The organism is Eggerthella hominis (assembly GCF_014287365.1).
In the GTDB taxonomy this organism is placed as follows: Bacteria; Actinomycetota; Coriobacteriia; order Coriobacteriales; family Eggerthellaceae; genus Eggerthella; species Eggerthella guodeyinii.
Genome location: NZ_JACOOA010000002.1, coordinates 516,963 through 632,305, shown reverse-complemented (window position 1 = coordinate 632,305; position 115,343 = coordinate 516,963). Strand labels below are relative to the sequence as shown.

Below are 115,343 nucleotides of genomic sequence, written 5' to 3'. Positions count from 1 at the left end.
GCGCTACGCCGCCACCGTGGGAGCCACCACCTGGGACATCGAGGGCATCATGGGCGATCACGGCGCGTCCATGGGCATGACCATGGTGTTCGGCACGCACCGCGGCGCCCACGACTCGCGCGACTACCTGAATTCCAAGCTGCTCATCGTGTGGGGCCGCAACGTGGCCGACACGCACACGTCCGAGCTGCGCGATTACGTGGCCGCGCGCAAGAACGGCGCGAAGGTCATCGTCATCGACCCGCGCCAGTGCTCCACGGCGGCCATGGCCGACGAGTGGATTCCCCTCAACCCGCAAACCGATCCGGCGCTGGCCTTGGGCATGATGAACTGGATCATCGGCAACGACCTGCACGCCAAAGACAAGCTGGTGGAGGAATCGGTCGCCCCCTATCTCATCCGCGAGGACGATGGCGCGTACCTGCGTATGGTCGACGGCAAGGTGGTGGCCACGGCGGCGGGAACCGGGAAGGCCGACGAGGGTTCCATCGGCACCGCTCCGGCGGCGCAGGGCGAAGCGGGCGCCGGCGCCGGCACGTACGTGATCTGGGACGAACTGACGGGCACCGCGGTGCCCGCCCCCGATGCGGCCTCCATCAAGGGCGGAAGCGTCAAGCCCGCGCTGACGGGCTCGTTCACGGTCGACGGCGTGGCGTGCCGCACCGCGTTCGACCACCTCGTCGACGCGTGCGCCCCGTACACGCTCGAGCGCACCGGCGAGATCTGCGGCATCGACCCGGACGTGGTCGAACGTCTGTCCCGAGAGTACATCGAGGCGCAGCCCGCCGGCATCCGCATGGGCCAGGGCATGCAGCGCGTGTACCATTCCTACGCGCCGTTCCGCACCGTGGCCACGCTGGCCATGGTCGCCGGGTACATCGGCGTCCCCGGCGGCGGCGCGTCGCACGCGGGCGGCACGGCCACCAACAAGCCGGTTGCCGGCTACACGGGTCCGGTGTACGACTTCACCGATTGGTCGGACACGGGAAAGAAGGCGAACCTCGTGCCGTCCTCCAAGGTGTACGCGGCGGCGGTGAACCACGATCCGGTGCCCATCGACTTCCTGTGGATCGCCAACTCGAACTTCATCAACATGAGCCCCGATTCCAACCGCATCATCAACGAGGTCATCCCGGCCATCGACTTCATCGTCACCGTCGATCCGTGGTGGACGTGGACGGCGAAGTACTCCGACATCGTGCTGCCTGCCTGCACGTATTGGGAGCACTGGGACCTCGTCGACCGCAGCCCCTGGGCCATGTTCAACCAGCCCGCCATCGAGCCGATGGGCGAGAGCAAGTCCGACGTCGAGATCATGTCGCTGCTGGCGAAGAAGACCGGCGTCGAGGACTACTGGAGCAAAACCGACGAAGAATGGATTCGCCAGTTCGTGGGCACCGACCATCCGGCATGGGACGGCCTCGATTGGGATCGCGACGTGGTCGAGCAGGGCATCTTCGGCCGCTCCGACGCGCTGTACGACCCCGCCATCGTCTACGCCGACGGCACCGGGTACAAGACCGACACCGGCAAGTTCGAGTTCTATACCGAGTCCCTGGTGGCGTTCGACGAGGAGGTTCCCACGTGGCAACCGCCGTGCGAGGATCCGCGCGAAGGCGAGCTGGCCGCGAAGTACCCGCTCGTGTACATCCAGTACCACGACCGCCTGAACGTGCACACGCAGCACATTCTGAACCCGGCGCTCGAGGTGGTGCAGGACGAGCCCCTGCTGCAGATGAACCCCGTCGACGCCGAGGCGCGCGGCATCGCGCACGGCGACGTGGTGCGCGTGCTCAACGATCGCGGCGACATGAAGATCCGGGCGTTCCTCACCGAGGGCATCATCCCGGGCACGGTGGCCACGCAGAGCGGGTGGACGCCCGATTACTTCATCGAAGGCTGCTACCAAAACCTGACCCATCACACCATCTGCGACGCCGAAGAAGCCTACAGCATGACGAACAGCGCCTTCTATGACGTGCTCGTCGAAGTCGAGAAGGCGTAAAGGAGGAGATCATGACCGAGAAACGCTACGGCATGGTGATTGACACCCAGCACTGCGTGGGCTGCCAAACCTGCACGGTCAGCTGCAAGATATCGAACGAGGTTCCCGGCAGCGCGCACTGGAACCACCTGGAAAGCCTGGACGGCGACGTGCTGTACCAATCGACGGGCACGTTCCCGCGCACCACGCTGGCCTTCCGGCCCCTGTTGTGCAACCACTGCGAGAACCCGGCGTGCGTGAACAACTGTCCGTCGGGGGCCATGCACAAAGACCCCGCTACCGGCATCGTGTCGGTGAATCAGGACGTGTGCATCGCGTGCGGCTACTGCAGCTGGGTGTGCCCGTACGGCGCGCCGTCGATGAACGACGTCGACCACGTGATGAGCAAGTGCACCTTCTGTGCCGAGCGCGTGGCCGAGGGCGTCGAGCCGTACTGCGTGGCCGCGTGCCCGGCGAACGCGCGCGTGTTCGGCGACTTGAACGATCCGGAGAGCGCGCCGAGCAAGCTCATGCAAGAGCGGCATGCCGAACCGTACCTGCCGGAGGCCGGCACGCATCCGTCGGTCTACTATATATAGGAAAGAGGGGATGAAGATGTTTGCCGAAATGCTTCCCTTGCTGGTGTTCACGACGTTCGCCGGCTTGGCGGCCGGAGCGTACGCGGTCGATGCCCTGTGCGGGAACGGGCGCGCGGGCTCGGGGGCCGCCGCTCCTGCGCGCCCCTGGCTGTTCCCGCTCGTGTGCCTCGTGTTGCTGGGACTGGGCCTGTGCGGCACGCTGCTGCATCTGGGGCAGCCCTTGCGGTTCGTGAACGGCATGGCGAACCCCGGCTCCATGATCGCGCAGGAGGCGTACTGGTCCATCGCGTTCGGGGCGGTCATCGTCGTCGATCTTGCGGTGGCGAAGGCGAAGGGCGCCGCGGTGCGCCCGATCCGCTGGGCCGGAGGGCTGGTTGCCGTGGGGCTCATGGTGGTCACGGGGCTGGCGTACTACCAGAGTTTGGGCCTGCCGGCTTGGAGCGGCGCTGCGACCGTGCCCCTGTTCCTGGTGGGCGACCTCGCGCTGGGCGCGGGCCTGTGCGCGCTGCTCGACCGGTCGGCGCTGGCGGGCGGCGTCCTGGCTGCGGCGAACGTGGCCGCCGGCGTTGCGTTCGCCGCGGTGCTGGGCGCGTTCGGACTGTATCTGGCGCGCATCGGCCTGGACGCGACGGGGCTGCTGGTTGCCGCCGGCATCGTGGGGCCGCTGGCCGCAAGCGCCGTGGCTGCGGCGACCCGCGCGGGAAAGCTCCCCGCGCAGGCGGGCGGCGTGGCCGTGTGCGCCCTTGCGATCGTGGGCGTCGTGCTCGCCCGCTACGCCTTCTTTGCCGCGGGCATGATGTAGGTTCGCTGACGTACCGAGGAAGGGCCCCTCTCGCAGCTTGGCGAGAGGGGCCCTTCGTGTCGGAGGCGTCCGGAGGGGAGGAGGGGACGCCTCGCGGGGGGAGGCGCTTACACCGCAGCGGCGGCGTTCTTGCCGGCCAGGCGGCCGAAGCTGAGGGCGGTGGCCAGGCTGATGCCGGCCACGACCACGGGGTAGTCCACCTGGAGGCGGCGGCCCATCGTGTTGCCGGCCACGTACAGGCCGGGGATCGGGTCGTTCGTGCCGTCCTTCGTCACCTGCAGGTCGTGGTTGCACTCGAGGCCGCCGAACATGACCAGCATGCCCGCGTTGCCGAACTTGCACGCGTAGTACGGCGGGTTCTCGACGGGGAACATGCGCTTCGACATCTTGCCGAAATCCTCGTCCAGGCCGTTGTGGCACAGCTCGTTGTAGCGCTCGATCTCGGCCTTCATCGTGTCGTAGGGCAGGCCCGTCTTCTCGGCCAGCTCCTCAAGCGTGTCGCATTTGACGTCGGCCGCTTCGTCCACCATAGCCTGCGTCGTGTAGCCCAGACCGAAGCCGGACAGCACGGTCTCGTACTCGGCGATCTTGTCGTCGGGAACGAAGTAGGTGGTGTAGCCGTGGCCGTCGGGCATGTGGATGATCTGCTCGGGCCACTTGCTGTCGAAGATCTGCCAGGACTTCACGCCCGCCTTGGCAAGCTCGGGGTCCTTGGCGACCGGCTGGCGCGTGTGCTCGTCGGCGATGTTCTGGCCGGGCACGTCCTCGTTCATGAAGCGCTTGCCCTCCATGTTGAGCTGCAGGAAGCTGTCCACGCCCAGGGCGCCGCCCATGTGGTGCGTCATCGGCGCGTGGGGGCCCAGCTCCATCCAGCCGCCGGCCCAGATGCCCATGAGCTGGCCGCGGCCGTCGTCCACGCCGCCCATGAACTCTTCGGTCCACGGCGCGTAGTAGTGGCGCATCTCGGTGTTCGCGCCGTAGTCGCCGCAGCACAGCACGGTGGCTTTGGCGTTCACCTTGAGGTAGCCGTCCTTCGTCTTGGCGTAGGCGCCCACCACGGCGTCGCCTTCCTTGATGAGCTGCTCGCCCTCGGCCTCGTAGATGAGCTCGGCGCCGGCGGCTAGGGCGGCGTTGAAGGCCGCCTCGCACGCCCACTGCATGTTGGGGTTCGTGGTGATGGTGCCGTGGAAGTACGGGTACACTTCTTCCTTGTAGTCGTACGTTTCCAGCTTGGGGAAGCACTTCGGGCGGATGAAGTTCGGCTTGTCGGTCTCGCGGTTGGCGGCCGTGGACTTCAGCACCTCGTAGTCGGCGCCCTCGATGAACCAGTCGAAGTCCTCGCCGGAGTGGTCGTACCAGTAGCTCATCATCCACGTGTCGCAGCGACCGCCGGTCTCCTTGACGTACTCGTTCATGATGTCGGCCTTGGGCGCCCATTCGATGCCCAGGTCCTTCTGGATCTGCGAGCCCACCACGCCGAAGTCGCCGGCCATGGAGATGACGGAATAGCTGTCCTCGGGCTGTTTCTCCAGCACGATGACCTTCTTGCCGGCCTCGGCGGCTTCCTTGGCGGCGGCGGTGCCGGCCAGACCCATGCCGATGACGAGGACGTCGCAGTCCTTCTCCTCCTTGATGTCGGTGGGAACCTCCGGCGGCGTGAGGAAGTCGGGGGTGTAGTTGGTGGGGGAGACGCTCGACGCTGCGGCGCTGCCCGAACCGCCGTTGCCCTCGGCCGACGCGGTGCCGGCACCCTGCTGCGGTGCGCAGCCGGCAAGCCCGGCGGCTCCGGCGGCGACGGCCGCGGTGGCTCCGAGGCCCAGGAATGCGCGACGACTCAGTTTGGTTTCTTTCATGTCCCTCTCTCCTTTCGATGAGAAGCGCGACGGCCCCAGACCGCCCGCTTCATCGTGAGGATTTCCGTGACGGAATCCTCCCCTGCGCCACCAACCATACGTGCCTGCGTGCTCGCCTGCCATACCTCCGCGCGGGTAGTTTTTCGCATTTCCCCCGGTGAACGCCCTACCTGATACGGGTGGGTAGCCGAGGTGGGACGCGAAAAACCGTCGATCGGACGGCAAACCATGAGCAAAAGACGAATTGATGGGGATGGGATATACTGGCAGGGAAACAGACGGAGGGTAGGGGCCGATGAGCTGTTTGAAGGATTTGGTTGCGGGCATGCGGGCGCGCGATGTCGTGTTCATGAGCGGGTATGCGCTGTATCTGACGTTCGGCTACATGTCGTTCGAGTCGCCGACGGTGCTCACCTCGCTGGGCGAGTCGGGCGCCCTCGTGCAGTCGCTGTTCCTCGTGGCGGTGATCGCGGCGCGCATGGTGGTGTACGCGGCGATGATCGCGCTGGCGCGGCGCGCGGGCCGCGGGTTTCCGCCCGCGGTGATTCTCGTGTGCGCGGGCGTTGCGGCCACGGGCTTCATCGTCACGCGCATGGCGTTCCAGTTCGCGGGGTTCGTGCCGTTGGACGAGCTCGTGCCGTGGCTCGTGGCGGGCGGCCTGTGCTTCGGCGCGGGCGACGCGCTGATCAACCTGCTGTGGGCGCGCTTCTCGGGCACGTTCGACCTGCGGCGCGTGTACCTGTTCGTGCTGATGAGCAGCGGGCTCAGCCTGGTGGTGTACCTCGTGGTGACGCTGCTGCCCTCGGCGCTCATGCTGCCGGTGGGCGCGGTGCTGTTCTTCGCGTCCGTGGTGTTCTGCCGCCAGTGCCTCGCCGCGCGCGAGCCCATCGCCGAAGAGTACTCGGCGCCGGTGTTCAAGGGTGCGCTGTCCGCGCTGTGGCGCCCCGTGCTGGGCACCGCCATCCTCTCGTTTATGAGCGGCCTCATGCTGCAGCTGTCGCTGTCGGAGGCCATTCCGCTGGGGACGTTCCAGTCCACGTCGCTCATCACGCAGGCCATCGTCATCGTGGCGCTGCTGCTGCCGGCGCTGCTGGTGAAAAGCCAGCCCAGCTTGGGATCGGTGTACCGCATGGCGCTGCCGCTGTCGGCGGCGGGCTTTCTGCTGCTGCCGCTCATCTGGAACGGCGTGGGCGGTCTGGCGAACGCGTGCGCCCAGCTGGGAACGCTGGTGGCGGGCATCATCCTGTGGTGCATGGTGGCGCATACCGTGCACGACACGAAGCTGCCGGCGGCGCTGCTGTTCTCGTGCTCGCTCATCTGCACGAACGCGGCGCAGATGGCGGGAACGCTGGTGGGCATGCTGAACGCGCACACGCTGGGGCAGGGCGATATCACGCTGACGGCGGTGGCGCTCGTGGCCATCTACCTGCTGGCGATGGTGTCGATGTTCCTGTTCAAGGACAAGAACCTGCGCGGCGTCGACGTCGTGCCCGAGGGCGGCGCGCCCACGGCCGAGCAGCAGGGCGATGCGCTCGAGGCGCGGTGCGCGCACGTGGCCGAGACCTACGGCTTCACGCCGCGCGAGTCGGAGATCCTCGTGCACTTGGGGCAGGGGCGCACGGCGCGCGCGATCTCCGAGAAGCTGGTCGTGTCGGAGAACACGGTGAAGTACCACATCAAGTCCATTTACCAGAAGCTCGACGTGCATTCGCGCGACGAGGTGATCGACCTCATCGAGCGGTCGGAATGCGTCGTGCCGCACGACTCGGCCGAGTAGGCCCGCGCGCGCTGCGACCGCCGAAAGCCTCGGCCGCTCTATAAGCCCAGCGTATACGCGGGACCTTTATTCTGCTAAAGTACAGGCATCGTAATGGGGAAATGCGGGCGCGCGTTCGCGTCCGCTCGACTGAGAGTAGGGAAAGGAGTGGGTATGAGCAGTTCTATCGTTCAGAAGTTCAAGAACATCGGACCGGGCGCGCTGGTCGCTGCGGGCTTCATCGGCCCCGGCACCGTCACCACCTGTACGGTTTCGGGTGCGAGCTACGGCTATACCATGCTGTGGGCGCTGCTGTTCGCCACGGTGGCCACCATCATCTTCCAGGAGATGGCGTCGCGCGTGGGTATCGTTTCGGGCAAGGGTCTGGGTGAAAACATCCGCGATCGTATTCCTAACAAGACGCTTATGTGGATTGCAATCGTGATTGTTATCATCGCCATCTTCGTGGGCAACATCGCGTATGAGACGGGCAACATCACGGGCGGCATCCTGGGCATCCAGGCCGTCACGCCCGACATCCCGATGATTCCCATCGTCGTGGTGCTGGGGCTGCTGGCGTTTGCCGCCATGTGGATTGGCTCGTACAAGGTGGTCGAGGTCATCCTCACCGGCATCGTCGTGTTCATGGGCGTGGTGTTCCTCGTCACGGCGTTCGCGTCGAGCCCCGACTGGGGTGCCATTGCGCACGGCTTGTTCGTGCCGGCGCTGCCCGAAGAGGGATCGAAGGGCATCCTGACCGCGGTGGGCCTCATCGGCACCACCATCGTGCCGTACAACCTGTTCCTGCATGCCTCCGGTGCGTCCGAGCGCTTCAAGGACCCCGAGCAGGTGTCCGACGCCCGCTTCGACACCATCCTGAGCATCGGCCTGGGCGGCATCATCTCCATGGCCATCCTCGTGTGCGCCGCCGCGAACATCTACGGCACCGAGAACGTGGTGACGAACGGCAAGGACATGGCGCTGGCGCTGCAGCCGCTGCTGGGCTCGTGGGCAACGTGGCTGATCGGCCTGGGCCTGCTGGCTGCCGGCTTCTCGAGCGCCATCACGGCGTCGTTCTCGGCCGCGTACGCGGTGAACGGCGTGCTGGGCTGGAAGAAGACGGTCAAGGACCTGCGCTTCAAGATCATCTGGATCATCGTGCTGGTGGCCGGCTGCGTGATGGCCGTCGTGCTGGGCAAGAGCCCGACCGAGCTCATCCTGGTGGCGCAGGCGGCGAACGCCATCCTGCTGCCCATCATGGCGTTCTTCGTGCTGTACTGCGCGAACGGCAAGGACCTGGGCAAGTGGAAGAACCACGCGTTCGCGAACTGCGCGGGCGTGGTGATCATCGTGATCACGCTGTTCATGTGCTGGCGCAACATGTCCAGCTTCATCTCGTCGCTGCAGGCGCTGGTAGGCGCGTAGGCGCGGCGACGGTGCCGATGAGGTTATGAGCGTTCGTGCGCCCGCCGGTTTCGGCGGGCGCACGTGTTTCGAGGGAGGTTGAACGTGGACGAGGCGGCGATGCACGAGGCGGTGGGGCGGCTGGTGTCGTTCCTGGCCGAGGAGCGGGTGGAGCTTGCCGGGCTGGCGGTGCCGGACGACCCTGCCGAGCGCTGGGCGCTCGCGCGCTCGCTCATGAACATGCGGCTTCCGCGTCCGGTGCCCGCCGCAGTGTTGGAGGAGCAGGACGCCGTGCTGCGCGCGCTGATCGCGCGGGCGGGCGTGACGGATGCGAGCGCGCTGGCGCCGGTGGGCGACGGCGGCGTCGACGAGCGGCTGGCGCTGTGGCGCGGCGACATCACCACGCTCGCGGTGGACGCCATCGTGAACGCCGCGAACAGCAAGCTGCTGGGCTGTTTCATTCCCGGGCACCACTGCATCGACAACGCCATCCACACGTTCGCCGGGATGCAGCTGCGCCTGGCGTGCGACGAGCTCATGCGTGCGCAGGGGCGCGACGAGCCGGTGGGGTGCGCGCAGGTGACGTCCGCGTTCAACCTGCCGTCGCGCTTCGTGGTGCACACGGTGGGGCCGCAGGTTCCCACCGGAGAGCCGACCGCCGCGCAGGAGGAGCAGCTGGCGTCGTGCTACCGCGCGAGCCTCGATGCCGCGGCCGCTGCGGGCGGCGCGTCCCTTGCGTTCTGCTGCATCTCGACGGGCGAGTTTCGCTTCCCGCGCGAGCGCGCCGCCCGCATCGCGGTGGGGGAGGTGCGGGCGTGGCTCGCGCGCGACGAGCGCATCGAGCGCGTGGTGTTCAACGTGTTCGGGGACGAGGACGAGCGCGTGTACCGCGAGGTGCTGGGTTAGCGCGCGGCGGGCACGGGGAGGGGCCGCGTGCGTTATTCGGCGCGGTGCCTTCGGTAATATGTTTCTTTATTGGTAACAGTTGACTTGGAGCCAACTCGAAGAGGTACTATGACCTCAATACAACAAGCAGGTGAGAAGGAGCAAGCATGACTACGATCAACGAGCAAGCGCAGGCCTACCGCAAGCGTCTCTTTCCCGGGTTCGATTCGCCGCTCGCGAGCACCGATCCCGAGTTCGTCGAGCGCCTCGATCGCTTCGCCTTCGGCGAAGTGCCCGCCAGCGACGACCTGGACGACCGCACGCGCATGATGGCCATTCTGGCATCGCTCGTCGGCGCGCAGGCAATCGACCTGTTCAAGGCCATGGCGAAAGGCGCGTTCAACGTGGGCCTCACGCCGGTTGAGATCAAGGAGATCGTCTACCAGGCCACGCCGTACGTGGGGATGGGGCGCATGCTGCCGTTCCTATACGCGGTGAACGAGCTGCTGGAGCATCGCCTCGTGTCGCTGCCGCTTGAGGGGCAGGCCACCACGACCGAGGACACACGCCTCGAAGCCGGCGCGCAGAAGCAGGTGGACCTCTTCGGGCCGCATATGGCTGACTTCTACCAGTCGGGTCCCGAGGAAACGCGCCACATCAACCGCTGGCTGGCCGAGAACTGCTTCGGCGACTACTACACGCGCACGGGCCTCGACGACGCGCAGCGTGAGATGATCACGCTGTGCTTCCTGGCCGCTCAGGGCGGGTGCGAGCCGCAGCTGGTCAGCCACGCGCAGGCGAACATGCGCGTGGGCAACGACCGCGCGTTCCTCATCAAGGTGGTGTCCCAGTGCGTGCCCTACATCGGCTACCCGCGCAGCCTCAACGCGCTGCGCTGCATCGACGAGGCCGCCGAGGCGCTCGAGGCCGACGCCGAATAGCCGTGCGCTAGCCGGCCCGTCATAGCGCCCGTATTCGCCCGAATACGGGCGTTCGCATGCTTCCGGGCGCTAAGCCTGACGCTCCACCAGGTCGATCAGCTCCTGGTGCGAGTGCACGTCGAGCTTCGCGTAGATGTGGCTGACGTGGGTTTTCACCGTGTTGTACGACACGGTCAGCTCGTCCTGGATGAAGCGGACGTTGCGTCCGCGCGCCAGGTACTCGAAAATCTCCTGCTCGCGATCGGTGAGCCCGGCGGCCGTGCCGATGGCCGCGCACCGGTCGGCGACGGGGGACAGCGGGCCGTCGCCCGCGCTTGACGACACGAGCGGCGTGAGCGGCTTGATGCCCTGGATGGTGTGCGAGAAGCTGAACGATTTCTGCACGAGCACCACGTACGCCACGATGCCGAACACGATGCAGGCCGAGATGATGGACGTCGTGGTGGCGTCGGCCGCCATCTCGTTCGTGAACCGTCCGAAGTTGGCGCCCAGCAGCGTGCCCCATGACGCCATGGCATTGCCCCAGGCCAGCATCGGCAGCGCGCTCACCGTGTTCTTCGCCCCCAGCGCGATGAGCACGAAGTACATGAGAATCTCGAAGAACCCCGTGCCGCACGACAAGAGCGTGCTGATCAGCGTGCCGTTCACCGTGGCGATGGACAGCACGAGGAACCCGGCCACCGAGCACAGGATGGACAGCTGGAAGAACGCGTCGGGCGAGAAATCCTTGCGGCTGAGCATCACGTATCCCAGCACCAGCACGAGCGGCGCCAACGCGCCGAGCGCCAGCAGCGGCACGCGCTCCACCTCGCCGAACGTGAGCGTGTAGCCGTAGATGAAGCGGAACAGCAGCAGCGTGACGAACAGCTGGTGGCCGAACGGCAGGAACGACGACGGCGCCGTGACCGCGGCCTGCGCGGGCGAGCCTTCCGCATACACCTGGTTGAGCAGGGGGCGCGCGTACGGCGCGATGACGAGCACGGCGACGAGCGGGATGACGCAAAACAGCGCCAGGTTCACGCCCCAGGGCAGCAGCGCGAACACGCTGCGCAGCGCGTAGGCCAGCACGTACGCCAGCGTGACGCTGATGCCGAGCCGGCGCATGTCCAGCCCGATGCACCCGATGCCCACGATGATGTTCGACAGCCCCGTCCCCACGGTGACCAGCGCCGCGCCGCACACGAGCACGGCTGGCAGCGACCCGAAGATCCCCACCGCCATCACGAGCGATCCCGCAACCATGGTCGACACCGCCGCCACGAGGAACCTTCGGCTGGTGAACAGGCGCGGATGCCAGTACGACGCGAACGCGAGCACGGTGAGCGTGAGGCCGCCCACGACGGCGCTGGCTTCGCGCGTCCACAGGTACACGTGATCGAACAGGGGGAAGGCGCTGTAGTTCAGCAGCCAGTAGCCGATGAACGAGCCCATGAGCGCGGCGGTGCACGCGAGGAAGCGCAGCGGGTGCACCGGCTTGGGCGCGGTATGAGGGAACGCGGCAGCCATGCTTGAATCCCCTCCCGGATAGGCATCGTGCGGTGTTTCCGGGGGCTATTCTAGCAGGAGCCGGCACCGCACGAGGGGGCGGGAGGCAAAATCACCCGACCCGTATGAGACGCTTCACTCGGGTGACGTGACGCTTTTCCGGTGGATGACCCGTAGAGTTGAATGCGTTCCAACCGGGGCGTTTCGGCGCTTCGACCACATTCACAAGAAGGAAGGGGAGAGTCATGACGGAAGCGAACAAGGGATTGAGCCGTCGCGCATTTCTGGGTTTGGGAGCCGCGGCCGCCGCGCTGGCAGGGGCCGGCTTGGCGGGGTGCTCGCCTGCCGCCGCGCCCTCGAAGGAGGATGCGGCCGCCGCTGCAGTGAACGATTGGCTGGGCGCGGAGCCCGAGATTCCCGAGGACAAGATCGTCGAGACCGTCGACACCGAGATCCTCGTGTGCGGCGCCGGCACGTCCGGCCTGTTCGCCGCTTGCTCGGCCGCTGAGGAGGGCGCGAAGGTCGTCTGCCTCGAGAAGGCCGCCATCGGCGGCGGCGTCCGCGACAACCTGGGCTCGCTCAACAGCCGCCTGCAGAAGGAGGCCGGCTGCGAAATCGATGAGAACGAGATCTGCAACGACCTCATGCGCTACGCGAACGGCTACTGCAACCCGCGCCTCTACCACATCTGGGCGCAGAACTCCGGCGAGGCCATCGACTGGTACCAGGATCGCCTGGAGGAGGCCGGCTTCGAGCTGTTCTTCGAGGCGGCGAACGATGCCAAGCCGTCCACGTACAAGCACTGGGCCACGGGCCACATCCCCAGCTGGCCGGCCGATGCCGAGTTCGCGGGCCTCAAAGACGTCACGAACGGCAAGATCGTGCTGGGCGACTACGCCAAGAAGGTGGGCGTGGACTTCCGCTTCACCACGCCGCTGGTGAAGCTCGTGCACGAGAACGGCAAGGTGACCGGTGCCATCGCGAAGGGCTCCGACGGCTACATCAAGATCAACGCCAGCAAGGGCACCGTCGTGTGCACGGGCGGCTACGCGCGCAACGAGGACATGCTCAAGGCGCTGCAGCCGCAGACGCTGAACAAGTACTCGCTGTCCATCGCCATCGACGGCACCACGGGCGACGGCATCAAGTCGTGCCTGTGGGCGGGCGCGCGCATGGACGAGGTGCACACGGCCATGGTGTTCGACCGCGTTGCCGTGAAGCCCGACGAGTTCGGTGGCGCGCAGACCACGGGGTCGCTGTTCTGGATGGGCTCGAACCCGTGGCTCAAGGTGAACCTCAACGGCGAGCGCTTCGCCAACGAGTCCGGTCCGTACGACTACATCCTGAACGCGGCGCTCACGCAGCCGAACCACACCGTGGTGGACATCTGGGATTCGGATTACGAGACCTACCTCGAGCAGTTCGACATCCACGGCTGCGCGCGCGTGTACCCGTTCGAGAACGGCGCGCCCACGAACATGACGCTCGAGACGGTGAAGGGCATCAACGAGGGGCTGCTGGCCGACGGCTACATCGTGAAGGCCGACACCATCGAGGAGCTGGCCAAGGGCTTAGGGCTTCCGGTCGAGAACCTCAAGAAGACGGTCGATCGCCAGAACGAGAACTACGACAACCAGGTTGATCCTGACTTCGGCAAAGAGGCCTTCCGCCTGTCGCCCGTGCGCAAGGCGCCGTTCTACGGCGTGCGCACCTCGGGCTACATGCTGTGCACGCTCGACGGCATCACCATCAACGAGAACTTTCAGGCTGTGAACGAGTCGGGCGAGGCCATCGAGGGCCTGTACGTGACCGGCGTCGACTCGGGTTCCTACTACGCGCACACGTACCCGAACATGTCCACCGGCAACTGCTGCGGCCGCTCGGTGACGTTCGCCCGCATGATCGGCAAAGCGCTCGCCGCCAAGTAACATCTGGTGGCGGCATCGCCGCAATCGCTCATCCCGGGGCCGCCGCCGCACGGCGCGGCCCCTCATCAACCCGGCCCCGCGCAAACCCTCCCTCGCGCGGGGCCGTCTGCGCGTTATCGGGCGGGGATCGCCGTACTCGACGGCGCGGCGCGCAATCCTACTCCGCGCCTACTGCTTTGATGGCGATGTCGTCTTGTTCGAGTTCTTGGCGGATGCGGCTGACGAACGCGAGGGCGGTGGGGGAGTCGCCGTGCACGCACAGCGTGTCGGGATGGAGGTCCACCAGCTTGCCCGTGACGGAGAGCACGGCCCCTTCGCGGATGGCGTTCTTCACGCGCTCGATGGCCTCCTGCTCGTCGCGGATGAGCGCGGCGGGATCGTTTCGGCTGACCAGGCGCCCTTCGTCGGTGTAGTTGCGATCGGCGAAGAATTCCTCGGCCGTCACGAGGCCCAGCTTGCGTCCCTCGTCCACCAGCGCGCTGTTCGCCAGGCCCACCAGCACGAGCTGCGGGTCCACGTCGCGAACGGCCTGCGCCAACGCGGCCGCCAGCTCGGGGTCGATGGCGGCGTGGTTGTACAGCTGGCCGTGCGGCTTCACGTGCGCGAGCTGCACGCCCTGCGCCGAGCAGAACGCCTGCAGCGCGCCGATCTGGTACAGCATGTAGGAGTACGCCTCGTCCGGCGACAGGTTCATGTCGCGGCGGCCGAACCCTTGCAGGTCGGGGTAGCCCGGGTGCGCGCCGATGGCGATGCCCGCGTCCTTCGCCATGCCCACCGTCTTGCGCATCACCATGGGGTCGCCCGCGTGCTGTCCGCACGCGATGTTCGCGCTGGAAACAAGCGGGATGATCTGGTCGTCGAGGCCCAGCGTGTAGCGCCCGAAGCTCTCGCCCAGGTCGCTGTTCAAGTCGATGCGATACATAAGCACCCTTCTTCCGCGTCGTTTGCCCCCTATTGTAGAGCAATGGCCGGCACGCCGCGAATACTTCACGCGCTTTCGGATTGCCCCCAATGGCACGTTGGTCGTCATGCCGTCAAGACAATCTGACAGACAGCGTCTGTTGTATGGGACGCTTGCGAGTGTTTCACGTGAAACACTCGTTCGATTTTTTCGTGATCGTGATACTGGTTGGAACGCGAGTTCCAACCAGCGTACGCGTCCGGTGCGACCCTATTCCTTCAAATCCGCGTTCTTCGTGTCCGTGATGAGCATGCAGCCGGGGGCGTGGGTGATGGCGAAGGGGGGCTTGCTGTTCATGACGATGGACTGGGGCGTGACGCCGCAGGCCCAGAACACGGGCACCTCGCCCTCGCGGATGTCCACGGGGTCGCCGAACTCGGGATGCGCGATGTCGCGCACGCCGATGGCCGCGGGGTCGCCGATGTGGATGGGCGCGCCGTGCACCTTCGGGATGGCGCCGGAGATCCGCACCGCCTTCACCACCTGGTCGTAGGGGATGGGGCGCATCGACATGACCATGTTGCCGGACATGCTGCCGGCGGGCACACACGGCACGCCGGTCAGGTACATGGGCACGTTGCAGCCCATGGTGTTGTGGCGGATCTCGATGCCGGCCTCGATGAGCTCGGACTCGAACGAGAACGAGCAGCCGATGACGAACGACACGAGGTCGTCGCGCCAGTAGTCCTCGACGTTCTCCACCTCGGCCACCAGCTGGCCGTGCTCGTAGATGCGATAGCGCGGGAAGTCGGTGGCGATGTCGCAGTCGGTGGCGCAGATGACGGCCTCGCGTGCGCCTACCTCGGTCACTTCAAGCAGCGGGCAGGGCTTGGGGTTGCGCTGCGCGAACAGCAGGAAGTCGTAGGCTTGCTCGCGGGGCAGCACGATGAGGTTCGCCTGCGCGTACCCGGGACACAGGCCGCTCGTCGGCGCCGTGAACGCGCCCGAACGGATCAGCCGGCGCGCCTCCACCGGCGACGCGGCAAGCATCTGCGCCCAAACCTCGTCGGCAACGCCTGCGGGCTTGGCGGGAGTCGGAGTGTTCGTCATGTTACACCTCGCCTTTCAGGAACTTCTCGATGAAGCTGGTGTCGGCGGTTCCGGCGGCGAACGTCTCGTTCTCCATGATGGCGTACTGGAAATCGAGATTCGTCTTCACGCCCACCACGACCATCTCCTCCAGGGCGGTGCGCATCTTCGCGATGGCCTCGGTGCGGTCGCGGCCGTGCACGATCACCTTAGCGATCATGGAGTCGTAGTACGGCGTGATCTCGTAGCCGTCGTACGCCGCGGTGTCCACGCGCACGCCGTTGCCGCCGGGCAGGTGCATCTGCGAGATGGTGCCGGGCGACGGCAGGAACCCGCGCTCGGGCTGCTCGGCGTTCACGCGGCACTCGATGGCGTGGCCGCGATAGGTGATGTCGTCCTGCGTGAACGTGAGCGGGTCGCCCGCCGCCACGCGGATCATCTCCTCCACGAGGTCGGTGCCCGTGACCATCTCGGTGACGGGGTGCTCCACCTGGATGCGCGTGTTCATTTCCATGAAGTAGTAGTTAAGCTGGTCGTCCAGCAAAAACTCGATGGTGCCCGCCGACGTGTAGCCCACGGCCTGCGCCGCGCGCACGGCCGCCTCCAGCATCTCGTCGCGCACGCGCTCGGTGAGCACGGGCGAGGGGCTTTCCTCGATCATCTTCTGGTGGTTGCGCTGCACCGAGCAGTCGCGCTCGCCGAGGGCCACCACGGTGCCGTACGTGTCGGCGATGATCTGCACCTCCACGTGGCGCGGGTTCAGCACGCAGCGCTCCAGGTACATGGTGTTGTCGCCGAACGCGCCCACGCTCTCGCGCTGCGCGATGGAGAACTGCTCGGAGAAGTCGCGCTCGTCGTAGCTGACGCGCATGCCCTTGCCGCCGCCGCCCGACGACGCCTTGATCATGATGGGCCAGCCGATCTCGCGCGCCAGCACCAGCGCCTCCTCGGGATGGTGCACGGGCTCCTTCGTGCCCGGCACCACGGGTACGCCGGCCTCCATCATGGTCTTGCGGGCCTGGCTCTTGTTGCCCATGCGGTCGAGCACGTCGGGTGCGGGGCCGATGAACACGATGTCGTTCTCGCGGCACAGCTTCGCGAACGTGGAGTTCTCGGACAGGAAGCCGTAGCCGGGATGGATGGCCTGCGCGCCGGTGCCCTTCGCCGCGGCGAGGATGGCCGCGATGTTGAGGTACGAGTCGCGCGCGGCCGGCGGTCCGATGCACACGCTTTCGTCGGCCAGGTACACGTGGAGCGAATGCTTGTCGGCCGTGGAGTACACGGCCACCGTCTTGATGTCCATCGCGCGGCAGGCGCGGATGATGCGGACGGCGATCTCGCCGCGGTTGGCGATGAGTATCTTGTCGAACATGGCGCGCGCCGCCTAGTGCGTTTCGCCGGTGGCGGTGGCCACGCGGAACAGCGGCTGGTCGTACTCCACCTGGGCGCCGTTGGCCGCGAGCACCTCCACCACGATGCCGGGGGCGGGCGTGGTGATCTCGTTCATCATCTTCATGGCCTCGACGATAGCCAGCGTCTGGCCGGACAGCACTTCCTGGCCCACCTTGACGAACGGGTCCTCGTCCGGGCTCGGCGAGATGTAGAACATGCCCACCATGGGGCTGCGCACGAGGATGGAGCTTTCGTCGGTGTCTTCGACGGCTGCCGCCTCGTGGCTCTCGGTCTTGCCGGCCAGCAGCGCGCTCACGCGGTCGGCCATGAGCGGCAGCGCGGTTGATGAGAGCGGGCCGTGGTTGCGCTCCAGCTCGATTTTCGTGTCGCCGTCGTCCACGCGCAGGGCCGTGAGCTCGGCCTTGTCCATGATGGCGATCAACTCTTCGATAGCTTTCGTATCCATGGCAATCTCCTCAGTGCATTCTCGTCTACGTCGTTGTGCGTTCGGTGGTGTCGGTTGCGTCCGATGGTTGGTGGTGCTTCGGGATGCTTCCCAGGGCGTTGCGGTTGCCGATGCGCTCGGATCGGTCGGCGCGATCGATCCACAACATGTCGGCCTGCGACTTGCGCGCCTGCTCTTCCAGGATGGGGGTCAGGCGGCGCGCCGTGCGCCGGGGCGAGATGCCGTCGGCGCTGGGTCGTCGCACTTTCAGCGCCAGCATCTCGAACAAGTGCGCCTCCTGGCGCAGCAACGTCTGCGCTTCCTGCACGCCGATGGACTCGAAGCGCACCTTGCTGCCCGGGGGCCGCTGCACGAGCTTCGGGATGTCCACGCTGGCGATCGTGCCGATTTTCGCGTAGCCGCCCGTGGTTTGACGGTCGGCCAGCATGATGATGGGCCGCCCGTGGGACGGCACCTGCACGGCGCCGAACGACACGCCGTCGGAAATGATATCGGAACCGTGTTTCGTGGCGATTTCCGGCCCGTCCAGACGGTAGCCCATGCGGTCGCACTTCGTGGTGGTGGTGTACGCCTGGCCGTAGAACGTGGCCAGCCCCTCCTCGGTGAACATGTCCTGCTGCGGGCCGGGCACCACGCGCACGGTCACCTCGTCGCGGTCGAAGCCGTAGAACTCGCCGTCGCCGTCGATGCGGTGCGACCCCAGGTTGGGGAGGAAGTCCACGCTCTTCGTGGAGAACGGCAGGTAGTCGCCCACGATGAGCGCGCGGCCCTTCCAGCCGCCGAACTCGCACTTGAGGTTCGTCGAGCGGCTCCCCATCACCTCGTCCACGCGCACGCTGTTGCCCGCGATGGCCAGGTAGCCGTAGCACCCGGTGCGCGACGCCTTGAAGCGCAGGATGGAGCCGCGTCGCACCATGATGGCGGCGTACGACGGGATGGGCTCGCCGTCCAGCGTGGGGGCGAAGTCGCCGCCCGTGATGGCGATGCACGTGTTCGTGGTGAAGCGCACCGTGGGACCGGCCAGCGCGAACTCGAGTACGGGCGCGCCCGGCTCGTTCTCCACCAGCAGGTTCGCGATGGCGAAGGCGCGGTGGTCCATCACGCCGTTCGTGGAAAAGCCGCTTCCCTGATAGCCGAAGCGGCCGTTGTCCTGAATGGTGGTGATCACCCCGGGCTTCTTTACGACCAGGCCCATGCTACTCGCCCTCCACGAAGATGCCGTACGAATAGGTTCCCGCGGCCAGCTGCGCCTCGATGGCGGTGTACTCGTCGGGCGTGATGGGCACGAAGCGCAGGTACTCGCCCGCCGCGTACAGGATGGGCTCCTCGCGGTCGGGGTCGTACGGCTTGAGCGGCGTGCGCCCGATGATCTGCCAGCCGCCGGGGGAGGCCAGCGGGTAGATGCCCGTCTGCGCGCCGCCTATCCCGACGCTGCCCGGCTCGATGCGCGTGCGCGGCACGCTGAGGCGCGGCGTGTGCAGGCGCTCGTCGAGGCCGCCCAGGTAGGCGAAGCCGGGCAGGAAGCCCAGCATGTCGATGAGGTAATCGCGATCGGTGTGGATGGCGATCACCTCGTCCTCGGTGAGGCCCGCATGTGCGGCCACGTTCGCCAGATCGGGGCCGAACTCGCCCCCGTAGCACACGGGGATGGGCACGATCTTGCGGATGCTCAAGTCGGCCTCGCCCACGTCGCGCAGCTTGGAGCGCAGCTTCGTGGACAGCTCGTCGAACGTGATGACGAGGGGATTGTAGTACACCATGAGCGAGCAGAACGTCGGGACGAGTTCCGTGACCCCCTTGATGGGATCCGCGGTAAGGTTTTCTGCGGCCATGCGGATCTTGGCGCTCGTTTCCGCGGATATCGCGTGGGCGAATTCCAGGTTGAGCGCCGAGTCCCCCGCAATGGTGATGGTGAATCCCGCCATGCAATTCCGTCCTCTGGCGTGTATGCCGTGCTACACTTGTACGCTGGTCATATAGATAAGGATTGTAGCATATATGGAAAAAGCGCTTTTCCTGGCCGCGTTCTTTTTCGCCTACACGGTCCAGGCCATCACGGGGTTCGCAGGCAACATCTTCGCCATGCCGGTGGGCACGACGCTGCTGGGCTTGGAGTCGACGGTGTCCATCCTCAACGCGATGGGCTTTTTCGCCTGCGGCCTGCTGACCGTGCTCAACATCAAGCACGTGAACTGGCGCGAGCTGGGCAAGATTCTCAGCGTGATGATCGTGTTCATGCTGGTGGGCATCTGGTTGGACACGCTGGTGCCGCTGCATATCCTGCTGAAGATCTACGGCGCCGTCATCGTGATCATCGGCATCAAGAACCTGGCGGTGCCCCAGCAGAAGTTCATGCCGGAGTGGTCGCTGTGGATCATCCTCGCGCTGGCCGGCCTCATCCAGGGCATGTTCGTGTCGGGCGGCGCGCTGCTGGTGATCTACGCGGTGCAGAAGCTGCGCGACCAGCAGCAGTTCCGCATCACGCTGTCGGCCATCTGGACGGTGCTCAACTTCATCTACGCGTGCATCGCGTTCCAGCAGGGGCACTTCACCGGCGACGTCATCCAGATCATCGTGTTCTGCATCCCGCTGGCCGTGCTGGCCACGTTTCTGGGCAGCAAGCTGCAAAAGAAGATCAGCCAGGAGAAGTTTCTCAAGCTCACGTACGTGTTGCTGCTGTGCGTGGGCGTCATCCTGCTGATTACGTCGTAGCGCCCGGGGCGCGTCTTCGGCCTGCTTGGGGTACAATGGACCACACATGCAGTCCAGGGAAAGGAACGATCATGGCGCAGGAATACGCTCGAATCTTCGCCGCGCTCGACGGCGCGTCGACGCAGGAAGAGGTTGCGCAGCGCGCGATTTCGCTGGCGGCGGACAACCATGCCAAGCTCATGTTCGGCCATGTGATCGACTCGGTTCCCTACGAGGCTTCGGGCGTCGACTTCGAAGCGCTGTGCGCCGAGGGCCAGAAGCGCCTCGAGAGCGAGCTGGCCGCCGTGCTGGCCGAAGCGCGCCAGAACCCGAACATCCCCTCGGTCGAGATCGCCGTGCGCGCGGGCCGCATCGCCGACACGCTGGAGCACGAGCTTATCGAGCCGTTCGAGCCGAACCTCGTGGTGTGCGGCGAGCGCGGGCTGTCGAACATCAAGTACGTGTTCGTGGGCAGCGTGTCCACGTTCCTCATCAGGAACCTTCGCTGCGACGTGCTGGTGGTCAAGCAGTCGTAAAAATAAGAAGCCGTCGACGGTGTTCTTTCGCGCACCGGCTTCCATATCGCTGGCAAAGGCGTAGAATTGCCTCTCGCCTACGGGCGGAGAGGAGCGTCGATGAAGGAACGGGGAGAGTTCTCTCGAAACGACCGGATCGAACCCGGATCGTGCGCGACGCAAGACGAGTACGGCGTGCTCATGGACACGTTGCGCGTCAGCGTGAGCAAGCACAAAATCGACGACGGCTTCACCCTGGTGTGGGCCAACTCCTACTTCTACGAGATGCTGGGCACCACGCCGGAGGAGTACGCCACGGTGTACCGCAATTCGCCCGTGTGCTTTTACGAGAACGACCCCCAGTTCCTGGCCATCCTGAACGAGCGCGTGGTGGACGCGCTGGAGAACGGCCGCGGCGGCTACACCTGCACGACGGGCGTGCACACCACGGCGGGCGAGCTCAAGTGGATCAAGCTTGCCAGCACGTTCATCGACGAGTACGTGGACGGCTGCCAGGTTTCCTACACCACCATGACCGACGTCACCGACCTCGTGGAGGCGCGCAACGCGCTGGAGAAGGCCAATGCCGAGCTGGAGCGGATGGCGTTCGTCGATCCGGTGACCGAGGGGTTCAACCAGACGAAATTCGACCTCGTCGCGCGGCGCGTCATCGACGCGGCGCCGGCGGGCTCCTATGCGCTCGTGGCGCTCGACCTCAAGAAGTTCAAGCTGCTGAACGAGATCCAGGGCACGAAGAGCGGCGACATGGTGCTGCGCTACGTCCACGAGTGCCTGAGCGATCACCTGAGCGGCGAGGAGTGCGTCGGCCGCATCAACGCCGACGCGTTCAACCTGCTCATGCGCGTCGAGCGTCCCGAGGTCATGCTGGGCCGCATCGACGGCATGGTGCAGGACATCAACCGGTTCAACGTCGGGTCCACGCGGCCCTACTACCTCTCGTTCACCGTGGGCGTGTATCCCATCGACGACCGAAGGCTGCCCACGACCATCGTGCGGGACCGTGCGAACTTCGCGCGCAACGCCGGCAAGGACGCGCCGAACGCGCGGCACTTCACTTGCATGTTCTACAGCGACGTCGACCGTCAGAACCTGCTTTCCGAGCAGGACATGGAGAACCGCATGCACGGCGCGCTCGAGCGGGGCGAGTTCGTGGCCTACTTCCAGCCCAAGCAGTTGCTCGCCAAGGGCGCCGTCGGCGGCGCCGAGGCGCTCGTGCGGTGGATCGACCCGGTGCGCGGCCTCGTGCCGCCCGACGAGTTCGTGCCGTTCTTCGAGCGCAACGGCTTCATCATCGACGTGGATCTGTGCGTGTTCGACCAGGTGTGCGCCCTGCTGGCTTCGTGGATCGATCAGGGCAGGAAGCCGGTTCCCATCTCGGTGAACATGTCGCGCGCGCACCTGCGCGAGCGGGATTTCGTCACGCCGTACGAGCGGATTCGCGAGCGCTACGGCGTGCCGGCCTCGCTCATCGAGTTCGAGCTGACCGAGACGCTCGTGTTCGGGGACCCCGAGACGTTCATGGGCGTCATCGACCTGCTGCACGCGTGCGGCTACCGGTGCTCGCTCGACGACTTCGGCAGTGGGTACTCGTCGCTCAACGTGCTGAAGGATGTGGACATCGACACGATGAAGCTCGACCGCGCGTTCTTCTCGGCGGGCGATGCCGCGGGCCAGCGTGAATGGGACGTGGTGGAGTCGGTGGTGGGCTTGGCGAAGAAGCTCGACATGAAGACGGTGGCCGAAGGGGTGGAGGAGCCCGCCCAGGCCAGCCGCTTGCGCGCCATGCAGTGCGACATGCTGCAGGGCTACGTGTTCTCGCGCCCGCTGCCCGTGGGCGAGTTCGAGAAGCTGCTGTTCGGGGAATAGGCTGCAGGCGACGAAGGGCTCCCGACCCACGGGTCGGGAGCCCTTCGCGTCGTGCGGTGCCGCTTGCGGCCGTGCGCGCCTGCGGAGGTTCGCGCGAACCGTCCGCGCGGTCCGCAGGCGCTAGGAGGGGGAGGGGAGGGTAGGCGATTTACAGCTGGGCGAGGATGCGGCCGACCAGCATGCCGTGCGTCAGCGCCATGCCGTGGCTGATGCCGGGCGCGGGCAGCGGGTAGTCCACGAGGAAGCGGCCGCCCTGGGCGTTGCCCACGGCGTACAGGCCCTCGATGGCCTCGTCCTCGGTGTCAAGCACGTTGAAGTCCACGTCGGTTTGCAGGCCGCCCATGTTCACGAGGATCACCGTGTCGGTGAGCGGGTAGGCGTAGAACGGGCCCTCCTCGATGGGGAACAGGCGGTCGGCGCGCTTGCCGAAGTCCTCGTCGTTGCCGGCGGCGGCCAGCTCGTTGTAGCGCTCGATGGTGGCGGTGAGCGCGGCTTCGTCCACTTCCATGAGCTTCGCCAGCTCGGCGATGGAGTTCGCCGTCACGCCCACGGCTTTGTCGCCCTCGAAGTAGCTCGTGAAGCCGGGCGTGTTGCCGTCCTCGTTGTCCTCTTCGGAGATGTAGGCGTTCTTGCCATACGAGCCGTTCGGCACGTCGGAGCCCGATTCCACGTACCAGTTCACGTTGCCGTGGCCGGTGTCCATGTACTTGATCTGGTCTTTCCACTTGCTGTCGAAGATCTGCCATGCGGTCTTCTTCGGCAGGCGCGACAGCTGGTTCTGGAAGGGCTGGCCTCCCACGTCCTCGTTCATGAAGCGCTCGCCGTTGATGTCCACCAGCAAGAACGCGTCCATGCCCAGCGGGCCGCCCAGGTGGTGCGTCATGGGGGCGTGCGGGCCGTCCTCCATCTTCGCGCCGATCCACATGCCCATCTGCTGGCCGTCGCCCGTGTTCGTCTTCTCACCCTTGGCGTCGGTGTTGGGGAAGATGCTCATGAAGCGGTCGGACCAGGGCACGTAGTAGCTCATCATCTCGGCGTTCGACGCGTAGTCGCCCGAGGCCAGCAGCACGGCCTTGCTGGCGGTGATCTTCTTGTAGTCGCCGTTCTCGTCCTCGACGATGACGCCTTCCACGCGGCCCGCGTTGTCGGGGCGCACAAGCTGGCGCGCGAACGTGGAGTACAGGAACTGCACGCCGGCGTCCTCGCAGATCTTCACCATGTTCTCGATGTAGGGGCCGTTGTCGGGCAGGCAGATCTGGCAGTCGTCGAAGATGGGATAGAAGTCGTCGGCGACGTTGGCCTCGGCCGGGTGCGGCCAGTGCGTCTTGCGGACGCTCATGGACGTGCCGTCGTAGGCGTCGGACTCGGCCTCCACCACGTACTGGCCCTCGCTGGCGGCCAGGAACCAGTCGAACGCCTCGCCGGAGTTCTCGGCCCACAGGTTGAGGATGCGCTGGTTGGGACGGTAGCCGCACTCTTTCATGATCTGGCCGACCACGGCGTTCTTGTCGATGCTGATGCCGAGATCCTCCTGGATCTTGCCGCCGATACAGCCCACCTGGTTCGAGCGGTACTGCCACGTTTTGGCTTTCTCCACGACGACGATGTTCTTCGCGCCGTTCTCGACGGCCGAGCGCGCGGCGCTGATGCCGGAGAAGCCGGCGCCCACGATGACGATGTCGGCCTCGATGGTTTCCTTGATGTCGCTGTCGGCGATGGCCTCGGGCGCCGTCAGGAAGCTGGGCGTGCCGGTGCCCGCGGTGCCGGTGCCGGTGGTGGCGCTGGCGCTCGACGCGCCCTTGCCGGCGGAGTCGCTGCCGGTCTGCGGCGAGCAGCCGGCCAGCCCGGCGGCGCCGGCGGCTACGGCTGCGGTGGCGCCCAAGCTCAGAAAAGCGCGGCGGGACAGCCCTTGGTTCAGTCCTCGGTCGTTGTGCGATGCGGTCATGTCATCCTCCCTATCGTGATGGTTCTGCTGCGCCATCCCTCATGTGGCGCTGGGGGAACCTTACGATGCGCACGCCGCCTTGCCGCCGACCCAAAAGGTTGATTCGCGCGGGTTGAGGCGATATCGACCCTTTGGGTTGATGCCGGATCCGGTTCGCGCACCGGGTGCGAACTTCCGGTACAATGACGGGAGTTTTCCCGATCAAGCGCGAGGGGCGGCCAGCCGTCGGAAGGGAGGAGGATCGTTGGGAACCACGTTCGCGGCAACGAGCCGCGAGTTCACGCTGCGCTATGCCGGCCTGAGCTTCTACTGGGCCTGGGTGTTCCTGTCTTTCAACTCGCTCGACATCGTGGGCGGCGTCGGGCAGACGATCTCGCTCGTGCACGTTGCGTCGTCGGCCACGGCGATGGTGATGTTCGCGGTGTGCGCGCTGTGCTGGCGTTCGGTGATGGGATGGCCGGCGGCTCGCGTGCGCGCGGTGCTGGTGGTGTGCGGGCTGGTTGCGGCGGTGGCCACGTTCTTGTACGCGTCGCCGCTGTTCGCGGGCGTGCCTGCGGCAGTGGCCGCGGGGGCGCTGGTCACGGGGCTCGCGTGCACGCCCGTCGTGCTGGCGTGGGGCGTGGCGTACCGCGACCTCGACGCGCGCCGCGCGGTGCTGTTCACCTCGATGACGTTTTTGGGCGCGGCGCTGCTGTACGGCGCGGTGTCGTTGCTGGGGCCGACGCTCGCGCCCGTGGCGGTGTCGCTGCTGCCGCTGGCGGCCGCGCTGACGGCGATGGCCAGCTTGCGGGATTGGAAAGCCGCGCGGGTTGAGTGCGGCGTCGACGGCGACGCGCAGCGCGGGGCGCGCGCCGAGATCCGCGACCTCGTGCGCACGGCCCTGTCGTGGCGCGTGCTGGTGGGGCTGATCGCCGCGCTGTTCGCGTACGGCGGGCTGCGCGTGTACTTCGGCTCGGTGGCGCCCGACGTGTTCTCGAACCCGGCGCTCATGGCGGGCACCATCGCGCTGGCGGCGCTGATCTTCTTCGTGTACGGCGTGCTGGTGTCGCGCACGAGTCTCAACCTGGGCGTGCTGTACCGCATCGCCATGTCGGTGTGGGCGCTCGCGTTCGTGCTGATCGCGCTGGTGGGCCACGACAACGCGACGATGGTGTTCTTCATGGCGTCGCTCAGCTCGGTGCTGTTCGAGGTGCTCACCTGGGCGCTGCTGGTGGAAATCGCGCGCACGACGCACTTCGCGGCGCTGCTGGTATTCGCGGTGGGGCGCCTGGCCGTGCATGTGGGCATCGTGGCCGGCGAGCTGGTGGCGTTCGCGCTGATCGGCGACATGGTGCTGTTCGCGGTGGTGGCGGTGTTCGTGCTGGCGGTTTCGACGGGCTTCACGTTCGCCGACCGCGACACCACGTTCGCGTTCGAGAGCCCCACGCCGGCCGAGCTGGAACGGCTGTCGAGCGCGGCCGCGTCGAAGCCCGTCGCGGTGGGGGGCGCGTCCGACGTGGACGCGCGCATCGAGGCGCTGGCCGAGGCGTACCAGCTGTCGCCGCGCGAGAAAGAGGTGTTCGCGCTGTGGGTGACCGGGCACGGCTCGAAGTACATCCAGGAGAAGTTCGTCATCTCGCCGGCCACGGTGAAGACCCACGTGCGCCACATCTACGAGAAATGCGACGTCCACAACCGCGCCGAGCTCATGCGCAAGCTGGAGGAAGCGCGCTGAGGCGGTGCGCCGTGCGGCGGCAGGGAAGCCCGGCGGCCGCACGCGGCGGCGTCATGGTGGGCCGCCCCCGCGTTTGGCGATTTCACCCCTCGCGGCAGAGGTCGATGATGTCCTGCTTGGAGTGGACGTCGAGCTTCTTGTAGACGCGCTTCGCGTACGTCTTCACGGTGTTCTCGGAAACGTCGAGGGCGCGCGCGATGGCGGCGACCGTCTCGCCGAGGGCGAGCAGCTCGAGCGTTTGGCGCTCACGGTCGGTCAGCCCGTGCTGCGCGGCCAGGCGAGCGCACGGGTTCGCGCGCGCGGCGGCAAGGGGTGTCATCGGGGCTTCGGCAGGGCATCTTCGCCCCAAACACACGGAAATCGTCTCTGAGGCGTGTGTTTGGGGCGAAGATGCATCTGCGGGATGTGCGGGCAGCGCGGCATCGGCCAAGCGCGGCTGGCGCATAAGGGCCGACAGCTCGGCACGCGTGTGCACGTCGCAGGCGCGGTAGATCTTCTGCGCATGGTATTTCACGGCGCTCGGCGAGAGGTAGAGGTCCTGCGCGATGCGCGCGATGGTGCGACCCTCCAGCAGTTGCTTGAAGATGGTGGTCTCCTGCTCGCTCAGCCCGTAGGCGGCGGCGATGCGGTCGAGCTCGGACGCGCCCGCGTCTTCGTGCGTCATCGCGTCGTCGTGCGCGGCCGTCGGCGCGACGGCTTGGGCGCTGCGGGCCTCGGGCGCCGCCGCGTCCCGCTTCGCGGGCAGCGTGCCGTCGGCATCGATGCCGCGCGGGATGCGCTCGCGCCCCAGCAGCCACGACGCCCCCAGCATCACCAGGTACAGCGTGCCCAGCCCGATGAGCGCGAACCCGGCGTTCGTTCCCGGAAGGTACACGCGGCTCAGCATGCCCGCTTCCGACCCCGCCAGCAGGCACAGCAGCGACACCGTGTCGCTGGCGGCGAACAGCGGCATGACGGGCACGCGCGCCGCTTTCCCCACCTCGGCGATGGTGCAGGCCAGCACGATGCCGCACATCATGTAGCCCGTGGTGGCCAGCGTGCCGGCGATGGCGGGCGGGATGGCGTCCACCAGGCCCGGCAGCACGAGCAGCCCCAGCGCCGACAGCGGCAGCGCCACGCGGTAGCTGCCTTCCAGCTTGAACGGCTGATGGTACAGCAGCGCGGGCACCGACATGATCACCAGCACGCAGGCGGAGATGCCCAGCACGAGGTACTGCATATGCGTGGGATCGACGTCGGTTTGTCCCGACAGGCTGGTGACGAATCCGCTGAGCAGCGCGAACAGCCCCACGGCCAGCACGCCCTTGCCCACGAGCGGCGCGATGTCGGCGATTTGCCCGGAGAACGTGCGCTCGAGCGGCCGATCGACGTGCAGCTGGGTGGCGCATGCGCACGCCACCAGGAACGACGCCACGGTGATGGGGATGTACCACTCCTGCGGGCACAGCAGCACGAGCGCGCACAGCGCGGTGGCGCCCGCGTGGCTTCCCAGCAGGAACAGGTAGCTGGTGCGGTAGGAGAACGACGGCAGCGCCGACAGCCACAACAGGCTGAGCAGCGCCTGTCCCACGCCGATGAGCACCGCGCCCGCCACGAACGCGGGTTGCGCGCCCGCCCAGCTTCCGCACAGCACCAGCGCGAATCCCAGGCACAGCGACACGGCGGCGACGATGGCCGCCCGCGGGCCGAGGGGTTCGCGCACGGCGTTGCGCGAGCGCAGGACGATGGCGACGAACACGACGATGTGGACCGTGCTGAGCACCGTGCCGTACGTGTCGCCGTCGAATGCGGGCAGGCTGGCGAACGCGGTGGTCGCATGGTAGCTGAGAATATTGGCAAGCAGGAAAAACGCGTACCCTGCGAAGCATGCTGCGCGCGTCGCCATGTTCGATCTTCCCTCCGTGTCTCGAACGGTTCCGCCTCCCGTGCGGATGCTGCGCCTTGCCGTACATGATACCTGTTGAGAGGCGCCGCGCCGACCAATTTGGCCGTTTCGGGTGACAGAAAACCAGGCCTTGGCAGCTCCGGGTGACGCGCGCGTCCCTGCCGTTTTATATGCTGGGGAGGCGAGGGGACGTCGGCGATCGGCCGGCGACCGCCACATTGTCAAAGGAAGAGGGAAGGGGTCATCATGAAGGAACAGAAGCTTACCCGCCGTTCGTTTCTCGGCCTGGGCGCCACGGCCGCGGTAGCCGGGGCAGCGGGCCTCGCCGGCTGCGCGCCGACCGCGAAGGGCGACGCAAACGCGAGCTCCGATGCGGGCGCGGCCGACGGAGGCAGCGCGACCGGCTCCGGCGCGGCGGGCGGCAAGCCCACCGAGTTCGTGCCGTCGTTCATGAACGCACCGGAGCCCATCGACGAGTCCAAGGTGACCGAAACCGTCGATACCGACGTGTGCGTGGTGGGCCTCGGCCTGGCGGGCGTGTGCGCGCTGCGCGAGGCCGCCGAGTCGGGCGCCAAGGTGTTCGGCTTCGACAAGGGCCCCGACGTGGGCTATCGTTCGGGCGAGTTCGGCACGTTCGGCAGCGAGATCCACAAGCAGCTGGGCATCGAGCAGCCCGAGACGCAGGAAGTGGTCAACGAGCTGATGCGGGTCATGGGCAACCGCCCCAATGCGCAGCTGCTGAACTACTGGATCGGCAACTCCGGCCAGGACCTGGACTGGTACATCGGCTCCGCCGAGCACGAGCTGCTGACCAGCGACCACGATACGCCCACCGATCCCGAGAAGCCCTACGTGTTCCCCGAGCGCTGCCCGGTGAACGAGAACTACAACTGGCGCGAGGAGAACTACCCCTGCTTCCCCGGCATGGTGCACCTGCTGCCCGACCACGGCTGGGCCATGCACGGCACGCTGGAGGCCGCGCAGAAGGCTGGTGCCGAGGCGCGCTTCAACCTGAAGGGCGAGCAGCTCATCAAGGAAGGCGACAAGGTGGTGGGCGTGTACGCCTCCGACGAGGACGGCAACATCGTGCGCGTCAACGCGAAGAAGGGCGTCGTGCTGTCGACGGGCGACATTTCCAGCGATGCCGAGATGCTGACGTACTACGCGCCGCAGGCCACGAAGTACGGCGTGTTCTTCAGCAGCATGGACAAGAGCGGCAAGCCGGTGAACACGGGCGACGGTCACAAGATGGCCATGTGGGCCGGCGCGGTCATGGAGGACGGCCCGTACGCGCCGATGACGCACAGCCTGGGGACGAACTCCATCGGCATCGACCCGTACCTCATGGTGAACCAGGACGGCAAGCGCTTCGCCAACGAGGACGTGGGAGCGCAGGAGCTGCAGAACGCCATCAAGCGCCAGAAGGGCGGCGTGTCGTACCAGATCTTCGACAGCAAGTGGAAAGAACAGCTGTCGGTGATGCCCCAGTGCTTCGGCGGCGTGACGCATTACATCCCGCCCGAGCAGGAGGCCGAGTACGAGCACGCCATCAACCACTTCGCGGCGGGCTACGCGTCCGACACGTACTTCGCGAGCGAGATCGAGGCGGGCTCCATCATCCAGGCCGACACCATCGAGGAGCTGGCGAAGGCCGTGAACATCCCGGCCGACGCGCTGACCGAGACCGTCGAGCGCTACAACGAGCTGGCGCACGCGGGCAAGGACACGGACTTCTCCAAGGTGTCCACGCGCCTGTTCCCCATCGAGAACCCGCCGTACTACGTGGCGCCGTTCGGCGACTCGGGCATGCTCGTGCTCATCGGCGGCATCGATTGCGACGCCGAATGCCACGCGCTCGACGCCGAGAAGAACCAGGTGCCCGGCCTGTTCGTGGCGGGCAACACGATGGGCGGCCGCTTCCTGGTGGACTACCCCGTGACGGTCGCCGGCGCCAGCCACTCCATGGCCATGTCGTTCGGCCGCCTCGCCGGCCGCAACGCCGCCGCCGGCAAGTAGCCGGCGGCCCTGCGGCGCGCGCGGCGCGCCGCAGGGTGCCGCGCGGCGCAGCCGCCCGGCACCCTCGCGCGGCTGCGCCGCGCGAGGCCTCCCCACACCGTACTGCCCAAGGCCGCTCGCCCTCCCTCCCCGAGCGGCCTTGGTTTGTCGTCCTGGGCGCTGCCTTCCGCGGAGATCGCGGAATCTGTCACAAAGGGGCGCTCCGGGGTCATTCTTTGCGGGGGTCCTCCAAGGAAAGCGTTTTCGGGTCGTCCATTCCGACGAGCGCGATCAGCTCGTCGCGCGAATGGATGTCCAGCTTGGCGTAGATGTGGCGCACGTGGCTTTTAGCGGTGCCGTTGGATATGACGAGCTCCTGCTCGATGCGGGGAACGCTCTTTCCCTGGGCAAGGCAGGCGAGCACTTCCTCCTCCCGCCGGGTGAGGCCGTACATGCGCGCGATCTGGGCGCAGCGGTTCACGAACGCCTCGTAGTAGTTGGTGAGCGGCGGGCGCGGTGCGGGCTCGAGGTCGCGCCTGGGTTCGACGGGCGTGATGCCCCAGGTGGTTTCGAGCTCCCGCTCGTTGAGGAATCCCATGCATGCCGCCACCAGGCCGATCGCCACGAGATTGGTCGCAAGCATGAGCACGGTGGGGTCGTGGGCGGTCCATACGAGCGTGCCAACCTGCCCGCCTATGACGCTGGCCACGACGCGCGCCGCGCGCGTGATGCCGAACAGCCACAGCGCCACCACGCCGTAGCGATAGCAGATGTTGGAGAGCACGATCATCGTGAGGATGATGAATCCCGCATGGCTTGCGTTGAGGAGGATGCCCGACAGCGTGAGCGCGGAGCCCTCCAGGAACGGTTGGACGAGCATGCCCGCCACCATAAGGGGCAGCGCGATCCGATACAGGTGCCGCACGTCGAATCGCTCGAAGAAGAACAATCCCGCGATCAGCACGACGATCGCGATGAGCGCCACGCCGATCATCCCCGCTTCGCTGACGTCGGACCCGGTGGTGCGGCTGAAGTTGAATGCGAACGAGTACGCGGCCATCAGCAGCACCGGTCGCCAGGGGAAGCTCCAGCGCAGGCGGTCGCGGCCCGCGTCGTCGTCGTGCGGCTCCTCCTCTTGCTCGGGCGCGGGCGAAGCTGCGCGGTGCGAGAGGGCGAACATGCCCGCCGACGCGAGGGGAAGCGCGGCGGTGGCGATGACGTCCACGGGGTCGGCGAGCAACGTGATGCCCAGGTGCAGCACGACGGCCAGCACGAACGATGCGGAGTAATAGACGGTCACTTTCCTGGTGGGGAGCGTCGCGTAGAACTCGCACCACAGCAGGATGACGAGGCCGAGGCCCACCCCCGCGATCGCCGACCCGGCAACCAGCACGATGCCGGGGATGGCCCCGGCGGCTGCGAGCGGCGTCGCCAGCGTGCCGACCGCCATGGCTCCTCCGGCTATCCAGGGGATGCCGCGGCGCTTCGAGAGCGGCGCGAGCCTTCGGGCGAAAACGGCGCAGAGAATCAGGCACAGCGCGTTCGCCAGGTTCGAGATGGAGAACCACGTCTCGCTGGCCGGGAGGCTGCCTTCCGAGGCGAACAGCAGGCCGCCGAATTGCACCGAGTATATCCAGGCGAGGTACACGCCCATGCCCATGAACCTGATGGGCACGACGACGTCCACCGTCGTCTTCTTCATCAATGGCGTTCTTCCCATGGCATCGACCCCGCTTTGCGTTGCTGTCCCCGTCCTCCCTGCCGTCATGATAGCGCACTGAGGTGCCCACGGCCCGAAGTTGGGCTTCGTGCCGGTGCGGCACCGGTCGATGCATGCCCTGTGATCAGGTGTTACGGTTTCGGTGGATGATAAAGATAGACCCCTGCAACGCCGCGAATCAGCCTTTGGGTGAGGTGACCCGCGCCGTTCTTCGTCGCATGATGCGACCCAAGACGAGTGCGAAGAACGTTCGCGCTTCCAATCAAGGAGGGATGAACATGCAACAGGGTACGACGAATGAAACGGGAATCTCGCGCCGCGGTTTTCTGGCGGGAGCCGCCGTGTCCGCGCTTGCCGGCGGGCTCGGGCTGGCCGGTTGCGCACCGCAGGCGAAGGCGGGCGCGGCGACGCAAGGCAACGAGGAGGGGACGTCGGGGGCGCAGCAGGCCGATCAAGCGCGCGACGCGTTTGCGGCGCCGGAGCCCATCACCGACGTCTCCGAGGAAAAGGACTTCGACATCGTGATCGTCGGGCTGGGCATGTCGGGCGCGTGCGCGGCGCTCGCAGCGGTCGAGGGTGGCGCCAAGGTGGCCGTGCTGCAGAAGGTGGGCATCCCGATGACCCACGGCAACTTCTGCGCCGTCATCAACTGCGACGAGCTCACGGAGGCCGGCTGCCAGACGATGGACGTGGACGCGGTGATGAAGACGTTCAACGGGAACAATTCGAACGCCATCAACTGGAACCTGGTCAAGCGCTACTTCGAGGAGTCGCCGGAATCGGGTTCGTGGCTGCTCAGCCGGGCCGAGGAGGCCGGTGCGGAAGCCATCATCCCCGCGCCGGTGCCTGCGGTGAAGTTCAAGGGCAAGCAGGTTGCCGGTGTGACCGCCCTCGCCGAGCTGGCGCAGAGCAAGGGCGCCGAGGTATTCTACTCGACGTCGGGCAAGCAGCTGGTGCGCGACGACGGGGGTCGCGTGACGGGCGTGATCGGCGAGACGGACGCAGGCAAGCATATCCAGTTCAACGCTGCAAAGGGCGTGGTTCTGGCCACCGGCTGCTACGGCAACAACAAGGACATGCTGGCGAAGTGGAGCCCGGGCGCGGAGCCGTTCGAGAACTTCTACAATCCGCCGGTGAACGACGGCGACGGCCATCTCATGGGCCTGTGGGTCGGCGGGCGCATGCAGGAAGCGCCCCATCCGAAGATGATCCACGTGCACCATTACGTGGGCGACGGCGACAAGAACGCTCCCATGCGCAAGTGCCCCTGGCTCAACATCAACGATTACGGCGACCGCTTCATGGACGAGAGCGTGCTGTACGAATTCCGCTGCAACGAGGCCATCAAGTATCCCGATGCTCATTCGACGCAGATATTCGATGGGAATTACGAGACGTACTACGCGCAGATGCCCAACCAGTCCGATCCGGCGAACGACGGCACGCTGGAGGACTTCATCGAATGGGGCATGGCGTTCAAGGCCGACACGCTCGACGATCTGGCGACGCAGCTCGAGGTGCCGGCGGATCATCTGAAGGCGACGGTCGAGCGGTACAACGAGCTTGTCGCTGCGGGGCACGACGACGACTACCTGAAGTCGATGGACTTCATGTTCCCCATCGACACGCCGCCGTTCTACGGCATTCGCCGCCAGTACGTGATCTCGGCCATCACCGGCGGCTTGGAGGTGGACGAGTCGTGCAACGTGGTTGACGAGAACTGGCAGCCGATTCCCGGCCTGTTCGCGGTGGGCAACGCCCAGGGCGGCATGTTCGGCGGCTCCGACTATCCCTTCGACATCACGGGCCTGTCGCTCGGGCGCGCCATGACGTTCGGGTACGTGGTCGGCCGCGATCTCGCGAAAGCGTAGCGAGCACCCCCCTCCTCACGCTCCCGAGTTGACGAGGCCCTCCGGAATCCTCCGGAGGGCCTTCCTGCGTCCGCGTCCGCGTTACGCCATCGCGCTCACCCTGCGGTTCACCACGCGCTTGAACATGACGACCAGCAGCACGAGGCCGACGCCCACCATGATGTGGCCGAGGCCGGCGATGCCCGAGAGCGCGGCGTCGGGCAGGACGAGCGGCGCGCCCGTGACTTCCGCCACGCCGCGCACGAACATCATGCACACGGTGACGACGAGCCCCACGTTGTACACGATGTAGAACGGCATGAACAGCTTGTCGTGCGTGTAGTCGTCGGCCAGCGCGAACAGGGTGGCGATCAGGAAGATGGCGAACCCGAGCACCAGCAGGTGCGGATGCATGAACCCGAGCACCGTGGTCCCGTCGAACTGCGAGAACTTCGTGAACTCGCGGAAGAACACGCCCGCCGCCGCCCCGGCGATGAGGTAGACGAGCGCGGTGTTGATGAGTCGTTTCATGATGCGCCTCCTTGCAGATAGATGAACAGCGTTCATTATGGGTGCTCGACGTGGAATCGAAGTATATGTCACTAAATCGTCATCGTACGCCGTTCCTCTAAGGGCGATTCTCGTACGCGAACGGTGTGCTACTCTGTTCCTCATCGAAATCAACGATGAAACGGTGCGACAGGACGAGGACGTGGTGCACATGGTGAACGAGAGAATGTACGGGTTGGGAGCCGAGCCGAGCGCGATTCGCGAGCTGTTCGCGTACGGCATGGCGCGCAAGGCGGAAATCGGCGCCGACAACGTGTTCGACTTCAGCATCGGCAACCCCAGCGTGCCCGCGCCCGAGGCCGTGAAGCAGGCCGTCATCGACCTCATGGACGAGCCGCCCTGCGACCTGCACGGCTACTCGCCGGCCGCCGGTGACCCGCGCGTGCGCCAGGCCGTGGCCGACCACATCCGCCGCCGCTACGACGTGCCGGCCCAGCCCGAGCAGGTGTACCTCACGGCGGGTGCCGCGGCGGGCCTCGCCATCTCCATCTCGGCCGTCACCGAGCCGGGCGACGAGGTGATCATCATCGCGCCGTACTTCCCCGAGTACAAGGTGTGGATCGACACCGCCGAGTGCACCTGCGTGGAGGTTCCGGCGCACGTGCCCGACTTCCAGCTGGACATCGACGCGCTCGAGCGGGCCATCGGGCCGAAGACCAGCGCCATCATCATCAACTCGCCGAACAACCCGGTGGGCGCCGTGTACTCGCGCGAGAACCTCCGGGCGTTCGCCGCGCTGCTCGCGCGCAAGGAGGAGGAACTCGGCCGCAAGCTGTACGTCATCAGCGACGAGCCGTACCGCGAGATCACGTACGGCGACGAAGTGCCCTACGTGCCCTGCGTGTGGGCCCGCACCATCGTGTGCTACTCGTACTCGAAATCGCTGTCGCTGCCGGGCGAGCGCATCGGCTATTTGTACGTGTCCGACCTCATGGACGACGCGCGCGAAGTGTCCACGGCGGTGGCCGGGGCAGGGCGCGCGCTCGGGTTCATCTGCGCGCCGGTGCTGTTCCAGCGCGTCATCGAGCGCTGCATCGACGAGCCCTCCGACGTGGCGGCCTACGCGGCCAACCGCGAGCTGCTGACGGCGGGCCTCGGCGAGCTGGGCTACGAGTTCGTGGAGCCGCAGGGCGCGTTCTACCTGTGGGTGCGCGCGCTCGAGGACGACGCGCAAGCGTTCAGCGACCGCGCGAAGGCCCACGAGCTGCTGCTGGTGCCGTCCGACAGCTTCGGCGTGGGCGGCTGGGTGCGCGTGAGCTACTGCATCCCGCGCGCCACCATCGAGCGCAGCATGCCCGCGTTCAAGGCGCTCAAGGAGTCGTACGAGGGCTGAACGAGGGCCGAGGCGCCGAACGGCGTCGAAAGCGCCAAATAAAAGATGGCGCTCGCGCGCATGACGCGCCATAATACGAGCAGGCCGCTTATCTGCGCAAGCGCGCTGGTGTCTCAGCGCTTTAGCGCAGCGGAGCGATGGAGAAGCGCGGTCGCACAACCGCGCCAAGAGTAAGGGGGATCGGCCATGTCGGCTCAAGACGGGTCTCCGGCGAAGGCATCCGGAGAGAACATCGAGCAGTTCGGCTACAAGCAAGAGCTGCGAAGAGGTATGGGACTGTGGGATGTGGTGTTGTACGGCGTCCTGTTCATGGTGATCATCGCGCCGCAGTCCATTTTCGGCACCATCCAGCAGAACAGCCACGGCATGACGCCGCTGGTGTACATCATCGGCTTCGTGGCCATCCTGTTCACGGCCATGAGCTACATGCGCATGAGCAAGCGCTTCCCCATCGCGGGGTCGGTGTACTCCTACGTGCAGCGCGGCATCAACCCGCACGTGGGCTTCATGGCCGGCTGGCTCATCCTGCTCGACTACGTGCTGGTGCCCTCCCTGCTCATCGTCATGGTGATGAACTGGGGCGTCGCGCTGGTGCCGGGCAGCCCGGCGTGGCTGTGGGCCGTCGCGTTCATCGCGTTCAACACGTTCGTCAACATCCGCGGCATCCAGATGAGCCGCGGCGTCGACTGGGTCATCTTCGTCGTCGAGATCGTGGCCGTGGTCGCATTCATCGCCCTCGGCACGAACTTCGTGCTGGGCGGCGGCGGTGCAGGCGGCTTCGTGCTCGACCCGATTTACCAGCCGGGCCAGGTGGACGCGCACTTCGTCGCGGCGGGCATCTCCATCGCCGCGCTCTCGTTCCTGGGTTTCGACGGCATGTCGACGCTGGCCGAGGAGACGCGCGAGCCTGAGAAGAACATCGGCAAGGGCATCATCATCGCCCTGTCCATCATCATCGTCGTGTTCGTGGCGCAGACCTACATCGCCGCCATCGTGCAGCCCGACTGGGCGGCCACCGACCCCGACATGGGCTTCTTCGATTCCGTCTACCTGGTGGGCGGCCCGGTGTTCTACAAGATCATGCTGCTGGTCAACATCATCGCCGTGGGCATCGCCAACATCATCAACGCGCAGATGGCGTCCTCGCGCCTGCTGTACAGCATGGGCCGCGACGGCGTGATCCCGCGCGTGTTCGGCAAGGTGCATCCGAAGTACCGCACGCCGTGGGTCGCGTCCATCTTCCTGGGCGCCATCACGCTGTGCCTGGCGCTTCCGCTGCAGGACTACATGGGCACGCTGGCGGGCTTCGTGAACTTCGGCGCGCTGTCGTCGTTCATCCTGCTGAACTTCGCCGTGTTCTGGTTCTTCTTCGTGAAGGAGAAGAAGCGTGCGTCGTTCAAGGACATCCTGATGTACCTGATCTGCCCGCTCATCGGCATCCTCATCCTGGGATACGTGTTCACCGGCTTCGAGCTGGCCACGTACGGCGTGGGCATCACCTGGCTCGTCATCGGCCTGATCATCGGTGCCGTGAAGTCGAAGGGCTACAAGGAAGTACCCGAAGCATTCAAGCATTTGGACGTGTAGACGTTCACGACCTCGCGAAAAGGGCGGAGGCTTTCGGGCCCCCGCCCTTTTTCGTGCGCTACGACCGCTGCCGTCCCTCGGCGGCCGCGAGTTCGTCGCGTGCGGCTTCGTAGCGTCGATATCCTTCCGAAACGCTCTTCTTGCTGGCCAAGGTCATGGCGACCAGCACGATAATAGTGACGGCGCAGGCTGGCCACAGCGGTTCGACGCCCGCAGGATTGCCGGCGAAATGCCAGATGGCGGCAACGCTACCCCCGCCGAGCATCGACCAGAAAGCGGCTCCGCTCGTCACGCGCGGCCACGCCATGGCAACCAGCAGCACGATGCCCACCACCGAGCGTATTTGGAAGGCGGCGTACAGCTGGCCCAGGATGGACGACGCGTTCAGGCCGAGCCAGGTCGCGGCGATGCCGAGTATCACCACGGCGATCCTCGAGAACGCGAGACGCTGCTTGTCGGTGCTTTCGGGGCGGATGACCGCATAGAAGTCTTGCGTCAGCGTGTTCGAGATGAACAGCAGTGCAGCCGGGGCCGACGACCAGATGGCCGCGGCGATGGCCATCGACACGACGCCTGCGATGGCGGGGCCCTGCGCGTTCGACATCGAGAACAGGGCGGTGTTCGGATCGATGCCCGGCATGGCCACGGCGGCGCACATGCCGATGATGGCCGGCAAGGTGGCGAACGGGATGACGATGGCTGCCGCGCCCCACGAGCCTACGGCCATATCGCGCGCCGAGCGAGCCGAGATGGTGGCGGTCACCATCGTGGCGGCCGCAAGGAAGCTGATGCCGATGCCGATTGCGTTCGCCAGGGTGGACCAGATGTCGGGCTGGAGCAGGCTGAAGTAGCTCTCGGGCAGGCTGTCGTGGAGCGTGGCGAACCCACCAACCATGTCGAGGCTGCCCGTTGTGGCCGCGATCAGTCCGGCGTACATCACCACCATGTGCACGATGTTCATGACGGCAAGGCCCTTCATGCCTCCCAGCAAGGTCACGGCGATGAACAGGGCCGAGACAATCCAGGCGAGCAGCGTCGCATCGGCGCCGATCATCGGTGCGATGAGCGCTGCGGCCGAAAGCGGCTGTGACGAGTACAGGAAGCAGTACACCACCACGATGATGACGAGCATGACCGCACGGCAGCGTTTGTCGAACATGAATTTGAACGCTTCCGGCACTGACAGGATGTCGTATTTGCGATGCATAGCCCGGTAGAAGCGCGCGGCGAACACGATGAAGATGATCATGCCGATGGACATGCCCCAGTTCACCCACACGGCCGATAGCCCGGTCGTGAAGCCGGTCGCGGCTTTGCCGATGGTGGCGGCACCGGCCATCATCTCCGCGAACAGCAGCGGGATGATCATGAACCAGGAAAGGTTACCTTGGGCAGTGAGAAACTGGCGGGATGACTTGTCTTTGCGCCCGGAGCCGCGTGTGGCAATCACCACGCTGATGATCACGGTGATGGCGATATAGGCAACGAGCATGACGAAGGGAAGATTCATGGAGGTTCCTTTCGTGCGGCTCTCGCCGATCAGAAGCGAGAGCCGCAGGGTTCGCTAGCACAGACCCATGGCCATCCAGAGCGGTATGCTGCCCATCATCGCGACGATGGTGATGACGGCGTAGGCATACGCGGACTTCTTGAATTCCTTGATGGTAACGTATTCGTTGCCTGCCACACCGAGGGCTCCCAGAACAAAGGGGTTCATGAAGCTGTTGAACCAGATGTTGCCGCCGATATACTCGACGAAACCCAACACGAACAGCGAGATCCCCGCGTCGGGAAGCAGCGGGCCGAAAATGGAATACAGGATAACGAGGCACACGCCCTGCGCCGGGATGACGGCGCGGAGAATCCACGTGAGCACGAGCAGCACCGGCACGAAGATCCAGACGTTGCTGACCACCGGGCTGACGATGGGCCCGAGGACGCCTGCCAGCCATGCGCTCACGCCGGTGGTGCTCATGAAGCCGGCGATGCCCACGAGCGCGCCGATGAACATGATGAGGCCCCACGGAATGCGCGTTTGGAAATCTTTCGGAGTCAAGAGGCCGAAAGCGGTCAGCACGACGGCGCCCAGCAAGGCCACCATGCCCGCATCGAATATGTTGGCGATCCATAGGCAGAGGCAGGCGGCAACGACGACGAGGGTAACCCACTCGTGCTTCGACATCTTGCCGAGCTCTCGGTATTTATCGGCGAAGTACGTAGGCGGAAGATCGAGCTTCTCTTTCGGCTTGCAGAACGTCATGCAGAACACGAACGTGCCGACGAGCAGCAGGATCAGCCACACCCACGTCATGGACAAGTATCCGAGCCACGAGAAGGACAGGCCGACGACGCCCAGCATGAACGCGACGTTGACGCTGCCGGTCAGGAACGCGTGCGAGCCGATGTACGGCGGCATGAACACGGCGGTCAAAAGACCCAGCGCGGGCTTGCTCTTCTTCTCGTAGCCAACCTGCTTCGTCATCTCCGTCGCCATGGGGGCAAGCAGGTTGGTCTTGGCATTGTTGGACGGGATGAGCGGGCTCACCACCAGGCCCGCGGTCATGAGCGACAGCACTTGGCCACGGTAGTTTTTCGGGAAGATGGTGAGCATTTTCAGCGCAAGGCGCGTGAGGAGCCCCGAGTTTTCGATGGCTGTGGCGAACGCGAACACCGCCACCATGAGCCAGACGATGCTGCCCCCGAAAGCCGAGAATACCTCGGCCACGGTTCCGATCTGAAATGCGACCATGAGCCCCATGGCGCCGAGACAAGTTGCCCAGGATGGAAGCGCGTCGGTGATCAGCATGATGAGCATGCCGACGAAAATGCCCAGATACGTCATCCCGACGCCGTCAAGGCCGGCGGGCGGGGGTATGTGCGCGATGACCGCGCCGACGACGATGGAGACGACAAGTGCGACGAGGCTTTTCTTGTTGAAATCTTTCATGGTTTCCCCTTTTCATACGGGGAGCGACCGTTCGCTCCCCTCTATGCAACCCCAAGCGAAAGAACGGTGTGGTTCCAGGAGAATGTGTGATGCCTACGAGGCGCCGTGCGGTGCGGGCGCCGCTTTGGCCTGCTTCTTGCGCGCCTTCAGCGCTTTCGGGATGCGTTTCGCGAACGCCATGACCGCTTTCTTGTTGGACATGATGACGGGCCAGCCAGCGGCGATCGCCTCAGGTGTGACCAGCACGTTCATCCGCATGCTGTCGAGCGCTTTCGCGTCGAGAATCAAATTGCCGTCCTCGTACGTCATCTTGAAGATTTCAACCATGGGGCTGCCGGTTTCGGTCAGCATCATGAGCGAGGGCTGTTTCGGTGCCTTGGGCATAGGAATCACACTCCTTGGAAGGGGGGCGGCCGAATCGCAGGATGGGGCCGCCCCTCGAAATCGAGGTCGTATCGCGATGGGGTTACTTGTTCAGGATTTCGCGGTAGTCCACGCCGTAGTCCTCAAGGATTTTGAGGGCGCCGGGCCGCGCGCCTGCCGCGATGCCGCCGCCGGGATGGCTGCAGCATCCGACGAAATACAGGTTGTCGATGTCGCCGTGGTAATCGTGGCCCTTGCCGGGGAAGGGGCGCATGTCGTACATCTGGCTGGGCTGCAAGCCGATCATGCCCAGGTCGCCTTCCTTCATGGCCGGGTTCCACTGCTCGTACTCGAGCGGGGTGAGGCCCCACTTGCCCACGAGGTCGTCGTCGGTGATGTTCGTGGTCTGATCCTTGAAGAACTCCCACACGGCCTGCTTGAGCTCGTCGCCGTGCGTCTCCCAGTTCTTCTCGTCGCCCCAGAGACGGTACGGCGCGTAGCTGTACAGGTTGACCACGCTATGGCCTTCGGGGCAGCGCGAGGGATCCCAGAGCGAGGGGATGGTGACCAGCGGCAGCTTGGCGTTGAAGCCGCCCAGCTTGTAGTTGCTGAACGTCTCGAGATATTCCTTCTCTTCGGGCGCGAACTCGATGCAGTACGCGTCGAGCACCTCGGGACCGGCTTTGAACTCGGGAATCTTCTTGAGGGCGAACGACTGGTTGAGCGCAGCGAAATCGGCCTGCTTGAGACGCTGCACGTACCGCGCCTCTTCCTTCGGCGCGTCGTCGCCGAGCATCTGATAGATGTCCTTGATGTTGATGGTGCTGATAACGGCGTTCGTGGCGATGTACTCTTCGCCATTCTTCGTGCGGACGCTCTTCGCTTCGCCACCTTGCACGGTGAGGCCGTCGACGAACGCGTTCGTGAACAGGTCGGCTCCGTGGTCTTTGCAGCAGGCCATGAGGGCTTCGACGAACTTCTGGCTGCCGCCCATGGGGAACGGCGGCGCGTACGTCGGCTTGTGCACGCGGCCTGTGAAGTACAGCAGCGTCGCGGTGCCGATGGCTCGGGGGTCGATCATCATCTCGGTGCACCAGCGGGTGAACGTGACGCGCACCTGCTCGCTGTCGAACCACTCCTCGACGATCTGCTGGGCCGAAGAGTTCAGCACGCGCTGGAACTCGCGTCCTTCGGGGCTCATGGACATGACGTTGTGCATGGTGCCGTACGGCGGCGGAGCGCTCTGCGAGCCGATACCCGCGACGGCCATCATGTTCACCATGTACTCGTGGAACTCGGGATAGATGGCGGCATCGTGCTCGGAGAACTCCGCCATGTTCTGGCAGGCTTTGTCCAGATCGTGATGCATGATAAGGCTGCGCTGGTCGGGGAAGATGGAGCAGAACAGAGCCTTCGCGTGGGCGTATTCGAAGCCGTACTTCGAGAACAGGCCCAGTTCATCTTCCGTCACGATGGGCGTGGCGGAAATCATGTTGTGGACCATGCCGCCAAGATCGGAGATGTATCCGGGCGCGCACACCTCGCCCGAGCGCGTGCTGCCGCCGAACTCGTCGTTCGCTTCCAAGCAGCAGACGCTGAAGCCTGCCTTGGCCAAGTACGCGGTGGTGAGCAGGCCGTTGTGGCCGCCGCCCAAGACAACGAAATCGTACGTAGATGACATGGCGTTTCCTCCTTGTGGGTTGTTTGACCATGCGTTCGAACGTTCTGCGATTCCCGGGATGCGCTTGTTATAGCCCTCGGGCGAACGACACGGCAATATCCCACTTTTCGGAAAGCGTGGAATTGGGCTGTCCCCAGTTTTGCGAAGCTGTCGTTTTGCTACCGTACAGGCGAGGGGCTTCTTGCCGGTTATCCGTGGGTGCAACAGGCGACGGAATTGATGCAGTATCTTTAGTTTTACCTGATCATATGGGTCATTGATCATTGTGGGAGACGCCGCTGTCTACACTTCTTCAATTCTGGTGCGGCTCAGACCCCACTTTTGAAGGAGTGGGGTATTTTCTTTCCGCGGTTCTTCGGGGTAGGTTACTTGCAAGGGGAGTTCGTTTCGGGGATAAGGAGCTGCCATGTCGAAAGCGTCGGTCCGACACAAATTTGCACAAGCTTTTATGGCCCTCGTTCCGCTCTCGCCGACCAAGCGAGTGACGGTTACCGATTTGTCCAAGCATCTCGGCATCGACCGCAAGACGTTCTACAACTACTTCGACAACATCGATCAATTGATGATTTGGATCTATCGCGACTATTTGGCGACTATGCTGAACGATGAGAGGTTTGCGCGGTGGAACAAGGTGTGCCCGCCGTCGGCGAGCTTCGATCCTTTTCCCGATCTTCCGTTTTACGCGCGCAACATCGAAGACCGCTCGCTGTCCCAGGCGGAGTACTTCAAAACGATGGCCTATCATTGGGAAAACCATCGCCAGTACTACTCCATCGTTTTCTCCAGTACCTGTTATATAGACTTGTTCGATTACATCGTGGCGCTGTTCTTGCCCCCTTTTCGCGAAGACGTCGAGTTCTTTCTCGATGGGCGCGATATGCCGACCGTGGTCATCGATTTTCTGGCTGAATACCATGTCATGGGGGTGTTTGGGAGGTTGCGGTATCACTATACCCAAACGAACAAGTTCATCATGCAGAACGAAATCGACCCGTTTTGGAACTACGCTCACATCGTGATGAGGGAGAGCGTCGACAGCTGCTATGAGACCATAGAGCGGCATGGTTTGTCGCGCTTTCTCGGGATGAACGGCTCGGTGAGCCGCTATCGCGGACTGGGCCGTACCGACTGAAGCCATCTTGCCTTACAATGGGCGCACGATAATCAACGTTGAAGCGAGGCAGATATGGTGTCGTCCCGGCCCGCCGTGCTGGCGGTGGGCGCGATCATGGTGGATATGGTGTGCCAGGTGCCGCGCCTGCCGCGGTCGGGCGAGGGGATCGTGGTGCAGGAGTCGCATGCCACGGTGGGCGGTTGCGCGTTCAACTCCGCGAACGTGCTGCGGCAGCTCGGCGCGCCGCACGAGCTGTTCGCCCCGGTGGGCAGCGGCATCTTCGCCGGGTTCGTGCAGCGCGAGCTGGATGCGCGCGGGCTCGCGGCGCCGCGCTTCGCCGAGCGCGACAGCGGCGGCTGTGTGTGCTTCGTGGAGCCGAGCGGCGAGCGCACGATGGTCACGATGCCCGGCATCGAGCGCTTCTTCGAGCGCTCGTGGTTCCAGCGTGTGGACGCGTCGCGGTTCTGCTGCGGGTTCGCCAGCGGCTACGAGGTCGAGGGTGCGGGCGGCGATGCGATCATCGCGTTCTTTGAAGATCACCCGTCCGTCCAGTTCTACTACGCGCCCGGTCCGCGCATCGAAGGCGTGGGAGCCGACGCGGAGAAGACGGCGCGCATCAACGCGCTGCATCCCGTGTGGCACCTCAACGACCAGGAGGCGCTTGCGTACACGGGTTGCGCCACGGTGGACGAGGCGGGGTTCGCGGTGGCAGCGGAGTGCGGAAACGCGGTGGTGATCACGGCGGGTGCGGAAGGCGCGCACCTGTTCGAGGGCGGTCGGCACGTGAGGGTGTCGGCGCTGCCGGTTGAGGTGGTGGACACCATCGGCGCGGGCGATGCGCACCTGGGCGCGCTCACGGCGGCGCGCGCGGCGGGGCGGACCTGGGAAGACGCGCTCGCGTTGGCGAACCGCGTGGCCGGTGCGGTGTGCGGCGTGCGTGGCGCGACGCTTCCCGACCACGTGTTCGAGCAGAGGGGAATTCGGTTGTAGCATGGAAGACGTCGCGGTTCGAGACAGCCGGTCCGAGCGGATCGGCTTTTTGCAGGGCGTCGGCTGCCACCTGGTGTGGGGCATCATGCCGGTCTATTGGAAGCTGCTGTCAGCCGTTCCGGCGCTCGAGGTGCTGTCGTGGCGCATGGTGTGGTCGTGCGTGTTCGTGGTGCTGCTGTGCGCGTTCGTGAAGCGGACGCGGTTCCTCCATCTGCTGCGCGACCCGCGCGCGGTGGGCACGTTCCTCGCGTCGGGGCTGATCGTCACGTGCAACTGGGGCGTGTACATCTGGGCCGCGAACAGCGGGCATCTGCTTGAGACGAGCATCGGCTACTACCTGTGCCCGCTGTGCAACATCGCGTTCGGCTTGCTCGTGTTCAAGGAACGGCTGACGCCCATGCAGAAGGTGGCCACGGTGCTGGCTGCTGCGGGCGTGGCGTACTTCATGATCGTGCACGGCGGCGACGTGTGGATCGCGCTGGTCCTGGCGCTGTCGTTCAGCGCGTACGGCGCGGTGAAGAAGAAGGGCGGTTACCCGGCGCTGCCCGGCATGGCGCTGGAGTCGCTGCTTACGGGACTGCTGGGCGCGGCGGCGTTGGCGGTGGGCGCGCTTGCCCCCTGGATGTGGAGCCTCGTGCCCGCCACGCCCGATTTCCTCGCGGTCGCGTCGCCGACGCTCGACTTCGCGCTGCTCGTCGGCTGCGGCCTGCTCACCGCCATCCCGCTGCTGCTGTATTCGGCCGCCGCCAACCGCATCTCCATGACGGTGCTCGGGTTCATCCAGTACGTCAGCCCCACGATCGCGCTCGTGCTGGCCGTGGCGTTCTTCGGCGAGCAGTTCACCCCGGCGCATGCCGTGTGCTTCGCGCTCATCTGGTGCGGCATCGCCGCGGTGGGCGTCGAAAGCTGGCTCGCGAAGCGCCGCGAGGCGCGCGCGGAGCAGCAGGAGGGCGACCCGCGCGAAAGCGCGGCGTGAAACCCGGCGGTTACCTCGCTCTTGCGACGCGGCAATCCTCCCCACGGCTCTCGGATCGCTTCTTTGACATGGTGCGCGGTTCCGCCGTGAATCTTGTGCAATTGTTCAAGATGAAAAAAATCCTTACGAAAGCGCTTTCGTTTCGCTAGAATCGAAGGTGCTGCGACGCGCTCTGGCGCGGACGCGGCGTGTCTCGTTTCCCCGAAAGGCGCGTTCTGCGCTGGTAGGTTCGATGGGGCCATTCAAGACAACCGAAGATGAAAGGACGTTTCCTGTATGCAAGGGAAATCTCTCGTGCTGCTGCTATCCGTTTTGTACGGCAGCGCATTCCTCGCGGGGTTCAACGAGAACCTCGTCAACATGGCGCTCGTGTCCATCATGGCGGACTACGGCGTGGATTCCGTGACGGCCCAATGGCTGGTCACCGGCTACATGATCGTGGCCACCGTCGTGGTGACGTGCATGGCGTTCCTCTACCGGCGCTTTCATGTGCGCACGCTGTTCTTCAGCGCGGCCGCGTTAAGCATCGTCGGGTCGGCGATGGGCCTCGTGGCTGGCAGCTTCGAGATGCTGCTGGTCGCGCGTCTCGTGCAGGCCGTGGGCACGGGCATCTTCATCCCGCTCATGATGAACACCATCCTCGTGGTCACGCCGAAGAACAAGCTGGGATCGTACCTGTCTGTCGGCGGCTGCATGATCACGTTCGGGCCCGCGTTCGCCCCGGTGGTGTGCGGTGCGCTGGTCACCATGTTCGGCTGGCACAGCATTTTCATCGTGCCTATCGTGGCGATGGCCGTGCTGGCCGTGCTCGGCTTTTTCTACGTGAAGAACCTCGAAACGAGCGAGGCGCATCTTGACGCGGCGTCGGTGGTGCTGTCCGCCGTGGTGCTGACGGCGTTGTCGTACGGCCTGACGCAGCTGACGACGAACGGCGTGATGGCTGCCGCGACGCTGGCGCTGGCGGCGGCCGCGGCGGCGGTGTTCGTCGTGCGTCAGCTGCGGTGCGCGCATCCGCTGATCGATCTGGCGCCGATGAAGAACCGCTCGTTCTGGCCGGCGCTCATCCTGGTGACCATCGCCATGATGAGCATGTTCTCGATGAGCGTGCTGCTGCCGTTGTACTTCGAGGGCGCGGCGGGTATGACCGCGTTCGCGGCCGGCCTCGTGATCCTCGTGCCCGTGCTGGCGAATGCGGGCTCGACGCTGCTGGGCGGCCGCATCATGGACAAGCGCGGCGAGTGGCCCCTGCTGCCGCTGGGCTTCGGCGGCGTCGCCGTCGGGTTCATTGCGCTTGTGGTGGTTGCGCCGCAGCTGTCCGTGCCCGCGGTGTTCGTGGCCATGCTGGTGATGTACGTGGCGGTGGGCTTCATCTTCTCGCCCTCGCAGACGGCGGGCCTGCGGGCGTTGCCCCCGCAGCAGAACCCGTTCGGCGTGGCGCTCATGACCACGTTCGTGCAGATCGCCGCCTGTATCGGGCCGTCGCTGTACATCGGCATCATGTCGTCGGGGCAGGCGAGCGCTGCGGCCGGCGGCGCGAGCAGCGCTCAGGCTACGGCCGACGGGTTCGCCCTCGCGATGGTGGTTGCCGCGGTCATCGGCGTTGCCGGGTTCGTGCTGGCGCTCGTGTACGCTCGCGCGGCTCGGCGACGGGCGTCCGAGCAGGCCGTGGAGCGCGCGACCTCCCCGCAGTCGTTGCTCGCGTCCATCATGGAGGCCGACCCCTACACGCTGCCGGCGGCCACGCCGGTGCGCGAGGTGATGCGCGCGTTCGTCGACCTCAAAGTGGGAGGCTTGCCGCTGGTGGACGAGCAGGGGAGGCCGGCGGGCTTCGTGTCCGACGGCGACGTGATGCGCTATCTGGCCGACAAGCATCCGCTGATCACGGGATCGTATTCCCTGGTGGAAGCCGCCAACAATCAAACGTTCGACGAGCGTCTGCGCGAGCTCATCGAGCTGCCGGTGAGCGTGATCGCGTCCGACAAGCTGGTGTCCATCGACGCCGGTTCGTCGCTGGAGGAGGTGTGCTCGCTGCTGGCGACACGCCGCCTGAAGAAGGTGCCGGTGGTGCGCGACGGCGCGATCGTGGGAACCGTCAACCGCTCCGACGTGCTGCGCTACGCCATGGACACCTGCTTGCAAGGAGTGTAAGGGATGGGGTGTCGTCGGCTTGGACGCAAAACGGCACCCATGACAATCCGAAGGCGCATTGCTCTCGTTGTGCGCCTTCGGAAAGCGGAAAACCCCAGGTGGTGAAAACCTCGCGAGTCTTTTGGACCCCGACGGCACCCTCGAAATTGTCATGGGTGCCGTTTTGCGTCCAGCCTCGCGCGAGCGTGCCGCTGCAAGCCCCCTAATACAGCACGGGGTTCTCCTCGTTCTTGTACGCGAGCAGCTTCTCGTAATCCTTCACCAGCAGGTGCGTCTTCGTGCGCTCGATCACGCCCTGCGTTTCGAGAGCGGTCACGAGCTTGCTGCACGTGGTGATGTGCACCAGCAGGATGTCCGAGAGCGCTTGCAGCGTGAGGTTGCACTCGATGCGGTACACGCCCTCGGCATCGGGCTCGCGCACTTCGCACAGCTTCGTCAGCCACGTGAGGATGCGCTTGCTGGACGACTGGATGCCGGTGTTCCCGATGCGGTGGCCGATCTGCGCGAAGCTCATATGCACCACGTACATGAGCTCGTCGAACAGCTCGAAATCGTCGCGCACGATGTCGAACAGCTGCTGCATGGTGAACGCGAACACCACCGTGTCCTTCGTGGCGACGAACTTCATGCGGTTCTGCCCGATCGAGGCGAACCGGTGGTACTCCGCCTGGAACGCGTTGCCCGCATTGCGGTAGTACAGGACGATTTGCGCCCCGTCCTCGTTCTCGTAGCAGCACTTCAACTGCCCTTTTTCGACGTAATAGAAGTAGCGGTCGTCCTTGTCGATGCACGTGAGGTCGATGTACTCGCCCTTGAACAGCTTTCGCTTGCGCGCCTGATCGAGATACTCGCCGAAGCGCAGCTGCTTGAACGGAAGCGTGGGGATGAGAATGGCGTCGTAGTCCTGCGTCGTGGTCACGAACCCCTCCTGTCGTCGTGTGCCGCGGGCGCCCCTATTGTATCCCAAGGCGCGCCGCGCCCGCCGATTCTTTCCTACGCAACATCGCCTGCTTGCGCACGACAGCGCCAGCTTGCGCCGGGGCTTCTACCGGCGTCCTTCCCCGTTTCGTACAGTGCAGGCAGGTTGAAAATCCAACAGGACGAGGAGGAACCGATGGCGAACATGGGGATGGCTATCGACTTGCGGCGCTGCGCGGGGTGTTACGCATGCGTTGTGGCGTGCCAGATGCACAACAACACGAAACCGGGTGTGGCCTGGGGAAAGGTTGAGGCACGCGAGTGGGGCGAGGATCCGGACAATCGACGCTGCTATCTGCCGCACGCCTGCATGCAGTGCGAGGACGCGCCGTGCGTCAACGCGTGCCCGACCAGCGCGTCGTACGTGCGCGACGACGGCATCGTGATGGTGGACTACGACGAGTGCATCAACTGCGGGTCGTGCATCCACGCGTGTCCGTACGGGGCGCGCATACAAAACGACGTTGAGGGCAACTACTTCGACACCGACGAGCAGGCGCCGTACGAGGCCGAGGGCATCCAGCGCACGCACGTGGTGGAGAAGTGCATCTTCTGCGCGGGCCGCCTCGATGCGGGGCTGCAGCCCGCCTGCGTGCAGAACTGCCCCGGCAACGCGCGCTACTTCGGCGACTTGGACGATCCCGAGAGCCCCGTCAGCGTCTTCATCTCGAAGAACGACCCGGTGCAGATTCGCAACACGCACTTCTACTATATGCCGGTGGACGGCATGCCGAAGAACCTGCTGCCGCACGCCGAGGTGCAGACCGTGGCCAACAAGGGCGTGGACTCGAAGCCGGCCGACCCGGGCATTCCGCTGCCGGCGGCCATCGGCGCCGTCGCCGTCGCGGCTGCGGCGGGCGCGGGCATCGCCGTGGGCGTGAAGAACCAGCGCGACAGCAAGGCAGAAGTCGAGACGAAAGGCGGCGAGGACCATGAGTAAGCTGGCGAACGAGAGCACGAACGGAGCCGCGAACGCCGCTCGTACGACGGCCGCGAACGCTGCCTGTGCGACGGCCGCACCCGGCCTGTCGCGCCGCGGGTTCCTCAAGGGCGCCGCGGCCATGGCCATCGGCATCACCGCCATCGAAGGCGGCTACGAGTTCGTCTACCCCGACAACGCGTTCGCCGACGAGGCCGCGCCCGAGGTGACGAAGCACACGTACTGCGACATGTGCAATCACTCGCCCAAGTGCGGCATCACCGCCACGGTGAAGGAGGACAAGATCGTGCGCGTGGTGTCGCGCGCGAACTACCCCAACGACCCGCTGTGCGCGAAGGGCCTGTCCGCGCTGCAGGAGCTGTACGACCCGCATCGGCTGCTGCATCCCATGAAGCGCACGAAGCCGAAGGGCCAGGGCGACGCCGGCTGGGAGCAGATCACCTGGGACGAGGCGTACGACACCATCGTCGCCGCGCTCAACAAGGTGAAGGACGAGATGGGCCCCGAAGGCGTGTTCTTCTACTGCGGCGACCCGAAGGAGCCACGCGGCGCGGTGAACCGCCTGGCCAACCTGTTCGGCACGCCCACGTACGGCAACGAGAGTTCCACCTGCGCCTACGCGGCCCTCATCGGCACCGGCCTCGTGTTCGGCGCGCAGACGATGGGCGCGAATCCCAACGACAACTCCAAGTCGTGCCTCATCTGGTCGCTCAACCCGGCGTGGTCGCTGCCGAACCGCTTCGGCAAGCTGATGAACGCGAAGGAGAAGGGCTGCAAGTTCATCGTGGTGGACCCGCGCGTCACGCCGACGGTGACGGGCCTGGCCGACATTCACTTGCAGCTGCGCCCCGGCACGGACGGCGCGCTGGCGCTGGGCATCGCCCACGTCATGCTGCGCGACGGGTACTTCGACGAGGAGTTCTGCCAGAACTGGACGCACGGCTTCGACGAGTTCAAGGAGTACGTGCAGGAGTTCACGCCCGAGAAGGTGGCCGAGATCACGTGGGTGCCAGCCGAGAAGATCGAGGCGGCCGCGAAGCTGTGGGGCGAGGAGACGCCCGGCTCGTTCATCACGAGCGCGAGCCCGCAGGTGCACCACACCAACGCCGGCAACAACATGCGCGCCATCGCGTCGCTCGTGGCGCTGGCGGGCAACGTGGACGTGGCCGGCGGCCTGGAGATCAGCCCGGGCCTGCCGTTCGACCTGTTCGCCAGCACGGCCGGGTTCAACCGCGAGGACATCTACGATGCCGACCTGGCCTCGAAGCGCTACGACTTGCAGGACTTCCCCGTGTGGACGAAGTTCGTGAAGCAGATGCAGACGAACCGCTTCCCCGAATACGTGGACGAAGGCAAGATCAAGGCCATGGTGATGTTCGGCGGCAACGCCATGATGTGGCCGCAGAGCCACCTCTACCAGGAGGCCATCGGCAAGCTCGACTTCGCCTGCGCGGCCGACTACTACATCCGTCCCTGGACGCACGACTACGTGGACATCATCCTGCCCGCTGCGATGTGCTTCGAGCGCATGGCCCCCTTCGCGGTGTTCGGTCGGAAGATCTACCTGCGCGAACCGGTGATCACGCCGCGCGGCGAGGCGCGCGAGGACTGGCAGGTGGCCATGGAACTGGGCAGCCGTCTGGGCTATGCGGAAGAGTGCTTCGACGGCAGCGTGGAAGAGGCGCTGGCGGAGGTGCTGCGCACGTCGGGCCTCGAGGTGACCATGCAGGACCTGCGCGACAACCCCGACGGCTACGCGGTGCCGGGCGGCGCCCCCTACGAGCCGAAGAAGTACGAGACGGGCAAGATACGCAAGGACGGCCAACCCGGCTTCAACACGCCCAGCGGCAAGATCGAGCTGGTGTCCGAAGTGATGAAGGAATGCGGGCTGGAGGGCCTTCCGCTGTACAACGAACCGGTGAGCAGCCCCATCAGCACACCCGACCGCGCGAAGGACTACCCGCTCATCCTGAACACGGGCTCGCGCGTGCCCATGTACTCGCACTCGAAGCTGCGCGACTGCCCCTGGCTCAACCAGTTCATGCCCGATCCCATCGTGCGCCTGCATCCGAAGACGGCGGCCGAGCGCGGCCTGGAAGACGGCGAGCAGGTGCGCGTGTTCAACCACCTCGGCGAGATCGAGGTGAAGCTTGAGGTGACGAACCTCGTGCTGCCGGGCGTGGTGGACATCTTCCACGGCTGGGAGAAGGCGAACGTGAACAAGCTGACCGAGCGCGAGTTCGACCACGTGACGGGCTACCCGCCGTTCAAGTCGGGCCTGTGCCAAGTCGAGCGGGCGTAGGTGGTTGCCATGAAGCCGAAGAAGTGGCCCATCGTCGTCGGTACGGTCGCGCTCGTGTTCGTGGTGGCGGGCATGGGGTTCTGGGTGTGGCACGAGCAGCCCAGCTTTTGCGCGGCCATCTGCCACACGCCGATGGATCCCTACGTGGAGACGTACGATCAGCCGTTGGGCGAGGCGGGCGTGGACAAGTGGGGCAACGAGGTGGCCGACACGTCCAGCATGCTGGCGGTGGCGCACAAGGCCTCGGGCAAGACGTGCCTCGACTGCCATGTTCCCACGCTGGGCGAGCAGATGGCCGAGGGCGCGTCCTGGGTGACGGGCGGTTACGGCGTGCCGTTGCAGGAGGCCACGCTGGCGGACTTGGGAGCGGCGCGCGGCGTTGCGTCGGATGAGTTCTGCCTGAACGAGTCGTGCCACAACCTCACGCGCGACGACCTGGCGAACGCGACCGCTGACCTGGCCCGCAACCCGCACCTGGCCTACCACGGCGACATCTCGTGCGACTCGTGCCACAAGGCCCACCGCGCGTCGGTGAACTACTGCACCCAATGCCACGCCGACGCCGAAACGCCCGCCGGTTGGCTGACCGCGAAGGAAAGCACCAACCTGCCGACAGGGTAGGGATCAACCGCAAGCGTGCGCGCATCCGAATGACCACGTACCCCCTCGCGTGGGAAAGCGGCCGACTTCGGGTTTTCCGAGTCGGCCGCTGCACGCGCGCGGCACGCCACTATACCTCTTGTTGCGAAATGAGATCGATCAATTCGGCGCGCGAGTGGATGTCGAGCTTCACGTAGAGGCTTTTGATGTGCGATTTGACCGTGTTCTCGGAGACGAACAGCATTTCTGAGATGGTGTGGACGGTGCGCCCCTGCGCGAGGTGCTGCGTTATCTCGCGTTCGCGCGGCGTGAATCGATAGGAGTCGGCTAGCGCGTTGCATTTGAGCGCAAGAATGTCCAGTGGCTCCACGACAGCGGGAGGGCCTTGCGGCGAGAACGTTTCCTTGCGATTCTTGTCTTTCAGGATGAACAGCGAAATCATGGCGACGAGGTAGACGCCCACCAGCGCCACGGTTGTCAGCTGCAAGTCGTCGCGGCCCAGCGTGCCGGCGTTCAAGAAGGCGACGAGCGTACCTGCCAATCGCGAGACGTTGATGGCCAAAAGCGCAAGTGAGAAAACCATCGCGGAAGGAAGCTTGGTGTCGCGCACGGTGTCGGCGATCATGCACCAGACGATGAGGTTGGCGACGAGCGTGCCCAACTGGGCGCACGCGTTCGCCAATCCGCCGATGTCGTTCCACAGAAGCGGAAGCAGCAGGAATCCCGCTGCGCACAGAGGCAGCGCCACCTTGTAGATCGAGCTGAGCTCGGGTTGTTTCTTGACGAACAGCGCCGGCACGAGCAGTGCTATGACCACAACGGGCTGCGTGACGAGCGACGTCGTTTGGAACGTTGCAAGCGGTATTTCCTGCTGGGCGGGCATTTGCAGCATGAGTGCGCTGAGGAACGAGAGGATGGCCGTGCCCAGCACGGGTCGCCAGAGCGAGCCGACGGCGCTTTTGAAAACGGGTAGGGAAAACTCGTCGAGGGGCGCAGGGCTCGCATCGATGCCCGGTTTGGTCGCGATGACGGCGAGCAGGAACAGCGCGAGGGTCGCGGGCAACACGAATATCGCTGGCAGCAAAACCAACACAAGGTACACGCCGAGGCTGACGAGGGTCGAGAGCAGCACGAAGAGGTACACGTGCCTCAACGAGAGCGTGCTGCAATAGCGTCCCCACAGCAAGGTGGCAAGCGCATCTCCCAAGCCGAAAAACGCACCGGCGCACACCATCCAGGGGATGGTGGCCTCATCGGGTGCGAAAGAGGCAAACGTTAGGATCATCGCCACCACCAAAACCCCCACTGCTGCTCCCAGGCAGGCAAGTGCGAGCGTGACGGTGAGTTTGGGAAGCTTGCGGAGAGCCGCCAGCACCGAGGTTACGGCGTATGCCACTATGCGCGCGGTGATAATAGCCACGAGGAACAGCAACTCGGTGCGCCCCTCGATGGGACCCGTCGCTGCGGAGAACATCGTGGAGGGGTGGAACAGCGTGTAGCCGAAAGCCAGGTAGGAAGCGTAACCGAGCGTAAGAATCAGGCCGCATGCGGTGGCATTGGGCACGCTGTTGAAAAAACGTCTCATATCCCTCCCCTGAACAAAGCAATATACCACACCGACGACTAGCGGGCATACTCACCTCTTTCGGGTGGATTCGCCTAGAGTCCAGCTTTGCGAAATTCACCACCCATGAGGTGAAGCAGCAGCCGGGCGAAGCGCGTAGGTTGGAGCGCGGAGGGTGCGGTGCAAGCCACTGCGCACAGCATATACAAGGAGAGGAGATTGCTGTGGAAAGCAAGATGAGTCGCCGAGCGTTTTTTGGATGGGGAGCAACTGCGGCGCTGGCAGCGGGGACGGCCATGGCCGGCTGCGCGCCTCAGCAGAGTCAAGGAGGGGGTTCGCAGGCGCAAGCGCAGGCCGCTTCGTCGGGGGCGGCCGCGTCGGCGGACGGGACGCCCGCCTTTCTCGTGAAGCCCGAGGTTCCCGCCAGCGTCGACGATGAGAAAAGCTGTGACGTTCTGATCCTGGGTCTGGGTCTTGCGGGCACGGCGGCTGCCAAGGCCGCAACCGACCAGGGGGCGAAGGTCATCGCAATCGAGAAGCAGCCCGAAGATTCGTACAGCGTCGTGTCGATGGCGGGCGACTGGGGAATCGTCGACTCGCAGGTTCAAAAGGATCTCGGCATCGTCTGGGCGCCGAAGGACGATATCGTCAACGAGATTGAAAAGGAATGCGGATGGCGCGCCGACGCATCCTTCTGGAGCTACTGGTACGATCACTCCGGGGAGGACTTCGATTGGTTTATCGAGGGCGCCGACTACGAGGTGCTCGACTCGAGCGCCCAGAACCTCGAGGACGGGTCTCACAAGCAGAACTACATTCGCCCGAAGGCGTTTCCGCCGCTTGAAGGATACGACTACAAGAAGGAGTACTATCCGTATTTCCACGGCTCCATCACGACGAATCCGAACATGGGATGGGCGTGCGAGGCAGCCCGCAACGCGGCGCTCGATGCGGGTATGGAGGTGTTGTACGGATCTACGGCCGAGCAGCTGATCGTGGAAGACGGCAAGGTAACCGGGGCGTACGCGAAGACCGCAGACGGCTCCTATGCGAAGGTGAATGCGAAATCGGTGGTCATCGCGTGCGGCGATTACGGCGCCAATCCGGACATGCGCCAGTACTACGCTCCCGAAACCGTGATCTTCGAAGGCGGCGTGAACACCGGCGATGGACAGCGTATGGGCATCTGGGCCGGCGGCCGCATGGAGCGCGGGCCGCACGCACCCACCACGCACCACATGGGCGGCGTGCTGGGCGTGGATAGCTTCTTGCAGCTGAACACGCGCGGCAAGCGCTTCATGAACGAAGACATTCCCGGTCAGAACATCACCGACGTGCTGGTGCGGCAGCCCGTGGCCCTCGATGCGGACGGGAGGGAGCAAGGCATCAAATCGTGGCAGATATTCGACAGCGCATGGCCCGAGCAGATAGGTTCCATGAACGACGGCCACGGATTCATCAACCATTACGTCGCTCCCGAGGATGTGGATGCGTATGCAACCGTCCTGTCCGGCTTCAAGTTGGGGTACGTCACCGACCAGATGGTGGAGGAGCAGGCCACCTGCAAAGCCGACACCATCGAAGAGCTGGCGGAAAAGATGAAGCTGGATCCGGCCGTCGTCAAAGCCGAGATCGATCGGTACAACGAGCTGTGCCATCAGGGTCATGACGACGACTTCGGAAAGATGGCGTCGCGCATGTTCCCGGTGGAGAATCCGCCTTACTTCGCGTGCTCTTTCGGGGTGGGCGGCATGCTCTACATCTTCGGCGGCTTGGAGTGCGATCTTGCGATGCACGTGCTTGATGACGAAGACAACCCGATCGAGGGGCTGTACGTGGCGGGCAACAGCATGGGACGCCGCTTCCTGGTGGAAAAGCCCGTGGTCGTCGCCGGATTGAGCCTGGCGACGGCGATGTCGTTCGGGCGTCTTGCCGGCACCAACGCAGCTCAGGGTATATAGCAGCTGTCGTATCCCGACGCGATTGCGTCGTCGGGTGCACGATATGCGAAAGACCGGTCGCCTCCCTCCCCGGCCGGTCTTTTCGCGTATTACCCGTTCGCCCCTCCGGGGCCTCTCCTGCCCCCTCCTGCCCTCTCCTGTGCGGGTGTTCTGCAATCGGGGCGTCTTCCGCTTGACATCTCCGCGCGCCGCACTAAAATCACGTGTTAGCACTCGAAGCCCGAGACTGCTAAAGGCGTTCCGATGGCTTGCCAGCCATCGGATCAGGCCGACGCTGCGGGCTCACGCTGCGCGCCATCCTGGCCCTTTCATGCTTGCCCTCACGTGCGGAAGCACGCTCGGCCGCATGACGAGCCACTATGGCACACATCGCGAGCCTCGCTGACGTTGCGCCTACCTGCGGCGGGCACGTACAAGAAAAGGAGAGCGACGCCAACCATGCGCAAGTTCAAAACCGAGAGCAAGAAGCTGCTCGACCTCATGATCAACTCCATCTACACGAACCGCGAGATCTTCCTGCGCGAGCTCATCTCGAACGCGTCGGACGCGGTGGACAAGCTGTACTTCCGCAGCCTCACCGACAAGGACGTCCAGCTGGGCAAGGACGAGCTGGGCATCCGCGTGTCGTTCGACAAGGACGCGCGCACCGTCACGGTCAGCGACAACGGCATCGGCATGACGAAGGACGAGCTCGACCGCAACCTGGGCACCATCGCGCACTCCGACAGCATGGAGTTCAAAGCCGAGAACTCCGACAGCCAGGGCGACGACGTGGACATCATCGGCCAGTTCGGCGTGGGCTTCTACTCCGCCTTCATGGTGGCGTCCAAGGTGCGCGTCGTGTCGAAGGCGTACGGCAGCGACGAGGCCTGGGCCTGGGAGAGCGACGGCGTCGAGGGCTACACCATCGAGGAGGCCGCGCGCGAGGGCCACGGCACCGACATCATCCTCACCATCAAGGACAATACCGACGAGGATAGCTACGACACGTTCCTCAGCGAGTTCGGCCTGAAGAACCTCATCAAGCGCTACAGCAACTACGTGCGCTACCCCGTGCAGATGGAAGTGTCGAAGACGCGCCAGAAGCCGAAGCCCGAGGATGCCGGCGACGACTATCGGCCGGAATACGAGGACTACACCGAGATCGACACCATCAACTCGATGATCCCCATCTGGAAGCGCAGCAAGTCGGAAGTCACCGACGAGGAGTACCACGAGTTCTACAAGACCGACTTCCACGACTTCACCGACCCGGCGCGCACGTTCAGCATCCACGCCGAGGGCGCGCTCAGCTACGACGCGCTGCTGTTCATTCCCGGCCGTGCGCCGTACGACCTGTACAGCAAGGACTTCAAGAAGGGCCTCGCGCTGTACAGCTCCAACGTGCTGATCATGGAGAAGTGCGAGGAGCTGCTGCCCGACCACTTCAACTTCGTGCGCGGCGTGGTGGACAGCCAGGACCTGCAGCTGAACATCAGCCGCGAGACGCTGCAGCACAACAGCCAGTTGCGCGCCATCGCGAAGAAGATCGAGAAGAAGATCACGTCCGAGCTGAAGAAGATGCGCGACAACGACCGCGAGGAGTACGAGAGGTTCTTCGAGAACTTCGGCCGCGGCCTGGAGTTCGGCATCTACAACAGCTACGGCTCGCTGAAGGACCAGCTGGCCGACCTGTTGCTGTTCTACTCGGCCAAGCAGGAGAAGCTGGTCACGCTGGACGAGTACCTGGCCGCCGCCCCGGCCGACCAGAAGGCCATCTACTACGCGGCGGGCGAGAGCATCGAGCGCCTGGGCAAGATGCCCATCGTGAAGACGGTGCTGGGGAAGGGCTACGACGTGTTGCTGTGCACGAAGGACGTCGACGAGTTCTGCTTCCAGGCGATGATGACGTACGGCGCGCCCGCGCCTGAGGGCGAGGAGGCGCCGGAGCCGCTCGAGCTGAAGAACGTGGCGTCGGGCGACCTCGACCTGGCCTCCGAGGAGGAGAAAAAGGAAGCCGAGGAGACGACGAAGGACAATGAGGCCCTGTTCGCCGCCATGAAGGACGCGCTGGGCGACTCGGTGACGAAGGTGGCCGTGTCGTCGCGCCTGGAGGATGCGCCGGCGTGCATCACCGCGGCGGGCCCGGTGTCGCTCGAGATGGAGCGCATCATGGCGCAGATGCCCGACGGCGGCGACGGCATCAAGTCCGAGCGCGTGCTGGAAGTGAACGCGAAGCACGCGGTGTTCGACGTGCTTCGCGCGGCGCAGGAAGCCGGCGACGCCGACAAGGTGAAGCTGTATGCGGAACTGCTGTACAACCAGGCGCTGCTGGTTGAGGGCCTGCCCATCGAGGACCCGGTCGCCTACGCGAACGCCGTGACGAAGCTGATGGCGTAACGCCGACGAAGGGGCGCTCGCGTTGGCGAGCTCCCCTTCGTTTTGCCGCGCGCGAACGGATGGTTCACGTGAAACATCCGTTGCGGCGGGAGTTTAGCGCCGCGCGCCTACGGCGACGGCTCCTGTTGCTGCCGCTGCCGCTGCAACCGCGACGGCTCCGACGACTGCGGCGCCCGTGAGGTCGCCGGTGCGCGCGAGGGGCTTGCCGCCGGGGCCTGCGGCGGGGTCGGCGGCTGGTTCCGGCTCGGGCTGGGGCAGGGGCGTCGGCTCGGGGTCGGGACCGTCCTTGATCGCGATGCGGCCCTGACCGGCCAGGTTGGCATACTCGCTGCCGATCGTTCCCTTCAAATCGTACTGGATGTACTCGATGAGCGCCTTGTTGTCCAGATCGAGCAGCACGGCCTCGTCGTTCTTGAACATGGTGAGGCCATCGCCTCCCTCCACGATCAGATACGTGTGCGAAACCATCTTGTAGCGCCGGTTCACGTCAAGCGGCTCGCCGTTCACCATGACGTCGCGCACGCGGTACTCGCCGGTGACGCCGCCGAAGGTTCCGCCCGGCATCTGCACCGACGACGGAATGTCCGTGCGCACGGTGTACGTGAGGCCCGACACCTGCTGCAGGCCTCCGTTGGGGTCGGGGAGGTTTCGGGCGCCCGCTTCCAGAAGGTCGAGGATGTTCTGACCCAGCGTGTCCACGTAGCACAGCTGGTTGTTGTAGGGTTGCACGTCGATGAGGTCGCCGTACGTCACGTCGCCCGGCTCGATGTTGGCCCGGATGCCGCCGCCGTTGACGAACCCCACGTCGGCCATGACCCCGCCGTGCCAGGCCAGCGCCAGGTACGCGTCGGCCACGAAGTCGCCGAGGTTCGTCTCATGCGCACGCACGGCCCAGGTGTAATCGTCGTCCTCGAGCGCGACGAGCCGCACGTCCGATGTTCCGATGACGCGTTCCGTGATTTTCGCGAGCTCCGCTTGCAGGCCGACGATGTACGCGGCGGTCGCGGCATCGATGCCGTCCCACGTCTCGATGATGCTGGCGGTGCCGTTCGTCGTGGACGCGGTGACGGTTTTGGCATCGTCCGACGCGTACGCGGTGATGGTGTCGGTCGCCGGGTTGATCACCACCTGGCCGATACCCACCAGCTGGGTACCCGTTTGCGTGACCAGCACCGGCTGGCCGTTCTTGTTGAGCGGCGTCTGCGCGTACAACTCGTGCGAGTGCCCGTCGATCACCACGTCGATGCCGCTCGTGTTCGCTACCACGGACGTGCTGGTCCAGCGCGCGGTCACGCCCTTTTGGCCCAGGTGCGCCAGCGCCACCACGTAGTCGGCCCCGTCGGCGCGCGCCTGATCGACGGCGCGTTGCACGGCATCGTACAGCTTCGAGCCGGAGTCGTCTTCGCAGAAGCCGTAGATGTACGTTCCGCTCTCGTCCTGAAAGCTGACGGGGGAGGACTTCGTCAGCGTTTCGGGCGTGCAGATGCCCAGGAACGCGACCTTCTTCTTGCCGTCGCCCGTGCCGTATTCGCGCATGGTGTACGCGTCGAACATGAGGTTCCCCGTGCGCAGATCGGTGAAGTTGCACGAGAGGTATTTCGCCTTCGCGCGGGCGACCAGCGTGTTGAACTGGGTCATTCCGTAGTCGAACTCGTGGTTGCCCGGGATGGCGAAATCGTAGCCGCACGTGTTCATGATGTCGATGAGGTACTCGCCGTTCGTCAGCGTGCCCATGGCCTTGCCCTGCACGGCGTCGCCCGCGTCCACGAGGGTCACGTTGTCGGCTCCGTACGTGGAGCGCATGGTGTCGACGTAGTTCACGAGCTTCGCGTACCCCAGGTTCTCGTCCACGGCGCAGTGCACGTCGTTCGTGTGCACGATGACGATGGGTGCGTCGCCTGCCGCCGCAGCCGTTTCGTCGGCGAAGGCGCGCCGGGCCGGCAGTGCGAGCGAGGCAAGCGCCACGACGGACAACGTGCAGAACGATCGGCGGGATAGGCGGTGGGGAGCTGGCAGGTTCGTCATGGGGCCTCCTCGGAACGTACGCGAAAACGCGGTTCTCTCAGTATACCGTGTGCGACGCGTGTGCCGGAATCCCCGATTTCGCACGGTTGCACCCGTTGTTCGTCGGCTATACTCGGCGCATGGACCAGCCCCGCACCTACACCACATCGCGCATCGCGAGCGCCGTCGGCGTGCATCCGAACACGGTACGCCTCTACGAGCCCTGCCCGCACCGAGCCGCTCATGCTGACGCGCAAGGAGGCGGCCGACCACCTCGACACCACCATCGACGCGCTGCGCAACTGGGAGATGAACGTCCTGCTGCAGGTCAAGCGCAAGCAGAACGGCTATCGCGTGTACAGCGCCGCCGACCTCAACCGCCTGGCCATCATCCGTGCGCTGCGTGCCGCCAACTACTCGCTGGCCGCCATCCTGCGGCTGCTCGACGCGCTCGATCGCGATGCGGCCGCCGACATCGAGCACGTGCTTGATCACCCTGATCCCGACGACGACATCCTGTCGGTGTGCGACCGCTTGCTCACGTCGCTCGATGCGGCGGAGCGCAACGCCTTCGAGATGATCGAACTGCTCGAGCGCATGAAAAATCTCGCCTGAACAAACCCTCCACTTTGCCACCAGAGTTGACGCGTCTTCTAGTATCTTCGGCGACCGAAAGATTGGAGGACGTATGAACGACGGAGTACACGTGCGCGACCTGGTGAAATCGTACGGAGGCGTGCCCGCGGTGGACGGGATCGGCTTCGACGTGGCCGCCGGCGAGACGTTCGGGCTGCTGGGGGCGAACGGGGCGGGGAAGACCACGACGCTCGAATGCCTGTTGGGCGTGAACCGCCCCGACGCGGGAAGCGCGACGATTCTGGGGATGGACCCACGCTTGCGGCGCAAGGAGCTGTTCCAGCGGGTGGGCGTGCAGTTTCAGGAGGCGCGCTATCAGGACAAGATCACGGTGGACGAGCTGTGCCGCGCCACGCGGGCGCTGTACCGCGAAGCCGACGATCCGGCTGATCTGCTGGCGCGATTCGGCCTGACGGAGGTGCGCAAGCAGGCCGTCGAGTCGCTGTCGGGCGGCCAACGCCAGCGCCTGTTCGTGGTGCTGGCCCTCATCCCGCGTCCCGAGGTGGTGTTCCTCGACGAGCTGACCACGGGGCTCGACGTGAAGGCGCGCCGCGACGTGTGGAACCTGCTGGACGAGATGCGCCAACAGGGTATGACCATCGTGTTGACCAGCCACTTCATGGACGAAGTGGAAGCGCTGTGCGATCGGATCGCCATCCTGCGCAGGGGGCGCATCGTGTTCTCCGGCACGGTGGCCGAGGCCGTGGCGTCCGGCCCGTTCGCCAGCTTCGAGGACGCCTACCTCGCGTACGCCGAGCCCGCCGAGCCCGCCGAGCCCGCCGAAACCTCCGAAACCGCCGCATCCGGCGCTGCAACCGCAACCCCTCATTCCGCCGAAGGAGGCGCCCATGAAAGCCTTTAGCACCCTGTTCGGGGTCGAGTTCCGCCTGTCGCTGCGCGACATGAACATGCCCATCTTCGCCGTGATCATGCCCGTGGTGGTGATGCTGGTCGTCGGCATGATGTTCGGCGGCCAGCCGGCCTACGAGGGCGCGGACTACACGTTCGTGGCGCAGTCGGTGGGCGCGGTGTCGGCTATCGCCATCTGCGCCGGCGGCGCGATGGGCCTGCCGCTCGTGGTGTCGAACTACCGGTACCGCAAGATTCTCAAGCGCTACTTCGTGACGCCCATCAGCGTGTACACCATTCTGGCGGTGCAGGTGGCCATCTATACCGTGTACGCGCTGATCTCCGCCGTGCTCGTGTTCGGGGTGGCCGCGCTGTTCTTCGGGTACGCGTTCGCCGGGTCGTGGCCGGCGTTCGTCGGGTCGTACGTGCTGGTGCTGGCGGCCATGCTGGCGCTCGGCATGATGGTGGGCGGCCTCGCGCCGAACGAGAAGATCGCCAGCGTGCTGGCCAGCGTGCTGTACTTCCCTATGCTGCTGCTGTCGGGGACGACGCTTCCCTACGAGATGATGCCCACGGCCTTACAGCGCGTGGCCGACCTGCTGCCGCTCACCCAGGGCGTGAAGCTGCTGAAGGCGACGTCGCTCGGGCTGCCCATCGACCAGGCCATCGTGCCCGTGGTGATCATGGTGGTGTGGGCCGCGGTGTGCACGGCGATCGCCGTGCGCTTCTTCAAGTGGGAGTAGCTAGCGAGCGAGCCGCGCGAGGTTCCAGCTGACGAGATCGGTGATCAGCTGGCGATCCACGGGTTTGCCCAGCGGGAGCTGGATGGCGCCTTTCGACGTGCGGTACCCCGCGAGGCGGTCGGCGAGTGCGTCGATCGCCTCGGCCCCCGGGTACAGCCCGATGTGGTGCTTGAACGCGGCGAAGTGGATGAGGTTCTTCCCCTGCCAGAACGTGGGCATGCGCCAGGATATCTTCTCGATGGCATCCGGGGCGGCGGCGCGAATCGTGGCGCGGATCTCGTTGAGCATGGGCCGCACGTCGCCGGGCTGCGCGGCGATGTACGCGTCGATTTCATCGGGCATGGCGAATCCTTTCGCGCGGATGGGCGTCGCAGATGGGACGCGGGATTGGTTTCGATTCTCATTCATTGTACGCGGGCGATGCGCAGGCGGGATGACAACGCGGTATCATGAACGTGCAATCAAACCGAGCGTCAGGAGGCTTGTATGGTCGATGCGATATTCATGCGGGCGAGCGTGCGGAGGTTCACGGAAGACTTCGTGACCGACGATGAGGTGCGGGCGCTGCTGCGCGCCGCGATGGCCGCGCCGTCGGCGGGAAACCAGCAGCCGTGGGAGTTCTACGTGGTGCGCGACGTCGCGACGTTGGAAAAGCTGTCGGCCACGACGCCGTACGCGAAGGCGGCCGCCAAGGCTCCCTGCGCCATCGTGGCGTGCGCCCGCACCGAGGGCCTACGCTTCCCGGAATGCGTGCCGCAAGACATGAGCGCCGCCATCGAGAACCTGCTGCTGGAAGCGGTTGACCTGGGCCTGGGCGCGGTGTGGATGGGGGTGGCGCCGGAGGTCGATCTGGTGGCTGCCGTCGTCGAGGTGCTCGACGTGCCCGTGGGGCTGGAGCCGTTCGCCATCATCGCCTGCGGCATTCCGGCCGATGAGCCGGCGCCGAAGGGCAAAGACCGCTTCGACGAGCAGCGCATCCACTGGGTGAGCTAGCGTGCGCTTCCACGCGAAGCGTTGAGTGGAAAAGTCGCGATTCAGGCGGTTTCTGCAAAAAATTTCAACTTGTGAACGGAATCTGAGCTGTATTCGATACAGGCGTTAGAAAACTCCCTGGTCACCATTTTCGCTGCATCGAAAATTCGTTCACAAGTTGATTTTTTTAGCAGAAACGAGCGATGGCGCGGAGCGAATCACCCGGCCGCGCCCGCGACCGGGCGCACGGCGTCACCCGGTCGCTCGCCGCCGCGCTACTCCACCACGCGGGCGCGGGCGTATTCCTGCGCGTCGGCGATGTAGGCCTCCTGCGAGTGCTCGATGTTGCGCGTCACCGTGTCGGCGTCGAGCGTGCGGATCACCTTGCCGGGCACGCCCACCACCAGCGAGCACGGCGGGATCACCGCGCGCTCCTTCACCAGCGCGCCGGCCGCGATCATCGACCCGCGGCCGATCACGGCGCCGTTCATCACCGTGGCGTGCATGCCCACGGTCACGTCGTCCTCGATGGTGGCGCCGTGCACGATGGCGTTGTGGCCCACCGACACGCGATCGCCCAGCGTGATGGGGCAGTCGTAGTCGCTGTGCAGCATGGCGTTGTCCTGCACGTTGCTGTTCGCGCCGATGCGGATGGGCGCCACCTCGGCGCGGATCACCGCGCTGAACCACACCGAGCTGCCCTCGGCCATCACCACGTCGCCGCAGATGGCGGCGTTCGGCGCAATGTACGCCGCGCGCTCCACGTCGGGAAACATCCCCTTGAATTCAACGAGCATGCCAGTCCTTTCCTTCAGTTTGCCCGTCCAGTATCCCGAAACCCCCAACGCCGCACATCGCAAGTTCCATGCGATTCTCGCCGCCAAGGCGGTTACGCGTTCGCCACGGGCGGGCGACGGCGGGGGCTTGGGCAGTGGGGGCGCGGGCGGGTGCGTTATGGTCGCAGGACGATAGGCCGATAGGCTCGGCGACCTTGCGCGGAAAGAAGGCTTCCATGTTCGACGATCTCAAGGGCAAGACGGTGGTGGTGACGGGCAGCTCGAAGGGGCTGGGCGCGGCCATGGCGCGGCGCTTCGGCGCCGAGGGCATGAACGTGGTGACGAACTACCGCTCCGACGAGGAGGGCGCGCGCGAGACGGTGCGGGCCATCGAGGAGGCGGGCGGCGCGGCCGCCGCGATACGCTCGGACGTGAGCAAGGCCGAATGCGTGGAAGCGCTGTACGACGCGGCGATGTTCTCGTTCGGCGGCATCGACATCTGGGTGAACAACGCGGGCATCGAGGAGGGCGCGCCGTCCGACCAGAAGAGCATCGAGGCGTGGCAGCGCGTGCTCGACGTGAACCTCACCGGCGTGTTCGCCGGCTGCCGCTGCGCCATCAATCACTTCCTCGAGCATGACATGCCCGGCACCATCATCAACCTGTCGTCCGTGCACGAGGTGATTCCCTGGCCGCACTTCGCCGACTACGCAGCCAGCAAGGCGGGCGTCGGCATGCTGACGAAGACGCTGGCGCTCGAGTACGCCGACCGCGGCATCCGCGTGAACGCCATCGCACCCGGCGCCATGAACACGCCCATCAACGCGCAGAAGCTGGCCGATCCCGAGCAGCGCGCCGCCACCGAGCGGCTCATCCCGATGGGATACGTGGGCGCGCCCGAAGACGTGGCCGCCGCCGCGGCGTGGCTCGCGTCCGACCAGGCGCGCTACGTGACCGGAACCACGCTGTTCGTGGACGGCGGCATGACGCTGTACCCGGGCTTCCAGTTCGGGGAGGGCTGAGGTCGCGCCAGCAGATCAGGGCTTCGTGGCAGGTTTTGCGAGATTTTCGTCATAGGAGGCTCCGAATTTCGCCTGCGGCGCCTGGCTCGGTTCGGTGCTCCTGCATTTCCGCTGGTCAAAGCGCTGCGTCGAATGCGAGGGTTCCATCGATGCTCAAACTATGACGAAAATCTCGCAAAACCTGCCACGAAATCGATTGTCCCTGCTGCCCGCTCGCGCCGCATCCTGCGGATTCGGCGCTACCCCGCCTTCACCGCGCCTTTGTCGCAGCGGTTGCCCCAGGAGTCGATGATCGTTCCGTCGCGGTACACGCAGATGATCTCGCAGTGGTTCGCACACTTCTGGCACTCGATCTCGCGGGTGGCGAACTCGAACGTGCGCAGCGCGTCGAAGTCGAACTCCTCAGCCCCTGCGCCGGAGCCGCCGCCCGCGCCCGCGCCCGCGCTCCGCGGCGCGGCCTCGGCCGCCAGCAGCGCCACGCCGAACGCGCCCATGAGGTGGCCGTCCTCGTCGACCGTGACGTCCATCCCCAGCTCGTCGCGGAACGCCTGCACCACGCCGGCGTTCTTGCTCACGCCGCCCTGGAACACCACGGGCGCGGCGATCTGCTTGCCCTTGCCCACGTTGTTGAGGTAGTTCGTGGCCACGGCACGGCACAGTCCCGCGATGATGTCCTCGCGCGCGTAGCCCACCTGGATCTTGTGCACGAGGTCGCTCTCCGCGAACACGGTGCAGCGCGCGGCGATGTTCGCCGGCTTCTTCGAGGTTAGCGCGATGTCGCCGAACTCCTCCACCTCCACGCCCAGGCGGTGCGCCTGGCTCGACAAGAACGCGCCCGTGCCCGCGGCGCACAGCGTGTTCATGGCGTAGTCCACGGCGATGCCGTTCTCCACGCAGATGATCTTCGAGTCCTGCCCGCCGATCTCCAAAATGGTGCGCACGTCGGGATGGAGGAACGTCGTGCCCACGGCATGCGCCGTGATCTCGTTCTTCACCACGGTGGCGCCGCACATGGCGCCCACCAGCCGTCGTGCGCTGCCCGTGGTTCCCGTGGCCCGCACGCGCACCTTGTCGCGATCCACCTGCGACCCCAGGTCGGCCACCACGCGGCGCGCGGCGTCGGCGGGGTTGCCCTCGGTCCACAGGTACGTGCGCGCGATGATGCGCCGATCGGCGTCGATGATCACGCCCTTCGTGGAAATCGACCCGATGTCGATGCCCAGGTAGCATTCCGTTCGCCCTGACGGGGCGAACGGAGCTCCCGACGCTGCGGCGCGTTCTGGCACCGAACCTTCCCGCTCCAAGCCCTCCTCACGTGCGGAAGCACGCTTCGTCGGTCTTTCGCGGCAATCTTCGGCACCGGAACGCCCCTCGCTGACGTTGCCGGTCAGGCGGGTCTTCTCCTGCTCCGTCATCCGATCTTCTCCTTCTTCATGGCGATCATGTCGTAAAACGCCTCGAGGCGCGTGTCGAGTCCCGTGTCGCTCGTCTGCGAATCGTAGCTGAGGTACAGCATGGGCACGCCGGTGTCGCGGCTGATGCGCTGCAGCACGGGCATGCAGTCCACCTCAGGCGTGCAGCCCGACGACTTGAGGTGCACGATGCCGTCGAACCCCTCCTGCGCGTAGCGCAGCGCCGCCGCGATGGTCATGCTCGACGTGGGCCCCATGTCGTAGCGCACGTATTCGGAAATGCTCGCGCGCAGGTTCTTCTCGTTGTAGCGCAGGTTGCGGTTCGTCATGTTGAGCGCGCGGTGCAGCTCCACGCCCATGTCGAGGAACTTGCGCTCCAGGTCCAGGTTGCTGGCGGGGTCGGCCGCCGTGAAGTACTCGCCCACGATGCCCACGCGCAGCGGCCGCGCAGGGCGCCGCAGCGGCAGCGCCCGCAGCGCATCGAGGCCGGCGCGCTGCGCTTCGGCGATATCGCGCTCGTTCGCGGCGCCGCGCATGTCGGCGAAGTACGTCTCCCGCGCGCGTTCGAACGACCCGTGCTCGGCCTCGAAGCCGGCGTTCGCCAGATAGAAGTCGTTCACTTCGTCCAGGTTCTCGATCATCTTGAACACGGCCAGCATGTTGCGCACGCCGTGCGGCACCGACAGGTCGGGGTTCACCTTCTTCTTGCACACCGAGACGTACTCGGTCAGCGGCTTGCCGGTGAGCATGGCGAAGTTCAGCATGTCGAACTCGTAGCCCATGTCGCGCAGGATGGACTGCTGCAGCTCGCCGTAGTACCCCAGGCGGCAGGGCCCCGCGAACTGCACGAGCACGTCCGCGCCCAGCTCAAGCGCCTCGATGTAGTCGCCCAGGATGTGCTTGAACGGCGCGCACACCGTGTCGCTTGAATGGCGCGAGCCCAGCTCGATGGTGCGCTTCGTCGGCTTCGGCAGCGTGACGAAATCGGCGTCCAGCACGTTCTCGACGAAGAACTTGAACGCGATATCGTAGTAGCTGTAACGGAAGAACGCCACGCGGGTGCGGGCGTGCCGATCGCGTTTCGCGCGTTTCTTCTTCGGCAGGGCGGGCAGCAGTTTGAACGGGCCGCGCTCGGTGCCCACCACCACGCGGACGCCGCGCGCCTCCTCCTCGCTGTCGGTGTGCAGCGGGTTGACCACGTCGCGTTTCGTGTCACGCGCCAACGTAGCCCCCTTTCTTCTGGTAGCGCAGGATGTCGACGAAGCTCTCCACGCGCGTCTCGAGGCCGGCGGTGCCGCTCTGCGCGTCGATGGTGAGGTTGAGCACGGGACGTCCCTGGATGCAGCGCACGATGGCGTCGTCGGTCATGGAGTCGGGCCCGCACGGGAAGGCGCTGACCAGCACGATGCCGTCCACCCGGTCGTGCAGCTGCGTGATGGCGCCCACCAGCTCGCGGCTGACGATCCACGGGAGCGTGTCGGAGAAGTCGAAGCTGGCCTTCAGCGCGCGCTCGCGGTCGGCCTCGTCGGCGAACAGCACCTCGGCGTTCATGTGCTCGAGCATGTCCACCAGCGCGCCGCCCATGAACGCGTCGTGCGCGATGTAGGGGTGCGCCGCCAACAGGATGCCCAGGGGCGCGTCCTCGGGCCGCCGGGCCGCCGCCCGCGCGGCGTCGAGGCGCGCCAGCGTGCGGGTCTGCCCCAGCAGGGCGGCGCGTTCGGCCTGCTCCTGCGCGCGCGAGGCCGCCTTCCAGGCGCGCTTCGCCTCGCGCGGACCGGCGAAGGCGCCGGTGGCGAGTTCGATGAGAGCATCCTTCATGCCCTTGTGTTCTTCAACTTCGTTGACCAGGCACGATACCAGCTCGATGCGCTTGTCGGCGAACGTGTTGGCCACGAGGTCGGGCAGCGCTTGGAACTTCGTGCAGAACCCGCGGCGGCGCCCCACGTTGGCGATGCTCGGCACGAACACCGCGTCGCAGCGATCGGTTTCCACGAGCGACGCCACATGGCCGAGGTAGATTTTCGAAGCGAGGCAGCATTCATCGTTCGACAGCGCGTCCCCGCGCGCCACGGTGCTGCGGTCGGTGGGGTCGCTGACCACCACGTCGCACCCCAGCTCCTCGAAGAACGCCGTCCACAGCGTGCCGTAGCGGTAGTGCAGCAGCGCGCGCGGCATGCCGATGCGGCGCGGCGAGCCGTCGGCGGCGCTGCGGAGGGGGAAGCCGGGGGATGCCATGCGTGCTCCTTTTCACGTGCGATTGATGCCCTTCGAAGCTTACACCAACCGGCCCGCTTCTCGGCAAGGTGCGTGCAAGTGACACGCATATTTCAAGCGCGCAAGAGGCGCGACGGTGCGCGGGAGTTCTCGCTTGTCAAACGGTTGTTCAAAAGATAGTTGAACGGAACGCGTCTCGGATGGAATAACGCATGGGAGGGGTAGAATTTCCGAAATGAAATGTGCTCCATAAGCCCTGAGGTAGACTTTTTTGAATATCAAACAAATCAGATATTTCGTCGCTGTATTCCAGGATGGCAGCCTGTCGGCAGCCGCCAAGGAGCAGTACGTAACCGTGCAAGCGGTTTCAAAAGCTATCGCGGACCTCGAGCGAGAATTGAAGAACGAATTGTTCGTGCGCGAAAGCCGCGGTGTGCATCCCACGCCGTTCGGCAAGGCATTCTACGCCAAGGCCGAGCCCGTGCTGCGCGACTTCGACGAGCTGGAGGCATTTGCTCACAACCGGCGCGCGGAGGGCGTCTCCTCTTTAAGACTGGGGCTGTGCACGCCCCCGTTCTACGGACATGAGCAGGCGCGTGCCAGCATAGCCTCTTTCATCGGCAAGGGTATGAACATCGAAACATCCGTGAGCCTGGAGACGGGATCGCGCGGTGCGAGCGCCCTGCACGCGGGCCGCCTCGACGCGCTCATCATGGTGGGCCTGTTCAACCACCCCGAGTTCGACTGCATAACCATCGGCAAGGTCATGCCGGGCGTGGTGATGGCGCGTGCCCACCCGCTCGCGCAGAACAAGACGGTGACGTTGGCCGACATCCGTCCCTACCCGGTTGCGGTCTCGGAGCATTTCGACACCTTCAACGAGTCCATCGTGTCGGTGTACCGGTCGCGCGGCGTGGACATCCGCTTCTGCCCGACCGCCCCGGAGCGCTTCGACGCGTTCATCACGAAGGAGAACGGGCTGTCGTTCGCGGTGGGCATTCCGGCGCTCGGCCAGCTGCATCCCGGCACCGACATGAAGCTCATCGCGCCGGAAGACGCCGTCGCCATCCCCATCTGCATGGTCAGCCTCAAGAACAACAAAGCGCCCGCGTACCTGGCCCTCGAGCGCTGGCTGATCAACGAGCGCATGCTCATGGGAACCGATCCCGTGAAGCGCTTCGTGACGGCAACCGCTGCGGCGCGCTTGAAGAAGTAGCGCCGGCGCGCCGGGCTGAACCCTCGGGCCGTTCCCGAGCCTTCCGAACTTCTGATGCTTCCCGAGCCTGCGGGCTCCTCAAAGCCCTGCCGAATCCCCAAACTCCCCCGAACCCTCCCGAACTCCCAAGCCTCCCATTTCGTCCGAAAAGCCCCTGAATCGCGAAGAGGCCCCCGAACGTGCAGTTCGGGGGCCTCTTTCCGGTGCGCGGCTGCGTCCGGGCGACGCAGCCGCGCGGCTGTGCAAGCGGTTACGCCGCTTTCTTGTTCTTGAACGCGATCCAGATGCCGGCTGCGCAGGCGGCGCCCACGAGCGGGCCCACGATGAACACCCACACCTGGGACAACGCGGTCATGTCGCCGTTGAAGGCCATCATGAGGGCGGGGCCGAAGCTGCGCGCGGGGTTCACGGACGTGCCCGTCAGCGGGATGCCCATGATGTGCACGAAGGTCAGCGTGAGGCCGATGATGATGCCGGCGAACGGAGCCGTCTTCTCGTCGGCCGTGGAGCCCAGCACCGACAGCACGAAGATGCAGGTGAGGATGATCTCGACGATCACCGCGCCCACGACGGAGATGCCCACGGCCGACGCGGCCTCGTAGCCGTCGCAGCCGAGGCCCGTAACCAGCACGCCGCCGAGGTCGCACATGCTGATGATGAGCGCCAGCACGGCACCGGCGATGATGCCGCCGATGAACTGGGCCACCCAGTAGCCGATGAGGTCCTTGGCCGACAGGCGCTTGTCGAGGAACAGGCCGAACGAGACGGCCGGGTTGATGTGGCAGCCGGATACGTTGCCGATAACGAATGCCATCGCAACGATGGACAGGCCGAACGCCATTGCGATGCCCAGTGTGCCCAGCGTGGCGCCGGCAACCGCAGCGCTGCCGCAGCCGAACAGCGTCAGCACGAAGGTGCCGAAGCATTCCGCCGCATACTTCTTCATAGGTGAAACTTCCATGTATCCTCCTGGTGGTCTATCTCCAACGGAGCGCGGCGCCCTTCCCACGGCGTCGCGCTCCGCTTCTCGTCTGTGCAGCGCACAATGCGCGGGGCGTGGCTACTTCGCCGCGCCGATACGGCAGATGGTGCTGCCGCACACGGGGCACGTGCCCTTCGTGATGGGCTTGCCGTTCTTCGTGGTGCCCTCCACGGGATCCTTCATTTCCTTCTTCTCTTTGCACTTCATGCAATACGCTTCAATGGCCATAACGGTGTTCCTTTCTCGTGGCGACGAATCGCGCGCTGCGCGCCCACCGGCGCGACAGGGCGTGCGAAAGCACACGGTTGTCGCGTGGGGAATTCGTCGTAGTAGTGCGAAGCGATAAACATAGTCTGCTGAGAGAAAGCCCATGTCAATACCCTTAAATATTAAGTTGAGGCCTCGACGCAGATAAGAAAAAAGAGTATATCGCACCCCCTTCCGCCGCGCGTTCTCGCGGCGTGGAAGGGGGTGCGTGTGGAGGCGCGGCACGGGGCGGGGGCCCAGGGGAGGGCTGGTGCACTGGCACGGGGCGGGCTGGTGCCCGCCCTCGTCGTTACTGCTCCAGGTTCTCCGGCGTGAACAGGTTGTTGAACGCCTCGGTCATGGACGGATGCGAGAACACGGCGCTTTGCAGCACGGAGGCGGGGATGCGCGCGTCCATGACCAGCTTCACGGTGTTCACCAGCTCCTGGGCGTCTTCGCAGAACAGGTCCATGCCCAGCACCACGTTGGAGTCCGCGTCCACCACGGCCTTCATGAGGCCCACCGGATCGCGCAGGATGTGCGCCTGCGAGATGCCTTCGGCCGGCAGCGCGTACACGTTCACGGCGTGGCCGGCTTCGCGCGCCTCGTCCGCGGTCATGCCCACGCGCGCGAACGGCGGGTGCACGAACGTGCAGTAGGGGATGGCGCCGCGGTTCTTGGTGGTGCGCGAGCCGTCGCCCAGCAGGTCGGACGCGACGATGCGGAAGTCGTCGTAGGCGATGTAGGTGAACTGCATGCCGCCCGTCACGTCGCCCATGGCCCAGACGTTGTCGGCCGTGGTGCGCAGATGCTCGTCCACCTTGATGCCGCCGCGCTCGGTGAGATCGACGCCGGCGGCTTCCAGGTTGAGGCCCGCCGTGTTCGGCGTGCGGCCGATGGCGACGAGTGCTGCGTGGGCGGGGTAGCGCTTCTCCTCGCCGTTCACCTGGGCGAACACCAGCACTTGATCGTGCTCGTCGTCGATGCTCGTCACGTCGGCGTTGTACACGATGGTGACGCCGCGGTCCTCGAGGCTTTTCCGCACGGCTTCGGCCGTTTCCGGGTCTTCGTGCGCGAGGATGGCATCGCCGTCTTGCAGGATGGTCACCTGCGCGCCGAAATCGGTGTAGAACGAGGCGAACTCGAGGCCGACGTAGCCGCCGCCGATGATGACGAGCTGGCGCGGAAGCTCGCGCAGGTCGATGAGCGAGCTGCTGACGAACACACGCGGGCTGTCCACGCCGGGGATGGAGGGCAGCTTCGGCAGCGATCCGGTGTCGATGAACACGCGCTTCGCTTCGATATCGCGCGTGCCGCTTGCCGTGGAAACGCGCAGGTGGGAAGCGTCCACGAACGACGCGCGACCGTCGATGACGCTGACGTTCGACCGGTCGGCCAGCGCGTGGTAGTTGCGCATCCGCGAGGCGGTGCGCAGCTCGTCCATGTCGTCGACCGCAGCGGTGTAGCGTTCCTCGCGCTGGGTGATGGGGCCGCCGATGGCGGCCGAGAGGCGCGCCGATTCCACGAGGGACTTCGTGGGGATGCACGCGTTGTTCACGCAGGCGCCGCCGTACATGGTGTCGGACTGCTCCACGACCGCGATGTTCTGACCTGCGTCGGCAAGCGCACCGCCCAGGGCGCGGCCCGCCGTTCCAAACCCGATGATCGCTGCGTCGAACTGTTCCATGGTCGTCCTTTCGTCAGAGTTGCAGCTGCGCGCCGAAGCCCGCCGCGACGCCTCATGGTACCGTGCGCGCCACCTCGGCGGGCGACGGCCGGCGATCCGCGCGGAAGCGGTCATGAAAGCGTTTGCAAGTTGTTTCCCCGCTCGCGCGGAAAGCCCTATACTGGAGATAGGACGTTTTCAGGCGGCGCACCGCGCCCGCCGCGACCGAGAGGAGGCCCACCATGGCCGTTGACAAGTTGCTCGTGGCGTTCGACGAATCCGAGGGTGCCGACCGCGCGCTCCACATGGCCGCCAGCCTGGCCGCAGTGAATCCCGAAGCGCACGTGGACATCGTGTACGTGGTGCCCATCCCGCTGCTCGACGAGACGCAGATGGCGAACTTCAAGGACATTCTCGACATGATGATCTCCGACGGCGAGGACCTGCTTGCCGAGGCGGAGCAGAAGATGGGCGAGGAGGTTGCCGCGCGCACCGATTCGCTGCTGCTGACCGGCACGAACCCCGCCACCGAGATCGTCAAGCTGATCGACCAGCGCGACTACGACCTGCTCGTTGTGGGCAACCGCGGCCTGAGCGGGCTCAAGGAGTACATGGGCAGCGTCAGCCACAAGCTGTTGCACGCATCTCCCATCCCCGTGCTCATCGCGAAGTAGTCTGCTGCCGCGTTGCGTCATGCGCCGAATCGACGAAGGCCCCGGATTTCCGGGGCCTTCGCATGGTTCACGTGAAGCGCGTGTTCGCGGCGTTTAGCGAACGGCGGCGAACAGGTCGTTGAAGGCTTCGCTCATGGTGGGGTGCGTGTAGATGGCGTCGCGCAGCGTTTGATACGGCAGCCCGGCATCGATGGCCAGCTTCGCCGTGTTGATCATCTCGTACGACTCCTCGCAGAACAGGTGCACGCCCAGCAGGCGGTCGGTGTCGGCGTCCACGACGGCCTTCAGCAGGCCGACGGGCTTGCCCAGCAGCTGCGCCTTCGGGATGGCCGCCGCCGGAAGCTCGGCCACGTTCACGACGAAGCCCGCGTCGCGCGCCTCCTGCTCGGTCATGCCCACGCGCGAGAACGGCGGGTCGAGGAACACGCTGTAGGGCACGGCGCCGCGGTTCTCGGTGGTGCGCGCGCCGTCGCCCAGCAGGTCGTCCTTCACGATGCGGAAGTCGTCGAGCGAGATGTAGGTGAACTGCAGGCCGCCCACGACGTCGCCCATCGCGTGGATGTTCGGCGCGGTGGTGCGCAGGTGCTCGTCGGCGCGCACGGCGCCGCGTTCGGTGAGCTCCACGCCGGCGGCGTCGAGCGCGAGACCCTCCACGTTGGGGCGGCGGCCCGTGGCCACGAGCACGGCGTCGGCCGGGATGCGCTCCTCGGTGCCGGCGACCTCGACGACGACGGCGTCCTGTGCGGCTTCGCGGTCGATGCGCACGACGCGCGCGCTCCGCACGACGCGGATGCCGCGGTTCTCGAGGCTGGCCAGCACCGATGCGGCGATGGCGGCGTCTTCGCGCGGGATGAACTCCTCGGTGTCCTGCACGACGGTCACCTGCGAACCGAAGTTCGCGTACAGGGAGGCGAACTCGAGGCCGATGTAGCCGCCGCCGATGATCACGAAGCGCTCCGGCAGGTCGCGCAGGTCGAGCAGCGTCTCGCTGACGAACACGCGCGGGCTGTCGATGCCGGGGATGGGTGGCACGAAGGGACGCGCGCCGGTGTTGATGAAGATGCGGTCGGCTTCGATCTGCTGGGGCGCGGCTGAGGTGGCGTCGGCCGCGGCGTCGGTTGTGGCGGCGGTCGTGGCGTCGGCCGCGGCTGCGGGCTCGATGGCGAGGTGCGTCGCGTCCACGAACGAGGCGCGGCCGTCGATGACGTCGACGTTCGGCAGGTCGGCGATCTTGTGGTAGTTCTTGCCGCGCAGCATGCCGGTCACGCGATCCTTCTCGTCGATGGCGGCGGCATAGCGCGCGGCGCGTTCGGCGAACGTGCCGCCCTGCGCCTGCGACAGCGCGGCGGCATGCACGAGAGTCTTCGTGGGGATGCAGGCCACGTTGATGCAGGTGCCGCCGTACATGCGCGGCGACTGCTCGATCACGGCGACGTTTTTGCCCTCGGCCGCCAGCGCGCCGGCCAGGGTCTTCCCGCCTTTTCCGAAGCCGATGATGGCTGCATCGTAGTGTTTCATGAGGGTTCCTTTCCGAGGGAAGTGCGGTTCCCGTGCGTCTTCCGAGGTTCGTGCGCGTTCCGATAGCTTGCATGCGGGAAGTATTTGCCCATACCTGTCCACGTGTCAGTATTCTGTCGGAGCGCGCACAGGCCTCGGAAGACCCGCGCGTGATGCTGCTTTGGTTACTTCGGCTGGTCGCCGGTGACCTTGTCGCCGGTCCAGTCGACGATGCCGCCCATGTCGTTGACGTGCTGGTAGCCCAGTTCGACCAGCTTGTCGGAGGCCTGCTTGCTGCGCACGCCCGTGCGGCAGTACACGATGAGGTCGGCGTCCGTATCGGCAAGCTCGGCCGGCTTGTCGGCGCCGATGTTCTCCACGGGGATGTTGATGGCGCCGGGGACGTGGCCCTCGGCGTACTCCTGCGCGGTGCGCACGTCCACGATGGTGGGGGAGCCGGCATCCATCATGGCCTGGGCCTCGTCGGCGGTGATCTTGGTGTACGCGCTGGTGGATGGGGCGGTGCTGGAGTCGCTCGCGCTCATCGACGCGTCCTCGGACTCTGCGGGTGCGCTCGAGCAGGCCGCCAGGGCGAGGGCGCCCGTCAGCGCCAGTGCCACGACGGCTACCAAGCGACCGCGCATCTTCGTGCGAGCTTTCATGATGTTCCCCGTCTCTCGAAATGTAATTCTGTCTTGTACAGTTGATAACTGTAACACTATTGCATACAGATAGCGAAGTCAAGCACGCAAGTCAAAATTCACAAACTCGGTGCGACGCGCGTACGGCGGGTGCGTGCGGCGTGCGTGCGGCGGGTGCGTGCGTGTGCTGTGGGGCGTGCGCGACGAACGTGCGCGCGGCAGGGGCGTGGGTTGCGTGTGGCGCATGGCGCACGCATGCGGCGGCCGTGGGGTGCGCGACGCCCGCACCGCTTGTCGAACGAATGTTTCACGTGAAACATTCGGCCAATGCAAGGCGCCCTCCGGAAACCGGAGGGCGCGAGGGGAGGGAAGGCGATGCGGATGGCGCGCGCGGGCGCAAGCGCTTGGCGCGCGCTAGGCGCCGTAGTATTCCATGGCCGACTGGGCGGCGATGCGGCCGGTGACGGTGCCCATGCACATGGACGAGCCGCTCACGGCGTAGCGCATGTAGAACAGCTCGGCGTTGCCCAGCGTGCCGCCAGCGTACAGGCCGGGGACGGGCTGGCGATTCGCGTCGAGCACTTCGGCCTTCGTGCTGATGGCCAGTTGGCCGAACGAGTCGTTCGTGTTCGGCGTGATCTGGATGGCGTAGAACGGCGCCTGCGTGATGGCCTGCAGGTCCTCGGGCTTCTTGTGGAAGTCGGTGTCCTCGCCGGCCTCGCACAGCGCGTTGTACTTCTCGATGGTCTTCGCCAGCGGGTAGGAGGGCAGCCCGGCCGCCTCGGCTAGCGCCTCGATGGTGTCGGCCGTGTCGACCACGCCCTTCTCCACGCCTTTCTTGATGAGCTCCAGGCGCTTCTCGGGTTGCTGCGAGTCGCAGATGATGGTGAATTCCTTGCGGCCGCTTTCGACGAACGGGGTGAAGTAGTCGAACTGGCTGGTCATGGACTCGTTCGCGCAACGATAGCCCAGGTCGGTGACGAACACGCCCGTGTTCACCATGCGCAGCGCGCTCAGCTCGTCGTTGAGCGGCAGCGGCTCGCGACCCACGAGGTGGATCTGCGACAGCCCTCCCTTGAGCAGCGTCATCGCGCCCGCCTGCTTCGCCAGCTCGATGCCGTCACCCGTGTTGCTGGGGCTGGAGAACGTGTGCCAACCCACGGCGCCCGGCGCGTACAGCTCCTTCGCCCAATCCTGGCCGTCGAAACCGCCCGAGGCCAGCATGACGGCCTTCGCGTTGATGGTGTACTCGGTCTTGCCCTGGCGCGCTTTCACGCCGGCAGCCTTGCCGCCGTCCATGAGCACCTCGATGGCGCGCGTTTCCATCATGATTTCCACGCCGTTCTTCTCCGCTTCGGCGATGAGGTTGTCCACGATGCCCTTGCCGCTGGTCGTCGACACCATGGAGCGGTCGGACACGTTGTCGCCGGGCTTCTTGTCGAAGTCGCAGCCCAGCTCCACGAGCCAGTCCATGGCCGCGCCGCCGTTCTCGGCCACGAGGCGGCAGATGTCCATGTTCGCGTCGCCGTCGGACTGGTCGAAGAAGAACTGCGCCACCTCCTCGGGCGTGCCGTAGTCCGTGTAGCCCAGCTCGTCCTGCTTCTTCGCGCCGCAGCAGTAGAAGTTGCCGCTGCAGATGGACGAGTCGCCGCCCGTGATAGTGTGCTTCTCGAGCACGACCACCGTGGCACCGGCGCGCGAGGCCTCCACGGCCGCGCTCATGCCGGCCACGCCGCTGCCCACGACGACGAAGTCGACGTCCTTGGTTTCCTGCTTCTCGGCCGGGGTTTCTGCGGCGGCTTGGATGGTGTCGGCTTTCTGGGCGCCGGTCGCGCCGGAGCCGGCGGCGGTGTCCGCGGAGCCCGAGCCCGAGCCGTCGCCGGTGCTTGCGGGGGCCGCGGTGGTTTGCGGCGCGCAGCCGGCGAGGCCGCTGCCGGCCATGACGGCGGCCGTGGCGCCCAGCCCCATGAGGAACGAGCGGCGCGAAACGCCTGCGGATGCGATGGTGTGTCCCTGCTTGGTCATGATGATCCTCCCTGTGACGATGCTTCCTGTCCGACGGTCGGCCCTCCTCCGGCCGATCCGCTGTCGCCATCCTGTCAGGCCGCGCTGCGCCCCACCAGCGCCAAAGTGGGTGGATTGGGAAAACCCTCCATAGTGGAGGGTGCGCTTCTGGGAAAAGCGTGCGGGGGGGGCGGGGCTGTGCTAGCGAAATCCAAAATTCTGGCAGGTTTTGCCCGATATTCGTCCTCGTTTGGCCCCTTTGCTGCGATTGGCGCTCGGCTCGTTCTGCCGACCTGGGGAAACGAAATACGCAGAAGGCGAAACGGTGGTTACGGCTGAATTTCGCACGTCCGGACGACGAATATCGGGCAAAATCTGCCACGATACTCTGCCGCGAAACGGGATTTCGCTGGCGCGGACCCGTGCCTCGAACCCGCGCCGCGGACCCGCGCCTCGGACCCGCGCCGCGGACCCGCGCCGCAGCTGTCGAGCCCCCTACCGTCCTTCCGCGTGCAGCTCGACGCGGTCGAGGAGGTCTTGCTTGTCCACGGCGCCGCTCTTCTGGTACACGTTGTGGATGTAGCCCTTGATGGTGTTCGGCGACAGTCCCAGCTCGTCGGCGATGTAGGTGCGCGTGCGGCCCTGGCACAGCAGGATGAGCACGTCGGTCTCGCGTGCGGTGAGGCGGTGGGCCTCGGCGAACGAGCGCAGCAGGTCAACCTGCATCGTGCGCACGTCGCTCGTCTCCGGGGCGGGCGACGACGGCGCGTCCGCCCGCGCGCGCCGGCCCTCCAGCCGCTTCGCCACGATGGGGTTGAGCGCCAGCACGAACAGCGACACGAGCGAGATGAGCGCGAGCCCCGTCACCAGCAAGTCCTGCGCGATCACCGCCGCGCCGAACGCGACGCCCGCGAGGATCAGCAGCGCCGACGCCCCCAGCGCGACGCTCAGGTACACCCACATCGACACGCGGTCGCGCTCGCCCAGCAGGCACACGGCGATGCGCACGTTCATGCCCGACAGATAGAACGCCACGAACACGAGCACCGCCGCGATCACGTGCACGATGGGCGAGGTGATGAACGGCAGCGCGATCAGCGCCACGGCCACGATGGGGAACAGGATGTCGTACAGGTCGCCCACCGACAGCGCGTGCTTCTTGCGCACCACGTACGCCAGCATGATGCCGGCCGCCAGCAGGATGCCCAGCACGGCCTGCGCGGCGATGGGGATGGGCTCCTCGACCACGGTGGCCACCTGGCTCACCGCGCCGAACACGAACGAGAACACCGCCAGGTACGACACCGCTTTCACGAAATCGCCCACGCCGCCCTGCGCGAGGCTGACGCGCCGCGCCGCCGCGTCGAGCGGCGACGTGCGCACGAGCGGCAGCGCCGAAACGACGATGATGCCAAGCGCGAACAGCAGCTCGAAGGTGCCCGATGCGGCGAAGATGACCGCCGCCACCACGCCGCCGCACAAAAACGCGAGCGGCACGGCGCGCGCAAGCGAAACCTCGCCGCGCTCGTGCAGGCTGGTGATGCGCGCCATCCATGCCAGTTCGGCAGTGGCCAGCCCGTAGCCGATCAGGCCCGATGCGGCGATAGCGTACAGCCAGCCGCCCTCGATGAGCCCCACCAGCCGCGCGAACATGAGAGCGTTGCCCAGGAAGGCGGCGGCGAAGGCGCCGACGATGCGCGCGCGGCGCGTGGGCTTGCGGCGCAGCGCGTAGGCCAGTGCGGTGCCGGCCATCGTCAGCGCGTACGCGAGGAAGAACAGCGCGCCGAACGCGTCGCCCGCCCCGTGCGACAGGCTCATTTCCTGGAGAAACGTGCTGGAGATCATGAGAGGGAACGTCAGCCCGCACACGATGCCGTATCCCAAGGCGCTGCCCACGAGCGCACGTTTCGCGCGCGCGGCCTCCGGTTTCGCTTCGAGCTGCATGACCCCTCCCTCCTCGTCCCCCGTATTCTACTCGACGCGCGCGCGGAACCGCGGACGGCTTTCGCCCGCATGCAAAACGCATAGCGTACGGGGGCGGCGCACGAGCGAAAACGTACGAATACCCCGACTCCTCGCTCGGCGCGTAATCGAACGAGCTACGGCATCCCGCGCGCGTCTCCGATCGGGAGCGTTTCCCCAGGTCGCCCTCCGCCGCGTCGCCTCGTTCCGCCCTCGGTGCCGCAAAACCGCAACATGTGGGCGAATACTGCACGGAAACGGAACGGGGCGGGCAGGGGAGCCAGAACGAATGTTTCACGTGAAACATTCCGGTGGCGAGACGGGGCAACGCCCAACCGGGGGAGGGGGGTCGTAAGCCTCTCTCTTGAACCGCCATCGACCTATGCCTCCGTTCGGGTTGTCATCTCGAGCGGAGGCGAAGGGTCCCGTGCCCCGTGCGGTGCCAACAGGCACGCTTCCGGCTGGCGTCACACGGGATCCGACGAACTCGCTTGCGCTCGCCCCTGGGATGGCAACGGGCTGGATCTGCGGGACGTCGATGCCGTTCCCCGTAGAGCTGCTTTCGACTTGGACGCAAAACGGTACCCATGACAATTTCAGGCGGTGTTTCGGGTCGTTTGTATCGGGTTTTCGGAAAGGCGTCCTGCATATGCCCAGGTCGCGCAACGCTCGAGACGGCTACGACCCGAGTTCGTCACGAGTAACATTGTCAGGGCTGCCCTTTTGCGCCCATTTCTCCACCCTGGTCGGCATTCCGCCATCCCACGAGCGCGCGACGCGCTGCTGACCGTTCGGTTTCCGTGTGTTCCGCGCGTGCGCGACCCGCGCGGAGCGCGGCCATACTGGGAAGGATCATGCAGCGATAAGGAGCATCTATGGAAGGCGTAGACCGGACAGCGGGCGCGGCGGCGGATGCGGCGCGCGTGCGCGAAAGCGACGAACCCAACACGATGGCGCCCGCACCCGGGCCCGCCGGCGGCGCGCCCTCGAACGCGCATCGCACGCGCAGCGTGGCGGCCGTGTTCGCGGGCCTGCTGCTGGCGATGTTCGTCAGCTCGCTGTCCGAGACGGTCACGGCCACCGCGCTGCCCACCATCGTGGGCGACCTGGGCGGCGTCGAGCACATGCAGTGGGTGGAAACGGCGTACATCCTGGCGGTGACCATCACCATGCCCGTCTACGGCAAGATCGGCGACCTGTACGGGCGCAAGTACCTGTTCATCATCGCGCTCAGCGTGTTCATCGTGGGGTCGGCCACCTGCGGGTTCGCCACCAGCATGGACGGGCTCATCGCCGGGCGCGCGGTGGAGGGGCTGGGAGGCGGCGGCCTCATCATCCTGGCGCAGGCCACCATCGCCGACATCATCCCGCCGCGCCAGCGCGGCAAGTACATGGGCGTGATGGGCTCGGTGTTCGCGGTGTCCACGGTGATCGGCCCCATCCTGGGCGGATGGTTCGTGCAGGTGACGGGGTGGCGCTGGCTGTTCGCGTTCAACATCCCGCTGGCGCTGCTGGCCATCGCGGCGATCGCGCTGTTCCTGGCGAAGCCGGCTCCGCGCGACAACCGCCCGCCCTTCGACGCCCTCGGCGTGGCCACCAGCGCGGTGGCGGTGTCGTCGCTCGTGCTGGCCACGGCGTGGGGCGGCACGCTGTTCGCCTGGACGTCGCCCGAGGTATTCGGCCTGTTCGCGCTGTTCATCCTGGCGGCCATCGCGTTCGTGCTCGTCGAGAGTCGCGCCGCCGAGCCCATCATCCCGCTGCTCCTGTTCAAGAACAGCAACTTCGTGAAGTGCACCGTCACGGGCCTCATCATCATGATGGGCCTCATGGGCACCGTGACCTACCTTCCCACGTACTTCCAAATCGTGGACGGTCTCGCGCCCGAGCAGGCCGGGCTCATGACGTTTCCCATGATGGCGGGCGTGCTGGCGATGTCGGTGCTCACGGGCTTCCTGGCCACGAAAACCGGCCGCTACAAGTGGATGCCCATCGCCAGCACCGTGGTGGCCGCGATCGGCTACGTGCTGCTGTCGCAGCTGACGGTGGGAACGACGCTCCTGATGACGGGCGTGTTCCTGTTCGTGCTGGGCGTGGGCATCGGCCTGGGCCAGCAGATCCTCGTGCTCATCGTGCAGAACGAGTTCTCGCACGACATCGTGGGCACGGTGACGGCGGCGAACAGCTTCTTCCGGCAGATCGGCTCTACGCTGGGCGCGTCGCTCGTGGGCGCGCTGTTCACGTCGCGCCTGTCGGCCGACCTCGCCGCGCAGCTGCCGCGCGTGGACAACATCAACGTGAACCGCATCACGCCCGAGTTCGTGCAGCATCTTGCCGAACCGGTGCGCCACGCCATCGCCACCGCGTACAGCGACGCCCTCGTCCCCATCTTCCTGTACGTGGTGCCGCTGCTGGCCGTCGGCTTCGTGTTCATGCTCACCCTCAAGGAGCACCCGCTGGCCACCAAGGTGGATCACGCCGGCCACCCCGGCGACGAGGTGTAAGCTCGCTCGTCCGGCCACCCTCGCGTTAGCGCGGGCGCAGCTGCCAGAAGGCAACGGCGCTGGCGGCGGCTACGTTGAGGGAGTCCACGCCGCCGGCCATGGGGATGCGCACGGTGTAGTCGCAGCGTCCGATGGTGTCGTGCGCCAGGCCGTCGCCTTCGGTTCCGAACACCAGCGCGAGGCGCTCCTCGGCGTTGAGGGCCGCGTCGTCGAGCGACACCGAATCGTCCGTCAGCGCGAAGGCCGCGGTCTTGAAGCCCAGCTCGTGCAGCAGCGGCACGCCGGCTTCGGCCCAGCCGCCCGTGCCGGTTGCACCCGCTCCGGCCTCCTCGCCGATGCGCGTCCACGGCACCTGGAACACGGTGCCCATCGACACGCGCACGGCGCGACGGTACAGCGGATCGTAGCAGGCGGGCGTCACCAGCACGGCCTCGATGCCCAGCGCGGCGGCCGAGCGGAAGATGGCCCCGACGTTCGTGTGGTTCGTGATGTCCTCCAGCACGGCGATGCGCCGCGTGTCGCGCACGATGTCGGCCACGCTGGGCAGCGCCGGCCGTCGGAACGCGCCCAGCGCGCCGCGCGTCAGCTCAAACCCGGTAAGCTTCGTCAGCTCGTCGTGCGGGGCGACGAACACGGGCACGCCGTCGCCCCAGCGCGCGGCGATCTCGTTGATCAACGGCTGCATCGCGGGCAGCCATTTTGGCTCCATGAGCAGCGACAACGGCTCCATGCCGCCCGCCAGCGCACGCTCGATCACCTTGCCGGACTCGGCGATGAACAGCGCCTTCTCGGGCTCCAGCTTGCTGCGCAGCTGCGCCTCCGTCAGCCGCGCGAACGCATCGAGCCGCGGGTCGTCGAGCGTGGCCACCTCCATGATCATAGGGCGGTCCCGTTCTCGCACGCCTCGCGGGCTTCGGCCACCGTGTCCGCGACGTTCGCCAGGCCCTGCGCGCAGAACTCGTCGCACTCCATCACGTGCGCGCCGATGTGCGCCATGTCCTCGATGTTCGCCGCTTGCACCTCGGGCGTGCGCGACGACGTGCAGTCTTCCAGCAGCACCACGTTGTAGTCCAGCGACAACGCGTCGTAGCAGGTGGTGCGGATGCAGTTCGGCGTGGTGGTGCCGATGAGCACCACGGTGCCCACGCCCAGGCGGCGCAGAATCAGGTCGAGCGACGTGCCGAAGAACGCCGAGAAACGCGGCTTCACGATCACGCGGTCGCCCGGCTGCGGCGACAGCGGCGCGTATTCCTCCAACGTGCGCGGGCTGGCGCAGGCGCGCGAGACGGGCTTGCCGCCCTCGAGCCACGTGCGGTGCCGCACGGCTTCCACGTCCGAGCCGTCGGCGGCGTACTCGCGCACGGCGTGGATCACGGGCATCCCCAATGCGCGCGCCTGGTCGAGCGCCCGCGCGCAGGCGGGCACCGTGGACAGCGCGCCGTCCACGCACAGCGCGGACGAGGGGTCCACGAACCCGTGCTGCATGTCGATGATGATGAGGGCCGCCTTGCGCGGGTCGATCATAGGGCGCTCCTTCGCACGATTTCAAACCGGTTCCTATTGTAGTCGATGATGCCGTCCTTCTTCATCCGCGACAGCTCGGCGCACATGGCGCTGCGATCCACCGACAGGTAATCGGCCAGCTCCTGGCGGTCGAACGGGATGGCGAAACGGCTCGACTCGGCGCGTTCTGCCTGGTCGGAGAGGTACGACAGCAGCTTGGCGCGCGTCGTGCGCTTCGCGGTGTGCTCGATCTTGCGCGTCAGCGCGTGCGTGCGCTTCGCGATGATGCCCAGCAGGTTGCGGATGAGCCGCGCGTGGAACGCGCACGACGACGGGCACATGCTGGTGATGCGCCCCACGTCGAGGAGCAGCACCACGGCGGCTTCAGCCGCCACTACGTTGATGTCGAGGGCCAGGTCGGGCTCGCACGCGTACACTTCGGCGAACGACTGGCCGGGGCCGAACGACGCGAGGATGCTGCGGTTGCCCCAGTAGTCCTCCTTCTCGAGGCGCACCGAGCCCTCCAGCACCATGCCCATCGACGTGGTGCGGTCGCCCATGCGGAACACGTACGCCCCCTTGGGGAACGAGCGCTGCCGCGCGCCGAGGCACTGCAGCATGGGCTCGAGGTCGGCGGCGTCGATGCGCTCGAACAGGGGTGAGCGGCCGATGAGGGGCAGGTAGCGGTCCATGAGGCTCCTTTGTTGTAAATACAACGGAAATGCTTGCACCAGTATCGTAGGGTGAGCTCCATCAGGCAAGCAAACGATGACCGAGCGCTGCGCCCCGAGCCGCGAACGGCGGATGTCCCCATTGGGGATGCCCCCGCGGGATGGACCCAAAGGGGACTGTCCCCTTTGGGTCCATGCGGGGCGCAGGCGCGAGAGAGGACGAGACGTGGGCGATACAACGACGATGTTCTGCTTCCAGTGCGAGCAGACGGCCGGGTGCACCGGCTGCACCGGGACGGCGGGCGTGTGCGGCAAGCAGGCCAGTACGGCGAACTTGCAGGACGAGGTCACGGGCGCGCTCGTGGGCCTCGCGCAGACGGTGCGCGCGGCGGGGACGGGCGCGGAGGCGCGCCGCGCGGCGGACGACCTGGCGATGGAGGGCCTGTTCGCCACGCTGACGAACGTGGACTTCGACGATGCGGCCTTGGCCGACCTGCGGGAGCGCGCCCATGCCGAGCGCGACGCCGTCGCGGCGGCGGACGGCGTGGAGGCCGCGCCCGACTACGACCTGGCCGCGTTGTGGAACGCGCCGGAGGACGTGCGCTCGCTCAAGTCGCTCGTGCTGTTCGGCTTGCGCGGCCTGGCGGCGTACGCGTACCACGCGGCCGCGCTGGGCTATCGCGACGACGCGGTGTCGTCCTTCCTGCACGAGGGGCTGGCCGCGTTGGCCGACGCCGAGGCGGGTGCCGATGTGCTGCTGCCGCTGTCGCTCAAGGTGGGCGAGGTGAACCTGCGCTGCATGGAGCTGCTCGACCAGGCGAACACCGAAACCTTCGGCACGCCCGAGCCCACCACGGTGGCGCGCGCGGTGGAGGCTGGCCCCTTCATCGTGGTTTCGGGCCACGACCTGCACGATCTCAAGCTGCTGCTCGACCAGACGGCCGGTCGCGGCGTGAACGTCTACACGCACGGCGAGCTGCTGCCCGCGCACGCCTATCCGCAGTTCAAGCAGTACCCGCACCTCAAGGGCAACCTGGGAACCGCGTGGCAGAACCAGCGCGTCGAGTTCGCCGACCTGCCCGCGCCCATCCTATTCACCACGAACTGCCTCATGCCGCCGGCGGCCTCCTACGCCGACCGCGTGTTCACCACGGGCCCCGTGGCGTACCCCGGGATGGCGCACGTCGAGGGGGCGCCCGACGGCAGCAAGAGCTTCGAGCCGCTCATCGAGCGCGCGCTCGAGCTGGGCGGGTACGCGACGGCGACCGACGCGGACGGCGCGTTCACCACGGGCTTCGGCCACGGAACCATCCTCGGCGTGGCCGACACGGTGGTCGACGCGGTGAAGCAGGGCGCCATCAGCCGCTTCTTCCTCGTGGGCGGCTGCGACGGCGCGCGCCCGGGCCGCAGCTACTTCCGCGACTTCGTGCAGCAAGCGCCCGAGGACAGCATCATCCTGACGCTGGCCTGCGGAAAGTTCCGCTTCAACGACCTGGACTTGGGCACCATAGGAGGCCTGCCGCGCATCATGGACATGGGGCAGTGCAACGACGCGTACGGCGCCATCCGCGTGGCTGTGGCGCTGGCCGAGGCGTTCGGGTGCGGCGTGAACGACCTGCCGCTGACGCTGGTGCTGTCGTGGTACGAGCAGAAGGCCGTCAGCATCCTGCTGACGCTGCTGCACCTCGGCATCAGGGGCATCTACCTGGGGCCGACGCTGCCCGCGTTCGTGTCGCCGGGCGTGCTCGACGTGCTCGTCCGCGAGTTCGACGTGCGTCCCATCAGCACCCCGGAGAAGGACCTGGCCGCCATCCTGGGGTAGGCGCGCGCGGGGCGGCGCGACAACCGTGCGCCGCCCCGCCCCTCACGACCATTCGCGCGACCGGGCGAGCCACGCCGTCCTCCGACCAACGGCTCGCCCGCGTCGCATCATGCGCGCAAGCGCTTCCCTAGATATCCACGCCCAGGAATTGCTTTACCAGGATGCCGATGACGAACGACAGCGCGGCCACGCCCAGGCTGATGCCGGCCATCTGGCCGAACCGCTTCTTGAATGGCAGATCCTGCGCCACCGAGAGGTAGTAGTTGAACACCACGAGGATGAGCAGCACGATGACCACCATCGTGCCCATGGCCCACAGGTAGTGCGACTCGTCGAACAGCAGGTACGGCATGATCAGCAGCGCCACCGTCACGAGGTAGGCGATGCCCGTGTACGTGGCCGACTTCAGCGCGTCCGGGCGCCCCTCGCTCTTCGACGACAGGTATTCGCTCGACGCCATCGACAGCGTGGCGGCAATACCGGTGATCAGGCCCGACAGCGCGATCAGCCGCGTGTTCTGCATGGCCAGCGTCAGGCCCGCCAGCGTGCCGGTCATCTCCACCATCGCGTCGTTCATGCCCAGCACCATGCTGCCCACGTACGACAGCCGCTCTTCGTCGAGCATGTCCAGCAGCGCCTTCTCGTGCGCTTCCTCGTCGGTGCGGATGCCGAGCGCCTCGGGCGCCTCCTTCGCCAGCTCCTCGTAGGAGATCTGGGCCTTCTCCTCGCCCCTCTCAATGAGCTTGACGGCGAACGTGAAGCCGAACACGCGCGCGATCAGCGAATAGCGCAGCACCGCGCCCCGCTGGGGCTTCATCTGCTCGCCGGTGTAGCGCTGCCAGATGCCGGCGTGCTTCGCCTCCTCGTCGGCGATGCGCAGCAGCGTGGTGCGGTTGTCCGCGTCCTTGGTGCTGGCGGCGATGCGTCGGTACACCTCGGACTCGGTCACCTCGTTCTGCTGAAACACCCGAATCTGCGCAAGCGCCCCGGAAGACAGGGCCGCCGCCCCCGAACTTGTTGCCATGCCAGGCTCCTCACCGCCGCATCCTCAAATCAGCAGCCAGTATATCCGATTCCGTCGAGCTTCGCGTTTGAGGGAACGGATGTTTCACGTGAAACATCGCGCTTCGGGTCGTGCGGCTGCCTGTCGAAAAACTCCCGCTGAGTCACGAAAATCACCGCTGTGAAGCCCGGCGGTCTCGATCCGGGCATCTCGATATTTTGCCACCTGGGGCGATGCCGATTGCAGAGGGAAATCGGTGGTCGCAGGACGGTCGATGGGGCGCAAAAGGCGGCCCAATCGCTTCACAGCGGTGATTTTTGTGCAAATCGAGGTGCCGCAGGAGCACGCAAGGCGCGCTGCCGCGTCGAGGCGTCGGGGCGGCGCGGGGTCCTGGCATCCGCCATCAGGAGGAAGCTCCCCGCTCCACCCACAACAGCCATCCGAACGCGGCGGCCATCAGCGCGAGGCCGGCGGCGTCGAACAGCACGAAGCGCTCGATGCTGGCCGAGAGGGCGGCGTGGCCGGCGGGCAGGCCCAGGCGCAGCCACGACTCGCCGACGAGGCCGATGGCCTGCTGCTCCAGCACGATGACGGCCACGGCGCGGAAGCGCAGCGGGCTGGCGATGACGGCGGGGTAGGTGGCGTTCCACATGAGGAACGCGATGCCGAGGCCCTGCACGGCTGCGGCGCCCGGCACGCCCGCCACCTCGAACGAGGCCGCGTAGGCGTCGGGCCACAGCACGAACGACACGGCGCACTGCACGTTGATGACGAACACCAGCGCAAACGCCAGGCGCACCAGCCATGCGGCGCGGCGCACGCGCGCGGGGCGGTCGTTCGTGGTGGCGGGCTGGTTCATACCGGTATCCTTTCGCATCGCCGTGCAGCATACCACGGCCGCCGCGCGGCGGTATACTGCTGTTGAGCAACCGAAGAAAGGATCGCCATGACCGCCCCCGCATCTCCCGCCCCCAGCGCAAGCCATCCCTCGTTCGACCAGTTCGTCGCCACCATCGCCGCCCTGCGCGCCCCGGACGGGTGCCCGTGGGATCGCGTGCAGACGCACGAGAGCATCGCGCACAACATGATCGAGGAGGCCTACGAGGCGGTCGACGCCATCGAGACGGGCGACGTCGCGCACCTGCGCGAGGAGCTGGGCGACGTGCTGCTGCAGGTGGTGCTGCAAAGCCAGATCGCCGCGGACGACGGTGAGTTCACCATCGACGACGTGTGCGCCGAGGTGAACGAGAAGATGATCCGCCGCCATCCCCACGTGTTCGGCGACGCGTATGCGGCGAACGCGAGCGAGACGCTCGATTTGTGGGACAAGGTGAAGCTGGCCGAGAAGGGCAGCGCCGACGAGGCCGCCGACGGCGCGGGCGCGCAGCGCGAGGGGCTGCTGGACGGCGTGCCCACCAGCTTCCCGGCGCTCATGCAGGCGCAGAAGATCTCGCGCAAGGCCGCGGCCGCCGGGTTCGAGTGGGATTCGCTCGACGACGTGTGGGACAAGGTGCGCGAGGAGGTCGGCGAGCTGCGCGAGGCATACGTTGCCGCTCCCAAGGCCGCGAACGGCAAGGCGGACGCCGACGCCGCCCCGGCCACCGACGACCCCGCATCCGCCGAGGCCGCGCGCGCGGCGGTCGCCGCCGTCGAGGACGAGTTCGGCGACGTGCTGTTCTCGCTCGTGAACGTGGGACGCCGCATGGGCGTGGACGCCGAGGGCGCCCTGCGCTCCACGTGCCGGAAGTTCCGCGACCGCTGGGCGTACATGGAGCGCGCCGCCGGGGAGCAGGGTCGCGCCATCGAGGACCTCGCCCCCGACGACCGCGAAGCGCTGTGGAACGAGGCTAAACGCACCGAACGCGCGTAGCCGCCAGGCCCCCGGACGCTCCCGCCCGCTCCGCGGCGCGGCGGTGGGCGCAGGGCGAGCGGGTCGTTCGGCGATCACATCAACTCTTTGGCGCATTTGATGGCATACCCTGCCGCAAAGCGGTAAACTGTATCCCCACCATCAGATATTCCTACCAAGAAGGCGAGGGGGGCGATGCGTCCTGCATGGGAATATGGAATCGAAAAAAACTCGCTGGAGGAAGAAAAAGCCGACGGGGGGGGGCGTATTCCAGCCCTTCTGAGCGCGACGCTCTTTCCGGTCTCCTAAACCGCAGCGGATTCAACGCGCGCGTGCGCGCTTTGATCGACGCCCATCCCGATGAGGCGTACGTCCTTGTGTACGGCGACATCGACCGGTTCAAGGCGTACAACGACCTCTTCGGCACCGTCGCGGGCGACGGCCTGCTCGCCGACATCGGCGACATGATCCGCCGCAAGCTGCCGGGCAACGCGGTGGCCGCCCGTCTGCGCGCCGACCACTTCATCGCCTGCTTCCCCCGCTCCCTATTCGATCCCGATCGCATGCTGGCCGTGTTCAACGAGTGGTTCAGCGCGTACCGCCAGGACTTCACCTTCTTCGTGCGCATGGGCGTGTACCCCATCGACGAGCCCGAGCTGGACGTCAACCTCATGTGCGACCGCGCCCTGCTGGCGCTGCGCGCCTCGAAGGGCGGCTCGGTGGGCAGCGGCTACGTCCTGTACGACGAAACGCTGCGCGTGTCGCTGCTGAAAGAGCAGCAGCTGGCTGGCGAGATGACCGCGGCGCTCGACCTGGGCCAGTTCGTGCCGTTCTTCCAGCCGCAGTACCGCTACGCCACCGGGCTCATGACCGGCGCCGAAGTGCTCGCGCGCTGGCAGCACCCCGACCGCGGCCTGCTGGGCCCGGCCGAGTTCATCCCCGTGTTCGAGCGCAACGGCCTCATTTCCCGGTTCGACTATTATATGTGGGATCAGGCGTGCCGCTGCTTGCGCGAGTGGATCGACGCGTGGGGCATCGACGCCGTCCCGCACCTGTCGGTGAACCTGTCGCGCGCCGACATCTACCGATCGGATCTGTGCTCGTACCTCAAGGGCCTCGTGGAGCGCTACGACATACCCGCCAGCCTGCTGAACCTCGAGATCACGGAGAGCGCCTACATGGAATCGCCCGATCAGCTGATCGGGGCGGTCAAGGGGTTGCGCGCCGCCGGCTTCACCGTGGAGATGGACGACTTCGGCAGCGGCTACTCGTCGCTCAACACGCTCAAAGACGTGCCGGTGGACGTGCTGAAGCTCGACATGGGCTTCCTCGACACGCACGAGAGCACGCGCGGCGGCCTCATCCTGGCCTCCATCGTGCGCATGGCGCGCTGGCTGGACCTGCCCACCATCGCCGAGGGCGTGGAGACGTCGAAGCAGGCGGCCTACCTCGCCAGCATCGGATGCGAGTACATGCAGGGCTACCTGTTCTCGCGGCCGGTGGATCGCGAGACGTTCGAGCGCATGCTGGTCGAGGGCACCCACGAGAACCCCAAGCGGCCGCTCACGGAGAACGTGCAGGACGACGTGACCGAATTCTGGAACGCGGATTCCCAGATGGCGCTCATCTTCAACAGCTACGTGGGCGCGGCGGCCATCGCCGAGTACGACAGCCAGACGCTGGAAATCGTGCGCGCGAACCACGAGTTCGCCAGCCTGTTCGGCATGCCCGACGACCTTGCGTTGGCCGAGCGGCTGCGCAAGGACATGCTGGGGCAGCTGATCGAGGAAGATCGCGCGCCCCTGCAGGAGGCCATCCGCCGCGCGGTGGCCGGCGAGAGCGATGCCGAGAGCGAGCTGCGCTTCCGCAGCAACGGCCACGGCCGCTGGATCCGCATCCGCATCCGCTTGCTGTCGCGCGCCGGCGATCTGAGCAACCTGTACCTGCTCGCCGAGGAAACCACCCAGGAACAGGCCCTGCGCGACCGGCTCGCGGCCACGCGCGACACCATCCCGGGCGGCCTCGCGTTCTACGAGGTGTCCGACCGCGTCCGGCTGCTCGATTTCAGCGACATGACCGCCAGCATGATCGGCTACACGCGCGAGCAGTACCAGGAGCGCTCGCAGGCGGACGCCTTCGCGGTGGTGCATCCGGACGACCGCGCGCTGGTCAGGGGCGTGGCCGCCAAGCTGAGCGCCGGCGCCTCCCGCTCGTCGTGCATCATGCGCGCCGTCCGCAGCGACGGGGGCATCTCGTGGCTGCACCTTTCGGCGTCCACGATGTACCGCGACGAGGTGGCGCTGTACGTGGTGGCCGTGCTTATCGACGTGACGCACGAGAAGGAGAACGAGCAGCGCCTCCAAGCGCAGGGCGAAGCGCAGCGCCGGCTGAGCGACTCCGTGCCGTGCGGCATCGTGCGCTATACGGTGGACGACGACCCGCATCTGCTGTTCATCAACAAGAAGGGCTGCGAGATCTTCGGCTACGAGGGGATCGACGCCTACTTTGCCGGCATGTCCGGGAGCAAGATCATCCCCATCCACGATGACGACGACGTCCTGCATGGCGAGACGGTGCACGCGCTCAAGAACGGTTCGGCGCCCATCGATTTCACCTACCGGTTCGTGCGTAGCGACGGCACCACGGGTTGGATCGAGGGCACGTCGGCGCTCGAGCGCGACATCGACGGCCGCGCCCTCATCCAAAGCGCGTTCTTGGATGTATCCGACCGCCAGCAGAAGCGCAACGAGCTGGACATGCGCCGCTACGCGATGGTGCTGTGCTCGGTGTACGACGAGATCATCGAGTTCGACGGCGAGCGCAAGACGTATCGCTCGCTGTTCTCCGCGGGTCGGCCGCGCTCCGACAAGACGATGCCGCTCGACGACGCATTCCGCTTCTGGACCGACCGCCTGCCCGATCCCGAGGATCGCGTCAGTCTGCGCGCCGCGCTCGACGAATGCCTCGAAAGCGACGGTTCCAGCCCCATCATCTGCACGTATCGCATGGAGTTCGAAGATCGGCGCTGCTGGTACCAAAGCATCCTGCTGCGCGTGTCGGAGTCGAGCATCCTGTGCTGCAGCAAGGACGTCACGGAGCGCATGTCGAGCGAGGATCGCAAGGTCACGATGCGCGTGCTCGACACCATGGGCAAGCTGCCGGTGGGCGTGGGCGTGTTCACCTCGCGGGACGACGAGGTGCGGCTGCGGTACGCGAACGACCGTCTGCGCACGATGTTCGGCGACGAGCTGCCGGGCGCACCCGACAACATGGAGTGGGACGCGCCTCTCGCGTTGAGCGACGAGGTGCGGGCGCTCGACGACTACTGCTTGCAGCACGGCCTCATCGAGGACGGCGGCGAGCTCGACGTGGGGCTTCGCACGGTGCGCGACGACGGCGCTCCCATCGACGTGCGCATCCAGGGACGCGTCATGCGGGAGTCGGACGACGCGCTGGCGCTGTACGCCGTGGTGAGCGACGTGACGGCCGAGCTGCGCGACCAGCGCGAACGCTCGTGGCAGAACGAGCGCTACCGCCTGCTCAGCGAGATGACGCACAAGATGAGCTTCGATTACGACTCCGATTCCGACACGGTGCTGCTGTACATGGACCGCACGGGGAACGGCATGGAAGCCCAGGTCATCCCTCATTATCTGGAGACGCTCACGACGACGCGCAGCGAGGTCGTCCATCCCGACAGCATGGCTGCTGTGCGCAAGATGTTCGAAAACGCCCGCTCGGGCGTGAACGAGGTGGGCATCGAGTACCGGGCCAACTACTTCGGCACCGGGTACGCCTGGTATCGCGCCAACCTGTTCGTGGCGCACGACGACGCGGGGTCGTGGCACCTCGTGGGCCCCATCGAGGACATCAACAACGAACACGACCTGCGGTTCCGGGCCGAATACGACGCCACCACGGGGCTGAGCAACCACGCGGCCACGCAGGATTTGGTGGCGGCCGCGCTCTCCGATGCGTCGGTGCGGCGGCACAGCGTGTGCGTGGCGCTCGACATCGACGACTTCAAGCACGTGAACGACACGTACGGGCACATCGTGGGCGACATGCTGCTGCACGAGGTGGGAAGCGTGCTGCGGTCGAACTTCCGCGAGTCCGACGTGGTGGGCCGCGTGGGCGGCGACGAGTTCGTGCTGCTGTTGAAGAGCATCGATCTCGAGGTGGCCCTGGCCAAGCTGGAAGAGGTCAAGCGCCAGCTGGCCGCCGTGGAGGTGGGCTCGCTGGACAGCGCGCCGTCGGTCAGCATGGGCGTGTACGTTCCCGAAGACGACGACGTGGCGTACCGCGACGTGTTCGTGAAGGCCGACGAGGCGCTCTACCAGGCCAAGCGCTCCGGCAAGGACCGCATCTGCGTGCACGAGAAGTAGCGCATCTGGTGATTGCGCGGGGTTCGGCGGCCGGGGACGCGCGGACGCTCCGGCTTGGCTATCATAGGGGGCCAGAAGAACATCGTTGCCCGAAGGAGTTTCCGTCATGGCAGACGCAGCGCAGCAACCCTCCGATCGCCGTCTCGCGGTTGACGAGCAGAAGAGCGAGGACATCCACCGCTACCCCTTCCTGCTGACCGACGACTTGCGCGGCCCCATCGACGACCTGCAGCGCCTGCGCGACGCCGAGGTGAAAACCCGCGAGATCATCCAGAAGTACCAGGCCGCCATGCGCGAGATGATGGTGCGCTTCGAGATCCTCGACCAGGACCTCAACCTCAAGAAGCATCGCAACCCCATCCATCACGTGGAATCGCGCATCAAGAAGCCCGCGAGCATCTTCGAGAAGCTGGAGCGCTACGGCAAGGAGCCGACGCTCGAGAACCTCGAGCGCTACATCATGGACGTGGCCGGCGTGCGCGTGATCTGCTCGTACATCCACGACGTGTACAACCTGCTGGAGCTGTTGCAGAAGCAGGACGACCTCGAGATCGTCGAGATCAAGGACTACATCTACAATCCGAAGCCGAACGGCTACCGCAGCCTGCACGTCATCGTGCGCATCCCCGTGTACTTCCTCGACAAGAAGGAGCTCATCCCCGTCGAGGTGCAGCTGCGCACCATCGCCATGGACTTCTGGGCCAGCTTGGAGCACGATTTGAAGTACAAGTCCGTGAGCGAGGTGCAGGGGATCGACTCCTACGACGAGCTCAAGGATTGCAGCCGCATCATCGAGGACGTGGAAGCCCGCATGCAGATTCTGGCCCGCGCGCTCGAGCGGGAGGACGATCGCTAGGGAGGTCGCCATGCGCGTGTGGACTACGGACGAGCGCCGCGTGATGGCGTGCGACGACGTGCCGTTTCGGCGCGACGAGCGCGCGGAGATGGGCCTCGTGGTGTGCCGGCCCGATCGCACGTACCAGCGCATCGTCGGGTTCGGCGGGGCGTTCACCGAGGCCGGCGCGTACGTGTTCGCGCACATGCCGCCCGACCTGCAAGATCGGTTCATCGAGCTGTGCTTCGGCGGCGCGCGCGGAGGCGACCCCGCGCAGGGCGGCAACGCCTACACGCTGTGCCGCACCCACATCCAAAGCTGCGATTTCGCGCTGGGCAACTACGCCTACGTGCGCCCCTTCGACAAGCGGCTGGCAACGTTCTCGCTGGCGCGCGACAAGCGCCTGCTGCTGCCGTTCATCCAGTGCGGCCTGGCCGCGAATCCCTCGCTGGAGCTGCTGGCCTCGCCGTGGAGCCCACCCGCGTTCATGAAGACGAATCGCCTGATGAACGGTGGGGGACACCTGCGCCGCTCGCACTACGGCACATGGGCGAAGCTGCTGGCGCGCTACGTGGGCGCGTACGCGCAGGAGGGCGTGCGCGTGGGGCGCCTGAGCGTGCAGAACGAGCCGATGGCGCGGCAGACGTGGGATTCGTGCCTGTTCACGCCCGAAGAGGAGGCCGAATTCGCGGCTGAGCACCTGCGACCGGCGCTCGATGCGGCGGGACATGCGGACGTGAAGCTGTTCGCGTGGGACCACAACACCGATCGGCTGCTCGACCGCGCCGACGCCGTGCTCGCGCGGCCCGACGCCGCGGCCGCGTTCGGCGGCGTGGCGTTCCACTGGTACGCGGGCGACCACTTCGAGCAGGTGCGCGCCGTGGCCGAGGCCTATCCCGACAAGGAGCTGCTGTTCACGGAAGGGTGCGTGGAGTATTCGCGCGATCGTGCGGAGGAGGCCACGCAGGAGCGCAAGGCCGAGCAGTACGCCCATGCGTTGCTGGGGCACCTCAACGCGGGCGCGCAGGGTTTCATCGACTGGAACCTGCTGCTGGACGAGCGCGGCGGTCCGAACCACGTGGGCAACTTCTGCGAGGCGCCGCTCATGTACGACCGCGAGGCGGAGGAGCTCATCGTGAACCGGTCGTTCCACTACTTCGGGCACGTGTCGCGGTTCGTGCGCCCCGGCGCGCGGCGCTTCCTCGTGTCGCGCTTCGACGATGCGGTGGAGTGCGCCGGCTTCGTGAATCCCGACGGCGGGCGCGTGCTGGTGGCGCTCAACCGGGGCGACCGTCCGGTGCGCTTCGAGCTGGCCGAGCGCCCCTGGACGGCGCCGGTGGAGGTTCCCGCGCACGGCATCGTGACCTGCGCGTGGGGCGAGTAGCCGCCCCACCCCTTCGCCAACGAATTCGCGAACGAATGTTTCACGTGAAACATTCGCCGCCTGGCAGGCCCCCCGGGGGGGGGGGGTAGGGCTTTCCTAGTTCTCGAAGTTCTCCGAGAAGCGGGCGATCTGCTTGTTCTCGCGGACGACGGCGGCGCTTTCCGGCGCCTCGATGCGCTTGAAGAAGAAGTGCAGGTAGTGAGCGAACACGTAGCCCACCATGACCACCGACACCGCCGCCTCGGCCGCGAACAGCACGTACAGCGCATCGGGCACGAACGCCCCGCCGGCCTGGAAGAACGCGAGCGCCTTGCCAAGCGCCGTGGCCGTGATGACGAAGGGGAACGTCATGGCCGCGTAGCTGGGGTAGAACTTGAGGCGCAGCAGGACGGGGAGGCGCGTCAGCACCACCACGAACAGCACCTGCGCCAGCACCAGCATCACGCCGACGAACAGGGGATTCGGATCGGGGGCCGTGGCCAGGTAACCCACGATGGACAGGCTCATCGGGGCGGTGTAGATGCAGAACAGCGGGCGCGCGCTTTCGGGGATCTCGTGCTTGACGTAGCGGTACGTCACGAGGGCCAGCAGCACCACGTAGCACGCGAAGCCGAACCAGAACAGTATATGGCCCACCGGTTGCATGCCGAACGAGGGGGCGGTGGCGGAGGCCACGACGATGCCCACGTAGCAGATGAAGTAGGTGGGGAACACCTCGTGCAGCTTGAAGTGAGCGACGAACCGCACGGTGAACCAGCCCATGAGGGCGAGGTGCGCGATGATGGCGGCCGACCACAGCACGAAGGCCGGAGCGTACGCGAGCGGGGCGAGGTAGCCCGCCAGCTGCATGAGCGTCATGAAGAGCGTCGCGCTCACGCTGGCCATGATGGAGTTGTGCAGGTCGTCGCGAATCATGCCGGGGAACAGGATGATCTTGGCGGCCAGCATGGCGATGAGCAGCAGCGCCAGCGCGCCGCAGACGATGTGGACGATCTCGGTGTAGGGCTGCAGCAAGTTGCCCAGCGCGGCCAGGCCGAGCGCAACGCCTGCGGTGGGGATGGGAACCTTTTTGATAATCTCGCGCACGGCGCAACCTTTCTACTGCCGCGCATCATACTCCTTGATGCGCGCGGGTGGGAGGGGTTCCGCGCGATGCTCCATCTGAAACACGCACGGGGGTGGCCTTTCGGGCTGCTGCCCATTCTGGCACCTCCTCATGCAAAAGAAAACTTTTATATAATTATGTTATGATAAGTTTAACTTATGATTAGAACTTCGCCTGATAGGGGCCGCAATGCAGGATTTCCGCGTCGAAACGTTCCTGACCGTTTGCCGGACGATGAACTACACGCGTGCCGCCGAGGAGCTGAACATCACGCAGCCGGCGGTGTCGCAGCACATCGCCCATCTCGAGCGCGCGTACGGCACGCCGCTGTTCGTGTATCGCAACAAGAAGCTGCAGCTCACCGACGCGGGCGCGCTGCTGCGCGACGCCCTCGCCACGATGGCGCACGACGAGCGCCTGCTGCGCGAGCGCGTGCGCAGCGCGGTCACGGGCGCGCGCGTGGAGCTGGCCGTGGGCATGACGCTGACGGCGGGCGAGTACCTCGTGGCGCCGCCGCTGGCCGACTACCTGCGACGATATCCCGAGCTGAACGCCACGGTGCGCTCGGGCGGCACGGGCGAGCTGCTGGCGCTGCTCGATGCGGGCAAGATCGACTGCGCGTTCGTGGAGGGCTTCTTCGACAAGAGCGCGTACGCGTGGGACCTGTTCCGCACCGAGCGCCTCGTGTGCGTGTGCGCCGCCGACCACGAGTTCGCCACGCAGCCCGTGCGCGTGGAGGACCTGTTCGGCGAGCGGCTCATCATGCGCGAGACGGGTTCGGGCACGCGCGCGGTGCTCGAGCATGCGCTGGCGGCCCAGAACCTCACGGTGGACGGCTTCGCCCATACGAGCGTGGTGGAGAGCCTCGACGTCATCAAGATATTCGTCGAGCACGACCTGGGCATCTCGTTTCTGTACGAAGCGGCCGTCGCGCGCGAGCTGGCCGCCGGCACGCTGCGCGCCGTCAAGCTGGAAGGCCCCGCCATCGAGCACGACATAGCCTTCATCCGCCTGAAGAACAGCATCTTCGAGTGCGACTTCCAGGCGCTGTTCAACGAGCTCCCCACCGGCTAACCCCGCGAGCGCGGCTGGTTCCACGGGGGGCCGACCCCCCCCTCGCGCCGTCGCCCCCGAATGTTTCACGTGAAACATTCGTTCGCCCCCCCTGCGCCCAGTCCATCTCCAAAATCCCCTCTTGACTTGGAGTCCGCTCCAGCCCTTACCATGACAGGCGGACCTATCGAGAGGAGCACCATGAAACCGGAATTCGAAACCACGCCGAAGCTGGGCTTCGGCTGCATGCGCCTGCCGCTGCTCGACTCCGCCGACCAGAAGAGCATCGACATCGAGCAGTTCAAGCAGATGGTGGACACGTTCATCGAGGGCGGCGGCACGTACTTCGATACCGCGTTCGTCTACCACGAGGGCACGTCCGAGCGCGCGCTCAAGGAGGCGCTCGTCGATCGCTATCCGCGCGACGCGTACACCGTGGCCACGAAATGCCTGGCCTGGGCCGCGCCCAGCGCCGAGGAGGCCAAGAGCAACCTGGCCACGTCGCTCGAGCGCCTGGGCCTCGACTACGTGGACTTCTACCTGCTGCACAACGTGGGCGGCGAGCGCACCGCCAAGTTCGACGCATACGGCATGTGGGACTTCGCGCTGGACGCGAAGGAGCGCAGCCTCGTCAAAAACGTCGGCTTCTCCATGCACGACGGGGCCGACGCGCTCGAGGCGCTGCTGACGGCGCATCCGCAGATGGACTTCGTGCAGCTGCAGGTGAACTACCTCGATTGGGACGACCCGGTGGTGGAGGCGCGCCGCTGCATGGAGGTGGCCGCGGCGCACGGCGTGCCCGTGGTGGTCATGGAGCCCGCGCGCGGCGGCCGCCTCGTCGAGCTGCCCCAGCGTGTGGCCGACGTGCTGCGCGAGGCGAACCCCGACGCCAGCCTGGCCTCGTGGGCGTATCGCTTCTGCTACAACCTGCCGAACGTGCTCACCGTGCTCTCGGGCATGTCGAACCTCGACCAGGTGCGGCAGAACGTGGCCGACTACCAGGCGAATCGCCCGTTCTCGCCCGAGGAGCAGCGCGCGATGGACGCGGCTGTGGAAACCCTGCGCGGCATGGCAAGCGTGCCGTGCACGAACTGCCGCTACTGCGTGAAGGACTGCCCGCAGGGCGTGGTCATTCCGACCATCCTCGGCCTGCTCAACCTGGAGCTCATGACCGAGAACCGCGCCTTCGTGAAGGGCCTCTACTCGTGGCAGGCCGCTCCCGGCCCCGCCTCGACGTGCATCGCCTGCGGCGCCTGCGAGGCCATGTGCCCCCAGGGCATCGACATCGTCCACCAGCTCGAGATGGCCGCCGAGCACTTCGAGTAGCCCGTTCGCCTCGCCCCGCAAGGCGGCAGGGCGTGGCGAACGAATGTTTCACGTGAAACATTCGTTCGCGCGCGGCTCGTTCCTCGAACTCCTGCGTCGCGGAAAAGGGGCCGCGCACGGTGCCGCCTCCGCGCTTTACCCAAACCTTTCCCGTTCCTGATGCCCCCTTTGCTCAAACTTGGGGGCATCTTTACGCACCCCTTCCTTCGTTCTTACCTTCCTTTCTTACGATGGTTCTCGCACGTTGGCCGCAGAGACGGCCCGTGCCGAAGACGCATGCGATCCCGGCGATGGGCGCCGGGGATACGAGAGGAACGCAACCATGACAGAAGGGTTTTTGAGCAGGCGCCAGTTCGTTGCTGGCAGCGCGGCGCTGGCGATGGCGGGTATGTTCGGCGCTTTGACGGGATGCACGGCGGGCGGCTCGGGCGCCGCGGCGGGCGCGGCTTCGGCCGACGCGAGCACGGGCTCTGCGGCAGCATCCACCGATCCCATCACCATGGTGTGGCTGCCCGACAACTCGTCCTCCGACCTCACCGCCTCGCGCGAGGCCATCGGCGCGGCCATTAAGGCCGCATGCGGCCGCGAGGCCAACCTGCTGACCTCCACCGACTACAACGTGGCCATCGAGGCCATCGCCTCGGGCAAGGCGCAGATGGCGCTGCTGGGCCCCGAGGGCTACGTGCAGGCCAACAAGAAGAATCCGAAGGTGCTGGCAGCGTTCACGAACAGCGACGAGGACGGCGGCCTCGAAGGCGCCTGCTACTACAGCCGCATCTGCGTGCGCAAGGAGGACGCCGACCAGTACAAGAACGGCGGCTCCTACTCCATCGAGAACATCAAGGGCAAGTCGTTCTCGTTCGTGTCCGCCACGTCCACCTCGGGCTTCAAGGTGCCCTCGAGCGGCATCGTCCAGGAATTCGGCCTCGACAGCTCCGATGAGCTGCTCGAGGGCGGGAAGTTCTTCTCCGAGGTGCTGTTCGGCAACTCGCACCAGGGCTCGGCCGTGAACCTGCTGTCCGGCGACGCCGACGTGGCCGCGTTCGACGACGTGGACGTGGACATGTACCTCGACCTCGTGTCGGGCGAGGCCAACAGCATCGGTGCCGTGTACAAGGCGAAGGACAACGCCGAAGCTCCCTTCGACACCGTGCGCGGCAAGGAGTTCGTCATCATCGCCATCACGCCGGTGCTGAACTCGCCCATCTGCTTCAACGAGGAAGCCATCTCCGACGAGGACCGCACGAAGATCGTCGACTACTTCTGCTCCGACAAGGTGGCGAACGACCCGCAGATCTTCGTCGATCCCGAGGACGAGAACGCCAAGGGCATCTTCGAGAAGGATTCCGAGAAGACGTGCTTCGTGAAGACCGACGACGCCTGGTACGAGCCCATCCGCAAGTTGGGCGGGGCTGCGTAATGAGCGAGGTGTTGCTGGACCTGCGCGGTCTGACGAAGAGTTACGACGGCTGGTCGAAATCGCTCGATGGCGTCGATCTCCAGGTGCATCGAGGCGAGTTCGTCAGCATCATCGGCTCGTCGGGCGCGGGCAAGTCCACGCTGCTGCGCTGCGTGAACCGTCTCATCGACCCCACGCAGGGCGCGGTGACGTTCGACGGCGACGACGTGACGCACGTGCGCGGCCGCGCGCTGCGCACCTGCCGCCGCCGCATCGCCATGGTGTTCCAGCACTACAACCTGGTGCACCGCGCCACGGCCATCGAGAACGTGCTGCAGGGGCGTCTGGGCTACAAGTCCACCGTCACGGGCATGTTAGGCCTGTTCAGCGAAGAGGAGAAGCGCCGCGCGTTCGAGATTCTCGACCAGGTAGGCCTCTCCGAGTTCGCCTACACCCGCACCGACCAGCTGTCGGGCGGGCAGAAGCAGCGCGTGGGCATCGCCCGGGCGCTCGTGCAGGACCCGCTGCTCATGCTTGCCGACGAGCCCATCGCCAGCCTCGACCCGAAGTCGTCGCGCACGGTGATGGAGCATCTGCGCTGGGCGGCCGACGAGCTGGGCGTGGCGTGCCTCGTGAACCTGCACCAGGTGGAGATCGCGCTGGAGTTCTCGGACCGCATCGTGGGGCTGGCGGGCGGCAAGCTCGTGTTCGACGGCACCCCTGACGAGTTGGACGAGGCCACCATCGCGCGCATTTACGGCACCGCGACGGCGGACGTCCCTGCGGACGCCCCTGCGCTCGAGGTGGTGGCCGCATGACGGAACGCGTTTTGCGGCCGGCGGGGCTGCTGGCGGGGCTGCGGTCCCGCCGGGCGGTCCCGCGCGGCACCTACGACGGATCGTTCTTCCGACGGCGCACGCTGGCCGTCGTGGCGATGGCGCTCGTGTTCGTGGCGCTTGGCGCGCTGTCGGGCACGTACGTCGGCTTCGACTTCATGCAGGCAATCCTCGACGTCCCGGGCGGGTTCGCTTGGATGGCGACGCAATTCGTCCCCTCCTTCGCCTCCCTCCAGAAGCTGGGCACCATCCTGCCCGCCTTGGGTTCGACGATTCTCGCCTCGATCGCCTCCAGTTGCACGGCGGCGATCCTGGCGTATATCTGCGCGGTGCTGGGATCGCGGACGGTGGGGGTGGGCGGCCCGTTCCCCCTCCTCGTGCGCGCTGTCGCGTCGCTGTTCCGCAACATCCCGGTGGTGGCCTGGGCGTTCATCCTGCTGTTTTCGTTCAAGCAGAGCGAGTTCACCGGATTCTTCGCCCTGTTCCTCACGAGCTTCGGCTATTTGACCCGCTGCTTTTTGGAGAGCATCGACGAGATGAGTTCGGGCCCGGTCGAGGCGCTGCGCGCGTGCGGTGCAAGCTACGGCCAGATCGTGGCGCAGGCGGTGATTCCCCTGAGCATCACGTCGGTGGTCAGCTGGGTGCTGTACATGATCGAGACGAACATCCGCGACGCCACGCTCATCGGCATCCTGACCGGCACCGGCATCGGCTTCGTGTTCGACGTGTACTACAAAAGCTTCCGCTACGACATCGCGGGGCTCGTGCTGCTGTCCATCATCCTCGTGGTCATCGCCTGCGAGCTCATCTCGAACTTCGTCAGGAGGCGGATCATATGACGGGCTTGACGGACGAAGCGCGCGGAATGCGCACGTCGCGGTCGGGGAAGATCAAGGTGCACGTGGCTTCCAAGTCCAACGTGTCGCTGTACGCGGTGCTGGGCGCATTCGCGCTGGTGACAGTGTTCGCGCTGGTCACGATGGACTACGGGAAGGTGGCGTTTCCTGAGGCGATGGCCGCGGCCATCGACGATTTCGTCACGATGATGACGCAGCCCGGCCTGGGCGGGCACTTCACGCTGCCCGACGTGATCGAGGGCCTGTTCGTGTCGCTGGCGTTGGCGCTGCTGACCACGTTCATCGGCGCCATCATCGCGTTCGTGCTGGGGCTGCTGGCCTCGTGCAACCTGTCGAACAAGGGCGTGAGCAACGCCATCAAGGTGTTCATGAGCGTGGCGCGCGCCGTGCCCACCATCCTGTGGGTGCTCGTGTTCTCGGTGGCCATCGGCCTGGGGCCGGAGGCGGCCGTCATCGGCCTGCTGTTCCACAGCGTGGCGTACCTGGTGAAGGCGTACTCGGAGAGCTTCGAGGAAGTGGACCCCGGCGTGCTGGAGGCCTTGCGCGCCAGCGGCGCGTCGTGGTGGCAGGTGGTGTTCCAGGGCGTGGTGCCCGAGAAGGTGAACGAGATGCTGTCGTGGACGTTCATCCGCTTCGAGATCAACTTCGTGAACGCCGTGGCCGTGGGCGCCGTGGCGGGCGCGGGCGGCATCGGCTACCAGCTGTTCCTGGCCGGCAGCTTCTACTACAACATCCACGAGGTGGGCCTGATCGTGTACCTGTGCCTGGCCGTCGCCATCGTGCTCGAAGTGGTGGCCACCAAGCTGCGCAAACGCTACATCGTGCAGAGGTAGCCCTTCGCGCCGTCCGCGTCGTTCGCGAGACGCCGCCCTTGATGAACCGATTGAACTTTGAAGAAAGGACCTCATGTTGAAACGATACGAACGCACGCGCGCCCTCGTGGAGGGCGATCCCGCGCTGGCGCGGGCCATCGTGTGCGAGGTCGAGCGCGACGAGGCGCAGGGCGCCGTGGTCGTGCTCGACGAGCCGCGCGAGGAGCTGGTGATGGTGCAGGCGCGCGAAACGGCGCAGGGCAGCCTGTTCTTCCTCGGCGAGGCGCTCATGACGTCGTGCCGCGTGCGCCTGGGCGACGCGGTGGGCCTCGGCTTCGTGCTGGGCAGCGACCGCTGCCGCGCCTACGAGCTGGCCGTGGTGGATGCGGCGTTCTCCGGCGCGGCCGGCGACGCGTGGGCGTCCCGCTGGGACGCCCCGCTGCGCGCCGAACTCGCGCGCGTCGAGGCTCGCGACGAGCGCGAGGCACGCCGCACCGCGGCGACGAAGGTTGATTTCTCGACGATGAAGGTGGAAGCATGATGATACGAGAAGACGCGGAGCTGCACCGCGCCCAGCGGGCGTTCCGCTGCGTGCTCGACGCGTTCGCGCATCCGGGCACCGTGCACGAGATGGTGCCGGCACCCGAGCATCCGGCGCGCCCCGCCTCGCTCGACGCGCCGTTGGAGCTGCTGACGCGCCTGTTCGTGGACCAGGCGGTGACGTTCTGCGTGGCCGATTCCGAGGCTGACGCCGCGGCCGCCTACCTCACGAGCGAGACGCACGCGCGCCGCGTGCCCCTGCGCGACGCCGACTTCGTGGTGGTGCCCGCCCGCGCGGACGTGCAAACGGCGTGCGAGGCGGTGGCCGAGGCGTGCCGCGGCACGCTGATCTCCCCGGAGAAGGGAGCCACCGTGCTCATGGGCTGCGCGCGCTTGGCCGACGTGCCCGAGAGCGGCGAGGTCGCCGAGCCGGCCGTGCACGTGGTGGCGCTGCGCGGACCGGGCGTGGAGCGCGAGAACCGCTTCGCCGTCGACCGTGCCGACTGGGTGCGCGCCCGCGAGGCGCGCGGCGACGAATTCCCGTGCGGCATCGAGATCGTGCTGGTGGACCCGGATGGCCGCATCGTGGCCATCCCGCGCAGCTCCCGCGCGACCCTCATCGACGCCCCCTCGTCGATGTTTCACGTGAAACAATCGACGCAATGTAGTGCGATAAAGGAACAAATGTTTCACGTGAAACATTCCGATGTCGCGCTCGGCGCTTCCGACGCGTTCGACGCGTTCGCAGCAAAGGGGGTGCGCTAGATGGGCTACGTTGCCGTCCGCGGTGGGGGCAAGGCTATCGAGGAGAGCCTCAAGCTGCTGGAATACGAGCGCGTCAGCGCGTCGTCCGCCTGGGGCACCAACGAGATCGAGGGCACCTTCCCCGAGCTCGTCGACCAGGTGATGGGCGAGGCCTCGCTCTACGCGCCGCGCCTGGCCGCGCTGGCGCTCAAGCAGGCGCAGGGCTCGCCCGACGAGGCCGTGTTCCTGCTGCGCGCGTTTCGTTCCACGCTGGAACGTCCCTACGTCTCGCGTCCGGTGGACACGGCACAGATGCGCGTTGCCCGCCGCGTGTCGGCCGCGTTCAAGGACGTGCCTGGGGGCCAGGTGCTCGGCGCCACGCGCGACTACAGCCACCGGTTGCTGGCGTTCGATCTGGAAACCGAAGGCGCCGAAGAGCTGGCCGAGAAGCGCGCCGAGCTGGCCGCCCACTTCGAGGAGGCCGCCGAAGCGCCCGAGCGCGACGCCGCTCCCGCGGTCATGCCGCGCGTGCTGGACTACCTGCGCGCCCAGGGCCTGCTCGCGCACGTCGACGCCGACGACGCCGAACCGGTGGACGCCACGATGGCGCCGCTGTCGTTCCCCGCGCCGCGCTCGGTGCGCCTGCAGACGCTCGCGCGCGGCATGACCCAGGCGGTGGAGGCGCTCGGCTACGCCGCCATCCGCGGCTTCGGCCCCGCGCACCCCACGGTGGGCGAGTTGCGCTCGGGCCGCGTGGCCGTGGCCGTGGACCATCCGCTCGAGGCGGGCTCCGCCGACGACGCGTACTACCTGGGCTCCATCCCGGTGACCGAGGTGGAAAGCGTGTTCGAGGACGAAGGCGCGGCCGACGGCGGCGCGGGCTCGGACGCGCGTTCCGGCGGCCTGTCGCTGGCTATCGGCTACGGGCTCGTGTTCGGGCGCGCCGAGACGAAGGCCATCGCCATGAGCGTGCTCGATCACTGCCTCGAGCACGGAGATGCGCGGTTCCCCACCGAGGACGAGGAGTTCGTGCTCTACCACGTGGACGGCGTGGAAGCCACCGGCTTCATCTCGCACCTCAAGCTGCCCCACTACGTCACGTTCCAGTCGAAGCTGTCCAGCGTGCGCGGCACGCGCGACCAGTCCGTCGCCGAGTCGAAGGAGGCCTGCGATGCAGCAGCGCTATAACTACGCGTTCTTCGACGAAGCGTCGAAGCGCGAAATCCGCCGCGCCCTCATCAAGGGCGTGTCCATCCCCGGCTACCAGGTGCCCTTCGCCTCGCGCGAGATGCCCATCGGCCGCGGCTGGGGCACGGGCGGCTTGCAGATCACGCTGGCCATCATCGGCCCCGACGACACGCTCAAGGTGATCGACCAGGGCTCCGACGACAGCGTGAACGCCGTCAACATCAAGAAGCTCGTCGTGGACACCACCGACGTGGAGGTGACCGACGACACGGAGGAGGCCACGCTCATCCAGTCGCGCCACCGCATTCCCGAGCGCCCGCTGGACGACGGCCAGATCCTCGTGCTGCAGGTGCCCACGCCCGAGCCGCTGCGCAGCTTCGAGCCCAGCGAGGCTGCCACCAAGCGCCTCCATGCCGAAGCCGACTACACCGGCGCGTGGCTCGAGCTGTTCGACCAGATCGTGCGGTACGACGCCACCACGACCGGCGCCGACCACCCTGTGCTGGTAAATGATCGCTACGTGATGGCACCGTCGCCCATCCCGCGCTTCGACAACCTCAAGCTCAACCAGGCGCGGCACCTCACGCTGCTGGGGGCCGGCCGCGAGAAGAAGATCTACGCCGTGCCGCCCTTCACCGACGTCGTCCCCCTCGACTTCGAAGATTACCCCTTCGCGGTGGAGCGCTTCGACGGGAAGCGCTGCCGCCTGTGCGGTGCCACGGACGTCTACCTCGACGAACTCGTGGACGAAGCCACCGGCGAAACATACCACCAATGCAACGACACGAACTATTGTGTTTCGTCGGCTTGCCAGCCGACGAAAACAGTCGACGCTGCGGCGGCTTCTGGTGCCGAATCTTGCGGCTCCGAGGCCTCCTCACGTGCGGAAGCACGCTTCGTCGGCCTCTCACCGCAATCTTCAGCACCAGAAGCCCCCTCGCTGACTCTACGAAAGACCAGCGATCCATCCTCAGACCAGGAAGGAGCGCCTCATGCTTGATGCGCAACGATTCGGCGTCGACGAGGAGCCGTGCCTGTCGGTGCGGCATCTGTCGAAGCGCTTCGGGGCGGGGTGCCCGCACTGCCTCGGCGCGGCCGCGCAGCTCGAGCGCAACGTGTGCCCGCGGTGCGGCACGGTACACGCCGTGCGCGACGTCAGCCTCGACGTGTTCCCGGGCGAGATCGTCGGCATCGTCGGCGAGTCGGGCAGCGGGAAGTCGTCGCTCATGAAGTGCCTGTTCTTCGACGAGGAAGCAACCGAGGGCGACGTGCGCGCCCGACCGTTCGACGGCGGCGCGGCGAACCTGTTGGAGCTGTCGTCCCAGCATCAGCGCGCCATCCGCAACACGGTGTTCGGCATGGTGTACCAGAACCCCTACCTGGGGCTGCGCATGGATTTCTCCAGCCTGTCGAACATCGCGGAGCAGATGATCGCGGCCGGCAACCGCCACGTGGGCGCCATGCGTGACCGCGGCGAGGAGCTGCTCGAGCGCGTGAACATCCCGCTCTCGCGCGCCGCCGAGCCGCCGCGCAACTTCTCCGGCGGCATGCAGCAGCGCGTGCAGATCGCCAAGGCGCTGTCGAACAACCCGCCCATCCTCCTGCTCGACGAGGTGACCACGGGGCTCGACCTGTCCGTGCAGGCCGCCGTGCTCGACCTCATCCAGCAGATCCGCCGCGACTTCGACGTCAGCATGCTCGTGGTCAGCCACGATTTGGGCGTCATCCGCATGCTGGCCGACCGCACGCTTGTCATGCTGGACGGCCGCGTCATCGAAAGCGGCCTGACCGACCAGATCTTGGAAGACCCCCAGCACGCCTACACCCAGCAGCTCGTCTATTCGCTGTTGTAGTCTCGAAAGGACACCTCTTCATGGACACCAATTCTTGCATCATTCGCGGCGGTACGGTGGTGTGCGCCGACCGCGCGCTTCCCGATTGCGACGTCGTGGTCATCGACGGGCGCATCGCCTCCATCGAGCCGGTGGGCTCGTCCGACTTCGACGCGCAGCCCGACGCCACGATGGGCGTGCTGCCCGTGGTGGACGCGCGCGGCGCGTACGTGGTGCCCGGCCTCATCGACATCCACTCGGACTACGTGGAGAACGTGGCCTCGCCGCGTCCGAGCGTGGTCATGGACCTGTCCACGTCGCTGTACAAGGCCGACCGCGAGCTCGTGTCGCACGGCGTGACCACCATCTTCCACTCGCTGTCGGTGTACGGCGCGCACGTCTTCGACCACAAGCCCATCCGCAACTTCGGCAACGTGAGCGCCCTCATCGATCGCGTGGCGGGCCTGCGCGAAGGCGAGGAGCGCGACCACCTCATCCGCCATCGCCTGCACATGCGCGTCGAGCTGGACTCGGTCGACCTGTACGACGACATCGAGGGTTTCCTGCGTTCGGGCAAGGTGGACCTCGTGTCGTTCATGGACCACACGCCGGGGCAGGGCCAGTACCGCGACCTGCTCGTGTTCGGCGACACGCTCAAGGGCTACCGCGACGTCAGCGACGAGGAGGTGCGCGCCATCGTGCGCCAGCAGCAGGAGAGCGAGAAGCTCACGTACGCGCAGATCACCGCGCTGGCCAGCGTGGCCCGCGAGCGCGGCGTGTCCATCGCCTCGCACGACGACGACAGCGAGGACAAGCTGGCGTTCATGGACGGCCTCGAAGCCACCATCTCCGAGTTCCCCATCTCGCTCGACATCGCGCGGGCGGCGCGGGCGCGCGGCATGCACACCATCGCGGGCGCGCCGAACGTCATGCTGGGCCACAGCCACTCCGGCAACCTGAGCGCGCGCGAGGCCGTGCAGGCCGGTGCCATCGACGTGCTGTGCAGCGACTACTACCCGGCGGCGCTGCTGGACGCGGTGTTCACCCTGCGCGACCAGTGCGGGCTCGACATCGCCAAGGCGTTCGCACTCGTCACCATCAACCCGGCGAAGGCCGCGGGCATCGCCGACGAGGTGGGCTCCATCGCGGTGGGCAAGCGCGCCGACGTGCTGCTCGTGCGCGAGATCTCGTGCGGCTCTTGCGGTTCGTCCTGCGACGGCGCGGCGCGCACGATGCCCGTGGTCACCCGCGCGTTCGTGGGCGGGCGCTCGGTGTTCCGCTCGCACTATCCCGACCAGCCGTGCGGGTACGGGCGCGACACCGAGCAGCTCGTCTCGCTCGAGCAGCTGTCCCGCCCCCTGGTCGAGGCGGTGTAGCATGGCGCTCCTCGAAATCGACGGTCTGTCGAAGACGTTCCTGCTCCACCGCGTGAACCGCCGCGTGCAGGGGTGCCAGGACATCGACTTCGCCATCGAACCGGGCCAGTTCGTGGGCATCACGGGCCGCAGCGGCAGCGGCAAGTCCACCATCCTGCGCTGCATCTGGCGCACGAACCTGCCCGAGCGCGGCCGCATCCTGTACGACTCGCAGCGCTTCGGCATGCTCGACCTGGCGCAGGCCACGCAGCGCCAGATGCTGTACCTGCGCGCCTACGAGCTGGGGTACGTCTCGCAGTTCCTCAACGCGCTGCCGCGGCAAACGGCCTACGATATCGTGCTGAAAAGCGCGCTCGAGGCGTACGGCGCGGACGAGCGCCCCCGCGCCGAGCAGGAGACCGAGCGCATGCTGCGTCACTTCGACCTCGACGAGAACCTGTGGGAGCTGTATCCCCGCACGTTCTCGGGCGGCGAGAAGCTGCGCCTCAACATCGCCGCCGCCATGATCAAGCGCCCGCGCCTGCTGCTGCTCGACGAGCCCACCGCCTCGCTCGACAACGCGTCGAAGCTCAAGGTGCGCGCCCTCATCGAGCAGCTGAAAGCCGAGGGCACCACGATGCTCGGCATCTTCCACGACCTCGAATTCATGGAAGGCTTGTGCGATCATGAGTTCAACATGCAGGAAGGAATGATGGCGTGAGGGATATGCGGCGAACGGACGGTTCACGTGAAACATCGGGCGGGGCAGTGGCGCTGGCGTCGGGGCTTGCCGACGGCGCGCCCGGGGCGCTCGGCAAAACCGACTTCCACGTGCATTCGACGATGTCCGACGGTTCGGACACGTTCGAGCAGGTGCTCGCCCAGGCGCGCGAGCGGGGCATCGAGCGCCTGGCGTTCACGAACCACGACACCACCGCCGGGTTGGCCGAGGCGCGCGAGCTGGGCGAGCGGATGGGCGTGCAGGTGGTGGGCGGCATCGAGGTGAGCGCCTACGACTTCGAACGCGGACGCAAGGTGCACGTGCTGGGCCTGGGGATCGAGGAGGGCGCGCCCGCGCTGGCGGCCCTGTGCGGACCGGTGCTGGAGCGGCGCAACGCGAACACGCACTGGCAGCTCGATCGGCTGGTGGAAGCGGGCTACGCGGTGGACGTGGAGCGCGCGTTGGAACTGGGCCGCGCGTCGACGTGCCTGTACAAGCAGCACCTCATGGCCGCGCTGACCGACGAGCCGTTCACGAGCGAGGGCTATCGCACGCTGTACCGCAGCTTGTTCAAGAACGGCGGCATCTGCGACCGCGACATCGACTACGTGGACGCGCGCGACGCCGTGCAAGCCATCGTGGAAGACGGCGGCCTGGCCGTGCTCGCGCATCCCGGGCAGCTCGACAGCTACGACCTGCTGCCCCACCTCGTGGCATGCGGCCTCGGCGGCGTCGAGCGCTTCCATCCCGACCACGGGCCCGCCGACCGCGAGCGCTGCGCGGCGTTGGCGGAGGAGCACGGCCTCGTGTGCACGGGAGGGTCGGACTATCACGGACGCTTCGGGGCGGTGGAAAGCGTGGGGGTGCGGTAGCCTTGCGCTCCCGCCCTCCCGATCTTCAACCGACGGTTGAACCCGGCCTCCATCCTCGGCTGCTCGGTGCGACGCGATACACTAGCGCTCACTATGAGAGAGCGAATCTTCCAAATCGTGCAGCACGCCCGACCGGGCGACAAAGTGAGCCACGGCTACGATATCTTCATCGTGGCGGTGGCGTTCCTGAGCATCGTGCCGCTCATGTTCCGCCCGCAGGACATGACCCCCGACGTGGCCGCCGCCATGAACATGATCGACGTCGTGACGGTGTACATCCTGTTCCTCGATTACATCCTGCGGTGGATGACGCACGACATCAAGACGGGGAAGAAGGGCTGGCGCGCGTTCGCACGCTACCCCTTCACGCCGTTCGCCATCATCGACCTGCTGGCCATCCTGCCGTCGCTCGGCGTGCTGCCCGAGACGTTCAAGTTCCTGCGCGTGCTGCGCGTCACGAAGATGTTCCGCTACTCGAAGAACCTCACCATCGTGGCGAACGTGTTCCGTGCCCAGCGCAACACGCTGCTGTCGGTGCTGGCCGTCGCGCTCATGTACATCTTCGTCAGCGGCCTCGTCATGTTCGTGAACGAGCCCGACACGTTCGACAACTTCTTCGATGCGCTGTACTGGGCCACCACGGCGCTCACCACGGTGGGCTACGGCGACGTGTACCCGGTCACCGATCTGGGGAAGTTCATATCCATGGCCTCGTCGCTGTTCGGCATCGCCATCATCGCGCTGCCCGCCGGCATCATCACCGGCGGCTTCCTCGAGCAGATTCGCCAGCGCGACGAGGACGGCGAAGCCTACTTTCGCACCAGCGAGCGCAAGCCGTTCAAGGGACGCACGCCCTTCTCGTACGGCAGCGTGCGCGCGTACGCGAAGGCGCATCCGAAGGTGGTGGCGTACGGCGTCACCATGCTCGCGTGCGTGCTGCTCAACGAGGCGCTGTACTTCGCCGCGCAGGCGCTCGGCACGCCGGTGTGGCTCGACACCACGGGCACCGCGCTGGCCGCCATCCTGCTGGAGCCGGCGGCGGCGCTCATCGTGGGGTTCGCGAACAACCTCATCCTGGCCGTGCAGTTCGGCAACGCGGGCAACCTGCTGTACTACGGCCTCAGCGCCATCACCGCGCTCGTGTACGGCATCGTGTTCGCGCGCGGCACGCGCATCACGCTGCGCTCGCTCGGCTGGGCCGCGCTGTTCCTCGTGGTAGGGGAGTCGCTCATTTCCACGGCGCTGTCGTTCTCGCTGGCCGGCGGCCAGCTGACCACGGCGACGGAGCAGCTGTACGGCGACGTGCTGGCAGGCTGGGGCGTCCCCGGCGTGCTCGCGGTGTTCGGCGCGCTGCTGGTGGACAAACTCATCGACACGGCGGCTGTGTTCGTCCTGGTCATGGGGGCGTCGCGGCTCGTCGTCGGCAGCCGCCTCGACCCGGCCCGCTGGTTCGCCCGGCGCGCCGCGCCCGCCGTCGCCGGGGCCGGCGAGCCCGTGTCCGAGCCCGCCGCAACCCCCGACGCCTCCGCAACGGGCGCTCCCGCGACCCCCGACGCGCCCGTTCCCGACCTCGCCAGTCGCTACGTCCTCGGCATCGACGTGGGCGGCACGCACACGAAGGTGGGCGCGTTCACCGCCGCGGGCGAGCACGTCGTCTCGCGCGTGTTCGACTCGCAGCGCGTGCTGGCCGACGGCTCCCACGCCCAGCTGTCGCGCGAGATCGTGCCCCTGCTGCAGCAAGCGGGCATCGGCGGGCGCGCCGTCATCGGCGTGGGCCTGGCCGTGCCGGGCGCGGTGGCCTCCGAGGAGTCGTTGAAGCTGTGCCCGCATCTCGACCTCGACCTGCGGTCGTACAAGGCCTTCCTGCTGGACGTGTTCCCGAAAGCGCGCGTGGCGGTGCTGAACGACGCCGACGCCGCCGTGCTGGGCGATCGCTGGCGCGGCACCTCGCACGACCGCCAGGACGAGAACGTCGCCTTCGTCACGCTGGGCACCGGCGTGGGCGCGGGCATCATCGCGCGCGGGCGCCTGTTCTCGGGCGTGCACGGCGCGGCGGGCGAGTTCGGCCATCTGTGCGTGAACCCGGACGAGGAAGCGCGCTGCTCGTGCGGCAAGGCGGGCTGCCTCGAGCAGTACGCGTCGGCATCGGGCCTCGTGCATCATGCGCGTGCGGCGTTCGTCGCGGAGCGCGGCGAGGCGGCCGCCGACGAGGCCCTGGCCGCGTTCCCCGACGCCCGCGCGGTGCTCGACGCCGCAGTGCAGCGCGACCCGGCCGCCCGCGACGCGCTCGAGCGGTTCTCGGACGCGCTCGGCTTCGGCCTCGCGCAGATGGCGTGCCTCGTCGATCCCGACGTGTTCGTGTTGGGCGGCGGCCTGTCCGAGCGCGCCGACCTGTACCTCGACGCCGTGCGCTCCCGTTACCGCGCGTGCGCGCTGTCCGTGTGCCGCGACACGCCCATCGTCGCGTCGTCGTTGGGCAACGAGTGCGGCGTGTACGGCGCCGCCTACCGCGCGTTCCAGGAGCTCGCCAAGAGCGCGCCCGGTTGCGTTGCGGAGGTCGACGCGATACGCTGATGCCATGACGCACGATCCCACACGGCCTCGAACGATCAACGCCCCTCAAGCAAGGGGCGTTTTGGCGCGCAGGGACGCGGTTTCCGCCTGCGCGCGCTTCGCGCGGACCCATGCGGTGCTGCTCGTGTCGGCCGCGGTGGCGGCGGCCACCATGCTGGCCGTGCCGCCCGATGCGGCCTACCTGGGCTACTTCGACCTGAAAACGCTGGCCTGCCTGTTCGGCATCCTCGCCCTCGTGGGCGCGCTGCGCAACGCGGGTGTGTTCGAGGCCACGGCCCGCGCCCTGGTGGCGCGCTTCTCCACCTGCCGCGCGGCGATCGCGGCCATCGTGGGCATCACGCTCGTGCTGTCGATGATCGCCACGAACGACATGGCGCTCGTCATGATGCTGCCCCTGTGCGCGGCCACGCTGCTCAAGGCGGGGTGGGAGCGCGCGCTGCCCTTCGCCTTCATCATGCAGAGCCTGGCGGCGAACCTCGGCGGCATGATCGTGCCGTTCGGCAACCCGCAGAACCTCTACCTGTTCGAGCGCTTCTCCATTCCGCTCGCGGACTTTCTCGCGGTCATGGCGCTGCCCTTCGCCGTGTCGGTGCTGCTCATCGGCGTGTGCTGCGCCGCGTTCGCGAAGTCCGCGCCCCGCGTGCCCGAGGCGCGGCCCGCGCAAGAATCGGGGCGCGAGCTGGGGCAGGATCGTTCCGCGCCCGTCGACCGCCGCCGCGCCCTCGCGTGCGGGGCGTTGCTCGCGCTGGTCATCGCCTCGGTGTTTCGTCTCGTGCCGTATCCGGTAGCGCTCGTCGCCGTCGTCGCGGGGCTGCTCGTGCTCGACCGCCGCGCCCTGCGATCGGTGGACTTCGGGCTGCTGCTCACGTTCGCGTGCTTCTTCGTGTTCGCGGGCAACATGGCGCGCATGCCCGCGGTGGAGGAGGTGCTGTCGCGGGCCATGGCGCACAACGCGCTGCTGGCCAGCGCGGGCGCCAGCCAGATCATCAGCAACGTGCCCGCCGCAGTGCTGCTGTCGCACTTCACCGACAGCTACGAGGCGCTGCTCGTGGGCGTGAACATCGGCGGCGCGGGCACGCTCGTGGCCTCGCTCGCCAGCCTCATCACGTTCAACCAGTACCGCGCCGTGCGGGCCGCGTTCGGCCGCCGCCCCGAGCTGGCGCGCCAGACGGCGGGCGGCTTCGTTGCGCGCTTCACCGCGTTCAACCTGTGCTTTCTCGCGGTGCTGTACGTCGTGTGCTCGTTCTGGTCGTAACACTTTATCGCTTTAGAGCGCTAAACCGCACGGCCCGCCGAAACGACCGCTCGGGGGCCATCACGCCCAACTAACCCCTCTCTTGGCGCGTCGCCCTTTGATAAAGGGCGCGCGGGGTCGTATAGTAGTGCACCTGCATCATACTTATACCTGTTTGAGAAAAGCGGATGCAGTGAAAGGGGAGGATCATGAATATCAAGAAATGGGGCGCTCTCATCGCCGCAGGCGTGTTGGCGGCATCGCTCACGCTGTTCGGCTGCTCGTCCGGCGGAGACCAGGGAAGCGCCACCAGCGCGAGCGGAACCGACACGGGCTACACGCTTATCAACGATGGCAAGCTGACGGTGGCCGCGTCGCTCGACTTCCCGCCGTTCGAGAACCTCAACGGCGACAAGCCCGAGGGCTTCGCAGTCGACCTCATGGGTCTTTTGGCCGAGGAGCTCGACCTCGAGATCAACTACCTGCCGTCCACGAAGTTCGACACCATCGTGCCGCTCGTCCAGACCGGCGGCAAAACCGATGTGGGCGTGTCCTCGTTCACCATCACGGACAAGCGTCTGCAGCAGGTTGATTTCACCGACACGTACTGCAATGTGAACCAGAGCATCACGGTGCGCAGCGATTCGGGCATCACCGACGTCTCGCAGCTCGAAGGCAAGAAGATCGGCGCTCAAACCGGCACCACTGGTTACGAGTGGGCCGCTGAGAACATCAAGGACGCCGAGGTCACCGGCTACGACGAGATGACGGCGGTGTTCGCCGCGCTCGACTCCGGTCAGATTGATGCGGTGTCCGTCGACCTTCCGGTGGCGAACTACTACGTGAAGTCCTACACCGACTGCCAGGTCATCAAGGAAATCCCCACGGGCGAGCAGTACGCCATTGCCGTGAGCAAGGAGAACCCGGAGCTCACGAAGGCCCTCAACAAGGCGCTGCAGGCTGTTCGCGACAACGGCAAGTACGACGAGCTTGTCGCCAAGTGGCTCGAATAATACAGTCTGCGTGACATCATGAGTATTATTCGATGCACGCGGATGCACGCAAGTGCCGCAGCGCTGTTGGTCGCTGCGGCACTTGCCGTGTTGTTCGCGTTTCCGTTGAGCGCCCAGGCGATGGAAGTTGAGCGGTGGACCGCCCAGCCGAACGACGACGCGCTCGAGAAGGTTCTGGGCGCAACGCCCACTCGTGTGACGTGGCAGGGTCAAACCGACTCCGAGGAATCGCTGTCGGGCTTGACCATCAACCTGCCCGAAGGCTCCACGGTTGACGAGGAAAACGTCAAGGT

93 protein-coding genes (2 of these 93 cut by a window edge) are annotated in these 115,343 nt (G+C 66.3%); 56 read left to right on the top strand and 37 right to left on the bottom strand.

The window, feature by feature from the left end; all coding sequences use genetic code 11:
* The 3 genes in view from H8S61_RS07435 to H8S61_RS07425 are tightly spaced (at most 16 nt apart) and all read left to right on the top strand, a layout consistent with a single transcriptional unit that may run on beyond the window.
* A protein-coding gene (locus tag H8S61_RS07435) for a molybdopterin-dependent oxidoreductase (RefSeq protein WP_186938518.1) crosses the window boundary here: on the top strand, positions 1-2,005 show its 3' portion. 551 nt of this gene lie to the left of the window's left edge; 2,005 of the gene's 2,556 nt are visible here — the last part of the coding sequence; the start codon falls outside the window, past its left edge; its stop codon occupies positions 2,003-2,005.
* 11 nt (positions 2,006-2,016) lie between these two features.
* Positions 2,017-2,583 (top strand): 4Fe-4S dicluster domain-containing protein, encoded by a 567-nt coding sequence (locus tag H8S61_RS07430; RefSeq protein WP_015759851.1) that lies wholly within the window; start codon positions 2,017-2,019, stop codon positions 2,581-2,583.
* Positions 2,584-2,599: 16 nt separating this feature from the next.
* Positions 2,600-3,385, top strand: coding sequence for a DmsC/YnfH family molybdoenzyme membrane anchor subunit (locus H8S61_RS07425; RefSeq protein ID WP_186938517.1), 786 nt, complete (start codon positions 2,600-2,602; stop codon positions 3,383-3,385).
* A 107-nt stretch (positions 3,386-3,492) separates the two neighbouring features.
* Here H8S61_RS07425 and H8S61_RS07420 read toward each other — a convergent pair whose 3' ends face one another.
* Positions 3,493-5,238, bottom strand: coding sequence for an FAD-dependent oxidoreductase (locus H8S61_RS07420; RefSeq protein ID WP_015759853.1), 1,746 nt, complete (start codon positions 5,236-5,238; stop codon positions 3,493-3,495).
* A 295-nt stretch (positions 5,239-5,533) separates the two neighbouring features.
* On the opposite strand from H8S61_RS07420, the gene H8S61_RS07415 reads away from it, so the two are divergent.
* From H8S61_RS07415 to H8S61_RS07400, 4 genes are all read left to right on the top strand, one after another.
* Complete coding sequence (locus H8S61_RS07415; protein WP_015759854.1) at positions 5,534-7,015, top strand: response regulator transcription factor; 1,482 nt, start codon at positions 5,534-5,536, stop codon at positions 7,013-7,015.
* 153 nt (positions 7,016-7,168) lie between these two features.
* On the top strand, positions 7,169-8,419 hold the full coding sequence (locus H8S61_RS07410; protein WP_160942164.1) for an Nramp family divalent metal transporter: 1,251 nt from the start codon (positions 7,169-7,171) through the stop codon (positions 8,417-8,419).
* Positions 8,420-8,503: 84 nt separating this feature from the next.
* Entirely contained in the window at positions 8,504-9,304 is an 801-nt protein-coding gene (locus H8S61_RS07405; RefSeq protein ID WP_366458027.1) for a protein-ADP-ribose hydrolase, read from the top strand.
* A 146-nt stretch (positions 9,305-9,450) separates the two neighbouring features.
* Positions 9,451-10,224, top strand: coding sequence for a carboxymuconolactone decarboxylase family protein (locus H8S61_RS07400; protein ID WP_154333281.1), 774 nt, complete (start codon positions 9,451-9,453; stop codon positions 10,222-10,224).
* A 69-nt stretch (positions 10,225-10,293) separates the two neighbouring features.
* On the opposite strand, the gene H8S61_RS07395 is transcribed toward H8S61_RS07400, so the two are convergent.
* Positions 10,294-11,730: a response regulator transcription factor gene (locus tag H8S61_RS07395; RefSeq protein ID WP_160942163.1), complete on the bottom strand. Its 1,437-nt coding sequence runs from the start codon at positions 11,728-11,730 to the stop codon at positions 10,294-10,296.
* 224 nt (positions 11,731-11,954) lie between these two features.
* Here H8S61_RS07395 and H8S61_RS07390 point away from each other — a divergent pair, with 224 nt between their 5' ends.
* Entirely contained in the window at positions 11,955-13,637 is a 1,683-nt protein-coding gene (locus H8S61_RS07390) for an FAD-dependent oxidoreductase (protein ID WP_186938516.1), read from the top strand.
* A gap of 157 nt (positions 13,638-13,794) precedes the next feature.
* On the opposite strand, the gene H8S61_RS07385 is transcribed toward H8S61_RS07390, so the two are convergent.
* The 6 genes from H8S61_RS07385 to pxpB form a co-directional block, all read right to left on the bottom strand.
* On the bottom strand, positions 13,795-14,559 hold the full coding sequence (locus H8S61_RS07385) for a LamB/YcsF family protein (RefSeq protein ID WP_154333283.1): 765 nt from the start codon (positions 14,557-14,559) through the stop codon (positions 13,795-13,797).
* A 249-nt stretch (positions 14,560-14,808) separates the two neighbouring features.
* Positions 14,809-15,648: a putative hydro-lyase gene (locus H8S61_RS07380; RefSeq protein ID WP_222617626.1), complete on the bottom strand. Its 840-nt coding sequence runs from the start codon at positions 15,646-15,648 to the stop codon at positions 14,809-14,811.
* Position 15,649: 1 nt separating this feature from the next.
* On the bottom strand, positions 15,650-16,999 hold the full coding sequence (gene accC, locus H8S61_RS07375; RefSeq protein WP_154333288.1) for an acetyl-CoA carboxylase biotin carboxylase subunit: 1,350 nt from the start codon (positions 16,997-16,999) through the stop codon (positions 15,650-15,652).
* Positions 17,000-17,011: 12 nt separating this feature from the next.
* On the bottom strand, positions 17,012-17,485 hold the full coding sequence (gene accB, locus H8S61_RS07370) for an acetyl-CoA carboxylase biotin carboxyl carrier protein (protein ID WP_160942159.1): 474 nt from the start codon (positions 17,483-17,485) through the stop codon (positions 17,012-17,014).
* A 25-nt stretch (positions 17,486-17,510) separates the two neighbouring features.
* Positions 17,511-18,680 carry a 5-oxoprolinase subunit C family protein gene (locus H8S61_RS07365; RefSeq protein ID WP_160942158.1) on the bottom strand — a complete coding sequence of 390 codons (1,170 nt, stop codon included), beginning with the start codon at positions 18,678-18,680 and terminating at the stop codon, positions 17,511-17,513.
* Position 18,681: 1 nt separating this feature from the next.
* A complete protein-coding gene (gene pxpB / locus H8S61_RS07360) occupies positions 18,682-19,410 on the bottom strand; it encodes a 5-oxoprolinase subunit PxpB (protein WP_154333290.1) in 729 nt (242 codons plus the stop codon).
* 73 nt (positions 19,411-19,483) lie between these two features.
* Here pxpB and H8S61_RS07355 point away from each other — a divergent pair, with 73 nt between their 5' ends.
* The 3 genes from H8S61_RS07355 (at position 19,484) to H8S61_RS07345 (ending at position 22,578) form a co-directional block, all read left to right on the top strand.
* Positions 19,484-20,197 (top strand): sulfite exporter TauE/SafE family protein, encoded by a 714-nt coding sequence (locus H8S61_RS07355; protein WP_160942157.1) that lies wholly within the window; start codon positions 19,484-19,486, stop codon positions 20,195-20,197.
* 71 nt (positions 20,198-20,268) lie between these two features.
* Positions 20,269-20,712: a universal stress protein gene (locus H8S61_RS07350; protein WP_154333292.1), complete on the top strand. Its 444-nt coding sequence runs from the start codon at positions 20,269-20,271 to the stop codon at positions 20,710-20,712.
* 99 nt (positions 20,713-20,811) lie between these two features.
* Positions 20,812-22,578 carry a putative bifunctional diguanylate cyclase/phosphodiesterase gene (locus H8S61_RS07345; RefSeq protein WP_186938515.1) on the top strand — a complete coding sequence of 589 codons (1,767 nt, stop codon included), beginning with the start codon at positions 20,812-20,814 and terminating at the stop codon, positions 22,576-22,578.
* 148 nt (positions 22,579-22,726) lie between these two features.
* Here H8S61_RS07345 and H8S61_RS07340 read toward each other — a convergent pair whose 3' ends face one another.
* A complete protein-coding gene (locus tag H8S61_RS07340) occupies positions 22,727-24,523 on the bottom strand; it encodes an FAD-dependent oxidoreductase (protein ID WP_186938514.1) in 1,797 nt (598 codons plus the stop codon).
* A gap of 244 nt (positions 24,524-24,767) precedes the next feature.
* On the opposite strand from H8S61_RS07340, the gene H8S61_RS07335 reads away from it, so the two are divergent.
* Positions 24,768-26,237 carry a helix-turn-helix domain-containing protein gene (locus H8S61_RS07335; protein WP_160942154.1) on the top strand — a complete coding sequence of 490 codons (1,470 nt, stop codon included), beginning with the start codon at positions 24,768-24,770 and terminating at the stop codon, positions 26,235-26,237.
* A gap of 82 nt (positions 26,238-26,319) precedes the next feature.
* On the opposite strand, the gene H8S61_RS07330 is transcribed toward H8S61_RS07335, so the two are convergent.
* Entirely contained in the window at positions 26,320-28,122 is a 1,803-nt protein-coding gene (locus H8S61_RS07330; protein ID WP_186938513.1) for a helix-turn-helix transcriptional regulator, read from the bottom strand.
* Between the two features lie 246 nt (positions 28,123-28,368).
* Here H8S61_RS07330 and H8S61_RS07325 point away from each other — a divergent pair, with 246 nt between their 5' ends.
* On the top strand, positions 28,369-30,138 hold the full coding sequence (locus H8S61_RS07325; protein WP_186938512.1) for an FAD-dependent oxidoreductase: 1,770 nt from the start codon (positions 28,369-28,371) through the stop codon (positions 30,136-30,138).
* Between the two features lie 208 nt (positions 30,139-30,346).
* Here H8S61_RS07325 and H8S61_RS07320 read toward each other — a convergent pair whose 3' ends face one another.
* Positions 30,347-31,819 (bottom strand): helix-turn-helix domain-containing protein, encoded by a 1,473-nt coding sequence (locus H8S61_RS07320; RefSeq protein ID WP_186938511.1) that lies wholly within the window; start codon positions 31,817-31,819, stop codon positions 30,347-30,349.
* A 296-nt stretch (positions 31,820-32,115) separates the two neighbouring features.
* Between H8S61_RS07320 and H8S61_RS07315 the strand changes: the two genes are divergently transcribed.
* Positions 32,116-33,708 (top strand): FAD-dependent oxidoreductase, encoded by a 1,593-nt coding sequence (locus H8S61_RS07315; protein WP_186938510.1) that lies wholly within the window; start codon positions 32,116-32,118, stop codon positions 33,706-33,708.
* Positions 33,709-33,789: 81 nt separating this feature from the next.
* Here the strand turns inward: H8S61_RS07315 and H8S61_RS07310 are convergent, their stop codons facing one another.
* Entirely contained in the window at positions 33,790-34,218 is a 429-nt protein-coding gene (locus tag H8S61_RS07310) for a DUF2871 domain-containing protein (protein ID WP_186938509.1), read from the bottom strand.
* A 190-nt stretch (positions 34,219-34,408) separates the two neighbouring features.
* On the opposite strand from H8S61_RS07310, the gene H8S61_RS07305 reads away from it, so the two are divergent.
* Together H8S61_RS07305 and H8S61_RS07300 are read left to right on the top strand one after the other, a co-directional pair.
* Positions 34,409-35,590, top strand: coding sequence for a pyridoxal phosphate-dependent aminotransferase (locus H8S61_RS07305; protein WP_186938508.1), 1,182 nt, complete (start codon positions 34,409-34,411; stop codon positions 35,588-35,590).
* Between the two features lie 186 nt (positions 35,591-35,776).
* On the top strand, positions 35,777-37,177 hold the full coding sequence (locus H8S61_RS07300; RefSeq protein WP_160942147.1) for an APC family permease: 1,401 nt from the start codon (positions 35,777-35,779) through the stop codon (positions 37,175-37,177).
* Positions 37,178-37,235: 58 nt separating this feature from the next.
* Here the strand turns inward: H8S61_RS07300 and H8S61_RS07295 are convergent, their stop codons facing one another.
* The 4 genes from H8S61_RS07295 to H8S61_RS07280 form a co-directional block, all read right to left on the bottom strand.
* Positions 37,236-38,687, bottom strand: coding sequence for a sodium:solute symporter family protein (locus H8S61_RS07295; protein WP_186938507.1), 1,452 nt, complete (start codon positions 38,685-38,687; stop codon positions 37,236-37,238).
* A 54-nt stretch (positions 38,688-38,741) separates the two neighbouring features.
* Positions 38,742-40,124, bottom strand: coding sequence for an SLC13 family permease (locus H8S61_RS07290; RefSeq protein ID WP_160942145.1), 1,383 nt, complete (start codon positions 40,122-40,124; stop codon positions 38,742-38,744).
* A 93-nt stretch (positions 40,125-40,217) separates the two neighbouring features.
* On the bottom strand, positions 40,218-40,478 hold the full coding sequence (locus tag H8S61_RS07285) for a hypothetical protein (protein WP_186938506.1): 261 nt from the start codon (positions 40,476-40,478) through the stop codon (positions 40,218-40,220).
* Positions 40,479-40,590: 112 nt separating this feature from the next.
* The gene (locus H8S61_RS07280; RefSeq protein WP_186938505.1) at positions 40,591-42,168 is read right to left on the bottom strand and encodes a phytoene desaturase family protein; all 1,578 of its coding nucleotides are present in this window, start codon (positions 42,166-42,168) and stop codon (positions 40,591-40,593) included.
* A gap of 406 nt (positions 42,169-42,574) precedes the next feature.
* On the opposite strand from H8S61_RS07280, the gene H8S61_RS07275 reads away from it, so the two are divergent.
* From H8S61_RS07275 to H8S61_RS07260, 4 genes are all read left to right on the top strand, one after another.
* Entirely contained in the window at positions 42,575-43,300 is a 726-nt protein-coding gene (locus H8S61_RS07275; protein WP_160942142.1) for a hypothetical protein, read from the top strand.
* Positions 43,301-43,354: 54 nt separating this feature from the next.
* Positions 43,355-44,272: a carbohydrate kinase family protein gene (locus H8S61_RS07270; RefSeq protein ID WP_186938504.1), complete on the top strand. Its 918-nt coding sequence runs from the start codon at positions 43,355-43,357 to the stop codon at positions 44,270-44,272.
* A gap of 1 nt (position 44,273) precedes the next feature.
* Positions 44,274-45,248 (top strand): EamA family transporter RarD, encoded by a 975-nt coding sequence (gene rarD / locus H8S61_RS07265; RefSeq protein WP_186938503.1) that lies wholly within the window; start codon positions 44,274-44,276, stop codon positions 45,246-45,248.
* A 276-nt stretch (positions 45,249-45,524) separates the two neighbouring features.
* Positions 45,525-47,396 carry an MFS transporter gene (locus H8S61_RS07260; RefSeq protein ID WP_186938502.1) on the top strand — a complete coding sequence of 624 codons (1,872 nt, stop codon included), beginning with the start codon at positions 45,525-45,527 and terminating at the stop codon, positions 47,394-47,396.
* Positions 47,397-47,598: 202 nt separating this feature from the next.
* Here H8S61_RS07260 and H8S61_RS07255 read toward each other — a convergent pair whose 3' ends face one another.
* Positions 47,599-48,315: a Crp/Fnr family transcriptional regulator gene (locus H8S61_RS07255; protein WP_160942138.1), complete on the bottom strand. Its 717-nt coding sequence runs from the start codon at positions 48,313-48,315 to the stop codon at positions 47,599-47,601.
* Between the two features lie 195 nt (positions 48,316-48,510).
* On the opposite strand from H8S61_RS07255, the gene H8S61_RS07250 reads away from it, so the two are divergent.
* The 3 genes from H8S61_RS07250 to cgr1 are packed head-to-tail and all read left to right on the top strand — an operon-like array spanning position 48,511 to position 52,237.
* On the top strand, positions 48,511-49,314 hold the full coding sequence (locus H8S61_RS07250) for a 4Fe-4S dicluster domain-containing protein (RefSeq protein ID WP_186938501.1): 804 nt from the start codon (positions 48,511-48,513) through the stop codon (positions 49,312-49,314).
* Positions 49,307-51,616: a molybdopterin-containing oxidoreductase family protein gene (locus H8S61_RS07245; protein WP_186938500.1), complete on the top strand. Its 2,310-nt coding sequence runs from the start codon at positions 49,307-49,309 to the stop codon at positions 51,614-51,616. The genes H8S61_RS07250 and H8S61_RS07245 overlap by 8 nt, the downstream gene beginning before the upstream one ends.
* Positions 51,617-51,625: 9 nt before the next feature.
* Entirely contained in the window at positions 51,626-52,237 is a 612-nt protein-coding gene (gene cgr1, locus H8S61_RS07240) for a cytochrome c-type protein Cgr1 (RefSeq protein ID WP_186938499.1), read from the top strand.
* A 109-nt stretch (positions 52,238-52,346) separates the two neighbouring features.
* On the opposite strand, the gene H8S61_RS07235 is transcribed toward cgr1, so the two are convergent.
* The gene (locus H8S61_RS07235) at positions 52,347-53,801 is read right to left on the bottom strand and encodes a response regulator transcription factor (protein WP_186938498.1); all 1,455 of its coding nucleotides are present in this window, start codon (positions 53,799-53,801) and stop codon (positions 52,347-52,349) included.
* Between the two features lie 203 nt (positions 53,802-54,004).
* Between H8S61_RS07235 and H8S61_RS07230 the strand changes: the two genes are divergently transcribed.
* Together H8S61_RS07230 and htpG are read left to right on the top strand one after the other, a co-directional pair.
* On the top strand, positions 54,005-55,741 hold the full coding sequence (locus H8S61_RS07230; RefSeq protein WP_366458013.1) for an FAD-dependent oxidoreductase: 1,737 nt from the start codon (positions 54,005-54,007) through the stop codon (positions 55,739-55,741).
* Positions 55,742-56,179: 438 nt separating this feature from the next.
* Positions 56,180-58,120, top strand: coding sequence for a molecular chaperone HtpG (gene htpG / locus H8S61_RS07225; RefSeq protein WP_186938497.1), 1,941 nt, complete (start codon positions 56,180-56,182; stop codon positions 58,118-58,120).
* A 93-nt stretch (positions 58,121-58,213) separates the two neighbouring features.
* Here htpG and H8S61_RS07220 read toward each other — a convergent pair whose 3' ends face one another.
* Positions 58,214-60,145: a bifunctional metallophosphatase/5'-nucleotidase gene (locus H8S61_RS07220; protein ID WP_186938496.1), complete on the bottom strand. Its 1,932-nt coding sequence runs from the start codon at positions 60,143-60,145 to the stop codon at positions 58,214-58,216.
* A 222-nt stretch (positions 60,146-60,367) separates the two neighbouring features.
* Between H8S61_RS07220 and H8S61_RS07215 the strand changes: the two genes are divergently transcribed.
* The 3 genes from H8S61_RS07215 to H8S61_RS07205 all read left to right on the top strand — a co-directional run bounded on the left by H8S61_RS07215 (position 60,368) and on the right by H8S61_RS07205 (position 62,352).
* Positions 60,368-60,739 (top strand): MerR family transcriptional regulator, encoded by a 372-nt coding sequence (locus H8S61_RS07215; protein ID WP_255466503.1) that lies wholly within the window; start codon positions 60,368-60,370, stop codon positions 60,737-60,739.
* Between the two features lie 73 nt (positions 60,740-60,812).
* On the top strand, positions 60,813-61,622 hold the full coding sequence (locus H8S61_RS07210) for an ABC transporter ATP-binding protein (RefSeq protein WP_186938495.1): 810 nt from the start codon (positions 60,813-60,815) through the stop codon (positions 61,620-61,622).
* The gene (locus H8S61_RS07205) at positions 61,609-62,352 is read left to right on the top strand and encodes an ABC transporter permease (protein WP_186938494.1); all 744 of its coding nucleotides are present in this window, start codon (positions 61,609-61,611) and stop codon (positions 62,350-62,352) included. The genes H8S61_RS07210 and H8S61_RS07205 overlap by 14 nt, the downstream gene beginning before the upstream one ends.
* Here H8S61_RS07205 and H8S61_RS07200 read toward each other — a convergent pair whose 3' ends face one another.
* Positions 62,353-62,694, bottom strand: a complete 342-nt coding sequence (locus H8S61_RS07200) for an iron chaperone (RefSeq protein WP_186938493.1) — start codon at positions 62,692-62,694, stop codon at positions 62,353-62,355.
* 144 nt (positions 62,695-62,838) lie between these two features.
* On the opposite strand from H8S61_RS07200, the gene H8S61_RS07195 reads away from it, so the two are divergent.
* Positions 62,839-63,345, top strand: coding sequence for a nitroreductase family protein (locus tag H8S61_RS07195; RefSeq protein WP_186938492.1), 507 nt, complete (start codon positions 62,839-62,841; stop codon positions 63,343-63,345).
* A 254-nt stretch (positions 63,346-63,599) separates the two neighbouring features.
* On the opposite strand, the gene H8S61_RS07190 is transcribed toward H8S61_RS07195, so the two are convergent.
* Positions 63,600-64,121: a gamma carbonic anhydrase family protein gene (locus tag H8S61_RS07190; protein WP_186938491.1), complete on the bottom strand. Its 522-nt coding sequence runs from the start codon at positions 64,119-64,121 to the stop codon at positions 63,600-63,602.
* A 215-nt stretch (positions 64,122-64,336) separates the two neighbouring features.
* On the opposite strand from H8S61_RS07190, the gene H8S61_RS07185 reads away from it, so the two are divergent.
* Positions 64,337-65,122 (top strand): glucose 1-dehydrogenase, encoded by a 786-nt coding sequence (locus H8S61_RS07185; protein ID WP_186938490.1) that lies wholly within the window; start codon positions 64,337-64,339, stop codon positions 65,120-65,122.
* Between the two features lie 239 nt (positions 65,123-65,361).
* Here H8S61_RS07185 and H8S61_RS07180 read toward each other — a convergent pair whose 3' ends face one another.
* From H8S61_RS07180 to H8S61_RS07170, 3 genes are read right to left on the bottom strand one after another with little or no spacing between them, the layout of a single operon-like run.
* Complete coding sequence (locus H8S61_RS07180; protein WP_255466502.1) at positions 65,362-66,537, bottom strand: acyl-CoA dehydratase activase; 1,176 nt, start codon at positions 66,535-66,537, stop codon at positions 65,362-65,364.
* Positions 66,534-67,757 (bottom strand): 2-hydroxyacyl-CoA dehydratase, encoded by a 1,224-nt coding sequence (locus tag H8S61_RS07175; RefSeq protein ID WP_186938489.1) that lies wholly within the window; start codon positions 67,755-67,757, stop codon positions 66,534-66,536. The genes H8S61_RS07180 and H8S61_RS07175 overlap by 4 nt, the downstream gene beginning before the upstream one ends.
* Positions 67,747-68,769 (bottom strand): acyl-CoA dehydratase activase-related protein, encoded by a 1,023-nt coding sequence (locus H8S61_RS07170; RefSeq protein ID WP_186938488.1) that lies wholly within the window; start codon positions 68,767-68,769, stop codon positions 67,747-67,749. The genes H8S61_RS07175 and H8S61_RS07170 overlap by 11 nt, the downstream gene beginning before the upstream one ends.
* 250 nt (positions 68,770-69,019) lie before the next feature.
* On the opposite strand from H8S61_RS07170, the gene H8S61_RS07165 reads away from it, so the two are divergent.
* Positions 69,020-69,964 carry a LysR family transcriptional regulator gene (locus H8S61_RS07165; protein ID WP_160942123.1) on the top strand — a complete coding sequence of 315 codons (945 nt, stop codon included), beginning with the start codon at positions 69,020-69,022 and terminating at the stop codon, positions 69,962-69,964.
* A 250-nt stretch (positions 69,965-70,214) separates the two neighbouring features.
* On the opposite strand, the gene H8S61_RS07160 is transcribed toward H8S61_RS07165, so the two are convergent.
* From H8S61_RS07160 to H8S61_RS07150, 3 genes are all read right to left on the bottom strand, one after another.
* A complete protein-coding gene (locus H8S61_RS07160; protein WP_154333323.1) occupies positions 70,215-70,925 on the bottom strand; it encodes an aquaporin in 711 nt (236 codons plus the stop codon).
* 99 nt (positions 70,926-71,024) lie between these two features.
* Positions 71,025-71,174 carry a DUF5679 domain-containing protein gene (locus H8S61_RS07155; RefSeq protein WP_170139530.1) on the bottom strand — a complete coding sequence of 50 codons (150 nt, stop codon included), beginning with the start codon at positions 71,172-71,174 and terminating at the stop codon, positions 71,025-71,027.
* A 328-nt stretch (positions 71,175-71,502) separates the two neighbouring features.
* A complete protein-coding gene (locus tag H8S61_RS07150; protein ID WP_186938487.1) occupies positions 71,503-72,879 on the bottom strand; it encodes an FAD-dependent oxidoreductase in 1,377 nt (458 codons plus the stop codon).
* 221 nt (positions 72,880-73,100) lie between these two features.
* Between H8S61_RS07150 and H8S61_RS07145 the strand changes: the two genes are divergently transcribed.
* Positions 73,101-73,532, top strand: a complete 432-nt coding sequence (locus H8S61_RS07145) for a universal stress protein (protein ID WP_154333325.1) — start codon at positions 73,101-73,103, stop codon at positions 73,530-73,532.
* Positions 73,533-73,625: 93 nt separating this feature from the next.
* Here H8S61_RS07145 and H8S61_RS07140 read toward each other — a convergent pair whose 3' ends face one another.
* The 4 genes from H8S61_RS07140 to H8S61_RS07125 all read right to left on the bottom strand — a co-directional run bounded on the left by H8S61_RS07140 (position 73,626) and on the right by H8S61_RS07125 (position 79,618).
* Positions 73,626-75,050: an FAD-dependent oxidoreductase gene (locus H8S61_RS07140; RefSeq protein ID WP_186938486.1), complete on the bottom strand. Its 1,425-nt coding sequence runs from the start codon at positions 75,048-75,050 to the stop codon at positions 73,626-73,628.
* Positions 75,051-75,214: 164 nt separating this feature from the next.
* The gene (locus tag H8S61_RS07135) at positions 75,215-75,691 is read right to left on the bottom strand and encodes a rhodanese-like domain-containing protein (RefSeq protein ID WP_186938485.1); all 477 of its coding nucleotides are present in this window, start codon (positions 75,689-75,691) and stop codon (positions 75,215-75,217) included.
* Between the two features lie 393 nt (positions 75,692-76,084).
* Entirely contained in the window at positions 76,085-77,695 is a 1,611-nt protein-coding gene (locus tag H8S61_RS07130; RefSeq protein WP_186938484.1) for an FAD-dependent oxidoreductase, read from the bottom strand.
* Positions 77,696-78,169: 474 nt separating this feature from the next.
* Positions 78,170-79,618: a helix-turn-helix transcriptional regulator gene (locus H8S61_RS07125; protein WP_160942117.1), complete on the bottom strand. Its 1,449-nt coding sequence runs from the start codon at positions 79,616-79,618 to the stop codon at positions 78,170-78,172.
* Between the two features lie 893 nt (positions 79,619-80,511).
* Between H8S61_RS07125 and H8S61_RS07120 the strand changes: the two genes are divergently transcribed.
* Complete coding sequence (locus tag H8S61_RS07120) at positions 80,512-82,137, top strand: MDR family MFS transporter (RefSeq protein WP_186938483.1); 1,626 nt, start codon at positions 80,512-80,514, stop codon at positions 82,135-82,137.
* Between the two features lie 25 nt (positions 82,138-82,162).
* On the opposite strand, the gene H8S61_RS07115 is transcribed toward H8S61_RS07120, so the two are convergent.
* From H8S61_RS07115 to H8S61_RS07105, 3 genes are read right to left on the bottom strand one after another with little or no spacing between them, the layout of a single operon-like run.
* A complete protein-coding gene (locus H8S61_RS07115; RefSeq protein WP_186938482.1) occupies positions 82,163-83,017 on the bottom strand; it encodes a TrmH family RNA methyltransferase in 855 nt (284 codons plus the stop codon).
* Complete coding sequence (locus H8S61_RS07110) at positions 83,014-83,661, bottom strand: cysteine hydrolase family protein (RefSeq protein ID WP_186938481.1); 648 nt, start codon at positions 83,659-83,661, stop codon at positions 83,014-83,016. The genes H8S61_RS07115 and H8S61_RS07110 overlap by 4 nt, the downstream gene beginning before the upstream one ends.
* The gene (locus H8S61_RS07105) at positions 83,658-84,332 is read right to left on the bottom strand and encodes a Crp/Fnr family transcriptional regulator (RefSeq protein ID WP_186938480.1); all 675 of its coding nucleotides are present in this window, start codon (positions 84,330-84,332) and stop codon (positions 83,658-83,660) included. Before H8S61_RS07105 ends, H8S61_RS07110 begins: the two co-directional genes overlap by 4 nt.
* Positions 84,333-84,537: 205 nt before the next feature.
* Here H8S61_RS07105 and hcp point away from each other — a divergent pair, with 205 nt between their 5' ends.
* Positions 84,538-86,133 carry a hydroxylamine reductase gene (hcp, locus tag H8S61_RS07100; RefSeq protein ID WP_186938479.1) on the top strand — a complete coding sequence of 532 codons (1,596 nt, stop codon included), beginning with the start codon at positions 84,538-84,540 and terminating at the stop codon, positions 86,131-86,133.
* A gap of 127 nt (positions 86,134-86,260) precedes the next feature.
* On the opposite strand, the gene H8S61_RS07095 is transcribed toward hcp, so the two are convergent.
* Positions 86,261-87,157 carry a VIT1/CCC1 transporter family protein gene (locus H8S61_RS07095; RefSeq protein WP_186938478.1) on the bottom strand — a complete coding sequence of 299 codons (897 nt, stop codon included), beginning with the start codon at positions 87,155-87,157 and terminating at the stop codon, positions 86,261-86,263.
* Positions 87,158-87,539: 382 nt separating this feature from the next.
* Complete coding sequence (locus H8S61_RS07090) at positions 87,540-87,995, bottom strand: hypothetical protein (protein ID WP_186938477.1); 456 nt, start codon at positions 87,993-87,995, stop codon at positions 87,540-87,542.
* Between the two features lie 87 nt (positions 87,996-88,082).
* Here H8S61_RS07090 and mazG point away from each other — a divergent pair, with 87 nt between their 5' ends.
* The 4 genes from mazG (at position 88,083) to H8S61_RS07070 (ending at position 95,589) form a co-directional block, all read left to right on the top strand.
* A complete protein-coding gene (gene mazG / locus H8S61_RS07085) occupies positions 88,083-89,006 on the top strand; it encodes a nucleoside triphosphate pyrophosphohydrolase (RefSeq protein WP_186938476.1) in 924 nt (307 codons plus the stop codon).
* 311 nt (positions 89,007-89,317) lie between these two features.
* The gene (locus tag H8S61_RS07080) at positions 89,318-93,370 is read left to right on the top strand and encodes an EAL domain-containing protein (protein ID WP_366458001.1); all 4,053 of its coding nucleotides are present in this window, start codon (positions 89,318-89,320) and stop codon (positions 93,368-93,370) included.
* Positions 93,371-93,476: 106 nt separating this feature from the next.
* Complete coding sequence (locus tag H8S61_RS07075; protein ID WP_154333341.1) at positions 93,477-94,226, top strand: GTP pyrophosphokinase; 750 nt, start codon at positions 93,477-93,479, stop codon at positions 94,224-94,226.
* A gap of 10 nt (positions 94,227-94,236) precedes the next feature.
* The gene (locus H8S61_RS07070; protein ID WP_186938474.1) at positions 94,237-95,589 is read left to right on the top strand and encodes a glycoside hydrolase family 30 protein; all 1,353 of its coding nucleotides are present in this window, start codon (positions 94,237-94,239) and stop codon (positions 95,587-95,589) included.
* A 96-nt stretch (positions 95,590-95,685) separates the two neighbouring features.
* On the opposite strand, the gene H8S61_RS07065 is transcribed toward H8S61_RS07070, so the two are convergent.
* Positions 95,686-96,675, bottom strand: coding sequence for a TDT family transporter (locus tag H8S61_RS07065; RefSeq protein ID WP_186938473.1), 990 nt, complete (start codon positions 96,673-96,675; stop codon positions 95,686-95,688).
* A 208-nt stretch (positions 96,676-96,883) separates the two neighbouring features.
* Here H8S61_RS07065 and H8S61_RS07060 point away from each other — a divergent pair, with 208 nt between their 5' ends.
* The 18 genes from H8S61_RS07060 to H8S61_RS06975 all read left to right on the top strand — a co-directional run.
* Positions 96,884-97,768 (top strand): LysR family transcriptional regulator, encoded by an 885-nt coding sequence (locus tag H8S61_RS07060; RefSeq protein ID WP_186938472.1) that lies wholly within the window; start codon positions 96,884-96,886, stop codon positions 97,766-97,768.
* A gap of 180 nt (positions 97,769-97,948) precedes the next feature.
* Entirely contained in the window at positions 97,949-99,073 is a 1,125-nt protein-coding gene (locus H8S61_RS07055; protein WP_186938471.1) for an aldo/keto reductase, read from the top strand.
* A 322-nt stretch (positions 99,074-99,395) separates the two neighbouring features.
* Positions 99,396-100,493 (top strand): phosphate/phosphite/phosphonate ABC transporter substrate-binding protein, encoded by a 1,098-nt coding sequence (locus tag H8S61_RS07050; protein WP_186938470.1) that lies wholly within the window; start codon positions 99,396-99,398, stop codon positions 100,491-100,493.
* On the top strand, positions 100,493-101,290 hold the full coding sequence (gene phnC / locus H8S61_RS07045) for a phosphonate ABC transporter ATP-binding protein (RefSeq protein ID WP_186938469.1): 798 nt from the start codon (positions 100,493-100,495) through the stop codon (positions 101,288-101,290). The genes H8S61_RS07050 and phnC overlap by 1 nt, the downstream gene beginning before the upstream one ends.
* Positions 101,287-102,147 (top strand): PhnE/PtxC family ABC transporter permease, encoded by an 861-nt coding sequence (locus H8S61_RS07040; RefSeq protein ID WP_186938468.1) that lies wholly within the window; start codon positions 101,287-101,289, stop codon positions 102,145-102,147. The genes phnC and H8S61_RS07040 overlap by 4 nt, the downstream gene beginning before the upstream one ends.
* A complete protein-coding gene (locus H8S61_RS07035; RefSeq protein ID WP_186938467.1) occupies positions 102,144-102,998 on the top strand; it encodes a PhnE/PtxC family ABC transporter permease in 855 nt (284 codons plus the stop codon). Before H8S61_RS07040 ends, H8S61_RS07035 begins: the two co-directional genes overlap by 4 nt.
* A gap of 73 nt (positions 102,999-103,071) precedes the next feature.
* Complete coding sequence (phnG, locus tag H8S61_RS07030; RefSeq protein WP_186938466.1) at positions 103,072-103,518, top strand: phosphonate C-P lyase system protein PhnG; 447 nt, start codon at positions 103,072-103,074, stop codon at positions 103,516-103,518.
* The gene (phnH, locus tag H8S61_RS07025; RefSeq protein ID WP_186938465.1) at positions 103,515-104,282 is read left to right on the top strand and encodes a phosphonate C-P lyase system protein PhnH; all 768 of its coding nucleotides are present in this window, start codon (positions 103,515-103,517) and stop codon (positions 104,280-104,282) included. Before phnG ends, phnH begins: the two co-directional genes overlap by 4 nt.
* Positions 104,283-105,449, top strand: a complete 1,167-nt coding sequence (locus H8S61_RS07020) for a carbon-phosphorus lyase complex subunit PhnI (protein WP_186938464.1) — start codon at positions 104,283-104,285, stop codon at positions 105,447-105,449.
* Positions 105,433-106,449, top strand: coding sequence for an alpha-D-ribose 1-methylphosphonate 5-phosphate C-P-lyase PhnJ (locus H8S61_RS07015; RefSeq protein ID WP_186938463.1), 1,017 nt, complete (start codon positions 105,433-105,435; stop codon positions 106,447-106,449). Before H8S61_RS07020 ends, H8S61_RS07015 begins: the two co-directional genes overlap by 17 nt.
* Entirely contained in the window at positions 106,442-107,302 is an 861-nt protein-coding gene (locus H8S61_RS07010) for an ATP-binding cassette domain-containing protein (protein ID WP_160942095.1), read from the top strand. Before H8S61_RS07015 ends, H8S61_RS07010 begins: the two co-directional genes overlap by 8 nt.
* 20 nt (positions 107,303-107,322) lie before the next feature.
* On the top strand, positions 107,323-108,657 hold the full coding sequence (locus H8S61_RS07005; protein ID WP_154333354.1) for an alpha-D-ribose 1-methylphosphonate 5-triphosphate diphosphatase: 1,335 nt from the start codon (positions 107,323-107,325) through the stop codon (positions 108,655-108,657).
* 1 nt (position 108,658) lies between these two features.
* A complete protein-coding gene (locus H8S61_RS07000; RefSeq protein WP_101721317.1) occupies positions 108,659-109,357 on the top strand; it encodes a phosphonate C-P lyase system protein PhnL in 699 nt (232 codons plus the stop codon).
* A gap of 5 nt (positions 109,358-109,362) precedes the next feature.
* On the top strand, positions 109,363-110,229 hold the full coding sequence (locus tag H8S61_RS06995; RefSeq protein ID WP_186938544.1) for a PHP domain-containing protein: 867 nt from the start codon (positions 109,363-109,365) through the stop codon (positions 110,227-110,229).
* Between the two features lie 93 nt (positions 110,230-110,322).
* Positions 110,323-112,803, top strand: a complete 2,481-nt coding sequence (locus H8S61_RS17625; RefSeq protein WP_186938462.1) for an ROK family protein — start codon at positions 110,323-110,325, stop codon at positions 112,801-112,803.
* A 61-nt stretch (positions 112,804-112,864) separates the two neighbouring features.
* A complete protein-coding gene (locus H8S61_RS06985; RefSeq protein WP_255466501.1) occupies positions 112,865-114,058 on the top strand; it encodes an SLC13 family permease in 1,194 nt (397 codons plus the stop codon).
* Positions 114,059-114,246: 188 nt separating this feature from the next.
* Positions 114,247-115,050 (top strand): transporter substrate-binding domain-containing protein, encoded by an 804-nt coding sequence (locus tag H8S61_RS06980; protein WP_186938460.1) that lies wholly within the window; start codon positions 114,247-114,249, stop codon positions 115,048-115,050.
* Between the two features lie 120 nt (positions 115,051-115,170).
* Positions 115,171-115,343: the start of an amino acid ABC transporter permease gene (locus H8S61_RS06975; protein ID WP_255466500.1), read on the top strand. Its footprint extends 1,096 nt past the window's final position; 173 of the gene's 1,269 nt are visible here — the first part of the coding sequence; it begins with the start codon at positions 115,171-115,173; the stop codon falls past the right edge of the window.

Coding starts and splice junctions, on each gene's coding strand:
- H8S61_RS07010 (WP_160942095.1), top strand. CDS start 106,442: ATGCTTGATGCGCAACGATTCGGCGTCGACGAGGAGCCGTGCCTGTCG.
- H8S61_RS07380 (WP_222617626.1), bottom strand. CDS start 15,648: ATGACGAACACTCCGACTCCCGCCAAGCCCGCAGGCGTTGCCGACGAG.
- phnH (WP_186938465.1), top strand. CDS start 103,515: ATGATGATACGAGAAGACGCGGAGCTGCACCGCGCCCAGCGGGCGTTC.
- H8S61_RS07180 (WP_255466502.1), bottom strand. CDS start 66,537: ATGACGGAGCAGGAGAAGACCCGCCTGACCGGCAACGTCAGCGAGGGG.
- H8S61_RS07000 (WP_101721317.1), top strand. CDS start 108,659: ATGGCGCTCCTCGAAATCGACGGTCTGTCGAAGACGTTCCTGCTCCAC.
- H8S61_RS07260 (WP_186938502.1), top strand. CDS start 45,525: ATGCAAGGGAAATCTCTCGTGCTGCTGCTATCCGTTTTGTACGGCAGC.
- htpG (WP_186938497.1), top strand. CDS start 56,180: ATGCGCAAGTTCAAAACCGAGAGCAAGAAGCTGCTCGACCTCATGATC.
- H8S61_RS07390 (WP_186938516.1), top strand. CDS start 11,955: ATGACGGAAGCGAACAAGGGATTGAGCCGTCGCGCATTTCTGGGTTTG.
- H8S61_RS07285 (WP_186938506.1), bottom strand. CDS start 40,478: ATGATGCTGACCGAAACCGGCAGCCCCATGGTTGAAATCTTCAAGATG.
- H8S61_RS07385 (WP_154333283.1), bottom strand. CDS start 14,559: ATGTATCGCATCGACTTGAACAGCGACCTGGGCGAGAGCTTCGGGCGC.
- phnG (WP_186938466.1), top strand. CDS start 103,072: ATGTTGAAACGATACGAACGCACGCGCGCCCTCGTGGAGGGCGATCCC.
- H8S61_RS07185 (WP_186938490.1), top strand. CDS start 64,337: ATGTTCGACGATCTCAAGGGCAAGACGGTGGTGGTGACGGGCAGCTCG.
- H8S61_RS07215 (WP_255466503.1), top strand. CDS start 60,368: ATGCTGACGCGCAAGGAGGCGGCCGACCACCTCGACACCACCATCGAC.
- mazG (WP_186938476.1), top strand. CDS start 88,083: ATGACCGCCCCCGCATCTCCCGCCCCCAGCGCAAGCCATCCCTCGTTC.
- H8S61_RS07125 (WP_160942117.1), bottom strand. CDS start 79,618: ATGCAGCTCGAAGCGAAACCGGAGGCCGCGCGCGCGAAACGTGCGCTC.
- H8S61_RS07155 (WP_170139530.1), bottom strand. CDS start 71,174: ATGGCCATTGAAGCGTATTGCATGAAGTGCAAAGAGAAGAAGGAAATG.
- H8S61_RS06995 (WP_186938544.1), top strand. CDS start 109,363: ATGCGGCGAACGGACGGTTCACGTGAAACATCGGGCGGGGCAGTGGCG.
- H8S61_RS07415 (WP_015759854.1), top strand. CDS start 5,534: ATGAGCTGTTTGAAGGATTTGGTTGCGGGCATGCGGGCGCGCGATGTC.
- H8S61_RS07425 (WP_186938517.1), top strand. CDS start 2,600: ATGTTTGCCGAAATGCTTCCCTTGCTGGTGTTCACGACGTTCGCCGGC.
- H8S61_RS07210 (WP_186938495.1), top strand. CDS start 60,813: ATGAACGACGGAGTACACGTGCGCGACCTGGTGAAATCGTACGGAGGC.
- H8S61_RS07190 (WP_186938491.1), bottom strand. CDS start 64,121: ATGCTCGTTGAATTCAAGGGGATGTTTCCCGACGTGGAGCGCGCGGCG.
- H8S61_RS07160 (WP_154333323.1), bottom strand. CDS start 70,925: ATGGAAGTTTCACCTATGAAGAAGTATGCGGCGGAATGCTTCGGCACC.
- H8S61_RS07060 (WP_186938472.1), top strand. CDS start 96,884: ATGCAGGATTTCCGCGTCGAAACGTTCCTGACCGTTTGCCGGACGATG.
- H8S61_RS07005 (WP_154333354.1), top strand. CDS start 107,323: ATGGACACCAATTCTTGCATCATTCGCGGCGGTACGGTGGTGTGCGCC.
- H8S61_RS07295 (WP_186938507.1), bottom strand. CDS start 38,687: ATGAATCTTCCCTTCGTCATGCTCGTTGCCTATATCGCCATCACCGTG.
- phnC (WP_186938469.1), top strand. CDS start 100,493: ATGAGCGAGGTGTTGCTGGACCTGCGCGGTCTGACGAAGAGTTACGAC.
- rarD (WP_186938503.1), top strand. CDS start 44,274: ATGGAAGACGTCGCGGTTCGAGACAGCCGGTCCGAGCGGATCGGCTTT.
- cgr1 (WP_186938499.1), top strand. CDS start 51,626: ATGAAGCCGAAGAAGTGGCCCATCGTCGTCGGTACGGTCGCGCTCGTG.
- H8S61_RS07115 (WP_186938482.1), bottom strand. CDS start 83,017: ATGATCATGGAGGTGGCCACGCTCGACGACCCGCGGCTCGATGCGTTC.
- H8S61_RS07020 (WP_186938464.1), top strand. CDS start 104,283: ATGGGCTACGTTGCCGTCCGCGGTGGGGGCAAGGCTATCGAGGAGAGC.
- H8S61_RS07145 (WP_154333325.1), top strand. CDS start 73,101: ATGGCCGTTGACAAGTTGCTCGTGGCGTTCGACGAATCCGAGGGTGCC.
- H8S61_RS07300 (WP_160942147.1), top strand. CDS start 35,777: ATGTCGGCTCAAGACGGGTCTCCGGCGAAGGCATCCGGAGAGAACATC.
- H8S61_RS07075 (WP_154333341.1), top strand. CDS start 93,477: ATGGCAGACGCAGCGCAGCAACCCTCCGATCGCCGTCTCGCGGTTGAC.
- H8S61_RS07200 (WP_186938493.1), bottom strand. CDS start 62,694: ATGCCCGATGAAATCGACGCGTACATCGCCGCGCAGCCCGGCGACGTG.
- H8S61_RS07290 (WP_160942145.1), bottom strand. CDS start 40,124: ATGAAAGATTTCAACAAGAAAAGCCTCGTCGCACTTGTCGTCTCCATC.
- H8S61_RS07110 (WP_186938481.1), bottom strand. CDS start 83,661: ATGATCGACCCGCGCAAGGCGGCCCTCATCATCATCGACATGCAGCAC.
- H8S61_RS07355 (WP_160942157.1), top strand. CDS start 19,484: ATGGAAAAAGCGCTTTTCCTGGCCGCGTTCTTTTTCGCCTACACGGTC.
- H8S61_RS07310 (WP_186938509.1), bottom strand. CDS start 34,218: ATGAAACGACTCATCAACACCGCGCTCGTCTACCTCATCGCCGGGGCG.
- H8S61_RS07345 (WP_186938515.1), top strand. CDS start 20,812: ATGAAGGAACGGGGAGAGTTCTCTCGAAACGACCGGATCGAACCCGGA.
- H8S61_RS07245 (WP_186938500.1), top strand. CDS start 49,307: ATGAGTAAGCTGGCGAACGAGAGCACGAACGGAGCCGCGAACGCCGCT.
- H8S61_RS07315 (WP_186938510.1), top strand. CDS start 32,116: ATGCAACAGGGTACGACGAATGAAACGGGAATCTCGCGCCGCGGTTTT.
- H8S61_RS07420 (WP_015759853.1), bottom strand. CDS start 5,238: ATGAAAGAAACCAAACTGAGTCGTCGCGCATTCCTGGGCCTCGGAGCC.
- H8S61_RS17625 (WP_186938462.1), top strand. CDS start 110,323: ATGAGAGAGCGAATCTTCCAAATCGTGCAGCACGCCCGACCGGGCGAC.
- H8S61_RS06980 (WP_186938460.1), top strand. CDS start 114,247: ATGAATATCAAGAAATGGGGCGCTCTCATCGCCGCAGGCGTGTTGGCG.
- H8S61_RS07130 (WP_186938484.1), bottom strand. CDS start 77,695: ATGACCAAGCAGGGACACACCATCGCATCCGCAGGCGTTTCGCGCCGC.
- H8S61_RS07280 (WP_186938505.1), bottom strand. CDS start 42,168: ATGTCATCTACGTACGATTTCGTTGTCTTGGGCGGCGGCCACAACGGC.
- H8S61_RS07270 (WP_186938504.1), top strand. CDS start 43,355: ATGGTGTCGTCCCGGCCCGCCGTGCTGGCGGTGGGCGCGATCATGGTG.
- H8S61_RS07070 (WP_186938474.1), top strand. CDS start 94,237: ATGCGCGTGTGGACTACGGACGAGCGCCGCGTGATGGCGTGCGACGAC.
- accC (WP_154333288.1), bottom strand. CDS start 16,999: ATGTTCGACAAGATACTCATCGCCAACCGCGGCGAGATCGCCGTCCGC.
- H8S61_RS07395 (WP_160942163.1), bottom strand. CDS start 11,730: ATGGCTGCCGCGTTCCCTCATACCGCGCCCAAGCCGGTGCACCCGCTG.
- H8S61_RS07140 (WP_186938486.1), bottom strand. CDS start 75,050: ATGAAACACTACGATGCAGCCATCATCGGCTTCGGAAAAGGCGGGAAG.
- H8S61_RS07150 (WP_186938487.1), bottom strand. CDS start 72,879: ATGGAACAGTTCGACGCAGCGATCATCGGGTTTGGAACGGCGGGCCGC.
- H8S61_RS07250 (WP_186938501.1), top strand. CDS start 48,511: ATGGCGAACATGGGGATGGCTATCGACTTGCGGCGCTGCGCGGGGTGT.
- H8S61_RS07205 (WP_186938494.1), top strand. CDS start 61,609: ATGAAAGCCTTTAGCACCCTGTTCGGGGTCGAGTTCCGCCTGTCGCTG.
- H8S61_RS07090 (WP_186938477.1), bottom strand. CDS start 87,995: ATGAACCAGCCCGCCACCACGAACGACCGCCCCGCGCGCGTGCGCCGC.
- H8S61_RS07340 (WP_186938514.1), bottom strand. CDS start 24,523: ATGACCGCATCGCACAACGACCGAGGACTGAACCAAGGGCTGTCCCGC.
- H8S61_RS07365 (WP_160942158.1), bottom strand. CDS start 18,680: ATGGGCCTGGTCGTAAAGAAGCCCGGGGTGATCACCACCATTCAGGAC.
- pxpB (WP_154333290.1), bottom strand. CDS start 19,410: ATGGCGGGATTCACCATCACCATTGCGGGGGACTCGGCGCTCAACCTG.
- H8S61_RS07195 (WP_186938492.1), top strand. CDS start 62,839: ATGGTCGATGCGATATTCATGCGGGCGAGCGTGCGGAGGTTCACGGAA.
- H8S61_RS07235 (WP_186938498.1), bottom strand. CDS start 53,801: ATGAGACGTTTTTTCAACAGCGTGCCCAATGCCACCGCATGCGGCCTG.
- accB (WP_160942159.1), bottom strand. CDS start 17,485: ATGGATACGAAAGCTATCGAAGAGTTGATCGCCATCATGGACAAGGCC.
- H8S61_RS07055 (WP_186938471.1), top strand. CDS start 97,949: ATGAAACCGGAATTCGAAACCACGCCGAAGCTGGGCTTCGGCTGCATG.
- H8S61_RS07330 (WP_186938513.1), bottom strand. CDS start 28,122: ATGGCGACGCGCGCAGCATGCTTCGCAGGGTACGCGTTTTTCCTGCTT.
- H8S61_RS07220 (WP_186938496.1), bottom strand. CDS start 60,145: ATGACGAACCTGCCAGCTCCCCACCGCCTATCCCGCCGATCGTTCTGC.
- H8S61_RS07400 (WP_154333281.1), top strand. CDS start 9,451: ATGACTACGATCAACGAGCAAGCGCAGGCCTACCGCAAGCGTCTCTTT.
- H8S61_RS07325 (WP_186938512.1), top strand. CDS start 28,369: ATGAAGGAACAGAAGCTTACCCGCCGTTCGTTTCTCGGCCTGGGCGCC.
- H8S61_RS07350 (WP_154333292.1), top strand. CDS start 20,269: ATGGCGCAGGAATACGCTCGAATCTTCGCCGCGCTCGACGGCGCGTCG.
- H8S61_RS07120 (WP_186938483.1), top strand. CDS start 80,512: ATGGAAGGCGTAGACCGGACAGCGGGCGCGGCGGCGGATGCGGCGCGC.
- H8S61_RS07035 (WP_186938467.1), top strand. CDS start 102,144: ATGACGGGCTTGACGGACGAAGCGCGCGGAATGCGCACGTCGCGGTCG.
- H8S61_RS07430 (WP_015759851.1), top strand. CDS start 2,017: ATGACCGAGAAACGCTACGGCATGGTGATTGACACCCAGCACTGCGTG.
- H8S61_RS07095 (WP_186938478.1), bottom strand. CDS start 87,157: ATGGCAACAAGTTCGGGGGCGGCGGCCCTGTCTTCCGGGGCGCTTGCG.
- H8S61_RS07135 (WP_186938485.1), bottom strand. CDS start 75,691: ATGAAAGCTCGCACGAAGATGCGCGGTCGCTTGGTAGCCGTCGTGGCA.
- H8S61_RS07170 (WP_186938488.1), bottom strand. CDS start 68,769: ATGGCATCCCCCGGCTTCCCCCTCCGCAGCGCCGCCGACGGCTCGCCG.
- H8S61_RS07105 (WP_186938480.1), bottom strand. CDS start 84,332: ATGGACCGCTACCTGCCCCTCATCGGCCGCTCACCCCTGTTCGAGCGC.
- H8S61_RS07050 (WP_186938470.1), top strand. CDS start 99,396: ATGACAGAAGGGTTTTTGAGCAGGCGCCAGTTCGTTGCTGGCAGCGCG.
- H8S61_RS07410 (WP_160942164.1), top strand. CDS start 7,169: ATGAGCAGTTCTATCGTTCAGAAGTTCAAGAACATCGGACCGGGCGCG.
- H8S61_RS07275 (WP_160942142.1), top strand. CDS start 42,575: ATGTCGAAAGCGTCGGTCCGACACAAATTTGCACAAGCTTTTATGGCC.
- H8S61_RS07305 (WP_186938508.1), top strand. CDS start 34,409: ATGGTGAACGAGAGAATGTACGGGTTGGGAGCCGAGCCGAGCGCGATT.
- H8S61_RS07015 (WP_186938463.1), top strand. CDS start 105,433: ATGCAGCAGCGCTATAACTACGCGTTCTTCGACGAAGCGTCGAAGCGC.
- H8S61_RS07040 (WP_186938468.1), top strand. CDS start 101,287: ATGACGGAACGCGTTTTGCGGCCGGCGGGGCTGCTGGCGGGGCTGCGG.
- H8S61_RS07320 (WP_186938511.1), bottom strand. CDS start 31,819: ATGAAGAAGACGACGGTGGACGTCGTCGTGCCCATCAGGTTCATGGGC.